112 protein-coding genes (1 of these 112 cut by a window edge) are annotated in these 115343 nt (G+C 55.3%); 63 read left to right on the top strand and 49 right to left on the bottom strand.

Annotated elements, in window-relative coordinates:
* Positions 1-42 precede the first annotated feature (42 nt).
* Entirely contained in the window at positions 43-282 is a 240-nt protein-coding gene (locus AC007G_RS20120) for a YecH family metal-binding protein (protein WP_032686897.1), read from the top strand.
* Positions 283-318: 36 nt separating this feature from the next.
* Here AC007G_RS20120 and ftnA read toward each other — a convergent pair whose 3' ends face one another.
* The gene (gene ftnA, locus AC007G_RS20115; RefSeq protein ID WP_004864122.1) at positions 319-816 is read right to left on the bottom strand and encodes a non-heme ferritin; all 498 of its coding nucleotides are present in this window, start codon (positions 814-816) and stop codon (positions 319-321) included.
* 435 nt (positions 817-1251) lie between these two features.
* Between ftnA and AC007G_RS20110 the strand changes: the two genes are divergently transcribed.
* Positions 1252-1890 (top strand): RpiB/LacA/LacB family sugar-phosphate isomerase, encoded by a 639-nt coding sequence (locus AC007G_RS20110; RefSeq protein WP_004864120.1) that lies wholly within the window; start codon positions 1252-1254, stop codon positions 1888-1890.
* A 50-nt stretch (positions 1891-1940) separates the two neighbouring features.
* Here AC007G_RS20110 and AC007G_RS20105 read toward each other — a convergent pair whose 3' ends face one another.
* On the bottom strand, positions 1941-3362 hold the full coding sequence (locus AC007G_RS20105; protein WP_032686898.1) for an MFS transporter: 1422 nt from the start codon (positions 3360-3362) through the stop codon (positions 1941-1943).
* A 207-nt stretch (positions 3363-3569) separates the two neighbouring features.
* Between AC007G_RS20105 and azuC the strand changes: the two genes are divergently transcribed.
* Both azuC and AC007G_RS20095 read left to right on the top strand, forming a co-directional pair.
* Positions 3570-3653, top strand: a complete 84-nt coding sequence (gene azuC / locus AC007G_RS20100; RefSeq protein ID WP_142630721.1) for a stress response protein AzuC — start codon at positions 3570-3572, stop codon at positions 3651-3653.
* Positions 3654-3732: 79 nt separating this feature from the next.
* A complete protein-coding gene (locus AC007G_RS20095; protein ID WP_004864113.1) occupies positions 3733-3984 on the top strand; it encodes a DUF2766 family protein in 252 nt (83 codons plus the stop codon).
* Between the two features lie 48 nt (positions 3985-4032).
* Here the strand turns inward: AC007G_RS20095 and AC007G_RS20090 are convergent, their stop codons facing one another.
* Positions 4033-5544, bottom strand: a complete 1512-nt coding sequence (locus tag AC007G_RS20090; protein WP_032686899.1) for an MFS transporter — start codon at positions 5542-5544, stop codon at positions 4033-4035.
* 478 nt (positions 5545-6022) lie between these two features.
* Positions 6023-6526: a non-heme ferritin-like protein gene (locus AC007G_RS20085; RefSeq protein ID WP_032686900.1), complete on the bottom strand. Its 504-nt coding sequence runs from the start codon at positions 6524-6526 to the stop codon at positions 6023-6025.
* Positions 6527-7419: 893 nt separating this feature from the next.
* On the opposite strand from AC007G_RS20085, the gene AC007G_RS20080 reads away from it, so the two are divergent.
* The 5 genes from AC007G_RS20080 to otsA all read left to right on the top strand — a co-directional run bounded on the left by AC007G_RS20080 (position 7420) and on the right by otsA (position 13336).
* Entirely contained in the window at positions 7420-8400 is a 981-nt protein-coding gene (locus AC007G_RS20080) for an arabinose ABC transporter substrate-binding protein (RefSeq protein WP_479466651.1), read from the top strand.
* A gap of 62 nt (positions 8401-8462) precedes the next feature.
* Positions 8463-9977 carry an L-arabinose ABC transporter ATP-binding protein AraG gene (gene araG, locus AC007G_RS20075; RefSeq protein ID WP_142630717.1) on the top strand — a complete coding sequence of 505 codons (1515 nt, stop codon included), beginning with the start codon at positions 8463-8465 and terminating at the stop codon, positions 9975-9977.
* Positions 9978-9991: 14 nt separating this feature from the next.
* Entirely contained in the window at positions 9992-10972 is a 981-nt protein-coding gene (araH, locus tag AC007G_RS20070) for an L-arabinose ABC transporter permease AraH (RefSeq protein WP_142630716.1), read from the top strand.
* A 161-nt stretch (positions 10973-11133) separates the two neighbouring features.
* Complete coding sequence (gene otsB, locus AC007G_RS20065; protein WP_142630715.1) at positions 11134-11937, top strand: trehalose-phosphatase; 804 nt, start codon at positions 11134-11136, stop codon at positions 11935-11937.
* Positions 11912-13336 (top strand): alpha,alpha-trehalose-phosphate synthase, encoded by a 1425-nt coding sequence (otsA, locus tag AC007G_RS20060; protein ID WP_032686906.1) that lies wholly within the window; start codon positions 11912-11914, stop codon positions 13334-13336. The genes otsB and otsA overlap by 26 nt, the downstream gene beginning before the upstream one ends.
* Positions 13337-13370: 34 nt before the next feature.
* Here the strand turns inward: otsA and uspC are convergent, their stop codons facing one another.
* Positions 13371-13799 (bottom strand): universal stress protein UspC, encoded by a 429-nt coding sequence (gene uspC / locus AC007G_RS20055; RefSeq protein ID WP_032699333.1) that lies wholly within the window; start codon positions 13797-13799, stop codon positions 13371-13373.
* 360 nt (positions 13800-14159) lie between these two features.
* Between uspC and AC007G_RS20050 the strand changes: the two genes are divergently transcribed.
* Together AC007G_RS20050 and bglB are read left to right on the top strand one after the other, a co-directional pair.
* Positions 14160-15743, top strand: coding sequence for an MFS transporter (locus tag AC007G_RS20050; protein WP_032686908.1), 1584 nt, complete (start codon positions 14160-14162; stop codon positions 15741-15743).
* Between the two features lie 4 nt (positions 15744-15747).
* A complete protein-coding gene (gene bglB, locus AC007G_RS20045; protein WP_032686909.1) occupies positions 15748-16887 on the top strand; it encodes a beta-galactosidase BglB in 1140 nt (379 codons plus the stop codon).
* A gap of 245 nt (positions 16888-17132) precedes the next feature.
* Here bglB and argS read toward each other — a convergent pair whose 3' ends face one another.
* Positions 17133-18866, bottom strand: coding sequence for an arginine--tRNA ligase (gene argS / locus AC007G_RS20040; RefSeq protein ID WP_032695298.1), 1734 nt, complete (start codon positions 18864-18866; stop codon positions 17133-17135).
* A 230-nt stretch (positions 18867-19096) separates the two neighbouring features.
* On the opposite strand from argS, the gene AC007G_RS20035 reads away from it, so the two are divergent.
* The gene (locus tag AC007G_RS20035) at positions 19097-19666 is read left to right on the top strand and encodes a VOC family protein (protein ID WP_046852197.1); all 570 of its coding nucleotides are present in this window, start codon (positions 19097-19099) and stop codon (positions 19664-19666) included.
* A 75-nt stretch (positions 19667-19741) separates the two neighbouring features.
* Positions 19742-20485, top strand: a complete 744-nt coding sequence (gene cutC / locus AC007G_RS20030; RefSeq protein ID WP_142630714.1) for a copper homeostasis protein CutC — start codon at positions 19742-19744, stop codon at positions 20483-20485.
* An 88-nt stretch (positions 20486-20573) separates the two neighbouring features.
* On the opposite strand, the gene cmoB is transcribed toward cutC, so the two are convergent.
* From cmoB to AC007G_RS20005, 5 genes are read right to left on the bottom strand one after another with little or no spacing between them, the layout of a single operon-like run.
* Positions 20574-21587: a tRNA 5-methoxyuridine(34)/uridine 5-oxyacetic acid(34) synthase CmoB gene (cmoB, locus tag AC007G_RS20025; protein ID WP_032686914.1), complete on the bottom strand. Its 1014-nt coding sequence runs from the start codon at positions 21585-21587 to the stop codon at positions 20574-20576.
* The gene (cmoA, locus tag AC007G_RS20020; RefSeq protein WP_004864067.1) at positions 21584-22327 is read right to left on the bottom strand and encodes a carboxy-S-adenosyl-L-methionine synthase CmoA; all 744 of its coding nucleotides are present in this window, start codon (positions 22325-22327) and stop codon (positions 21584-21586) included. The genes cmoB and cmoA overlap by 4 nt, the downstream gene beginning before the upstream one ends.
* A 39-nt stretch (positions 22328-22366) precedes the next feature.
* Positions 22367-22762 carry an MAPEG family protein gene (locus AC007G_RS20015; protein ID WP_046852198.1) on the bottom strand — a complete coding sequence of 132 codons (396 nt, stop codon included), beginning with the start codon at positions 22760-22762 and terminating at the stop codon, positions 22367-22369.
* A 53-nt stretch (positions 22763-22815) separates the two neighbouring features.
* Positions 22816-23634, bottom strand: coding sequence for a DUF72 domain-containing protein (locus AC007G_RS20010; protein ID WP_142630713.1), 819 nt, complete (start codon positions 23632-23634; stop codon positions 22816-22818).
* The gene (locus AC007G_RS20005; RefSeq protein ID WP_131056050.1) at positions 23631-24197 is read right to left on the bottom strand and encodes a hydrolase; all 567 of its coding nucleotides are present in this window, start codon (positions 24195-24197) and stop codon (positions 23631-23633) included. The genes AC007G_RS20010 and AC007G_RS20005 overlap by 4 nt, the downstream gene beginning before the upstream one ends.
* A 267-nt stretch (positions 24198-24464) precedes the next feature.
* On the opposite strand from AC007G_RS20005, the gene aspS reads away from it, so the two are divergent.
* From aspS to ruvB, 6 genes are all read left to right on the top strand, one after another.
* The gene (gene aspS, locus AC007G_RS20000; RefSeq protein WP_142630712.1) at positions 24465-26252 is read left to right on the top strand and encodes an aspartate--tRNA ligase; all 1788 of its coding nucleotides are present in this window, start codon (positions 24465-24467) and stop codon (positions 26250-26252) included.
* Between the two features lies 1 nt (position 26253).
* Positions 26254-26697: a dihydroneopterin triphosphate diphosphatase gene (gene nudB / locus AC007G_RS19995; RefSeq protein WP_032686918.1), complete on the top strand. Its 444-nt coding sequence runs from the start codon at positions 26254-26256 to the stop codon at positions 26695-26697.
* Positions 26698-26758: 61 nt separating this feature from the next.
* On the top strand, positions 26759-27499 hold the full coding sequence (locus AC007G_RS19990; RefSeq protein ID WP_032687322.1) for a YebC/PmpR family DNA-binding transcriptional regulator: 741 nt from the start codon (positions 26759-26761) through the stop codon (positions 27497-27499).
* A gap of 154 nt (positions 27500-27653) precedes the next feature.
* Complete coding sequence (ruvC, locus tag AC007G_RS19985; protein WP_004864044.1) at positions 27654-28175, top strand: crossover junction endodeoxyribonuclease RuvC; 522 nt, start codon at positions 27654-27656, stop codon at positions 28173-28175.
* A 79-nt stretch (positions 28176-28254) separates the two neighbouring features.
* The gene (gene ruvA / locus AC007G_RS19980; protein WP_004864039.1) at positions 28255-28866 is read left to right on the top strand and encodes a Holliday junction branch migration protein RuvA; all 612 of its coding nucleotides are present in this window, start codon (positions 28255-28257) and stop codon (positions 28864-28866) included.
* Between the two features lie 8 nt (positions 28867-28874).
* A complete protein-coding gene (gene ruvB, locus AC007G_RS19975; protein ID WP_032695287.1) occupies positions 28875-29885 on the top strand; it encodes a Holliday junction branch migration DNA helicase RuvB in 1011 nt (336 codons plus the stop codon).
* An 88-nt stretch (positions 29886-29973) separates the two neighbouring features.
* Here ruvB and znuB read toward each other — a convergent pair whose 3' ends face one another.
* Together znuB and znuC are read right to left on the bottom strand one after the other, a co-directional pair.
* Positions 29974-30759, bottom strand: a complete 786-nt coding sequence (znuB, locus tag AC007G_RS19970; RefSeq protein WP_032686920.1) for a zinc ABC transporter permease subunit ZnuB — start codon at positions 30757-30759, stop codon at positions 29974-29976.
* Positions 30759-31511 carry a zinc ABC transporter ATP-binding protein ZnuC gene (znuC, locus tag AC007G_RS19965; RefSeq protein ID WP_032686921.1) on the bottom strand — a complete coding sequence of 251 codons (753 nt, stop codon included), beginning with the start codon at positions 31509-31511 and terminating at the stop codon, positions 30759-30761. The genes znuB and znuC overlap by 1 nt, the downstream gene beginning before the upstream one ends.
* A gap of 78 nt (positions 31512-31589) precedes the next feature.
* Here znuC and znuA point away from each other — a divergent pair, with 78 nt between their 5' ends.
* From znuA to lpxM, 3 genes are all read left to right on the top strand, one after another.
* Positions 31590-32534, top strand: coding sequence for a zinc ABC transporter substrate-binding protein ZnuA (znuA, locus tag AC007G_RS19960; RefSeq protein ID WP_032686922.1), 945 nt, complete (start codon positions 31590-31592; stop codon positions 32532-32534).
* Between the two features lie 15 nt (positions 32535-32549).
* The gene (gene mepM, locus AC007G_RS19955; RefSeq protein WP_032699367.1) at positions 32550-33869 is read left to right on the top strand and encodes a murein DD-endopeptidase MepM; all 1320 of its coding nucleotides are present in this window, start codon (positions 32550-32552) and stop codon (positions 33867-33869) included.
* Between the two features lie 177 nt (positions 33870-34046).
* Complete coding sequence (lpxM, locus tag AC007G_RS19950) at positions 34047-35021, top strand: lauroyl-Kdo(2)-lipid IV(A) myristoyltransferase (protein WP_032695586.1); 975 nt, start codon at positions 34047-34049, stop codon at positions 35019-35021.
* 55 nt (positions 35022-35076) lie between these two features.
* Here lpxM and dcuR read toward each other — a convergent pair whose 3' ends face one another.
* The 3 genes from dcuR to AC007G_RS19935 form a co-directional block, all read right to left on the bottom strand.
* On the bottom strand, positions 35077-35793 hold the full coding sequence (gene dcuR, locus AC007G_RS19945; RefSeq protein WP_032686925.1) for a two-component system response regulator DcuR: 717 nt from the start codon (positions 35791-35793) through the stop codon (positions 35077-35079).
* 79 nt (positions 35794-35872) lie between these two features.
* Positions 35873-37558, bottom strand: a complete 1686-nt coding sequence (locus tag AC007G_RS19940) for an NAD-dependent malic enzyme (protein ID WP_046852200.1) — start codon at positions 37556-37558, stop codon at positions 35873-35875.
* 71 nt (positions 37559-37629) lie between these two features.
* Complete coding sequence (locus AC007G_RS19935; RefSeq protein ID WP_032686927.1) at positions 37630-38577, bottom strand: AEC family transporter; 948 nt, start codon at positions 38575-38577, stop codon at positions 37630-37632.
* Between the two features lie 428 nt (positions 38578-39005).
* On the opposite strand from AC007G_RS19935, the gene AC007G_RS19930 reads away from it, so the two are divergent.
* Positions 39006-40340: a 2-hydroxycarboxylate transporter family protein gene (locus tag AC007G_RS19930; RefSeq protein WP_142630711.1), complete on the top strand. Its 1335-nt coding sequence runs from the start codon at positions 39006-39008 to the stop codon at positions 40338-40340.
* A 64-nt stretch (positions 40341-40404) separates the two neighbouring features.
* On the opposite strand, the gene pyk is transcribed toward AC007G_RS19930, so the two are convergent.
* Both pyk and AC007G_RS19920 read right to left on the bottom strand, forming a co-directional pair.
* Complete coding sequence (gene pyk, locus AC007G_RS19925; protein WP_032686929.1) at positions 40405-41847, bottom strand: pyruvate kinase; 1443 nt, start codon at positions 41845-41847, stop codon at positions 40405-40407.
* A 126-nt stretch (positions 41848-41973) separates the two neighbouring features.
* The gene (locus AC007G_RS19920) at positions 41974-42879 is read right to left on the bottom strand and encodes a MurR/RpiR family transcriptional regulator (protein ID WP_160873290.1); all 906 of its coding nucleotides are present in this window, start codon (positions 42877-42879) and stop codon (positions 41974-41976) included.
* A gap of 319 nt (positions 42880-43198) precedes the next feature.
* On the opposite strand from AC007G_RS19920, the gene zwf reads away from it, so the two are divergent.
* The 3 genes from zwf to AC007G_RS19905 all read left to right on the top strand — a co-directional run bounded on the left by zwf (position 43199) and on the right by AC007G_RS19905 (position 47388).
* Positions 43199-44674, top strand: a complete 1476-nt coding sequence (gene zwf / locus AC007G_RS19915; protein WP_032686930.1) for a glucose-6-phosphate dehydrogenase — start codon at positions 43199-43201, stop codon at positions 44672-44674.
* Between the two features lie 221 nt (positions 44675-44895).
* Positions 44896-46707: a phosphogluconate dehydratase gene (gene edd / locus AC007G_RS19910; protein ID WP_032686931.1), complete on the top strand. Its 1812-nt coding sequence runs from the start codon at positions 44896-44898 to the stop codon at positions 46705-46707.
* A 39-nt stretch (positions 46708-46746) separates the two neighbouring features.
* Positions 46747-47388, top strand: coding sequence for a bifunctional 4-hydroxy-2-oxoglutarate aldolase/2-dehydro-3-deoxy-phosphogluconate aldolase (locus AC007G_RS19905; RefSeq protein WP_032686932.1), 642 nt, complete (start codon positions 46747-46749; stop codon positions 47386-47388).
* A gap of 62 nt (positions 47389-47450) precedes the next feature.
* Here AC007G_RS19905 and purT read toward each other — a convergent pair whose 3' ends face one another.
* Positions 47451-48629 (bottom strand): formate-dependent phosphoribosylglycinamide formyltransferase, encoded by a 1179-nt coding sequence (purT, locus tag AC007G_RS19900; RefSeq protein WP_032686933.1) that lies wholly within the window; start codon positions 48627-48629, stop codon positions 47451-47453.
* A 135-nt stretch (positions 48630-48764) separates the two neighbouring features.
* Between purT and AC007G_RS19895 the strand changes: the two genes are divergently transcribed.
* The 3 genes from AC007G_RS19895 to ptrB all read left to right on the top strand — a co-directional run bounded on the left by AC007G_RS19895 (position 48765) and on the right by ptrB (position 52131).
* Entirely contained in the window at positions 48765-49169 is a 405-nt protein-coding gene (locus tag AC007G_RS19895; RefSeq protein WP_335290049.1) for a YebG family protein, read from the top strand.
* A gap of 97 nt (positions 49170-49266) precedes the next feature.
* Complete coding sequence (locus AC007G_RS19890; protein ID WP_032686935.1) at positions 49267-49953, top strand: tellurite resistance TerB family protein; 687 nt, start codon at positions 49267-49269, stop codon at positions 49951-49953.
* 117 nt (positions 49954-50070) lie between these two features.
* Positions 50071-52131: an oligopeptidase B gene (gene ptrB, locus AC007G_RS19885; protein ID WP_099972954.1), complete on the top strand. Its 2061-nt coding sequence runs from the start codon at positions 50071-50073 to the stop codon at positions 52129-52131.
* 5 nt (positions 52132-52136) lie between these two features.
* Here the strand turns inward: ptrB and exoX are convergent, their stop codons facing one another.
* Both exoX and AC007G_RS19875 read right to left on the bottom strand, forming a co-directional pair.
* A complete protein-coding gene (exoX, locus tag AC007G_RS19880; RefSeq protein ID WP_032686937.1) occupies positions 52137-52796 on the bottom strand; it encodes an exodeoxyribonuclease X in 660 nt (219 codons plus the stop codon).
* A gap of 78 nt (positions 52797-52874) precedes the next feature.
* The gene (locus tag AC007G_RS19875) at positions 52875-53105 is read right to left on the bottom strand and encodes a DNA polymerase III subunit theta (protein ID WP_004863978.1); all 231 of its coding nucleotides are present in this window, start codon (positions 53103-53105) and stop codon (positions 52875-52877) included.
* A 126-nt stretch (positions 53106-53231) separates the two neighbouring features.
* Here AC007G_RS19875 and yobA point away from each other — a divergent pair, with 126 nt between their 5' ends.
* From yobA to AC007G_RS19860, 3 genes are read left to right on the top strand one after another with little or no spacing between them, the layout of a single operon-like run.
* Positions 53232-53606 carry a CopC domain-containing protein YobA gene (gene yobA / locus AC007G_RS19870; RefSeq protein WP_032695279.1) on the top strand — a complete coding sequence of 125 codons (375 nt, stop codon included), beginning with the start codon at positions 53232-53234 and terminating at the stop codon, positions 53604-53606.
* Between the two features lie 3 nt (positions 53607-53609).
* Positions 53610-54479, top strand: a complete 870-nt coding sequence (copD, locus tag AC007G_RS19865) for a copper homeostasis membrane protein CopD (RefSeq protein WP_032686939.1) — start codon at positions 53610-53612, stop codon at positions 54477-54479.
* Positions 54480-54492: 13 nt separating this feature from the next.
* Complete coding sequence (locus tag AC007G_RS19860; protein WP_099001803.1) at positions 54493-54834, top strand: YebY family protein; 342 nt, start codon at positions 54493-54495, stop codon at positions 54832-54834.
* A 579-nt stretch (positions 54835-55413) separates the two neighbouring features.
* On the opposite strand, the gene AC007G_RS19855 is transcribed toward AC007G_RS19860, so the two are convergent.
* Positions 55414-55557, bottom strand: a complete 144-nt coding sequence (locus AC007G_RS19855) for an Ecr family regulatory small membrane protein (RefSeq protein ID WP_142131748.1) — start codon at positions 55555-55557, stop codon at positions 55414-55416.
* A gap of 117 nt (positions 55558-55674) precedes the next feature.
* The gene (locus AC007G_RS19850; RefSeq protein WP_180889110.1) at positions 55675-56646 is read right to left on the bottom strand and encodes a VirK/YbjX family protein; all 972 of its coding nucleotides are present in this window, start codon (positions 56644-56646) and stop codon (positions 55675-55677) included.
* Positions 56647-56788: 142 nt separating this feature from the next.
* Between AC007G_RS19850 and pphA the strand changes: the two genes are divergently transcribed.
* A complete protein-coding gene (pphA, locus tag AC007G_RS19845) occupies positions 56789-57433 on the top strand; it encodes a protein-serine/threonine phosphatase (RefSeq protein WP_142630709.1) in 645 nt (214 codons plus the stop codon).
* Positions 57434-57438: 5 nt separating this feature from the next.
* On the opposite strand, the gene AC007G_RS19840 is transcribed toward pphA, so the two are convergent.
* The 5 genes from AC007G_RS19840 to yebS all read right to left on the bottom strand — a co-directional run bounded on the left by AC007G_RS19840 (position 57439) and on the right by yebS (position 63471).
* Positions 57439-57630: a YdfD/YebW family protein gene (locus AC007G_RS19840; RefSeq protein ID WP_032686984.1), complete on the bottom strand. Its 192-nt coding sequence runs from the start codon at positions 57628-57630 to the stop codon at positions 57439-57441.
* A 93-nt stretch (positions 57631-57723) separates the two neighbouring features.
* The gene (locus AC007G_RS19835; RefSeq protein ID WP_004863958.1) at positions 57724-57963 is read right to left on the bottom strand and encodes a YebV family protein; all 240 of its coding nucleotides are present in this window, start codon (positions 57961-57963) and stop codon (positions 57724-57726) included.
* Positions 57964-58077: 114 nt separating this feature from the next.
* The gene (rsmF, locus tag AC007G_RS19830; protein ID WP_142630708.1) at positions 58078-59511 is read right to left on the bottom strand and encodes a 16S rRNA (cytosine(1407)-C(5))-methyltransferase RsmF; all 1434 of its coding nucleotides are present in this window, start codon (positions 59509-59511) and stop codon (positions 58078-58080) included.
* Between the two features lie 74 nt (positions 59512-59585).
* Positions 59586-62219: a PqiB family protein gene (locus AC007G_RS19825; RefSeq protein ID WP_032686986.1), complete on the bottom strand. Its 2634-nt coding sequence runs from the start codon at positions 62217-62219 to the stop codon at positions 59586-59588.
* A complete protein-coding gene (gene yebS, locus AC007G_RS19820) occupies positions 62188-63471 on the bottom strand; it encodes a membrane integrity lipid transport subunit YebS (RefSeq protein WP_015584017.1) in 1284 nt (427 codons plus the stop codon). The genes AC007G_RS19825 and yebS overlap by 32 nt, the downstream gene beginning before the upstream one ends.
* Positions 63472-63603: 132 nt before the next feature.
* Here yebS and AC007G_RS19815 point away from each other — a divergent pair, with 132 nt between their 5' ends.
* From AC007G_RS19815 to htpX, 4 genes are all read left to right on the top strand, one after another.
* Positions 63604-64101 carry a GAF domain-containing protein gene (locus tag AC007G_RS19815; protein ID WP_032686987.1) on the top strand — a complete coding sequence of 166 codons (498 nt, stop codon included), beginning with the start codon at positions 63604-63606 and terminating at the stop codon, positions 64099-64101.
* 97 nt (positions 64102-64198) lie between these two features.
* On the top strand, positions 64199-64873 hold the full coding sequence (gene proQ, locus AC007G_RS19810) for an RNA chaperone ProQ (RefSeq protein WP_004863942.1): 675 nt from the start codon (positions 64199-64201) through the stop codon (positions 64871-64873).
* A gap of 19 nt (positions 64874-64892) precedes the next feature.
* Entirely contained in the window at positions 64893-66941 is a 2049-nt protein-coding gene (gene prc / locus AC007G_RS19805; RefSeq protein ID WP_142630707.1) for a carboxy terminal-processing peptidase, read from the top strand.
* A 236-nt stretch (positions 66942-67177) separates the two neighbouring features.
* Positions 67178-68059 (top strand): protease HtpX, encoded by an 882-nt coding sequence (gene htpX / locus AC007G_RS19800; RefSeq protein ID WP_004863936.1) that lies wholly within the window; start codon positions 67178-67180, stop codon positions 68057-68059.
* Positions 68060-68138: 79 nt separating this feature from the next.
* On the opposite strand, the gene AC007G_RS19795 is transcribed toward htpX, so the two are convergent.
* Positions 68139-69512: an MFS transporter gene (locus AC007G_RS19795; protein ID WP_032686989.1), complete on the bottom strand. Its 1374-nt coding sequence runs from the start codon at positions 69510-69512 to the stop codon at positions 68139-68141.
* A 177-nt stretch (positions 69513-69689) separates the two neighbouring features.
* On the opposite strand from AC007G_RS19795, the gene kdgR reads away from it, so the two are divergent.
* On the top strand, positions 69690-70481 hold the full coding sequence (gene kdgR, locus AC007G_RS19790; protein ID WP_032686990.1) for a DNA-binding transcriptional regulator KdgR: 792 nt from the start codon (positions 69690-69692) through the stop codon (positions 70479-70481).
* Positions 70482-70546: 65 nt separating this feature from the next.
* Here kdgR and AC007G_RS19785 read toward each other — a convergent pair whose 3' ends face one another.
* Positions 70547-70786: a YobH family protein gene (locus tag AC007G_RS19785; protein ID WP_032686991.1), complete on the bottom strand. Its 240-nt coding sequence runs from the start codon at positions 70784-70786 to the stop codon at positions 70547-70549.
* 159 nt (positions 70787-70945) lie between these two features.
* Here AC007G_RS19785 and mgrB point away from each other — a divergent pair, with 159 nt between their 5' ends.
* The 6 genes from mgrB (at position 70946) to rlmA (ending at position 75246) form a co-directional block, all read left to right on the top strand.
* Positions 70946-71089: a PhoP/PhoQ regulatory lipoprotein MgrB gene (gene mgrB / locus AC007G_RS19780; RefSeq protein ID WP_015584020.1), complete on the top strand. Its 144-nt coding sequence runs from the start codon at positions 70946-70948 to the stop codon at positions 71087-71089.
* Positions 71090-71163: 74 nt separating this feature from the next.
* Positions 71164-71448, top strand: a complete 285-nt coding sequence (locus AC007G_RS19775) for a YebO family protein (RefSeq protein WP_032686992.1) — start codon at positions 71164-71166, stop codon at positions 71446-71448.
* Between the two features lie 638 nt (positions 71449-72086).
* Positions 72087-72203 (top strand): DUF2627 domain-containing protein, encoded by a 117-nt coding sequence (locus AC007G_RS19770; RefSeq protein ID WP_049267871.1) that lies wholly within the window; start codon positions 72087-72089, stop codon positions 72201-72203.
* A 40-nt stretch (positions 72204-72243) separates the two neighbouring features.
* Positions 72244-72453, top strand: a complete 210-nt coding sequence (gene cspE, locus AC007G_RS19765; protein WP_001062678.1) for a transcription antiterminator/RNA stability regulator CspE — start codon at positions 72244-72246, stop codon at positions 72451-72453.
* 188 nt (positions 72454-72641) lie between these two features.
* The gene (gene ftsI, locus AC007G_RS19760; protein ID WP_032686993.1) at positions 72642-74390 is read left to right on the top strand and encodes a peptidoglycan glycosyltransferase FtsI; all 1749 of its coding nucleotides are present in this window, start codon (positions 72642-72644) and stop codon (positions 74388-74390) included.
* 61 nt (positions 74391-74451) lie between these two features.
* Positions 74452-75246, top strand: coding sequence for a 23S rRNA (guanine(745)-N(1))-methyltransferase (rlmA, locus tag AC007G_RS19755; protein WP_032699385.1), 795 nt, complete (start codon positions 74452-74454; stop codon positions 75244-75246).
* 3 nt (positions 75247-75249) lie between these two features.
* Here rlmA and mntP read toward each other — a convergent pair whose 3' ends face one another.
* From mntP to manX, 5 genes are all read right to left on the bottom strand, one after another.
* On the bottom strand, positions 75250-75816 hold the full coding sequence (mntP, locus tag AC007G_RS19750) for a manganese efflux pump MntP (protein WP_032686995.1): 567 nt from the start codon (positions 75814-75816) through the stop codon (positions 75250-75252).
* A gap of 416 nt (positions 75817-76232) precedes the next feature.
* A complete protein-coding gene (locus AC007G_RS19745; RefSeq protein WP_032686997.1) occupies positions 76233-76691 on the bottom strand; it encodes a DUF986 family protein in 459 nt (152 codons plus the stop codon).
* 56 nt (positions 76692-76747) lie between these two features.
* On the bottom strand, positions 76748-77599 hold the full coding sequence (locus AC007G_RS19740) for a PTS mannose transporter subunit IID (protein WP_004863911.1): 852 nt from the start codon (positions 77597-77599) through the stop codon (positions 76748-76750).
* 12 nt (positions 77600-77611) lie between these two features.
* Positions 77612-78412, bottom strand: coding sequence for a PTS mannose/fructose/sorbose transporter subunit IIC (locus AC007G_RS19735; RefSeq protein WP_004863908.1), 801 nt, complete (start codon positions 78410-78412; stop codon positions 77612-77614).
* Between the two features lie 56 nt (positions 78413-78468).
* Positions 78469-79437, bottom strand: coding sequence for a PTS mannose transporter subunit IIAB (gene manX, locus AC007G_RS19730; RefSeq protein WP_049267876.1), 969 nt, complete (start codon positions 79435-79437; stop codon positions 78469-78471).
* A gap of 447 nt (positions 79438-79884) precedes the next feature.
* On the opposite strand from manX, the gene yoaE reads away from it, so the two are divergent.
* Positions 79885-81444: a CNNM family cation transport protein YoaE gene (yoaE, locus tag AC007G_RS19725; protein ID WP_032695272.1), complete on the top strand. Its 1560-nt coding sequence runs from the start codon at positions 79885-79887 to the stop codon at positions 81442-81444.
* A gap of 13 nt (positions 81445-81457) precedes the next feature.
* Here yoaE and AC007G_RS19720 read toward each other — a convergent pair whose 3' ends face one another.
* From AC007G_RS19720 to pabB, 4 genes are all read right to left on the bottom strand, one after another.
* A complete protein-coding gene (locus tag AC007G_RS19720) occupies positions 81458-83068 on the bottom strand; it encodes an EAL domain-containing protein (protein ID WP_032699388.1) in 1611 nt (536 codons plus the stop codon).
* 122 nt (positions 83069-83190) lie between these two features.
* On the bottom strand, positions 83191-84555 hold the full coding sequence (gene sdaA / locus AC007G_RS19715) for an L-serine ammonia-lyase (RefSeq protein WP_032687002.1): 1365 nt from the start codon (positions 84553-84555) through the stop codon (positions 83191-83193).
* 255 nt (positions 84556-84810) lie between these two features.
* On the bottom strand, positions 84811-85389 hold the full coding sequence (locus AC007G_RS19710) for a CoA pyrophosphatase (protein WP_032699390.1): 579 nt from the start codon (positions 85387-85389) through the stop codon (positions 84811-84813).
* Positions 85390-85392: 3 nt separating this feature from the next.
* Entirely contained in the window at positions 85393-86748 is a 1356-nt protein-coding gene (gene pabB, locus AC007G_RS19705) for an aminodeoxychorismate synthase component 1 (RefSeq protein WP_064356922.1), read from the bottom strand.
* An 88-nt stretch (positions 86749-86836) separates the two neighbouring features.
* Between pabB and AC007G_RS19700 the strand changes: the two genes are divergently transcribed.
* A complete protein-coding gene (locus AC007G_RS19700; protein WP_032687005.1) occupies positions 86837-87016 on the top strand; it encodes a YoaH family protein in 180 nt (59 codons plus the stop codon).
* Between the two features lies 1 nt (position 87017).
* Here the strand turns inward: AC007G_RS19700 and AC007G_RS19695 are convergent, their stop codons facing one another.
* Both AC007G_RS19695 and AC007G_RS19690 read right to left on the bottom strand, forming a co-directional pair.
* Positions 87018-89048: a heparinase II/III domain-containing protein gene (locus AC007G_RS19695; RefSeq protein WP_142630705.1), complete on the bottom strand. Its 2031-nt coding sequence runs from the start codon at positions 89046-89048 to the stop codon at positions 87018-87020.
* Positions 89048-90286, bottom strand: coding sequence for an alginate lyase family protein (locus AC007G_RS19690; protein WP_032687007.1), 1239 nt, complete (start codon positions 90284-90286; stop codon positions 89048-89050). Before AC007G_RS19690 ends, AC007G_RS19695 begins: the two co-directional genes overlap by 1 nt.
* Before the next feature lie 526 nt (positions 90287-90812).
* On the opposite strand from AC007G_RS19690, the gene AC007G_RS19685 reads away from it, so the two are divergent.
* The 5 genes from AC007G_RS19685 to AC007G_RS19665 are packed head-to-tail and all read left to right on the top strand — an operon-like array spanning position 90813 to position 96156.
* Positions 90813-92102, top strand: coding sequence for an ABC transporter substrate-binding protein (locus AC007G_RS19685; protein WP_032699393.1), 1290 nt, complete (start codon positions 90813-90815; stop codon positions 92100-92102).
* Positions 92103-92113: 11 nt separating this feature from the next.
* Positions 92114-93055 carry a carbohydrate ABC transporter permease gene (locus tag AC007G_RS19680; RefSeq protein WP_077267052.1) on the top strand — a complete coding sequence of 314 codons (942 nt, stop codon included), beginning with the start codon at positions 92114-92116 and terminating at the stop codon, positions 93053-93055.
* A 9-nt stretch (positions 93056-93064) separates the two neighbouring features.
* Positions 93065-93904: a carbohydrate ABC transporter permease gene (locus AC007G_RS19675; protein ID WP_004121979.1), complete on the top strand. Its 840-nt coding sequence runs from the start codon at positions 93065-93067 to the stop codon at positions 93902-93904.
* Between the two features lie 10 nt (positions 93905-93914).
* Positions 93915-95009 (top strand): ABC transporter ATP-binding protein, encoded by a 1095-nt coding sequence (locus AC007G_RS19670; protein WP_479466649.1) that lies wholly within the window; start codon positions 93915-93917, stop codon positions 95007-95009.
* 7 nt (positions 95010-95016) lie between these two features.
* The gene (locus tag AC007G_RS19665) at positions 95017-96156 is read left to right on the top strand and encodes an alginate lyase family protein (protein WP_032687010.1); all 1140 of its coding nucleotides are present in this window, start codon (positions 95017-95019) and stop codon (positions 96154-96156) included.
* A gap of 57 nt (positions 96157-96213) precedes the next feature.
* Here AC007G_RS19665 and AC007G_RS19660 read toward each other — a convergent pair whose 3' ends face one another.
* Positions 96214-96558, bottom strand: coding sequence for a RidA family protein (locus tag AC007G_RS19660; protein WP_032687342.1), 345 nt, complete (start codon positions 96556-96558; stop codon positions 96214-96216).
* A gap of 131 nt (positions 96559-96689) precedes the next feature.
* Here AC007G_RS19660 and AC007G_RS19655 point away from each other — a divergent pair, with 131 nt between their 5' ends.
* The 5 genes from AC007G_RS19655 (at position 96690) to rnd (ending at position 103074) form a co-directional block, all read left to right on the top strand.
* Positions 96690-98600: a DNA repair helicase YoaA gene (locus tag AC007G_RS19655; RefSeq protein ID WP_142630704.1), complete on the top strand. Its 1911-nt coding sequence runs from the start codon at positions 96690-96692 to the stop codon at positions 98598-98600.
* Between the two features lie 67 nt (positions 98601-98667).
* Positions 98668-99363 carry a tRNA (adenosine(37)-N6)-threonylcarbamoyltransferase complex dimerization subunit type 1 TsaB gene (gene tsaB / locus AC007G_RS19650; protein WP_032687012.1) on the top strand — a complete coding sequence of 232 codons (696 nt, stop codon included), beginning with the start codon at positions 98668-98670 and terminating at the stop codon, positions 99361-99363.
* A 38-nt stretch (positions 99364-99401) separates the two neighbouring features.
* Complete coding sequence (locus AC007G_RS19645; RefSeq protein ID WP_004863873.1) at positions 99402-99983, top strand: Slp family lipoprotein; 582 nt, start codon at positions 99402-99404, stop codon at positions 99981-99983.
* Between the two features lie 208 nt (positions 99984-100191).
* A complete protein-coding gene (gene fadD, locus AC007G_RS19640; protein ID WP_094898149.1) occupies positions 100192-101877 on the top strand; it encodes a long-chain-fatty-acid--CoA ligase FadD in 1686 nt (561 codons plus the stop codon).
* An 81-nt stretch (positions 101878-101958) separates the two neighbouring features.
* Positions 101959-103074: a ribonuclease D gene (gene rnd / locus AC007G_RS19635; protein ID WP_162180084.1), complete on the top strand. Its 1116-nt coding sequence runs from the start codon at positions 101959-101961 to the stop codon at positions 103072-103074.
* A gap of 82 nt (positions 103075-103156) precedes the next feature.
* Here the strand turns inward: rnd and minE are convergent, their stop codons facing one another.
* From minE to minC, 3 genes are read right to left on the bottom strand one after another with little or no spacing between them, the layout of a single operon-like run.
* Positions 103157-103426 carry a cell division topological specificity factor MinE gene (gene minE, locus AC007G_RS19630; RefSeq protein ID WP_004103270.1) on the bottom strand — a complete coding sequence of 90 codons (270 nt, stop codon included), beginning with the start codon at positions 103424-103426 and terminating at the stop codon, positions 103157-103159.
* A 3-nt stretch (positions 103427-103429) separates the two neighbouring features.
* Positions 103430-104242 (bottom strand): septum site-determining protein MinD, encoded by an 813-nt coding sequence (gene minD, locus AC007G_RS19625; RefSeq protein ID WP_004863866.1) that lies wholly within the window; start codon positions 104240-104242, stop codon positions 103430-103432.
* A gap of 23 nt (positions 104243-104265) precedes the next feature.
* Positions 104266-104964, bottom strand: coding sequence for a septum site-determining protein MinC (minC, locus tag AC007G_RS19620; protein ID WP_032687016.1), 699 nt, complete (start codon positions 104962-104964; stop codon positions 104266-104268).
* A gap of 126 nt (positions 104965-105090) precedes the next feature.
* Between minC and AC007G_RS19615 the strand changes: the two genes are divergently transcribed.
* The 3 genes from AC007G_RS19615 (at position 105091) to AC007G_RS19605 (ending at position 106590) form a co-directional block, all read left to right on the top strand.
* Positions 105091-105372 carry a YcgL domain-containing protein gene (locus tag AC007G_RS19615; RefSeq protein ID WP_004863862.1) on the top strand — a complete coding sequence of 94 codons (282 nt, stop codon included), beginning with the start codon at positions 105091-105093 and terminating at the stop codon, positions 105370-105372.
* Between the two features lie 17 nt (positions 105373-105389).
* Positions 105390-106049 (top strand): fumarylacetoacetate hydrolase family protein, encoded by a 660-nt coding sequence (locus tag AC007G_RS19610; protein WP_004863860.1) that lies wholly within the window; start codon positions 105390-105392, stop codon positions 106047-106049.
* Between the two features lie 94 nt (positions 106050-106143).
* On the top strand, positions 106144-106590 hold the full coding sequence (locus tag AC007G_RS19605; protein ID WP_032687017.1) for a YcgN family cysteine cluster protein: 447 nt from the start codon (positions 106144-106146) through the stop codon (positions 106588-106590).
* A gap of 77 nt (positions 106591-106667) precedes the next feature.
* Here AC007G_RS19605 and AC007G_RS19600 read toward each other — a convergent pair whose 3' ends face one another.
* The 3 genes from AC007G_RS19600 to nhaB form a co-directional block, all read right to left on the bottom strand.
* Entirely contained in the window at positions 106668-107012 is a 345-nt protein-coding gene (locus tag AC007G_RS19600; RefSeq protein WP_004863851.1) for a TehB family protein, read from the bottom strand.
* A 117-nt stretch (positions 107013-107129) separates the two neighbouring features.
* Complete coding sequence (gene dsbB, locus AC007G_RS19595) at positions 107130-107660, bottom strand: disulfide bond formation protein DsbB (RefSeq protein ID WP_004863849.1); 531 nt, start codon at positions 107658-107660, stop codon at positions 107130-107132.
* Positions 107661-107794: 134 nt separating this feature from the next.
* On the bottom strand, positions 107795-109345 hold the full coding sequence (gene nhaB, locus AC007G_RS19590; protein ID WP_032687018.1) for a sodium/proton antiporter NhaB: 1551 nt from the start codon (positions 109343-109345) through the stop codon (positions 107795-107797).
* A 240-nt stretch (positions 109346-109585) separates the two neighbouring features.
* Here nhaB and fadR point away from each other — a divergent pair, with 240 nt between their 5' ends.
* The gene (fadR, locus tag AC007G_RS19585; RefSeq protein ID WP_004863845.1) at positions 109586-110305 is read left to right on the top strand and encodes a fatty acid metabolism transcriptional regulator FadR; all 720 of its coding nucleotides are present in this window, start codon (positions 109586-109588) and stop codon (positions 110303-110305) included.
* Positions 110306-110361: 56 nt separating this feature from the next.
* Here the strand turns inward: fadR and AC007G_RS19580 are convergent, their stop codons facing one another.
* Positions 110362-111894: a SpoVR family protein gene (locus tag AC007G_RS19580; RefSeq protein WP_004863842.1), complete on the bottom strand. Its 1533-nt coding sequence runs from the start codon at positions 111892-111894 to the stop codon at positions 110362-110364.
* A 321-nt stretch (positions 111895-112215) separates the two neighbouring features.
* On the opposite strand from AC007G_RS19580, the gene AC007G_RS19575 reads away from it, so the two are divergent.
* The 3 genes from AC007G_RS19575 to AC007G_RS19565 all read left to right on the top strand — a co-directional run.
* Positions 112216-113514 (top strand): D-amino acid dehydrogenase, encoded by a 1299-nt coding sequence (locus AC007G_RS19575; protein WP_032695266.1) that lies wholly within the window; start codon positions 112216-112218, stop codon positions 113512-113514.
* Between the two features lie 9 nt (positions 113515-113523).
* Positions 113524-114594, top strand: coding sequence for a catabolic alanine racemase DadX (gene dadX, locus AC007G_RS19570; protein WP_142630703.1), 1071 nt, complete (start codon positions 113524-113526; stop codon positions 114592-114594).
* A 569-nt stretch (positions 114595-115163) separates the two neighbouring features.
* Positions 115164-115343: the start of an alpha/beta hydrolase gene (locus AC007G_RS19565; protein ID WP_375379704.1), read on the top strand. The gene runs 1320 nt beyond the window's last position; only the first 180 of its 1500 coding nucleotides appear in the window; it begins with the start codon at positions 115164-115166; the stop codon falls past the right edge of the window.

Genomic DNA, 115343 nt, shown 5'->3' with positions numbered 1-115343 from the left:
TGCTGTCCGCCGGGCTATTCTGGGCGTTTTACAGGAGGAGCTATGCAATCGATTCATGGTCATGAAGTGCTGCAGATGATGATCGCCTCGGGCGAACCTTACTCGACGGCCAGTCTTGAAGCGGCAATCATCGCGCGCTTCGGCGCAGATGCACGTTTTCATACCTGCTCGGCAGAAAATTTAAGCGCGGCGGAGCTGGTGGCGTTTCTACAGAAAAAGGGGAAGTTTGTTGCCGTAGAGGCGGGGTTTAATACGCGTGAGAGTAAAATCTGCCAGCATTAATTTCGTGGCGAAGCCGAAACTTCGCCACCGGGATAATTAATTCTGCGTGTCGAGCGTCGCCAGCTCTTTATCAATAAAGTACAGGCCTTCGCCGCTTTTACCGGCGAGGGTCAGCTTATCAATAACAGATTTAAATAATTTCTCTTCTTCATGCTGTTCAGCCACATACCACTGCAGGAAATTAAACGTCGGATAATCCTGATTGGTCATGGCGGCGTGGGCCAGCTCATTAATTTTCTGGGTAATCAGCTGTTCGTGTTCGTAGGTGACGCGGAATAGCTCATCCAGCGATGCATACTCGGCAAACGGCGAGGAGATGGCGTTGATGCAAGGCAGGCTGCCGGTATCGGTCAAATAATCAAACAGGCGCTGCATATGGGTCATCTCTTCCTGCGCATGACGGCGGAGGAATGCGGCGGCGCCTTCAAAGCTGTGGTAGCTGCACCATGCGCTCATTTGCTGATAAAGCAGAGAAGAATAAAGCTCAAGATTCATCTGCTCATTCAGTTTATCGATCATTTCTGTTTTCAGCATCGCGTGTGCTCCGAAAATAAAGACTTAACATAATGGTGTCGCCACTATAATTTGTTATTAATTTATTTGCAAAAAGTAAATTAAAAAACTTATTTATTAAAAATGAAAATGGGAATAAAACGCATTGGCAATTTAATATGTAATGAGAATGGTTTCGGTTTAATATTTTAGCCAGTTCGTATTATCAAAATATAAAACAGAAATAAGGTGTCTGGCGTTGGCTGGAAGATGGGCTGCCAGGCAGCGGACTTCGTCGCTACCTGTGGCGGCTGGCACCGGGAGGCGGCAGGCCAAAGGCGAAAAATGTGAAGCGCTACGTAATTTATAAAACAACTTTTCATAAAATTTGAAAGTGTGTTTGTTAAGTAGTAGAGTCCATCATAACGCTAACGAACTATCGCGGGAGCGCCCGCGCAGCATTCAGGAGAGTAAAGCATGAAAATTGCACTGATGATGGAAAACAGCCAGGCCAGCAAAAACGCCATCATCCTCAACGAGCTAAACGCCGTTGCCGATGAAAAAGGGTTCCCGGTATACAACGTCGGGATGAGCGATGAGCACGATCATCATCTGACCTATATTCATCTGGGCATTATGGCCAGCATTCTGTTGAATTCGAAAGCGGTTGATTTCGTGGTAACCGGCTGTGGTACCGGGCAGGGAGCGCTGATGTCGCTGAATATCCACCCTGGCGTAGTGTGCGGCTACTGTATTGATCCGGCTGATGCCTTCCTGTTTGCGCAGATTAATAACGGTAACGCGCTGTCCCTGCCTTTTGCCAAAGGTTTTGGCTGGGGCGCCGAGCTGAACGTGCGCTTTATTTTTGAAAAAGCCTTCACCGGTCGCAATGGCGAAGGTTACCCGCCGGAGCGCAAGGAGCCGCAGGTGCGTAATGCCGGGATCCTGAATACGGTGAAAGCTGCCGTGGTGAAAGATAACTATCTGGATACTCTGCGCGCTATCGATCCGGAACTGGTCAAAACGGCTGTCTCCGGCCCGCGTTTCCAGCAGTGCTTCTTCGAGAACTGCCAGGATAAAGAGATCGAAGCTTTTGTCCGCCAGATAGTCGGCTAAGCCCTCGGTTTTTTTTCCAATAAGGCCAGCTTCCGCTGGCCTTTTTACTTTTATTTTTTTCTCTCCGAGACGCTGCTGCCGGCATCTTTACTCAACCGCAAACTATCCACCATTCCCACCAGACAAATGAAGGCAATAAAGACGAAGGAGAGCCGGAAGCTGATTCCCGGCACTGCCGTCAGGCTTAACCACTCACTGGCTTTTTCACCCATGCGAATGCCGATCGCGCCGAGCGTGATCCCCAGACCCACGGCCAGCTGCGACGCGGTACTGAACAACGTATTGGCGTAGCTCATCTGCGCGGGCGGAACATCGGCAAAAGCAAGCGTGCTCACGCCGGTAAACTGAATCGAGCGGAATACGCCGCCGAGGTACAGGATCATGCAAATGAGCCAGATCGGGGTCTGCGGCGTTAAAAAAGCACAGGCGAGCAGTGAGATGACGTTTAGCGCCCCGTTTATCAACAGTAGCCGACGGAAGCCGAGCCAACGAATGAGCGGGGTGGTCGCGGGTTTAATGGTGAAGTTGCCGACAAACACCGCCAGTACCAGCAGCCCGGAATGGAAAGGATCCATACCAAAGCCGACCTGAAACAGCAGCGGCAACAGAAAGGGAACGGCGCTGATGGAAGCGCGGAAAAGCGACCCTCCGTACATCGTAACCCGAAAGGTGGGCACCTGTAGCGCATCCAGACGCACCATCGGCCACTCTGCCCGGCGGAAATGGCGCAGAGCGAACAGCATGCATCCTGTACCGAGCCCCAGCAGGAGCAGGGTTGCCCAGCCTTGCGGCCGGGTATCGCCAAGCAACTCCATGGCGCTCACCAGGCTCACCATGGCAACCGATGTCGCAAAGAAGCCGGGAAGGTCAAAGGGACGTCGCTCCTCTTCGCGGATAGCGGGAATAATACGCAGCGACAGCGCAATGGCTATCAATCCCAGAGGAACATTAATAAAGAATATCCAGTGCCAGCTGGCATAGCGGGTAATAAAGCCACCCAGCGGTGGACCGATGATCGGCGCCACCAGCGCCGGCCATGTCAATGTGGCAATTGCTTTGATGAGCTGATCTTTTGGCGTGGTCCGCAGCACCGCCAGACGGCCGACGGGCACCATCAGCGCGCCACCCATTCCCTGAAGGATACGCATAGCGACAAAGGTGTCCACGTTGCTGGCAAAGCCGCAAAAAACTGAGGCCAGCGTAAAAATGGCCAACGCCAGCGTGAAGATCTGACGCGCGCCGAAGCGATCGGCAATCCAGCCGCTGGCCGGGATCAATACCGCCAGCGTAATCAGGTAGGCGCTGATACCGATATTCAGGTCAACCGCCGCAATGCCAAAATCCTTTGCCATGTCCGGCAGCGCGGTAGCGATTACCGTCCCGTCAAGAAACTCCATGAAAAATGCCCCGGCAACCAGCAGCGCGGGAGCGGAGAAGGCGCGGCCTTCTCGTGAAGAGATATCTGTACTCATTGTGTCTGCCATCGGCTGGTGAGGTTCTGATCGCAGGAAAAACCGGCAGGCTCTTAACTCTGCGATTTCCCTCATTTTTGTTTAATTTATAAATTATTTTTGTGAAAAAATTGTGAGTTACCGCATATTTTTATTGATTTATGTGATGCAAGTCATATTATAAGCCCATCAACAGTAACACCTGCATAACAAAACCGGAGTCGCTTCATGAAACTGCGCAAAATTCTGAAGAGCATGTTCGAGCAGTACTGCAAAACATTCAAAGATGTACCGCCTGTCGGTATGTTCTGATAAAAAAACCTGCTGCGGCAGGTTTTTTTATCTCTCGGGATTTAGGTTACTATTACGCTCCTCGAAAAAGGAGTAATAAATGTCTCAACATCTCACCGAACAAGACGAACTGGTTTCTGACGTTGTCGCCTGCCAGTTGGTTATCAAACAGATTCTCGACGTCATTGATGTCATCGCCCCTGTTGAAGTGCGCGAAAAAATGACCACCCAACTGAAAGCCATCGATTTTGCCAGCCATCCGGCTTCGGCCGATCCGGTGACGCTGCGCGCGGTTCAAAAAGCGATTGCGCTGATTGAGCTTAAGTTTACGCCGCAGGGTGAAGCACACTAAGTTGTTTCGCCCCGCTATCGTTGTCGATGGCGGGGCGAGAACCAGACGTTAATGAGAGATAGCGGTCCTTGCCGGCGCCGGCTGCTGATCCTTAAAGAGCTTACTGTTGCCCCAGCACTCTTCATAACGGTGGCCGACTAAATCCTCCACAATGATGCGCACATCGGGCGGAATATCGCTAACCTTACCGCCGGCTTTAATCCGCGCCACTTCCTGCAGTACGACCAGGTGCGCTTTGCGATCCAGTTTCATCTGCTTGCTGAAGACAATGGCCGCCAGCGCCAGCAGGATCACGCCGCTACAGAACACCACCGCAATGGCGGTCACGGCGCTTTCTGGTTGCGTATGCGCTTTAGACTGGAACCCGTAGAAGCTGAGAATGGCTCCCATCGTGAAGACAATAATCGAACGCAGGATTTTTCCGGAGAAGGTCATGGCACCCGCGTAAATCCCTTCGCGGCGGCGGCCGGTATAGATCTCATCAACATCGGCGAGGAAGGTGTAAACGGTCCATGGAATGTAGTACACGCCGCCGGTACCCAGGCCAAACAGCACCGTGATCCCAAACATCAGGATGGTTGCCAGATGGGCAGGTAGATGGAAAAACCACAGCGAGGTGTACAGCAACACGGAGAAAATCACGATGCTCAGCGCCAGAATATAGGGCTTGCTGAACCCCTTTTTCACGCACAGGCCGATAAACAGCGCCGTAGAGAGCAGCTGCAGAATCGAGTTCAGGCTGTTCAGCCCGGCAACCATCGCCGGATCGTGCTGCAGGACAAAGATAACGAAGTAGGTAAAGATCGAGGCAAACAGCCATTCTGCGCCGAAACCGCAGAGATACATCCCAAGATGTTTGCGGAACACGCGTAGATAGAAGGTCGAACGCATATCCTTCGCCAGCATCAGCAGGGTCGAGAACAGGCCTTTTTTCTCGCTCACGCGAACTTCTTCTTCACGCGGACGCTCCCAGCTGCAAAACCACAGGCAGGAGATGGCGATAATCAGAATAGCGCCGTAGGTCAGCCCGGTCAGGAAGAACGGTGTGGCGGAGTCTTTGCCGTACAACAGGATAAACTGACCAGGGATGAATGCCGCGAGGAAGTTGGCGAGCTTGCCGAAAATGGCTTTATAGCCGGTCAGTTTAGAGCGTAATGAGAAGTCGTCGGTCATTTCAGTGGCTAAGGTTTCATAAGGCACCATGACTGAGGTATAAATAATCTCAAAGACGACGTAGGTGCAGAGGTAGTACCAGAAACCAAGCCCCTCAACCCACAGCAGCGGGTAAAACATCATCAGCGGTATGCCGATCAATAAAAAGAAACGTCGGCGTCCGAAGCGTTTGCCGAGCCGCGTTTTACCGAAGTTATCGGTCAGGTAACCCATTAACGGGTTGCTGATCGCATCGATGATGCTGGCGACGGAAAAAATAAACGACGCTTCAATCAGCGTCAGTCCGCAGAAGGTGGTGTAGAAATAAAGTAGCCAGGCGCCGCTGATCGCCAGCGCGCCGCTCCCCAGCAAATTACCGCCGCCGTAGGCGAGCTGATGGCGTAACAAAATCGGTCTTCCCTGCAACCCTTGTGAGGTTGAAGCCGCGTATCTTGCCATTAATATAAACCCCATGTTTTAAATTTTTGAAACGCTGTTTTTATATTCTTAAAGTCGATGACGAAAAGTGATCGTCGTCACTAATCATCCGCTGCGCGCTTTCCTGGGGCAGGAATGCGATCGGCTTAAAAGTTTTTAATGCTTTTCAGGAATAAGAACGGCGCCTGAGCGCTGGAAATGATGTTTAGAAATAGCGAACGCTGGAACGTTATTCACGATGGTCGGGGGCGTGAAGCGGGGGATTGATGACCTTGTGCCGTTTATCCGCGATGCGGATCTGTGGCCAGAAGCGTTTGCAGGACATCCCCGCGCGGGGTTAATGCGGTTACGCCAGTCAGGGTGAGCACTATCATGCGGCGCTGAAGCCGTTCCCTCAGGATTGAGCCTCACGGAGGGAACGGCGGATGTGGTGCCCGCCGCTGCGGCCTTAATCCTGGCGACGTGTCACCAGACTGAGCAGGCGGCGATCGGTCTGCAGCATACCCAGGCCGGCTTTATCCGCATTACGGACCTCTTCAAGCACGCTTTGCAGCAGTACGCCGTCCTGCTGCTGCTCTTTCTCTAGCAGCGTCAGGAAGCGCCAGGTGGTGTCGTCACACTGCGCTTTAGCTTCTTCGGTCAGCCCGGACAGCATGCTGCTACGCTGTTCATAATCGGCCAGGGTGGTGGTAAACAGATCTTCGAGGGAGTGACAGTTATGGTGGTAACTGCCTTCGTTTTTGACGATCGGCCAGTTTCCGCCGGTCTTCATAAAATCGAATACCCGCATCATCTGCGTCACGTGCGATTGTGCCCGGGAGCGCAAAAAGATGGCGGTGCCGTTCAGACGGTGCTGTTCGCACCATTCGCTGAGATGCAGATATAAATTTGAGGCATGAAACTCAAGGTTCATCTGATTATTGAGTTTTTGAGCCATTCCTGGAACGACCATAAAAATATCCTTATTAAGCTGGAGATATCATTCACGCGTCGGGAATCTTCGCCGGTGAACGATAAAATGCGAGACTCTTTACGCGTAACATTGTCGGCAAAATAATGAATTTGCACTTTCCCTATGTGTATCGGTAATTAATTAGCGCCTGCCGATATATATAGAATACCCTTAATAGTAGACTAAGAAAACTCTCAAGTGCGTCTGTTTACGTTTCGTTACAACATCCTTATAAAGTGTGTTGTCTTTGTCTGTTCTTTGATTTAAATGCCTATATAATTATGATTTTATTGAATTTATTTTGCCGGCATTTTTTGTGATATGGATGATGTCTACGACATATTAATTAAATATGAATTTAATCCTGGATTCATAATTCGGTCATGTCGCATCAACCATTCGGTAAAAAAGAAATCACGGGAAAGGGCAGTGACGTCATTTTTACAGGAGCAGATAAATGGGGAGGGGAGGTATATTCTGTTATTAACGGTAATAAAATTCCCCTGAGCGATATTTCATCTTGTGAGAAGTCGAATCGCTAAGGGAAACGGCTGAAGAAGGGGGGCGCAGCGCTTTCGGCAAATCCCTTGAAAGGGGGACGGCTGTAGCCACAAGGATAAGTCTGCTGATGATATGGATAATATTGCTATATGCAGAGCTAATTGTCTGACAATTGGCTCTTTTTTTATGTCATTTTTCGCTAAATCTATGCACGCAATTACTGTAATTCCGCGATGTGATAATGCTCTCGTATGGAGAATTGATTTCCGGTTATTACTTAATGAACAACGGCAGTGCGGTGTGCAATTTTTCTAATGCCTTGTTTTACGTCCGATAAAAAAATTAAGTCCGATACTTCCCTACAGAAAAGCGAAATAAAGCTGGAGTTTACCATGCACAAATTTACTAAAGCGCTGGCGGCGATCGGTCTCGCTGCGGTTATGTCACAATCAGCTATGGCTGAAACGCTTAAACTCGGATTTCTGGTGAAACAACCGGAAGAACCCTGGTTTCAAACCGAGTGGAAATTTGCCGATAAGGCCGGCAAAGATTTGGGCTTTGAGGTGATTAAAATTGCGGTCCCGGATGGTGAGAAAACCCTGAATGCCATCGACAGCCTGGCGGCCAGCGGGGCAAAAGGCTTCGTTATCTGCACACCTGACCCGAAACTCGGCTCGGCGATTGTCGCCAAAGCGCGCGGATACGATATGAAAGTCATCACCGTCGATGACCAGTTCGTTAATGCGAAAGGTAAACCGATGGAGAGCGTACCGCTGGTGATGATGGCCGCCAGTGAAATTGGCGCCCGTCAGGGTCAGGAGCTGTACAAAGAGATGCAAAAACGCGGCTGGGATGTGAAGGATATCGGCGTGATGGCGATTACCGCCGATGAACTCGATACCGCCCGTCGCCGTACCACGGGTTCCATCGATGCGCTGAAAGCGGCCGGTTTCCCGGACAAACAGATCTACCGCGTTCCGACTAAATCCAACGATATTCCGGGCGCCTTCGACGCCGGTAACTCGATGCTGGTGCAGCATCCTCAGGTGAAGCACTGGCTGATCGTGGGGATGAATGACAATACCGTGCTGGGCGGCGTGCGCGCCACCGAAGGTCAGGGCTTTAAAGCCGGAGATGTGATTGGCATTGGCATTAATGGTGTGGATGCGGTTAACGAACTCTCTAAAGCGCAGGCGACCGGTTTCTACGGCTCTCTGCTGCCTAGCCCGGATATCCACGGATATAAAACCAGCGAGATGCTCTACAACTGGGTGACCAAAGGCGCAGAACCGCCGAAATTCACGGCGGTCACCGATGTGGTGCTGATCACGCGCGACAACTTCAAAGAAGAGCTGGCGAAAAAAGGGCTGTAAGGCCTGGTTGACCCTGCCTCCCGCACGTTGTGGGAGGCTGAGCATAGAAGAGCGGAGTTGTTATGCAACAGTCTACCCCTTATCTCTCATTTCGCGGCATTACCATGACCTTTCCCGGCGTTAAGGCGCTCTCCGATATTAGCTTTGACTGCTACAGCGGACAGATCCACGCCCTGATGGGGGAAAATGGTGCCGGAAAATCGACGCTGCTGAAGATTCTCAGCGGCAACTATATCCCCACCGCCGGCGACCTGCTGATAGGTGGCCAGCCGCGCGTATTCAGCCACACCACCGAAGCGCTTAACGCCGGAGTGGCAATTATTTATCAGGAGCTGCACCTGATTCCGGAAATGACCGTCGCGGAAAATATCTACCTCGGCCAAATCCCGCATAAGTACGGGTTAGTGAACTGCTCGCTGCTCAACTACGAAGCGCGGCTGCAGCTGGAACATCTGGGACTGGATATCGACCCGGAAACGCCGTTGAAATACCTCTCTATCGGCCAGTGGCAGATGGTAGAGATTGCCAAGGCGCTCACCCGTAACGCAAAGGTCATCGCCTTTGATGAACCGACCAGTTCTCTTTCGGCGCGCGAGATCGACCATCTGTTTCGCGTTATCCGCGAATTGCGCGAGGAAGGGCGGGTAATTATTTATGTTTCGCACCGCATGGAGGAGATTTTTGCGCTCAGCGATGCGATCACCGTATTTAAAGATGGCCGCTACGTACGCACCTTCGATGATATGCAGGCGGTGAGTCATGACGCGCTGGTGCAGGCGATGGTCGGACGCGAGCTGGGCGATGTTTACGGCTGGAAACCGCGTGAGTATGGCAAAGAGCGTCTGCGCCTGCAGCAGGTCAAAGCGCCCGGCGTCCGCACGCCGGTAGATCTGTCGGTGCGCAGCGGGGAAATCGTCGGCCTGTTCGGGCTGGTCGGGGCCGGGCGCAGCGAGCTGATGAAAGGGTTGTTTGGCGGAACCCGTATTACCGGCGGTCAGGTGTATATCGACGGGCAGGCGATCGATATTCGCAAACCGGCACAGGCCATCGCGGCCGGAATGATGCTGTGCCCGGAAGACCGCAAAGCGGAGGGCATTATTCCGGTCCATTCCGTACGCGACAATATCAATATCAGCGCGCGTCGCCGGCATATTCACGCGGGCTGCATCATTAACAACGGCTGGGAAGCGCACAACGCCGATCGGCATATTCAGTCGCTCAATATTAAAACCCCGGGCCCCGAACAGCTGATTATGAATCTCTCCGGCGGCAACCAGCAGAAGGCGATTCTGGGGCGCTGGCTGTCGGAAGAGATGAAAGTGATCCTGCTGGATGAGCCGACCCGCGGCATTGATGTGGGCGCGAAGCATGAAATTTATAACGTTATCTATGCCCTGGCGGCCTCCGGTGTCGCCGTCGTTTTCGCCTCCAGCGATTTGCCCGAAGTGCTCGGCGTGGCCGATCGTATCGTGGTGATGCGCGAAGGTGAGGTGGCGGGCGAACTGCTGCATGACGATGCCAATGAACAGCAGGCGTTAAGCCTTGCGATGCCAAAAGTGAGCCAGGCGGTCGCCTGAGTAAGGAGTCAATGATGTCCTCTGTTACTACCCCTAATACCCGCCAGACTTCGTTGAGCTTTGCCCGAATCTGGGATCAGTTTGGCATGTTGGTTGTTTTTGCCGTGTTGTTTATCGGCTGCGTGATTTTTGTGCCCAATTTTGCCTCGTTTATCAATATGAAAGGGCTGGGGCTGGCGATTTCAATGTCCGGTATGGTGGCCTGCGGCATGCTGTTTTGCCTGGCGTCCGGGGATTTTGATCTGTCGGTGGCATCGGTCATCGCCTGCGCTGGCGTAACCACGGCAGTGGTGATTAATCTGACGGAAAGCATGTGGATAGGGATTGCCGCCGGTCTGCTGCTGGGGGCAATCAGCGGGCTGGTTAACGGCTTCGTGATTGCCCGGCTGAAAATTAACGCCCTGATCACGACGCTGGCCACCATGCAGATTGTGCGCGGCCTGGCGTATATTATTTCCGACGGGAAGGCGGTCGGCATCGAAGATGAGCGCTTCTTTACCTTAGGTTATGCCAACTGGTTTGGCCTGCCGGCTCCTATCTGGCTGACCGTCGCCTGCCTGATTGTTTTTGGTTTACTGCTCAACAAAACCACCTTTGGCCGCAATACGCTGGCTATCGGTGGCAATGAAGAGGCGGCCCGGCTGGCGGGGGTGCCGGTGGTGCGGACCAAAATCATTATTTTCGTGATCTCAGGCCTGGTTTCTGCCGCCGCGGGGATCATTCTCGCCTCGCGTATGACCAGCGGCCAGCCGATGACCTCGATTGGCTATGAGCTGATCGTCATTTCAGCCTGCGTGCTCGGCGGCGTGTCGCTGAAAGGCGGGATCGGCAAGATCTCTTATGTGGTCGCCGGGATCTTGATCCTCGGCACCGTAGAGAACGCCATGAACCTGCTCAATATCTCGCCGTTCTCTCAGTACGTGGTGCGCGGGGTGATTCTGCTGGCGGCGGTTATCTTCGACCGTTATAAACAAAAAGCAAAACGGGCTGCTTAATAATCCCCCAACCTTTTAGTCTAATCCCTGATTATCGCCAGCGCCCGCTGCGCTGGCGATAGCTATCAAAAATGGCGATCCCGGTCACACTGTCTATACTTACATGGCTAACAATCCGTTAACAACCAGCGTTGCGCTGGCCATGAAAGGAGGAGAACAGGGTGGCTGACAAGATATCTGTACCGCCTGTGCCAACCGAACATCATGCATTTTTCTTTGACCTCGACGGCACGCTTGCCGATATCAAACCTCATCCCGATCAGGTTGTTATCCCCACACCGGCGCTTCAGGCGCTGCGGCAGCTTGCGCACCAGCATAGTGGGGCGGTGGCATTGATTTCAGGGCGCTCAATGGTTGAGCTTGATGCGCTTACCCATCCATACCGGCTGCCGCTGGCCGGTGTTCACGGGGCAGAACGCCGCGATATCAATGGTAAAACGCACATCGTCACGCTTCCTGATGCGCTGCTCCGGGAACTGGATGAGCAGCTGCGGGCGGCGCTGGAGACGATGCCGGGGTGTGAACTGGAACACAAAGGCATGGCGTTTGCGCTGCACTATCGCCAGGCGCCGGCGTACCAGAGCGCGGCGCTGTCGCTGGCGCAGGGGATTGTCAAACGTTACCCCATCCTCGCATTGCAGTTGGGTAAGTGCGTGGTGGAGATTAAGCCGCGTGGGGTTAATAAAGGGGAAGCGATTGCGACGTTTATGCAGGAGTCGCCGTTTCAGGGGCGCAAACCGGTATTCGTTGGCGACGATTTGACGGACGAAGCCGGGTTCAGCGTCGTGAATCAACTCGGCGGCATGTCGGTAAAAGTGGGCAAGGGCGACACCCAGGCGCAATGGCGTCTGCCGGATGTCACGGCCGTTCAGCATTGGTTAATCAGCATCGCAAATAATAAGCAACAACCTGATGCGCAAAATGACAGGAGGGAGGGTTATGGGGCGCTTAGTCGTAATATCTAATCGTATTGCGCCACCGGATGATAAAAAGGCCAGCGCGGGTGGCCTGGCCGTGGGTATTTTGGGCGCACTGAAGGCCGCCGGTGGATTATGGTTTGGCTGGAGCGGAGAAATTGGGGATGACCAGAAGCCGCTAAACACGGTGACGCGAGGCAATATCACCTGGGCCTCGTTTACGCTCAATGAACGGGATCATGACGAATACTACAACCAGTTTTCCAACGCCGTGCTGTGGCCCGCATTCCACTATCGCCTGGATCTGGTGGACTTCCAGCGTCCGTCATGGGACGGCTATCTGCGGGTCAATGCCAACCTGGCGAAAAAGCTTCTGCCGCTGATTGAGCCCGATGATATTTTGTGGATTCATGATTATCATCTGCTGCCTTTCGCCAGCGAGCTGCGCAAGCTCGGGGTCAATAACCGTATCGGTTTCTTTTTGCACATTCCGTTCCCGACGCCTGAGATTTTTAACGCGCTGCCTCCGCATGCCGAGCTTCTTGAGCAGCTCTGTGACTACGATCTGCTTGGCTTCCAGACCGATAACGACAGGCTGGCGTTTCTTGATAGCGTCTCGCTACAGACCCGGGTGGTGACGCGAGAGGGTCGACACCATGAGGCATGGGGCAAACATTTCCGCACCGAGGTTTACCCGATAGGCATCGATCCTGACGAGATTGCACGAAGTGCGAAAGGGCCGCTGCCGCCCAAACTGGCACAGCTGAAAAGCGAGCTTAACGGGGTAAAAAATATCTTCTCCGTCGAGCGACTGGATTACTCTAAAGGCCTGCCGGAGCGCTTTCTCGCCTATGAAGCCCTGCTGGAGAAATACCCGCAGCATCATGGCAAGATCCGCTATACGCAGATTGCGCCGACCTCCCGCGGCGAAGTGCAGGCCTATCAGGATATTCGCCACCAGCTGGAGACCGCCAGCGGCAGAATCAATGGCCAGTACGGACAGCTGGGCTGGACGCCGCTGTACTACCTGAATCAACATTTTGAACGCAAACTGTTGATGAAGATCTTCCGCTATTCCGATGTCGGGTTAGTGACGCCTCTCCGCGACGGCATGAATCTGGTGGCAAAAGAGTTTATTGCTGCCCAGGATCCGCAGAACCCCGGTGTGCTGGTCCTGTCGCAGTTTGCCGGGGCGGCGAATGAGCTGACCAGTGCGCTGATCGTCAATCCCTACGATCGCGACGAAGTGGCCGCGGCGCTGGATCGCGGTCTGACGATGCCGCTGGCGGAGCGCATTGCGCGTCATGCGGAGATGCTGGCGGTAATCAAGGATAACGATATTCATCGTTGGCAGGAGCGGTTTATCAGCGATTTGCAGCAGGTAGAACCGCGTAGTGAGGAGAGCCGATTGCAACGCAAAGTCTCGACTTTCCCCAAACTGGCGTAGCGCGGTGAGAGGAAAAAGGCTGACGCCAAAGGCGTCAGCCTTTTTCCAGGGAGACCAGTAAAACGTCTACGCCACTGCTGCCGACGATGCTTTTCGCCGAGCAGGTAGCGCGCGAAAACAGGCTGTGGTTATGATTGCCGCATATCACCAGATCCACGCGATGCTGCCGGCAAAAATCCTTGATGTGGTGGCTAAGTTCGCCGCTGGCGATCGTCACGTTGTCGATAGGGTAATCGGCTTCTTTCGCCAGTCCGGAGAGAAAATCTCGCGTTTCTTCATGCATCAAGTCCCGCAGGTTTTCCAGCATTGGCGCAGCAAACTGGTTATATAACTCCGGGTCGGTGGCCAGCGTGATCAGACTGACTCTGGCATCCAGCGGGCGTGCGATAGAGACCGCCTTATTGATAAGCACGCGGCTTTCCGGCGTTGGGGCGACGGCAACGAGCAGATGAGAATAAGACATCAGGCCTCCTTCAGATACGCGAAATAACCCTTCATACTTTCTTTACTCTCATTTTTTATCTCCCGCAAGACCTGTTCATCACACATTAAACGACTGATTTCTGGTGGAGATAAATCACGTTTTTGCCTGCCAGATTTTATTTTTGGTCATGCGTTTTGTTATAAAGGAAATGTCGTTTTATAAATAGGTGATGCCTGTCCGTCGACTCTTTGTATTTTTGCCATGGACGGGAGCGGGCTGGCAAAAATGAAAAGGTAACCCTTTTCCTATACTTCTACTGTAGCCGTGTATCCACTCCCTTTTGGCTAAGCCAGAAAGCTTGTCGGAGTTCACTAAAAAAAAGACACAGGATTTACGGCGATGAAAACACGTAAAATCGGTTTAGTTAATTATCTGGCCTATGGCTCGGGCGACTTCCTTGGCGCCGGGACAACCGCACTGACCGCGGCCTGGCTACTCTACTTCTACACCACCTTCTGCGGCCTTTCCCCCATTGAAGCAACATTGATTTTTGCCACGGCAAGGGTGCTGGACGCGGTGATCAGCCCGCTGATGGGCTTTCTGACCGATAACTTCGGCACAACGTGGCTCGGCAAACGCTTTGGCCGACGTAAATTCTTTATTCTGCTCGGCATCCCCTGCGTGTTCAGCTACTCCATCATGTGGGTTGGCGATATGGGATTCTGGTATTACCTGCTCACCTATCTGCTGTTCGATATCGTCTACACCATGATTCTGGTGCCGTATGAAACGCTGGTACCGGAAATGACGGATGATTTTAAACAAAAAACCAAATTCTCCGGCGCGCGTATTTCGATGGCGCAGATGTCGGCCATTCTGGCGTCATTCCTGCCGGGCATTCTGCTGACCCAGTTTGGAAAGGACAATGCGGTTTCCTTTTTCTACGCAAGCCTCGTGTTCTCCGTGCTGTGCGCGCTGATGCTGACTTTCGTCTGGTTCTTTACCTGGGAACGTCCGCGGGAAGAGTGGTCGGAGGCCGCACTGCGGGCGGAAGAAGAGAAGCGCCATTTGTCTCTGGCTCAGAGCCTCAACCGCCTGTTTATTGAGCTGAGTTCGACGCTGCGGATTAAGATTTTCCGCCAGCACCTGGGGATGTACCTTGGGGGCTATATCGCCCAGGACGTCTTTAATGCCGTTTTTACCTACTACGTGGTGTTTGTGCTGATGCAGGAGGCCTCAATGGCGTCCAACCTGCTGGGCACGATGGCTATCTTCCAGTTTATTGCCGTTATCGCCATGATTCCGCTCTGTATTCGCTTCGGGCCCGCCCCTTCCTATCGTATGGTGGTGGTGCTATTTGGTCTGAGCTCATTGTCCTATGCGATTCTCTATTACGCCGGGCTGAGCGATGTCTACTCGCTGCTGCTGTTGGTCTCTGCCATCGCGGGACTGGGTCGTGGCGGAATCAACTACGTACCATGGAATACCTACACCTATATCGCGGATGTGGATGAGGTCATTACCGGACAGCGCCGGGAAGGGATTTTTGCCGGCATTATGACCCTGACGCGCAAAGCCTCTCAGGCCGGTGCGGTTATGCTGGTGGGCATTATTATGCAGCTCTCCGGGTTTGTTTCCGGGCAGAAGACCCAGCCCTATGAAGTGAGCCATACCATCCTGTTAATACTGAGCGTAGGCACGCTGTTGGTGCTGGCCTGCGGTTTCCTGGTCTCCCTGCGCTTCAAGCTCAATCTTGCCACGCATAGCGTGCTGCGGGCGGAGACGCTCAAAATGCGTCGGGCGGGCTGCGCACAGCCAGAGCTGACGACAGCGGAAGATCGCGCGGTGGTTGAGATGCTGGCCGGCATGCCGTACGACACGCTGTGGGGAAATAACAATATTGGTTATCTGAACCGCAACAAACCTGCCGCGCCATCGCTGAAGCAGGGTGCTGAAATGAAATCGACATACAACAGAGGGTAGAGAGATGAAGGTGTGGCCTGTCAAACATAGCCCGTTACTGCGTCAGCCGGCGCATTTTATCAGCCGCCATGAACTGCAGTCGCTGATCGAAAAAGTGACCCATAATCTGGTCAATATTCGGGATGACGCGGGGACGTTTCTGCTGCGGCTGGACGACGGGCGGGTCATTGATACCAAAGGGTGGGCCGGTTGGGAGTGGACGCATGGCGTAGGTTTGTACGGTATTCATCAGTACTACCAGCAGACCGGGGATGCGGCGATGCGCGATATTATCGACAGCTGGTTTGCCGACCGCTTCGCCGAAGGGGCGACCACGAAAAACGTGAATACTATGGCGCCATTCCTGACGCTGGCCTGGCGCTATGAAGAGACCGGGAGAGCGGAATATCTGCCCTGGCTCGAGAGCTGGGCGGAGTGGGCGATGCATGAGATGCCGCGCACGGAGCATGGGGGAATGCAGCACATCACGCTGGCGGAAGAGAACCATCAGCAGATGTGGGACGATACGCTGATGATGACCGTACTGCCGCTGGCTAAAATCGGAAAATTGCTCAATCGTCCGCAGTATGTGGAAGAGGCGGTGTATCAGTTTTTACTTCACGTTCAGAACCTGATGGATAGGGAAACCGGGCTGTGGTTTCACGGCTGGAGCTATGACGGTCAGCATAACTTCGCCCGCGCTCGCTGGGCGCGGGGTAACAGCTGGCTGACGATGGTGATCCCCGATTTCCTGGAACTGGTTGATTTACCTGAGCACAGCGCGGTCAGACGCTATTTGATCCAGGTGCTGAACGCGCAAATTGCCGCGCTGGCAAAATGTCAGGATGACAGCGGCCTGTGGCATACGCTGCTGGACGATCCGCACTCGTACCTGGAAGCATCGGCCACCGCCGGATTTGCCTATGGCATTCTGAAAGCGGTGCGTAAGCGCTATGTTGCTGCGGAGTATGCCGAGGTGGCGGAGAAGGCGATTCGCGGGGTGGTGAAAAATATCTCCCCGGAAGGCGAGCTGTTGCAGACCTCGTTTGGTACCGGGATGGGCGGCAATCTCGACTTTTATCGTGAGATCCCGCTGACCTCAATGCCGTATGGTCAGGCAATGGCGATCCTGTGTCTGACGGAGTATTTGCGCAAATACTTCTAAGACAGGATTTGATCGTCCTTGCAGGCCTGAAAAGCGCAGCGCCATCAGGTACTTCCCTGGCGGCGCACGGTTTGCCGGGGTGACAAAACCGCATACAAAAACCCGGCCATGGCCGGGTTTTGCTCTTAGCGACGTTCGACGGCGTCGATGCCAGGTGAAACGATTGCAGACCTGATAAGCGCAGCGCCATCAGGCGATTCCCCGGCGGCGCGCGGCTTGCCGGGGCGACAAATCACCCGTCTGACTTACATCCGCTCGACGGTTTCAATACCCAACGTATCCAGGCCCTGTTTCAGGGTTCTGGCCGTCAGCTGCGCCAGCTTCAGACGGCTGTTGCGTGCGGTATCGCTCTCGGCGGTGATAATCGGGCAATGCTCGTAGAAACCGGAGAACAGGCCGGCCAGATCGTAGAGATAGGCGCACATGACGTGCGGCGTTCCTTCACGGGCCACAACGGTCAGCGTCTCTTCGAACTGCAGCAGGCGCGCGGCCAGCTGCGCTTCACGCGCTTCGGTAATGATCACCGGCGCCGCAGCCAGCGCCTGCTCGTCAACTTCCGCTTTACGGAAGACGGACAGCACGCGGGTATAGGCATACTGCATATACGGCGCGGTGTTGCCTTCGAACGCCAGCATGTTATCCCAGTCAAATACATAGTCGGTGGTGCGGTTTTTGGACAGATCGGCATACTTCACTGCGCCAATACCGACCGCATTGGCCAGCTGTTCCAGCTCAGCGGCAGGCATGTCCGGATTCTTCTCGGCCACCAGGCGGCGCGCGCGCTCCAGCGCTTCATCCAGCAGATCCGCCAGCTTCACGGTACCCCCGGCGCGAGTTTTGAACGGCTTACCATCTTTGCCCAGCATCATGCCGAACATGTGATGTTCCAGCGGCACGGATTCCGGCACATAGCCCGCTTTACGCACGATCGTCCACGCCTGCATCAGGTGCTGGTGCTGACGGGAATCGATGTAGTAGAGTACCCGGTCGGCGTGCAGCGTTTCATAACGATACTTCGCACAGGCGATATCGGTCGTGGTGTAGAGGTAGCCGCCATCCTTTTTCTGGATGATGACGCCCATCGGTTCGCCTTCCTTGTTTTTATACTCATCAAGGAACACCACGGTTGCGCCTTCGCTCTCGACGGCCAGACCTTTAGCTTTCAGATCGGCAACAATGCCTGGCAGCATCGGGTTATACAGGCTTTCACCCATTACGTCATCGCGGGTCAGGGTGACGTTCAGACGATCGTAGGTAATCTGGTTTTGGGTCATGGTGATGTCAACCAGCTTGCGCCACATCTCCAGGAAGTAAGTATCGCCACCCTGCAGTTTTACTACGTAGTTACGGGCGCGTTCGGCAAAGAGTTCATCTTCGTCATAATGCTTTTTGGCATCGCGGTAGAAGCCTTCGAGATCGGACAGCGCCATTTCACCGGCGTTTTCCTGCTGCTGTTTTTCCAGCCAGGCGATCAGCATACCGAACTGAGTGCCCCAGTCGCCCACGTGGTTCGCGCGGATCACCTTATGACCGAGGAACTCAAGCGTACGGACGGCAGCGTCACCGATGATGGTGGAACGCAGATGGCCGACGTGCATCTCTTTGGCGACATTCGGCGCGGAGTAGTCAACGACGATAGTTTGCGCCTGCGGCCGGGCGACGCCCAGGCGCTCTGACGCCAGTGCGCTGTTCACATTTTCCGCTAAAAAGGCCGGATCGAGGAAAATATTGATAAAGCCGGGCCCGGCGATTTCAACCTTGTTAGCAATCCCGTTAAGGTCGAGATGAGACAGTACCTGCTCTGCGAGTTGTCGCGGCGCCATACCCAGCTTTTTCGCTACTGCCATCACGCCGTTGGCCTGATAGTCGCCGAACTGGATTTTTGCTGACTGGCGGACCTGAGGTTCGCAATCGGCAGGCGCACCTGCCGCGATCAGGGCCTGGCTGACTTTTTCTGAGAGAAGAGCCTGAATATTCACCGGAATACCTTACGTTTAAGGCGCTATAACCCCTGCGGGGCGGCGCCGGAATGTGGACAAATTAGGGCAGGAGTATACTGCATTTGCGCCCATGCGTCAGCACCGCGCGCGCGTTGCCGGGCGGCACGCTTAATGAATAGCCACTCGACGAACCCGACAGAAGATTCCCGGTTGGTCGCCGCCGGGAAACGCGATAAATTACCCCCCTTTGACCTGCATTGAGGTGCAATATGGCAAACTGGCAGCAAATTGATGAGCTTAACGATATTTCCGCGGATCTGCCGCGTTTCACCGACGCGTTAAGCGGTCTGGCCAGGCGACTTGGGTTGGATATCGCCCCGCTGGATGCCGACCATATTTCCCTGCGCTGTCACCAAAACGCCACGGCGGAGCGCTGGCGTCGCGGTTTTGAACAATGCGGCACGTTGCTGTCGGAAAACACCATCAACGGTCGACCAATCTGCCTGTTCAAACTGGATGAGCCGGTTTCGGTGGCCCACTGGCGTTTCAGCGTGGTTGAGCTGCCGTGGCCGGGTGAAAAGCGCTATCCGCATGAAGGATGGGAGCACGTTGAAATCGTGCTGCCGGGCGAGGCGGATGCGCTCAATGCTCGTGCGCTGGCGCTGCTGTCTGATGAGGGGTTAAGTCAGCCGGGGATTTTTGTCAAAACCAGCTCGCCGAAAGGGGAGCGCGAACGGCTGCCAAACCCGACCCTGGCGGTGACGGACGGCAGCGTCACGATTAAATTTCACCCGTGGTCAATTGAGCAAATTGTCGCCAGCGAACAATCTGATGCGTAACAGTGTGAAGCGACGCGGTTTTTGAACGGATAAATCATGACATGCTGTGTTGCCCGCAGCGTAAAGGAGAAGGAAATGACGCTACTGGAAGTCTGCTGTTACAGCATGGCCTGTGCGCAAGAGGCGCAGCGCTGTGGTGCCGATCGCATTGAGCTCTGCGCCGCGCCACATGAAGGGGGATTAACCCCGTCGCTGGGTGTGCTGAAAACAGTACGCGCAATGGTGACCATTCCGGTGCATCCGATTATTCGCCCGCGCGGCGGTGATTTTTGCTACACCGAGAGCGAGTTTGCGGCGATGCTCGATGATGTGGTGACGGTCAGGGAGCTGGGTTTTCCCGGCGTGGTCATCGGGGTGTTAGATGCGGATGGTCGGGTCGATATCGCGCGCATGCAAAAAATCATGGCGGCGGCCGGTTCGCTGGCGGTCACGTTCCATCGGGCTTTTGATATGTGTGCGGATCCGTATCAGGCTTATCGCACGCTGGCCGATTCCGGCGTGGCCCGTATCCTGACATCGGGTCAGCAGGCCAGCGCGGAAAAAGGTCTTTCATTAATTACGGAACTTATTGCCCTGGGGGATACTCCAACCATTATGGCTGGTGCAGGTGTTCGAGCGGCCAACCTGGCGAAGTTTCTTCAGGCTGGCGTAAAAGAAGTCCACAGCTCAGCCGGGCACTGGGTGCCATCGCCAATGCGCTTCCGTCATTCCGGATTGTCGATGTCCGCCGATGCCGACGCAGATGAATATTCGCGCTATGCCGTTAATGGCGTAGCGGTGGCAGAAATGAAGCAAATCATTTCTGCGCAGAGAAGTTAAACCGTTTTTTGCTGCACATCATGTCGCCCAATATGATGATTGCCCGTACCAGGCCCCTGCAATTTCAACAGGGGTCTTTTTTTGACCTTTATTTGCAGCCGGCTGACTTTTTCGCCAGCGACTGCTGGGTTTCGGGTTTGTTGGCAATAATCACCGCGCGCACCGGCGCCGGGTAACCTTCAAGCGTTTTACCGCTGTCGTCGGGGTCGAGGAAGTCAGCCAGTGACTCCGTAATCATCCATTCGGTACGGCGCTGCTCTTCGGTGGTGGTGGCGCAGACATCGACAATCCGCACATCGACAAATCCACACTTCTCCAGCCACATTTTCAACGCCGCGGCCGACGGAATAAAGTAGACGTTGCGCATCTGCGCATAGCGGTCGCCCGGGACCAGAACGGTATTTTCATCCCCTTCGACCACCAGCGTCTCCAGCACCAGTTCGCCACCGTCGACCAGCTGATCTTTGAGCTGCCATAAATGGTCGAGCGGCGAGCGGCGGTGGTACAGCACGCCCATCGAAAAGACGGTATCGAAGGCGTTCAGTGCCGGAAGCTGCTCAATGCCCAGCGGCAGCAGGTGGGCACGCTGATCGTTACCCAGCAGCTTACGCACCGCTTCAAACTGGCATAAAAACAGCTGCGTCGGGTCAATCCCGACCGCCAGATGCGCGCCGGCGCCGATCATGCGCCACATGTGATATCCGCTGCCGCAGCCAACGTCGAGAATCGTGCGTCCGGTCAGATCGGAGAGGTGCGGCAATACGCGCTCCCATTTCCAGTCAGAACGCCATTCGGTATCGATATTCACGCCGTACAGCGAGTATGGCCCTTTGCGCCAGGGCATCAGGTTTTTCAGCAGATTCTCTACGCGCAGCCGATGGCCTTCGCTTAGCGGCGTTTCGCTTTCGGCGGTGACGCTATGCAGCAGGTCCAGGCGATACGGAGCCAGCTCCGGCAGAAACTCTACGGCCCGTTCCCACTCGCGGAATTTGCCGTGCAGAGCTTCCCGTTGCCAGGCCGCTACCTGGGCGGGGAGTGTCTCCAGCCAGTGAGATAGCGGGCTGAGGGCAATACGTTGATAAAAATGATTGAAATCGATCATGCTTTTTCCTCTGATTTCACCGCCACCAGTGAACCAAAGTTAAAGCACTGGAACCACAATTCGGCATGTTCAAACCCGGCTTTATGCAGGCGGGCTTTGTGCGTTTCGACCGAATCGGTCAACATGACGTTTTCCAGCATGCTGCGCTTCTGGCTGATTTCCAGTTCGCTGTAGCCATTGGCACGCTTAAAGTCGTGATGCATGTTGAACAGCAGTTCGCCAACATGCGCATCTTCAAAACTGAATTTTTCGGACAGCACCAGCGCGCCACCGGGATTCAGCCCCTGGTAAACCTTATCCAGAATGGCCTGGCGTTCGTCGGGGGCCAGAAACTGAATGGTGAAGTTCAGCACCACCATGGAGGCGTTGTCGATGGTAATATCACGAATATCGCCTTCCACAACCTCGACCGGCGTTGGCGCTTTATAGGCATCGATGTGGCGACGGCAGCGTTCGACCATCGCCGAAGAGTTATCCACCGCGACAATTTTGCAGCCAGGGTGGGCAATGTTACGCCGGATAGAGAGCGTTGCCGCTCCAAGCGAGCAGCCGAGGTCGTAAACCTGGGTATCGGGCTGAACGAAGCGTTCAGCCAGCATGCCGATCATAGAAATGATATTGGAATAGCCGGGCACGGAGCGCTGGATCATATCCGGGAAGACTTCAGCAACCCGTTCATCAAAGGTCCAGTCGCCGAGGCTGGCAATCGGCGCGGAAAAAAGCGTATCGCGGTGAGACATAACGTTAAACCCGAAAAAACGAAAACGGCGTATTGTGCGCTAATGTAAGGAGAAAACCAACTCCCAGGGCATATACCACAGATTCGCGAGCACCATCAGCACCAGGGCGCACCAGGTGGCGCTCATTCCGGAGCGACGCCAGCTGAAAAGCCGGTGGTGAAAACCGTAGGAGTGCATCAGTCGTCCGGCAATCAGCAAGATACCGCAGACGTGCACCATCCAGTTCTGCGCGCCATTCATCTCCATAAACAGCAGCAGGATGATGCCAATGGGGACATACTCAACGGCGTTGCCGTGCACGCGGATAGCAACCTGTAGTTCGCTAAACCCTCCGTCACCATACCCGACGTGGTATTGCGTGCGCAGACGTACAACATCAAAAGAAAACTTAATTAGCAATAACGCACCCAACACCGCGTACAGCGCGCTGACCATACAAAAAACTCCCTTTCACTCTTTGAGATGGCTCCGATTAGCATAGCAGGATATCAGAAAAGCGCGGTTTGCTGCGGAATTGACGGTGCGCTCCCGACCTCTGGCATCACCCGGCGTAAATCTTCCCAAAGCGTGCTGACCAGCTCCGGGGCCTGTGCGATGTCCGGGGTGTGGAGAAATAAATAGGGCGTTGTCGACTGACGCCATTTGGCTAAGGTCTGCAGCCAGACGCCAAACAGCCGGTGATTGTGGACCATGTCATCGCTGCCGATAAAGCGAACCAGCGGATTCCCCGCCGTGACCACGGCATGAACCGGAAGCTTGGGTTTTTTACGCTGGGCGTCGATCATGGCCGGATTTCGCGCGACGGCGCTATGCACCGGGCGGCTGTCGAGGATGGCGCGATTCACGTTACGCTGATGCAGCCCGCGATTGAGCGCCTTTTCGGCGTCCCCTTTGGCGAAAAACTCCGGATGCCGCACTTCGACGCCATAGGTGAATGAGGTCGGCAGAGTATCGAGAAAGTGCCACAGGGCAGAGAGGTCGCCGGGGCCAAAGGTGGCGGGCAGCTGCAGCCAGTACTGGCCAATACGCGTTTCCAGCGGCGCCAGACGAGTAAAAAACTCATGGCTCAAGCCGTCGCAATGGCGCAGGGCGGCCTGATGCGAAATGGTGGCCGGGAATTTAAAGCAGAAGCGAAAATTATCGTGGGTTTGCTCATACCAGCGGGCGACGATTTCCGCCTTCGGCAGGGCGTAAAGGGTCGTATTGCCCTCCACGCAGTTAAAATGGCGAGCATACTCTTCAAGGCTGGTGATGCCCAGACGCACCCACTTCGGGTGCGACCATTGCGGGAGCCCGATATAAATCATAAGGCGGAGAGAACGTCCTCGGTGCTGCGCACGCGGGCGATGCGCGGGAAAATATGGGTCATGCTGCCCTGGTGCTGCTCGGCTGAGGCGGCGCTGCAGGCGTCTTCGACGATAACCAGGTTGAAGCCCAGCTCCCAGGCATTACGCGCGGTGGATTCAACGCCGATGTTGGTGGAGATGCCGCAGAGAATAATGGTATCAATACCGCGACGGCGTAGCTGCAGTTCGAGGTCGGTACCATAGAAGGCGCCCCACTGGCGTTTGGTGACTTCGATATCGCCGTCCTGTTTGCCCAGCGCCTGCGGCCAGGTCCACCAGTTGTCCGGCAGGGCGTGCCCGCCGGCCTGCGCATCAACCGGCTGTTTCAGCGCTTCGGCAAAATCAGCGGACCAGCCGACGCGGACCATGATGACCGGCGAGCCTTGTTGACGGCACTTTTCGGCCAGACGGGCTGCGCGCGTTACCACGTCATCGGCACGATGCGGCCCGCCGGCGAAGGGCAAAATACCCTCTTGCAGATCGATGACAACGAGCGCAGTTTTTTTCGCATTGAGTTCTAACATGGTATCCCCGTATCTTCTTCTGTGGTTTGACCGTTACAATACCGTTGCCGATCCGGCTCATGGGTAACAATTTTTGTTAATTTTTGTGAGCACAGGCAATAAGCGTACAGCAAAGCAACGTACAAACTGCATCGGGCTTATCGTGCGGCGGAAATTCTATTATAATGGCCGCCTTTTTTCATTCAGTTGTGACATTCAGCTAAAGCTGCGACTCCGTCGCCTGCGAGGCAGGCACAATCCGCCTGCGGCTAAGTTAAGGGATATCTCATGCGTACAGAATATTGCGGACAGCTACGTCTGTCCCACGTGGGGCAGCAGGTGACTCTGTGTGGTTGGGTCAACCGTCGTCGTGATCTTGGTAGCCTTATCTTCATTGATATGCGTGACCGCGAAGGCATCGTGCAGGTGTTTTTCGATCCGGATCGTGCGGAGGCGTTAAAGCTGGCTTCCGAACTGCGCAATGAGTTTTGCATCCAAATCACCGGTACCGTACGCGCGCGCGACGAAAAAAACGTCAACAGCGAGATGGCCACCGGCGACATCGAAGTGCTGGCCTCTTCGCTGACGATCATCAACCGTGCAGAAGCGCTGCCGCTTGACTCCAATCACGTCAACACCGAAGAAGCGCGACTGAAATACCGTTACCTGGACCTGCGTCGTCCGGAAATGGCTCAGCGCCTGAAAACCCGTGCGAAAATCACCAGCTTCGTGCGCCGCTTTATGGACGATCACGGTTTCCTCGATATCGAAACCCCGATGCTGACTAAAGCGACCCCGGAAGGTGCGCGTGACTATCTGGTTCCGAGCCGCGTGCACAAAGGCAAATTCTACGCGCTGCCGCAGTCTCCTCAGCTGTTTAAACAGCTGCTGATGATGTCCGGTTTTGACCGTTACTATCAGATAGTTAAATGCTTCCGTGACGAAGACCTGCGTGCAGATCGCCAGCCGGAATTCACCCAGATCGATGTGGAAACCTCCTTTATGACCGCGCCGCAGGTGCGTGAAGTCATGGAAGAGCTGGTTCACAAACTGTGGCTGGACGTGAAGGGCGTCGATCTGGGCAAATTCCCGGTGATGACCTTTGCGGAAGCCGAGCGCCGCTTCGGTTCTGATAAGCCGGATCTGCGTAACCCGATGGAGCTGGTCGATATTGCCGACCTGGTGAAGGCCGTGGAGTTTGTCGTCTTCTCCGGCCCGGCCAATGATGCCAAAGGGCGCGTCGCTGCGCTGCGCGTGCCGGGTGGCGCTGCGCTGACCCGTAAACAAATTGACGAGTATGGCAAGTTCGTGCAGATCTATGGCGCGAAAGGCCTGGCTTACATGAAAGTTAACGAGCGTGCGAAAGGTCTCGAAGGCATCAACAGCCCGGTAGCGAAATTCCTCACCGCAGAAATCGTTGAGGCGATCCTTGAGCGCACCGGCGCCCAGGATGGCGACATGATTTTCTTCGGCGCCGACAACAAGAAAGTGGTTGCCGATGCGCTGGGCGCGCTGCGTCTGAAGCTGGGTAAAGACCTGAGTCTGACCGACGAAACCAAATGGGCGCCGCTGTGGGTGATCGACTTCCCGATGTTCGAAGATGATGGTGAAGGCGGTCTGACCGCGATGCACCACCCGTTCACGTCGCCGAAAGACATGACCGCGGAAGAGCTGAAAACCGCGCCGGAAACCGCGATCGCCAACGCCTACGATATGGTGATCAACGGTTATGAAGTGGGCGGCGGTTCCGTCCGTATCCACAATGGCGACATGCAGCAGACGGTATTCGGCATCCTGGGCATCAACGAACAGGAACAGCGTGAAAAATTCGGCTTCCTGCTGGACGCGCTGAAATACGGTACGCCGCCGCACGCGGGTCTGGCCTTCGGTCTTGATCGTCTGACCATGCTGCTGACCGGTACCGATAATATCCGTGACGTTATTGCCTTCCCGAAAACAACCGCCGCGGCCTGTCTGATGACCGAAGCGCCGAGCTTTGCTAACCCGACTTCCCTGGGCGAGTTAGGTATTCAGGTTGTGGCGAAAGAGACAAAAGAGTCTCCGGAGAATAAGTAAGATGTCATTCAAGCTTCCCGTTTCCGTTCTGGTGGTCATTTATGCCGAAGATACGAAGCGGGTGCTGATGTTGCAGCGACGCGACGATCCCGCCTTCTGGCAGTCGGTAACCGGCAGCCTGGAAGCGGGGGAGACCGCAGCGCAAGCCGCCGTGCGTGAAGTAAAGGAAGAGGTCGCGATTGATGTTGCTCATGAGCAGCTGACCTTAATGGACTGTCAGCGCACGGTGGATTTCGAGATATTTTCTCATTTACGTCATCGCTACGCGCCGGGCGTTGAGCGCAATACGGAGTTTTGGTTCTGTCTTGCGCTCCCTCATGAACGCCAGATTGTCTTCACGGAACATCTGGATTACCGCTGGGTCAATGCGGCAGACGCTGCCGCATTGACCAAGTCGTGGAGTAACCGGCAGGCGATTGAAGAATTTGTAATTAACGCCGACTAGTCTTCCCAGCCGTTTGCAGGTCGAAAGGCTGTGGGAAGCAGGCATTTTTGGAGAGTTTTTTATGGCAGGTCATAGTAAATGGGCCAACACCAAACACCGCAAAGCGGCACAGGATGCCAAGCGCGGTAAGATCTTTACTAAAATCATTCGTGAGCTGGTTACCGCAGCGCGCCTGGGCGGCGGCGATGTCGCTTCCAACCCGCGTCTGCGTGCGGCAGTGGATAAAGCGCTGTCCAACAACATGACCCGCGACACGCTGAACCGCGCTATCGCCCGTGGCGTAGGCGGCGATGAAGACGCAAACATGGAAACCATCATTTATGAAGGTTACGGCCCAGGCGGCACCGCGGTCATGGTTGAATGTCTGAGTGACAACCGCAACCGTACCGTGGCTGAAGTGCGTCACGCTTTCAGCAAAACCGGCGGCAACCTCGGTACCGATGGTTCCGTGGCCTATCTGTTCAGCAAAAAAGGGGTGATCTCTTTTGAAGCGGGCGACGAAGACGTCATCATGGAAGCCGCGCTGGAAGCCGGTGCGGAAGACGTCGTGACCTATGACGATGGCGCGATTGACGTCTACACCGCGTGGGAAGAGATGGGCGCGGTGCGCGATGCGCTGGAAGCAGCTGGCCTGAAGGCTGACGCGGCCGAAGTATCGATGATTCCTTCAACTAAAGCGGATATGGACGCGGAAACAGCGCCTAAACTGCTGCGTCTGATCGATATGCTGGAAGACTGCGACGACGTGCAGGAAGTGTATCATAATGGCGAGATCTCTGATGAGGTCGCAGCAACGCTGTGATACCCGTAATCTTTCAGCCCACAGCGGTGTTGGCTCTCCCCGCTCACCCCGGTCAGGGAGTGAATCTACGCTCCCGGGGATTCGCGGCAGGGCCGCCTGGCTGTGAACTGAAATATTCAGGGGCTCAGGGATTAGTTATTACCGGAGGTGCGTGATGGCGATTATTCTCGGCATTGACCCGGGGTCACGCATTACCGGTTATGGCGTGATTCGTCAGGTCGGGCGACAGCTGAGCTATCTTGGCAGCGGCTGTATTCGGACCAAAGTCGACGATTTACCGTCGCGCCTGAAGCTGATTTACGCTGGCGTGACGGAAATTATCACCCAGTTTCAGCCGGACTATTTCGCCATTGAGCAGGTGTTTATGGCGAAAAACGCCGACTCAGCGCTGAAGCTGGGGCAGGCGCGCGGCGTGGCGATTGTCGCGGCGACCAATCAGGACCTTCCGGTCTTTGAGTATGCCGCAAGGCAGGTTAAGCAAACCGTGGTCGGCATCGGCAGCGCGGAAAAAAGCCAGGTGCAGCACATGGTGCGCACGCTGCTTAAGCTTCCCGCCAACCCCCAGGCGGACGCGGCGGATGCGCTGGCTATCGCCATTACCCACTGCCACGTCAGTCAGAACGCGGCTCAGATCAGCGAGACGCGGCTCAATCTGGCGCGTGGCCGCTTACGATAACCTCAAATCAGGCTGGATATTCATCCAGCCTTTTTTTATGATACCGCAGATACTTTAGCCCTTAACGCAGGAGCTCCATGTGATAGGCAGACTCAGAGGCATCGTTCTCGAAAAACAACCCCCGCTTGTATTACTGGAAACGGGAGGCGTGGGCTATGAAGTACATATGCCAATGACCTGTTTTTATGAACTGCCGGATGTGGGCAACGAGGCCATCGTTTTTACCCATTTTGTCGTTCGCGAAGATGCGCAGCTGCTCTATGGTTTTAATAACAAGCAGGAACGCACCCTGTTTAAAGAGCTGATTAAAACCAACGGCGTCGGGCCAAAGCTGGCGCTGGCGATTCTCTCCGGCATGTCGGCGCAGCAGTTTGTTAATGCCGTAGAGCGTGAGGAGCTGGCTGCCCTGGTGAAACTGCCGGGTATCGGTAAGAAAACCGCTGAGCGTCTGATCGTTGAAATGAAAGACCGGTTCAAAGGTCTGCACGGCGATCTGTTTACGCCAGCGACGGATCTGGTGCTGACTTCACCGGCTGGCCCGTCTGATGACGATGCGGAGCAGGAAGCGGTTGCCGCGCTGGTGGCGCTGGGCTATAAACCTCAGGAGGCCAGCCGGATGGTGAGTAAAATCGCGCGCCCGGATGCCAACAGTGAAATGCTAATTCGTGAAGCGCTCCGCGCCGCGTTGTGAGGTAAGGGATGATTGAAGCAGACAGGCTGGTTTCAGCAGACAGCACCGGGTTTGAAGAGTCGGCCGATCGCGCAATCCGCCCCAAATTACTGGCAGAGTATGTCGGTCAACCGCAGGTGCGTTCGCAAATGGAGATTTTTATCCAGGCGGCAAAGCTGCGCGGGGATGCGCTCGATCACCTGCTGATCTTTGGCCCGCCGGGGCTTGGGAAAACCACCCTGGCAAATATCGTCGCCAATGAGATGGGCGTCAACCTGCGCACCACCTCCGGTCCGGTGCTCGAGAAGGCGGGCGATCTGGCCGCCATGCTCACCAATCTCGAACCCCACGACGTGCTGTTTATTGATGAAATACACCGCCTTTCGCCGGTGGTGGAAGAGGTACTGTATCCGGCGATGGAAGATTACCAGCTGGATATCATGATCGGCGAAGGGCCAGCGGCGCGGTCGATCAAAATCGACCTGCCGCCGTTTACCCTGATTGGCGCCACGACGCGCGCGGGGTCGTTAACCTCGCCGCTGCGTGACCGTTTCGGAATTGTACAGCGGCTGGAGTTTTACCAGGTCCCTGACCTGCAGCATATCGTCAGCCGCAGCGCCCGCTTTATGGGCCTGGAAATGAGCGACGAAGGGGCGCTGGAAGTGGCGCGCCGGGCGCGCGGTACGCCGCGTATCGCCAACCGTCTGCTGCGCCGGGTACGTGACTTTGCCGAGGTACGCCACGATGGCACCATATCGCTGGACATCGCCGCCCAGGCGCTGGACATGCTGAATGTTGATGCGGAAGGGTTCGATTATATGGACCGCAAACTTTTGCTGGCGGTCATCGATAAATTCTTCGGCGGCCCCGTCGGCCTGGATAACCTGGCGGCGGCGATTGGCGAAGAGCGGGAAACGATCGAGGATGTTCTGGAACCGTATCTGATCCAGCAAGGCTTTTTGCAGCGCACGCCGCGTGGGCGGATGGCGACGGTACGCGCCTGGAATCACTTCGGCATCACGCCGCCGGCAATGCCGTAATCTGCCTCCCGGCAGGTGAGCTGTGTCCATGTCCCGGCAGGGAGGATGACCCCGGTCGACTCGGCGTGACCGGGGAAGAGGGCATCGGTCAGGTGGCCGATTTTTTCATCATGCTGAAGATAAACAGCAGCGCGGCGCACAGCACCACGGACGGGCCAGCGGGGGTATCGTAAAACGCCGAGAAGGTCAGCCCACCGGTCACCGCGATAATCCCCACCCCAACGGCAGCTGCGGCCATCTGCTCCGGCGTACGGGCAAAGCGGCGCGCCGTGGCGGCAGGAATGATCAGCAGCGAGGTAATAATCAACGCGCCGACGAACTTCATGGCGACGCCAATGGTCAGCGCGGTGACCAGCATCAGCAGCAGTTTCACCCGCTGCAGCTTCACGCCATCGACAAACGCCAGATCGGGGCTGATGGTCATCGATAGCAAGTTGCGCCACTGCCAGAGCAGGATCGCCAGCACAATCACCACGCCAATGGCGATAGAGATCAAATCTTCCGGCGTTACCGCCAGTAAATCGCCAAACAGATAGGCCATCAGGTCGACACGAATATTCGACATCAGGCTAACCACTACCAGACCCAGCGACAGCGCGCTGTGCGCCATAATCCCCAGTAAGGTATCGAGCGCCAGATGCGGGCGTTTTTCCAGCCACACCAGGCCGCCTGCCAGCATTAAGGTCACGGCGATCACCGCATAAAACGGATTCACGTTAAGCAGCAGGCCGAAGGCCACGCCAAGCAAAGAGGCATGAGCTAACGTATCGCCGAAATAGGACATCCGGCGCCAGACCACGAACGACCCGAGCGGTCCTGCCGCACAGGCAAGCATAATACCGGCCAGCCAGCCGGGTAACAGGAGTTCAATCATCAGCGCTCATTTCCCCTACGCAGTACAATCCGCCCCTGCAGGTCATGGCGGTGATTATGATGGTGGCGATAGATCCCCAGCTGTTCCGCCCCGCGCTGGCCAAACATCGAGATAAACTGCGGATGCAGGGAGACCACTTCCGGGGTGCCGGAACAGCAAATATGTTGATTCAGGCACAGCACCTCATCGGTTTTCGCCATCACCAGATGCAGATCGTGGGAGACCATCAGCACCGAACAATCCAGTTCCTGACGCAGCTGGTTTATCAGATCGTACAAGGCAACCTGTCCGTTAACGTCGACGCCCTGCGTGGGTTCATCCAGCACCAGCAGCTGCGGCTGGTTCAGCAGGGCCCGGGCCAGCAGCACGCGCTGGGTCTCGCCACCGGAGAGTTTTTGCATCGGCGCTTCAATCAGGTGCCCGGCCTGGACACGTTTCAGCGCCGGCAGGATATCCTGCTTGCGGGTGCCGGGACGTAAGCGCATGAACCGGCTGACGGTCAGCGGCATCGTGGCATCCAGATGCAGTTTTTGCGGGACGTAGCCAATCCGCAGATTGTTCTCGCGCTTGATAACACCGTCACTCGGTGCTACCAGTCCAAGAACCACCCGCACGAGCGTGGATTTGCCTGCGCCATTAGGGCCGAGTAAGGTCAAAATTTTGCCGGGCTTTAGCGTCAGCGAAATGTCAGACAGTACGCGTCGTTGGCCGAAGGCGACCGAGACGTTTTCGAGAGTTACAAGATTTGTCATGTCAAATTAGGGGTTGCACAAGCGATTGAATGTTATAATATCACATCTTTCTCATTCATTACGATGACTAGACGCATTATGTTACATAAAAATACGCTTCTTTGCGCTGGACTTGGCGCCGTTTTTTTGTTCGCTCAGACCTCTACGGCGAATGCCGCCGTGGTTACCTCGATGAAACCCTTAGGCTTTATCGCTTCCGCTATCGCTGATGGAGTCACGGAGACCCAGGTGCTCCTGCCTGACGGCGCTTCAGAGCATGATTATTCACTGCGTCCTTCCGATGCAAAACGCTTACAGAACGCAGACTTAGTGGTCTGGATTGGTCCAGAGATGGAAGCATTCATGGACAAGTCAACGCAAAGCATTGCGTCGAATAAAAAGGTGACCATTGCTGAGCTTGCCGGCGTGAAACCGCTGCTCATGAAAGGGGCGGATGACGACGATGACGATCATGGCCACGAACACGCCGCAGGTGAAAATAGTGACGGCGATCACCATCATGGTGTTTACAATATGCATCTGTGGTTATCCCCAGAGATAGCGCGGCTTTCAGCGGTTGCAATCCACGATAAATTATTGGAACTTATGCCGCAGAGTCGAGCCAAACTTGACGCTAACCTGAAAGAATTTGAGGCAAAATTAGCTTCAACCGATAAGCAGGTCAGTAACGAGCTCGCACCGCTGAAAGGAAAAGGGTATTTCGTTTTTCATGATGCCTATGGCTACTTTGAAAAACACTACGGTCTGACCTCACTGGGGCATTTTACCGTAAACCCTGAAATACAGCCCGGTGCGCAGCGTTTACACGAAATCAGAACACAGCTGGTTGAGCAAAAAGCCACGTGCGTTTTTGCTGAGCCACAGTTCAGGCCAGCCGTTATAGAAGCTGTTGCCAGGGGCACCTCTGTGCGCATGGGGACTCTGGACCCTCTTGGTACCGGGATTAAGCTGGGTAAAGAAAGTTACCCGCAGTTCCTCGACCAACTGGCGAAACAGTATTCGAGCTGCCTGAAAGGAGATTAACGAGGAAGTGAATACGTGCAACAGATAGCCCGCGCTGTCACTCAGGCATTCAACAATTTGCCACGACCTCACCGCGTCATGCTGGGGTCGTTGAGCGTTCTGACATTAGCGGTCGCCGTCTGGCGACCCTATATCTACCATCCGGAATCCGCCCCTATTGTCAGGACGATTGAGCTGGAAAAAAGCGAAATCCGTTCTCTGCTGCCGGAAGCCTCCGAGCCTATCGACCAGGCGCCGCAGGAAGAAGAAGCCATTCCTCAAGATGAACTGGATGATAAAGCCGACAGCGAGTCAGGCGGCCACGAATATGTGGTCTCCACTGGCGATACGCTGAGCAGCATCCTCAACCAGTACGGCATCGATATGGGCGATATCGCCCAGCTCTCCTCAGCCGACAAAGAGTTGCGCAACCTGAAAATTGGTCAGCAGCTCTCATGGACCTTAACGGCAGAGGGGGATTTGCAAAGTCTGACGTGGGAAATGTCGCGTCGTGAAACCCGCACCTACAACCGGGTCGCGAACGGCTTTAAAATGAGCAGCGAGCTGCAGAAAGGGGATTGGGTCAACAACGTGCTGAAAGGCACCGTGGGCGCCAGCTTTGTTGCCAGCGCTCGTGAAGCCGGACTGACCAGTACGGAAGTGAGCGCGGTGATCCGGGCGATGCAGTGGCAGATGGACTTCCGCAAGCTGAAAAAAGGCGATGAGTTCTCGGTATTGATGTCGCGCGAAATGCTTGACGGGAAACGGGAACAGAGCCAGCTGCTGGGCGTGCGTTTGCGTTCAGAGGGCAAGGATTATTACGCGATTCGTGCGGAAGACGGTAAGTTCTACGATCGTAACGGTACCGGTCTGGCGAAGGGCTTTATGCGCTTCCCGACGGCGCGCCAGTTCCGCGTCTCTTCGAACTTTAATCCGCGTCGTCTGAATCCGGTGACCGGGCGCGTCGCTCCGCACCGCGGCGTCGATTTTGCGATGCCGCAGGGGACGCCGGTTCTGGCGGTCGGCGATGGTGAAGTGGTGGTGGCTAAGCGCAGCGGCGCGGCGGGATACTATGTGGCCGTACGCCATGGCCGTACCTATACCACCCGCTATATGCACCTGCGTAAACTGCTGGTGAAACCGGGGCAGAAAGTGAAGCGCGGCGATCGTATTGCGCTGTCGGGTAACACCGGACGTTCTACCGGTCCGCATCTGCACTATGAAGTGTGGATTAACCAGCAGGCCGTGAACCCATTAACGGCGAAACTGCCGCGTACCGAAGGGTTGAGCGGTTCCGATCGCACCGATTATCTGGCGCAGGTCAAAGAGGTCATCCCGCAGCTGCGGTTTGACTAGCAGAATGTCAATGCAAGCCGGTGCCTGTCGCGCGCCGGCTTTTTCTTTTGTAGGTTCCCCATCGTATCGCTAAACTATACCCACAATAAGTCGTCTTACGGCTTCTGAGGCTGCAACTTGCGGTTTGACGGGATTACCCCATTATCTTTTTTTATGCAGTACGGCTGTGGACTGGGCATGGAAACGAAAAAAAATAATATTGAGTTTATTCCAAAGTTTGAAAAATCCTTTTTACTCCCGCGCTACTGGGGCGCCTGGCTGGGGGTTTTTGCGTTTGCCGGCATTGCCCTGACGCCTCCCTCTTTTCGCGATCCGATCCTCGGTAAACTGGGACGTGCGGTTGGTCGGCTGGCGAAAAGCTCGCGCCGTCGTGCGCAGATAAACCTGCTGTACTGCTTCCCGGAAAAGAGCGAGCAGGAGCGCGAGGCTATTATCGATGAAATGTATATGTCGGCGCCGCAGGCGATGGTCATGATGGCCGAGCTGGGTCTGCGGGATCCTGCACATATTCTTTCCCGCGTCGACTGGCAGGGCAAAGAGATCATCGAAGAGATGCAGCGCAATAACGAAAAGGTGATCTTCCTGGTGCCGCACGCCTGGGGAGTGGATATTCCGGCCATGTTGATGGCCTCGGGCGGTCAGAAAATGGCGGCAATGTTCCATAACCAGGGGAATCCGGTCTTTGACTACGTGTGGAATACCGTCAGACGTCGCTTTGGTGGGCGCATGCACGCGCGTAACGATGGCATTAAACCGTTTATCCAGTCGGTCCGCCAGGGCTACTGGGGCTACTATTTGCCCGACCAGGATCACGGTGCCGAGCACAGCGAGTTCGTCGATTTCTTCGCGACCTATAAAGCCACCTTACCGGCGATTGGCCGGCTGATGAAGGTCTGCCGCGCGCGCGTGGTGCCGCTGTTTCCGGTCTATGATGGTAAAACCCATCGTCTGACGGTGCTGGTACGTCCGCCGATGGATGACCTGCTGGACGCCGATGATCACACGATCGCGCGACGAATGAATGAAGAGGTCGAGATTTTCGTCAAGCCGCATACCGAGCAATATACCTGGATCCTCAAGTTGCTGAAGACGCGTAAGCCGGGGGAAATCGAGCCTTATAAGCGCAAAGAACTCTTCCCGAAAAAGAAATAGCGTCAGCCTGTGCCTCCACCGGCGTAGTAAAAGAGAGCCGATGAACCTGCCGGGTTCATCGGCTGTATTGTTTGAGTAAAGCCGTCTGCTCGCTAATCAACCGGTAGCGATATTCCGGTCGACCGGTGAGGCCGTAGTGATTATTGGTGAAGAGAATCCCCGTCTTTTCCAGCCAGATTAAATACTTACGGCACGAAACTCTGGAGATTTGCAGCGCGTTGGCGATCTCATTTGTCGAGAAGGCGTTCTCCTGATGGCTATCAATCCATTGGCACACCAGGCGCAGCGTTTGCGGCGTTAATCCCTTAGGTAAGCGGCGGGCGTTATCCGGGCGCTGAATACCGCTGCGCAGTAAATCGTCAACATCGGACTGCTCGTAGCGGGATTTGGCGTGCTGCAGCTCGCGTCGTTTGCGCCATGTCAGCAGCGCCTCTTCAAAACGCGGGAACTGAAACGGTTTAATTAAATAATCAACCACGCCATAGCGCATCGCCGTCTGGACGGTTGCCGCATCGGCGGCGGAAGTAATCATGATCGCATCGATACTGCGGGCGCTCGTACGCAGGATGGGCAGCAGATCCAGTCCGTTCTCTCGCTGCATGTACACATCCAGCAGGATCAAATCGATCGCGGGTACATGGTTCAGCATCTGCTCAGCTTCCGCCAGCGTTGAGGCGATACCACAGCAGCGAAAGTCGGCGACCCTGCTGATAAACAGCCGGTTCAGCTCTGCAACCATCGAATCATCATCCACAATAAGCACATTGAACATGCGCGGTTCCTTTGACTATCGGGAAGCAGGGGAGTCGACGCCTGGATGCTTCCCGCAGGATTAATGAAGGAACGTGTCGCTACAGCGATGAACGCTTATAGGAGGTGTAACGCGCGTGCCAGAAGGTGTTATCAATATTCGCGATCAGCTCTTCCTCGCTGAGTTTTTCGGCGACGCCTTCGGCCTGGGCCACCAGAGCGACATCAAGAGCAATGGCCCGGGAAATCATCTCAATCTCTTCCACCGGGGGTAATAACCCGCCTTTGCCGGTGGTGGCTAACGGCGAGTGGGCCGCCAGCGTTTTACTGCAGGTTATCAGCATGGCTTCGGTGACGCGCTCCGCCTTGGTCGCCAGGATGCCTAACCCCAGTCCTGGGAAAATATAGGCGTTGTTGCACTGAGCGATATCGTAGGTCGCCCCCTGACAGAACACCGGTTCGAACGGGCTGCCGGTGGCGATCAGCGCGTTACCCTGAGTCCATTCCAGCAAGTCTTTCGGCTGTGCTTCGGCGCGGGAGGTTGGGTTAGAGAGCGGCATCACGATCGGCCGTGGGCAGTGGCGGTGCATCTCTTTGATTATCGCTTCGCTGAACAGACCCGGCTGGCCGGATACGCCAATAAGCACGGTCGGGTGCACATTGCGCACCACATCCATCAACGACAGGTTGGCAGAGGTTACATCCCAGTGGGCTATAGCCTCCCGCGGCGTCACGAGGCTTTGCTGAAAATCGAGCAGATTGGGCATCTCATCGGTCAGTAAACCAAAGCGATCGACCATGAAGACCTGGCTGCGGGCTTCTTTCTCCGATAAACCATCATCAACCATCAGCGCAATAATTTTTTCGGCAATACCGCAGCCGGCGGAACCGCCGCCGAGGAACACAACCCGCTGGTCGCGCATACGGGTGCCTGCCACCGCGGCGGCGGCAATCAACGTACCGGTCGTGACGGCGGCTGTTCCCTGGATATCATCGTTGAAACAGCACAGCTGGTTGCGATAGCGATTAAGCAGGCGGCTGGCATTCTTCTGGGCAAAATCTTCGAATTGCAGCAGGACATGCGGCCAGCGACGTTTTACCGCATCGACAAACCTATCCATAAACTCCATATACTGATCGTCGTTAATGCGCGGATGACGCCAGCCCATATACAGCGGGTCTTCGAGGTGCTTCGCATTGTTGGTTCCGACATCCAGCATCACTGGCAGCGTCGCAGCGGGATGAATGCCGCCGCAGGCGGTATACAACGAGAGTTTACCAATCGGAATGCCCATCCCGCCGATACCCTGATCGCCCAGGCCAAGAATACGCTCGCCATCGGTAACGACGATCACCTGAATATCGTGGCGGGAGAAGCCCTGCAGCATCTCGTCAATGTGATGCCGGTTAGGCCAGGAAATAAACAGACCGCGCCCACGACGATAAATTTCGGAGAAGTGTTCGCAGGCTTCTCCGACGGTTGGCGTATAAATCACCGGCAGCATCTCTTTCATATGACGGCGTAGCAAATGATAAAATAGCGTCTCGTTGGTATCCTGAATATTCCGCAGATAGATATGTCGGGAAATATCGCGCTTAAATTCACTGAACTGCTTCCACGCGCGCTCCGTCTGTTCTTCGATAGTTTCAACATTATGCGGAAGTAATCCCTGGAGATTAAACGCCGTTCTTTCCCCCTCGGTAAAAGCGAGCCCTTTATTTAACAGCGGATTTTCCAGCAGCACTGCGCCATTGTAAGGGGTATATAATGTTTCTTTGACTAACATTTGATGACTCCTGAACATTGTTTAAATAAAAACAGGTTTAACTTGATAGAAATGTTGCCCTGAGACGGTAATTAAGAAATTAAATAAATCATGATGCCTTCGGTGACCACGCCAATGGCGGTGCCGAGTAAAATAGAGGATGAGGCCGGCTCAATATAAGTATCGCTGCGCAGAGCAAACATACCGGCAGCGATGGCTGAAGGGGTGGCGCCAATGATAATGACCTGCTGCATCAGCGTATGGCTGAGACCAAAAGCCAGGCCTGCCGCGGCCATCATGGCGGGCTGAAGCAGATTTTTAATACTGATGTTGGTGCAGGTCTGAATATTAACCGTCGGGCGTTCTCCATAAAACAGCAGGCCAAGAGCAAACAGCGACAGGCCGCCGGCAATTTTCCCGACCATTTCAATCGGCATGCTGAGCATATGGGGAAGCTGTACGCCAGCAAGGCTCAGCAGCACCCCTGAGATCGGGATCCAGACGATAGGGTTTCTGATGGCTTTCAGCAGGTTTTGCACAATCAGCTTACCCGCATGAATTTTCTCTCCATCGCCAGCGGCATGTTTATCGCCCATCCGAATCAGGATTATCGTCAGGGGAATCATGAAGACGCTGGTGATTAAGTTGCCGATAAGCACGCCAAGAAACCCTTCGGGCCCAATCAGGACGGCAAGGACCGGCGCACCGAAATAGGCCATATCAGGAAATGCGCACACCAGGGACTGGAGCGCGCTGGTTTTGATGTCATGGCGGAATACGTAGCGCGAGATCAGCAGGGTAAGGAAATAAGACCCCATCAGGCCAATCACTAATACCGCCATAAAGGCGAAGTTTTTAATTTTATCCGGGTTGGTATTTAATGCGCCTATAAAAAGATGAAAGGGCAGAGCAAACCGAATGACGACGGTGGCTAACACCGAGGCATCTTCACGACGGGTATAGCCTAACTTACCGCTGAGCCAACCGAGTAACATGATAAAAACTAATGGGAACAATGATTGTAATAGCAGCGTAGGCATAAATTATCCTGAAAATAGGCTGTAGGGTTACTTGTGGTTTTTAATCTAACGATCCCCTATGGAATGAAAGGTGATTGAAATCACAGTGGCGGGTATTTAAATAATTTCGCCTTGGGAACTTTACTTACAAATAGCGGCGCGGAGATTAACTCCTTGTTTTTCATGACTGCCGATAATTAAATGTCGTGACTGATAACTTTAGCTACGCCGTAATAATTTAAATTACTTAAACGGGAGTTTCTAACTCAGTCACAAAGTCGTGAAGGAAGGGCGTGGTTTTCTTTTTTAGCGAAAACTCCTGTGCTACCGTTTATCTGGTTTTAATTCGCATACTTCTTCATTTTTTTGTTTTTTTTTATTTTTATTTTACTGCGCAATTTTAATATTGCGCCTCGATCCTACGCCATCTATTACAATTCAGGTGCAACATGAAAAATAATTCACTCAACCATCCGGTAGAACAAACGCACTCGAGTGGGCAAACTCCGCGTTTCTTAGCCAACGTTGACGTCGGCGCCGTACCTTTAACGTTGTTTGTCGGTATCGCAACGATTGTCGCCGTCTCATCAATGGCGGGACTGTTGCCAAAGAACATGATTGGCGGGCTGGCGGTCATTATGACCCTGGGATTCGCTCTGGCCAAAATCGGCCGAATGGTGCCGGTGCTTAAAGATATCGGCGGTCCAGCCATTTTGTGTTTGATGATGCCGTCGGTGCTGGTCTATTTCGGGGTATTTGATCCCCATACTCTGAGCACCGTGCATCTATTGATGAAAGAGGCCAATTTACTCTATTTTGTCATCGCCTGCCTGGTAGTCGGCAGTATTCTGGGCATGAACAGAACCATTCTTATCCAGGGTATGGTGCGCATGTTCGTTCCGCTGGTGGTGGGGACCGGGGCGGCGATCGCGACGGGCCTGCTGGTGGGCAGCTTATTCGGCTACAGTCTTTACCACACCTTTTTCTTTATTATCGTGCCGATTATCGGCGGCGGTATTGGGGAAGGGATCCTGCCGCTGTCGCTGGCCTATTCGGCGATCCTTGGGCAAACCCCGGACGTGTATGTTGCACAGCTAGCGCCCGCTGCGGTGGTGGGTAATATCTTCGCCATTATCTGCGCCGGCTTTCTGGCACGCCTGGGCGTCCGCCGGCCGGCGCTGTCCGGTGATGGTATGTTGATTCGCAGCCATGATGATAACCACGTTTTCTCGCAGTCTCAGGCAGGGCAGCCTACCGATTTCCAGCTGATGGGGGCCGGGCTGCTAATGATCTGCGCATTTTTCATCGTTGGCGGGCTACTGGAGAAAGTGCTGCACATCCCGGGACCGGTATTGATGATTCTGGCCGCCGTTCTGTGCAAATACAGCAAAATTATCCCCACCGCGATGGAGCTGGGGGCGCATAGCTGCTACAAATTTGTCTCCGCCGCCCTCGTCTGGCCGCTGATGATCGGCCTTGGGATGCTGTATGTCCCGCTGGAGAGCGTGGTTTCCGTCTTCTCCATCGGCTACGTGGTGGTTTGCGGTTCCATCGTCATTGCCATGGCATTAAGCGGATTTTTCATCGCTTCCCGGCTGAATATGTATCCTGTTGAAGCGGCGATTGTCACCAGCTGCCACAGTGGGCTGGGCGGTACCGGGGATGTGGCGATCCTCTCGGCATCGAATCGCATGTCGCTGATGCCATTTGCGCAGATTGCCACCCGTATCGGCGGCGCCTCAACGGTGATTGCCGCGACATTGCTGCTGAGCTGGATTGTCTGATTGCGGATAAAAAAAACCTGCCGGCATGATGCTGGCAGGTTGGGCGTTCACCACGAGGTCGATATTACTCGACGGTCAGAATACGCGTGGTGTTGGTGCTGCCGATGGTGCTCATCACGTCACCCTGGGTCACGATAACGAGGTCACCCGAGACCAGATAGCCTTTATCACGCAGCAGATTCACCGCATCGTGCGCCGCAGCGACGCCGTCGTTGGTGCTGTCGAAGTGAACCGGCGTCACGCCGCGATACAGGGCGGTCAGGTTCAGCGTACGTTCATGGCGGGAGAGGGCGAAAATAGGCAGGCCAGAGCTAATGCGTGAAGTCATCAGCGCGGTACGACCGGACTCGGTCATGGTGATGATCGCGGTGACGCCTTTCAGGTGGTTCGCCGCATACATCGCTGACATGGCAATCGCCTCTTCAACGTTGTCGAACTGGATATCCAGACGATGTTTGGAGACGTTGAGGCTTGGGATTTTTTCGGCGCCCAGACAGACGCGCGCCATCGCGGCCACGGTTTCTGACGGATACTGACCGGCGGCGGTTTCCGCTGAGAGCATCACGGCATCGGTACCATCGAGGACGGCGTTGGCGACGTCCATGACTTCCGCGCGGGTTGGCATCGGGTTAGTAATCATCGACTCCATCATCTGAGTCGCGGTGATGACCGAACGGTTCAGCTGACGAGCCCGGCGAATCAGGGCTTTCTGAATACCCACCAGTTCCGGATCGCCGATTTCCACGCCAAGGTCGCCACGGGCAACCATCACCACGTCGGAGGCCAGAATAACGTCGTCCATCGCGTCCTGATCGCAAACCGCTTCCGCACGCTCGACTTTCGCGACGATCTTCGCATCGCAGCCGGCTTCACGCGCCAGGCGGCGGGCATAGTTCAGGTCTTCGCCACAGCGTGGGAAGGAGACGGCCAGGTAATCAACGCCGATTTTCGCCGCGGTGACGATGTCAGCCTTGTCTTTCTCAGTCAGCGCTTCGGCGGACAGGCCGCCACCCAGTTTGTTGATCCCTTTATTGTTTGACAGCGGTCCGCCGACGGTGACTTCGGTGAACACCTTCAGACCCTGAACTTCGATCACTTTCAGCTGTACGCGGCCATCGTCCAGCAGCAGGATATCGCCTGGCACGACGTCCGCCGGCAGGCCTTTATAATCAATACCGACTTTCTCTTTGTCGCCTTCGCCTTTACCCAGCTCTGCATCGAGGAGGAATTTGTCGCCGATATTAAGGAAAATTTTGCCTTCTTTGAAGGTGGATACGCGAATTTTCGGGCCTTGCAGATCGCCGAGGATGGCCACGTGACGGCCCAGTTTTGCCGCGATTTGACGGACTTTATCTGCACGAATCTGATGATCTTCCGGGGTACCGTGAGAGAAGTTCATACGTACCACGTTAGCGCCTGCGGCGATCACCTTTTCAAGGTTATTATCACGATCGGTTGCCGGGCCTAAGGTCGTTACGATTTTGGTTCTGCGAAGCCTTCTGGACATGTAATACTCCGTTGACTAAAACAACTTTGGTGTTGCGTGAACATGGAATCGGCGGTGCCGGTCAGCAATGTCGCTCTGCCGGAACGTAACCGAAGGTGTAATGGGTCACTACCTAATTATCAAGTTTTATGGGTTGTCGCTGTGTACAGGCAGCTCTTTATCAAAACGCGATTCCTTCAATGCTTCCTTGACCCTCTTCAAGTTATCTCTGAATTTCGCTCCTCGACGGAGGGTAAAGCCGGTGGCCAGCACATCTATGACCGTCAGTTGGGCAAGACGTGAAACCATGGGCATATAGATATCCGTATCTTCGGGGACATCAAGCGTAATCGACAAGGTTGCCTCTCGCGCCAGCGGGGTACCCGCCGACGTGATGGCGATGACCATGGCATCGTTTTCACGCGCCAGCTGCGCCAGTTCGACCTGGCTTTTCGTCCGGCCAGTATGTGAGATAATCACGACAACGTCATCATCATTGCAATTCATACAGCTCATGCGTTGCAGGACAATGTCGTCGGAGTAGATAACCGGAACGTTAAAACGGAAAAATTTGTTCATGGCGTCATGAGCGACGGCTGCCGAAGAACCGAGGCCAAAGAAGGCAATTTTCTTGGCCTGGGTCAGAAGGTCGACGGCGCGATTGACCGCTGACATATCGAGAGAGTGGTGGACCTGATCTAAACTGGCCATGGCTGACTCGAAAATTTTTCCCGTATAGGACTCTACGCTGTCGTCTTCATCGACATTGCGGTTAACATAGAGAGTACCGTGTGCCAGGCTTTGTGCCAGGTGAAGTTTAAAATCGGGAAAGCCGCGGGTTTCCAGGCTCCGACAAAAACGGTTAACGGTCGGTTCACTGACGCCAGCTTCCAGCGCCAGGGCCGCAATGCTTGAATGAATCGCCTGAGCAGGCGTAGCAAGAATGACTTCCGCCACTTTGCGTTCGGATTTGCTAAGGTGTTCCAGCCGGGACTGGATTTTTTCCAGCATATTCATGGGTAACGGAGCGCTCATCAGTGGAAGCGATTTCATTAATGGATGAAATCATCAGGCGTTTTAGCAAGAATATACCCCTCCGTTACGCTAAGCGGGGAGGAATGACGTTAAAAAATGTTGTTTTTTTTCATTACATGATCAGAGTCGTATTTTATTAACTTAAAACCGGTCGAAAGAACGAACAAGTTTAGCCGCTTGCCCAAATAGTCGCCGAAACTTTTCTCCACGTGCGGTTTAGCGCCGGGAATGGCGGCCTGAGGGTTTCGGGAAGTTCGTAAACACAGTACAGTGCAGTGTAAGAAAATTACAAATATAGCCTGGCATAAGCACCAGACTATCAACTGAGGAGAATGACATGGCGGTAACGCAAACGGCCCAGGCATGCGATCTGGTCATTTTCGGCGCGAAGGGTGACCTGGCGCGGCGTAAATTGTTGCCTTCCCTGTATCAGCTCGAAAAAGCTGGCCAGATCAACCCTGAGACCCGGATTATCGGGGTCGGACGTGCTGACTGGGATAAAGATGCTTACACCAGGGTCGTACGTGAAGCGCTTGAAACCTTCATGAAGGAAAAGATTGATGAAGGTTTGTGGGACACCCTGAGCGGACGTCTGGATTTTTGTAACCTCGATGTGAACGATACCAAAGCGTTTTCCCGTCTGGGCAAAATGCTGGATCAGGAAAACCGCGTCACCATCAACTACTTTGCCATGCCGCCAAGCACTTTTGGCGCCATTTGCAAAGGCCTCGGCCAGGCGAAACTGAACGCCAAACCTGCGCGCGTGGTGATGGAAAAACCGCTGGGCACCTCTCTGGATACCTCCCGCGAGATCAACGATCAGGTCGGCGAATTCTTCGAAGAATGCCAGGTTTACCGTATCGACCATTACCTCGGCAAAGAAACGGTGCTCAACCTGCTGGCGCTGCGCTTTGCGAACTCCCTGTTTGTCAATAACTGGGACTGCCGCACGATCGACCACGTTGAAATCACCGTCGCGGAAGAAGTGGGTATCGAAGGCCGCTGGGGTTACTTCGATCAGGCCGGGCAAATGCGCGACATGATCCAGAACCATCTGCTGCAGATCCTGTGCATGATCGCGATGTCGCCGCCGTCAGACCTCAGTGCCGACAGCATTCGTGACGAAAAAGTCAAAGTGCTGAAGTCGCTGCGCCGTATCGACCGCTCCAACGTACGTGAGAAAACGGTCCGCGGCCAGTACACCGCCGGCTTCGCCCAGGGTAAAAAAGTCCCGGGCTACCTCGAAGAAGAGGGGGCGAACAAATCCAGCAATACCGAGACCTTTGTGGCTATCCGCGTCGATATCGATAACTGGCGCTGGGCCGGCGTGCCGTTCTACCTGCGTACCGGTAAACGCCTGCCGACCAAATGTTCTGAAGTGGTGGTTTATTTTAAAACCCCGGAGCTGAACCTGTTTAAAGAGAACTGGCAGGAGCTGCCGCAGAACAAGCTGACGATTCGCCTGCAGCCGGATGAGGGCGTGGATATTCAGGTCCTCAACAAAGTGCCGGGTCTTGACCACAAACACAATCTGCAGATAACCAAGCTGGATCTGAGCTATTCGGAGACCTTCAACCAGACTCACCTGGCGGATGCCTATGAACGTCTGCTGCTGGAAACCATGCGTGGTATCCAGGCGCTGTTCGTGCGTCGCGATGAAGTTGAAGAGGCGTGGAAGTGGGTTGACTCCATTACTGAAGCCTGGGCTGCCGATCGCGATGCGCCGAAGCCCTATCAGGCAGGTACCTGGGGGCCGGTCGCCTCTGTGGCGATGATCACCCGCGACGGTCGTTCCTGGAACGAATTTGAATAGTTTGCGCGTTATCCGGAGGAGTTATTTTACCGGTAACATGATCTGACGCAGCAAGTCGCATAATTTTTGCTCTTTTAAGCCCCGGGAGGATTCACCCCCGGGGCTTTTTTTATTACACTGCGGATAGATATTTTGCCGCTGAGCTGCAGTGTTGGTGCCTTTCACCTTCTAAGAGGTTGCTAAAATGCTGTGGCCGGACAGATAAAAATTCAGGAGCCTTTATGAATTCGACAATGTTACGGGTAACAAATCGCATTATCGAACGGTCGCGCGATACCCGCACCGCCTACCTCGCACGGATTAACCAGGCGAAGACGGATACCGTCCATCGCGCGCAGCTGGCGTGCGGTAATCTCGCCCACGGCTTTGCTGCCTGTCAGTCGGACGATAAAGCCTCGCTGAAAAGCATGTTGCGTAACAATATCGCCATCATCACTTCTTACAACGACATGCTGTCCGCCCACCAGCCCTATGAGTATTACCCGGATATCATCCGCAAAGCGCTGCATTCGGTGAATGCGGTAGGCCAGGTCGCGGGAGGCGTACCGGCGATGTGTGACGGCGTCACCCAAGGGCAGGACGGGATGGAACTCTCCCTCCTGAGCCGCGAAGTGATTGCAATGTCGGCCGCGATCGGCCTGTCGCATAACATGTTCGACGGCGCGCTGTATCTGGGCGTATGTGACAAAATTGTCCCCGGACTGACGATGGCCGCGCTCTCCTTTGGCCACCTGCCGTCAGTATTCGTGCCGTCTGGCCCGATGGCCAGCGGCCTGCCAAATAAAGAAAAAGTACGCATCCGCCAGCTGTATGCCGAGGGTAAAGTCGATCGTATGGCGCTGCTGGAGTCTGAAGCGGCCTCCTACCACGCCCCGGGTACCTGCACATTTTACGGCACGGCGAACACCAACCAGATGGTGGTGGAATTTATGGGCATGCAGCTCCCGGGCTCGTCGTTTGTGCATCCGGATGCCGAATTGCGCCAGGCGCTGACCGCCGCCGCCGCACGCCAGGTAACGCGCATGACCGGTAACGGTAATGAATGGATGCCGCTGGGCAAAATGTTTGATGAGAAAGTGGTGGTGAACGGGATCGTTGCGTTGCTGGCAACCGGCGGTTCGACCAACCATACGATGCACCTGGTCGCAATGGCTCGCGCGGCGGGCATTATCATTAACTGGGATGATTTCTCCGATCTCTCCGATGTTGTGCCGCTGCTGGCGCGCCTTTACCCGAACGGTCCGGCGGATATTAACCACTTCCAGGCCGCGGGCGGCGTACCGGTGCTGGTTCGTGAGCTGCTGAAAGGCGGTTTGCTGCACGAAGATGTCAACACCGTAGCCGGTTTTGGTCTCTCCCGTTACACCATGGAACCGTGGCTGAATAACGGCGAGCTGGACTGGCGCGAAGGGGCGACGGCGCCATTAGACGATCAGGTTATTGCGACTTTCGACAAGCCATTCTCTCGCCATGGCGGGACGAAAGTGCTGAGCGGCAACCTCGGGCGTGCGGTGATGAAAACCTCGGCCGTACCGGTTGAGAACCAGATAATTGAAGCCCCGGCGGTGGTGTTTGAAAGCCAGCACGACGTTTTGCCTGCTTTCGAAGCCGGAATGCTGGACAAGGATTGCGTGGTGGTTGTTCGCCATCAGGGGCCAAAAGCGAACGGCATGCCAGAATTACATAAACTTATGCCGCCACTTGGTGTATTATTGGACCGCCGTTTCAAAATTGCGCTGGTTACCGATGGTCGACTCTCTGGCGCATCTGGCAAGGTCCCGTCAGCAATCCACGTTACGCCTGAAGCGTACGATGGTGGGCTGCTGGCAAAAGTACGTGATGGCGATATTATCCGCGTCAACGGGCAGACGGGCGAACTGACGCTGCTGGTGGATGACGCTGAGCTGGCTGCACGCCAGCCGCATGTTCCTGACCTCAGCGGTTCGCGCGTCGGGAGCGGCCGGGAAATGTTCGCAGCGCTGCGTGAAAAACTCTCCGGAGCCGAACAGGGCGCAACCTGCATCACTTTTTAAGACGATACAATTTGTAGATCTGGCGAGAGAGAAACTCTAATGAAAAACTGGAAAACAACTGCAGAAGCAATCCTCACCAACGGCCCGGTTGTCCCGGTGATCGTGGTGAAAAAGCTGGAACACGCTGTGCCGATGGCCAAAGCGCTGGTTGCCGGCGGCGTACGCGTACTGGAAGTCACGCTGCGTACCGCATGCGCGCTGGATGCGATCCGCGCGATTGCGCAAGAAGTGCCGGAGGCGATTGTCGGCGCAGGTACCGTAACAAACGTTGAGCAGCTGAAAGCCGTCACCGAGGCTGGCGCGCAGTTCGCTATCAGCCCGGGTCTGACCGAGTCCCTGCTGAAAGCGGCGACTGAAGAAGGGACCATCCCGCTGATCCCGGGGATTAGCACCGTCTCCGAACTGATGCTGGGCATGCAGTATGGCCTGAAAGAGTTCAAATTCTTCCCGGCGGAAGCTAACGGTGGTGTAAAAGCGCTGCAGGCGATTGGCGGTCCGTTCGCGCATATCCGTTTCTGCCCGACTGGCGGCATCTCACCGGCGAACTACCGCGACTACCTGGCACTGAACAGCGTGCTGTGCATCGGCGGTTCCTGGCTGGTTCCGGCGGATGCGCTGGAAGCGGGCGATTACGACCGTATTACCAAAATTGCTCGCGAAGCGGTTGAAGGCGCGAAGTAATTTTCACGCCCTGATAAATGGCGAAATCCAGACCCGGTAGCGTTGACGCGACCGGGTTTTTTTTATCCCTGAACCTGCACCGCTGACGCGGCGGCTTTCGCGCGAGCCACCGCCTCATCGACGCTATCGGCGACGGCCAGCGTGACGCCCAGTCGACGAGAACCGTCAATCTCCGGCTTACCGAACAGGCGTAGCTGCAGTCCCGCCCCTACCGCGCCCTGGAGATTGCTAAAGGTGACGTTCTGGCTGGTGAGCTGCGGCAGAATGACCGCGGAGGCCGCCGGGCCATACTGACGAATCGCGCCAACCGGCAGACCGAGGAAGGCGCGAACGTGCAGCGCAAATTCCGAGAGGTCCTGGGAAATCAGCGTCACCATTCCGGTGTCATGCGGGCGAGGGGAGACTTCACTGAAAATCACCTCATCACCGCAGACGAACAGCTCCACGCCAAACAGACCGTAGCCGCCAAGCGCCAGCACGACTTTGCTGGCAATCTCCTGGGCGCGGGCCAACGCCAGCTCGCTCATCTGCTGCGGCTGCCAGGATTCGCGGTAATCGCCATCCTCCTGGCGATGGCCGACCGGCGCACAGAAATGGACGCCATCGACCGCGCTGACGGTAAGCAGGGTAATTTCAAAATCGAAATTCACCACCCCCTCGACGATAACCCGACCGGCGCCCGCGCGGCCGCCTTGTTGCGCGTAGCGCCAGGCCTCGGCCAGCTGGTCAGAGTGACGAATAAAGCTCTGGCCTTTACCAGAAGAGCTCATGACCGGCTTCACAATGCAGGGAAGGCCAATCTCCGCGACGGCTTCGCGAAAGGCCGCTTCGCTGTCGGCAAAGCGGTATGCCGAGGTGGGAAGCTGCAGCTCCTCTGCGGCCAGGCGGCGAATACCTTCGCGATTCATGGTCAGTTTCGCCGCGCGAGCGGTGGGGACGACTTTCTGCCCGGCCTGCTCCAGCTCCACCAGCATATCCGTGGCGATGGCTTCAATTTCCGGCACGATAAAGTCGGGTTTTTCTTCCGCAATCAGCGCGCGCAGCGTTTCACCGTGTAGCATGTTGATGACGTGCGAACGATGCGCCACTTGCATCGCCGGCGCGTCGGGGTAGCGGTCGACCGCGATGGTCTCAATACCCAGCCGTTGGCACTCAATGGCGACTTCTTTACCCAGTTCGCCGGAACCTAACAACATCACCCGCGTCGCTGCCGGACGCAGCGCTGTGCCTAATAACGTCATGACTCTTTTCCACAGTAAAAAAACATGCGTCGCATTATAAACGAAAACGTTTGCGTCTGTCTTTACGGCTGTTGGTTGAGTCCCGGGTGAAAATTTGCTATACTGTATAAAAATACAGTATAAAGAGGCTGCACAATGGCGGTTGAAATTAAATATGTGGTGATCCGCGAAGGTGAGGAAAAGATGTCGTTTACCAGCAAAAAAGAGGCCGATGCTTACGACAAAATGCTCGATCTTGCCGAGGTCCTCAACGACTGGCTGGTCGAGTGCCCGCTGACGCTGGATGAAATCCAGCGCGATGAAATGGCAATGTGGCTGGCGGAACGTAAAGAGACATTGCACCACATCCTGAGATCAGGAAAACTCCCGGAAGCGGAAGCGGAAGCGGAAGCGGAAGCGGAAGCGGAAGACGGTACGAACGGCCAGGCTTCTCAGGACGAGAGCTCCGCGGCTGAAACCTCAGAGGCCGCAGCGGAGGGAGCGAGCGAACAACCCGCGGCAACCGCGCCTGTAAAATCGCGCAAGGTGAAGGCCGCCTGAGTCCGGCCGAATTTGCGCATCTTTAGCTGCTCATAACATTTCCTGACATCTCGTCGTTTAGGCTGATGACATCGCTTAATAAGCAACGAGGGAAATCATGGCTAACTGGCTTAATCAACTCCAGTCCCTGCTGGGCCAGCAGGGACCGTCTTCCTCATCAGGCGAGCGGTCTGATGGTAAAAGCTTCCTTCTGCCTGGGGCGCTGGGCGGCCTGGCGGGGCTGCTGGTGGCCAGTAAATCATCGCGTAAGCTGCTGGCTAAATATGGCACCAGCGCACTGCTGGTTGGCGGCGGCGCGGTGGCGGGAAGCGTGCTGTGGAACAAGTACCAGCAAAAAATGCGGGAAAATTCCCCTGCGCAATCTGTCGCTTCTCCTGTACAACCCGCCGGGGCGTCAACCTCGCCAGCCTCCGGGCTCGATGCCCGCAGTGAACGGCTCATTCTGGCGCTGGTGTTTGCCGCGAAAAGCGACGGGCACATTGATGACAGCGAGCGGGCAAACATTGATGAGCAGCTGCGCGCGGCTGGTATTGCCGTGCAGGGGCGCGTTCTTATCGATCGCGCTCTGGCCCAGCCTCTCGATCCGCAGCGTCTGGCGCAGGGCCTCACCAGCGAGCAAGAGGCGCTGGAGATCTATTACATCAGCTGTGCGGCGATCGATATCGACCATTTTATGGAGCGTAGCTATCTCAACGCTCTGGGTGAGGCTTTAGGCCTTCCGCCGGAAGTGCGTGCCGACATCGAACAGGATATCCAGGCACAAAAACAGGCGCTTTCTACCTAAATCCGCAGGTTTTGCTTGCAACGTGGGCCACTTTTGCCACCCTTATACACACGCCATCCTTCAAGCCGCTTCTTGAATGATTTTGTGTATGAAATACAGGATGCAGAAGACCAAAAGATGCCACCAAAAGCAAAACGAATTCCCCACGCCATGACCCTTCATGGCGATACCCGTATCGATAATTACTTCTGGCTGCGCGACGACGAGCGTTCGCGGCCGGAAGTACTTGATTATCTTCGCGAGGAAAATGAGTACGGACAGCAGGTCATGGCGACTCAACGTAGCCTGCAGGAGCGGGTGCTAAAAGAGATTATTGACCGTATCCCGCCGCGCGAAGTCTCCGCGCCCTACAGCAAAAATGGCTACCGTTATCGTCAGGTGTATGAGCCGGGCTGTGAATACGCTATTTATCAGCGTCAGTCGGTGCTGAAAGAGGAGTGGGATGAATGGGAAGTGCTGCTCGATAGCAACCAGCGCGCGGCGCAGAGCGAATTCTATACTCTCGGTGGGCTGGGCATTTCGCCGGATAACACGATGATGGCGCTGGCGGAGGATTATCTCTCCCGTCGGCAGTATGGCCTGCGCTTGTGCAATCTGCAAAATGGCGAATGGTATCCTGAAGTGCTGGAAAACGTTTCGCCGGAATTCGCCTGGAGCAATGATTCGCAAACGCTGTGGTATGTCCGCAAGCACCCGACTACGCTGCTGCCTTATCAGGTCTGGCGGCATACCGTGGGCGCTTCGCCGCACTCCGATGCGCTGGTCTACGAGGAGAAGGATGAAACCTTCTACGTCAGCCTCCATACGACCACCTCCCGGCAATTCGCCGTTATCTATCTTGCCAGCGCGACAACCAGTGAAGTGCGGCTGCTGAATACCGAAATGCCGGATGCGGAACCGGTGTGTTTCCTGCCGCGGCGTAAAGATCACGAGTACAGTCTCGATCATTACCAGCATGCCTTTTATCTTCGCTCTAACCGCGAGGGGAAAAACTTCGGTCTCTACCGTACCCATGAGCGCGACGAGCGGCAGTGGGAGACGCTGATTGCGCCACGCCAGGATGTGATGCTCGAGGGATTCACCCTGTTTACCGACTGGTTGGTGGTTGAGGAGCGCCAGCGCGGGTTAACCAGCCTGCGCCAGATCAACCGCAAGACCCGGGAAGTGGTGGGGATCGCCTTTGATGATCCGGCCTACGTGACCTGGCTTGCCTATAATCCGGAACCGGAAACTTCACGCTTGCGCTACGGATACTCCTCCATGACCACGCCGGATACGCTCTTTGAGCTGGATATGGACACCGGTGAGCGGCGGGTACTGAAGCAACAGGAAGTGAAAGGGTTTGAGGCCAGTCATTATCGCAGCGAACATTTGTGGATTAAGGCTCGCGATGGTGTGGAGGTTCCTGTTTCGCTGGTTTATCGGCGTGAGCATTTCCGCAAGGGGGTCAGTCCGCTGTTGGTCTATGCCTACGGGTCGTACGGCGCCAGTGAAGATGCCGATTTCAGCGCCAGCCGGTTGAGCCTGCTCGATCGGGGTTTCGTGTTTGCGATTGCCCACGTCCGCGGCGGCGGGGAATTAGGGCAGCAGTGGTACGAAGACGGCAAGTTCCTGTGTAAAAAGAATACCTTTAACGATTATCTCGATGTTTGCGATGCGCTGCTGGCGCAGGGATATGGCAATCCTCGCCTGTGCTACGGCATGGGCGGCAGCGCGGGCGGCATGTTAATGGGCGTCGCCATTAATGAGCGGCCGGAGCTGTTTCACGGCGTAGTGGCTCAGGTTCCGTTTGTCGATGTCCTGACCACAATGCTCGACGAGTCGATTCCGCTGACGACCGGGGAATTTGAAGAGTGGGGAAATCCGCAGGACGAAGAGTACTACCGCTATATGAAGAGCTACAGTCCTTACGATGGCGTCACGGCGCAGGTCTATCCCCATCTGCTGGTGACTACCGGTCTGCACGATTCCCAGGTGCAATACTGGGAACCGGCAAAATGGGTGGCGAAGCTGCGCGAGCTGAAAACGGACGATAACCTGCTACTGCTGTGCACCGATATGGATTCAGGGCACGGCGGTAAGTCGGGACGCTTTAAAAGCTATGAAGGGGTTGCGCTGGAGTATGCCTTTCTGATTGGCCTGGCGCAGGGGACGTTACCCGGCCAGGCAAACGTTTAGCGTCGCTACTCCCCGAGATAGTGCTTGAGCGTCAAGCGCAGCTCGGGGCTCATCCGATCCAGGTTATTGAACAGCCAGCGTAAATAGCCCGGGTCGTTTTCTGCGATTTCGGCCACTGCCTTGCCGCGATATTTACCGAAGGTAAAGGTGGTCAACAGCGCCGGACGACCGGTAATGGTCGCCATCTCCTCAGGCCGCCAGCCGGAAACGTGCATAATATCGAGAAGCAGTGCGGCGGTGATATAGCAGTCGTACAGCGCGCGGTGCTGATGCAGCCCCGCAGGCGTTGCGACACTGAGCTTACGCGATTTATACAGTCCCATATTGCTGTATTTAATGCCTGGCCACAGGCGACGGGCCAGCTTCATGGTGCAGATCCACTCCCCGTGCATTTCCGGTAACACCCGGCGGTCGAAACTGGCGTTGTGGGCGACATACCACCGGCTGCCGATGTAATGCGGCAGAACTTCTTCAATCCACGGCTTGTCGGCGACCATCTCTTCGGTGATACGGTGAATCGCCATGGCCTGGGGGCTGATAGGTCGATCGGGACGAACCAGATGACTCATGGGATTGGTTATCTGACCATCGACAATATCAACAGAGGCGATTTCCACAATGCCCCCCTGCAGTCCGCAGGTTTCCGTATCGATTACGCGTAGCATGGCTCACTCCGGCCGAAAAAAACCAGCGTAATTGAATGCGCAGCGCTTGCCAACCGGGACGCCCTTAAGGGACGAGAATTATTTCGCTTTGGGTTCATAGGGCAGTCGCGACAGTGAAACAGACGCCAGTCGATGGGCGATCAGGCGTTCACGGAACCAGTCACGCAGGTGTGACGGTTGCTCCCGCTCCACTAAATCGGCGACAACGGGCATATTGTAACGCTCTTTAAAGGCGACACCGGCCGCGGCAAGGTCGACGTTCACTTTGTCCATCTCGTCCTGCGAAATTTTGGCCAGATTTTTTTCCATATGGTTTCTCCTTCATGATGCCGAAAAGCGATCGGGCGCGACGTCGGACCGGGACGCATCGCTCGACTACGCCATTATACAGGGTTATTCTCTGTGCTACATACATAACGAAAAGGAATGACGATTATGCGTACCATCGCCGGGCGCGCGCTGCGTGCCTCTGCTTTTTTCGCCGGCTTTCTGGTCAGCACCGCGGCCTTAGCCCATGCGCATCTTCAACAGCAAACGCCTGCCGCAGATTCGACGGTCACCGCCTCTCCCGAATCACTGACCCTGAGCTTTTCTGAAGGTATCGAAACGGCCTTTAGCGCAGTGACCCTCACCGGCCCGCAGCAGAAAGCCGTTGCGACCGGCAAGCTGGCGCGCAGCGACAGCAATAAAGCTCAGCTGATTGTTCCGCTGACGCAGCCGCTGTCTGCGGGGGAGTATACCGTTGACTGGCACGTGGTCTCCGTTGATGGCCACAAAACCAAAGGGCAATACCACTTTAGCGTGAAATAACGCATGCTCTCGGGAATCTATATCGGTCTGCGCTTCGTCCACTTTCTCTCGCTGATGGTGGCATTTGGCTGCGTGCTGTATGGCGCGTGGTGGGCGCCGCTGACGCTACGGCGTTTGCTAATGCAGCGTTTCTTCCCGCTTCTGCGTCATCTGCTGCTGCTTAGCGCGGTTTCTGCGCTGTTGATGCTGATGGTACAGGGCGGTCTGATGGGGAATGGCTGGGCGGACCTCTGGCAGCCTGCTATCTGGCAAGCCGTCGCCGGCACCCGCTTTGGCAGCGTCTGGGTCTGGCAGATTCTGCTGGCGTGGATTGCGCTGGCGATCGCGTGGCTCAAACCGCGTCGTCCGGCGCGTCTGCTGCTGGTGCTGCTGTGCGCGCAGATCTTGCTGATGGCGGGCGTTGGCCATGCGGCAATGAGCGAGGGTGTGCGGGGCGTGGTGCAGCGGACTAACCACGCTGTACATCTGTTCTGTGTCGCCGGCTGGTTTGGCGGGCTGCTGCCGTTCATCTACTGTCTGCGCCTGGCGCGCGGGCGCTGGCGTCAGGCCGCTATCGGCACCATGATGCGCTTTTCTCGCTACGGACATCTGGCGGTCGCGGGCGCGATCGCCAGCGGCGTGCTGAATGCACTGCTGATCCAGGGCGGATTATTCCGTGATTCGCTGTGGGGAGAGATGCTATTGATCAAATGTGCCCTGGTCGCTGGGATGGTAGCAATTGCGTTGGTGAACAGGTATGTTCTGGTGCCACGTATGTCGGTGAGCGGAACGCGAGCGGAGCAGCTCATTTTGCGCACCACGCAGGTTGAAATGGCGCTCGGAGCATTGGCGCTGCTGGCCGTCAGCCTGTTTGCAACCTGGGAACCTTACTGAATTAACTGGCTAAATCATGAAAAAAACTCTTCTGACTATGTTGTTACTGGCAAGCTCTGGCGTCGCGCTGGCAGCACCGCAGATTATCACCGTTAGCCGCTTCGAAGTGGGTAAAGATAATTGGGCGTTCAATCGCGAAGAGGTGATGTTGACCTGTCGCCCGGGGAATGCGCTGTTTGCCATTAACCCCAGCACGCTGGTGCAGTATCCGTTGAATGATGTTGCTGAGCAGCAGGTGAAAGCGGGTAAAACCAGCGCTCAGCCGATCTCAGTGATCCAGGTCGACGATCCGCAGCATCCGGGACAAAAAATGAGCCTCGCGCCATTTATTGAGCGCGCGCAGAAGCTTTGTTGATACCCGAACCTATCTTACTGTATTAACATATAAAAAACCGCCGGCATTCCTCTCAGGAAGCGGCGGTTTTTTATTGGCGCTGGCCATTTTGTCAGGAATTATTCGACCACTTTTGTTGCGGACTGGAAAACCTGACGCGGTAAACTATTCTTATAAGGCAAGGCGACTTAGCCTGCATTAATGCCAACTTTTAGCGCACGGCTCTCTCCCAAGAGCCATTTCCCTGGACCGAATACAGGAATCGTGTTCGGTCTCTTTTTATCTGAAGCTTATCAACTCGTTACAAAATAAGACCGCAATCGATCCCTCATTTCCCGCTACGGTCTTTTTCCCTTATACCACAACAAAAAACGCCTTAACATTCTCTTTACAGAAAATCTGAGCTGGAGACATCCGGGTCTGCGGGTCAACGTCAGGGCGATGGCGTGCCGCCCGTCCGGAGTCGGGGTCGTCATCGCAGCGGGATATCCATACCCTGAAGATACGCGGGCATATTATTTTATTGCGATCTATTTGGCTGCTCGTTGACAGGAAATGAAAGGCCGTCAGGAAGAGGAGGGGAGGAATAAAAACAACGTATTATTCAGGCGCGACGATTGACGGATACAGCTGGGATTCAAGGTAGCAGACCAGATTCCAGATCTCCCCGCTGAAAATAAACCAAAGCGCGCCGAGGAGAATTATTATCACGATAACCAGAAGGGCAATTTCACTTTTACTCATAACTTCAATGGCTACCCGAAAGGAAACGATGAAGTGATGATAGTAACGAAACCACAGGATAAGATGCAAACGCCGTGATTTAAAAACGGCGTTTGTTTGCTATGGACAGGCGTTCCCTCAGGGTTGGGAAGTCAGCCGTGCGACCTGCGCGGCCAGGTCGTCCAGCAGCTGGAAGCGGCGACGGTATTCCGCCCGCTTTTTACTGGCGATGTCCTCCAGCGACTTCCTTTCCATCTGTTGCGGCAAGCGCCAGCGCCAGGCGCCATCGGCTACGCCATCAATGGACTGCCAGAACTCATCATAGCTGGCGTGGAAATGGCGTCCCTTGCTGAGACGATAGCGCAGCGCGCGGAAAACGTGACCGTTATCGCTTACGCCATAAATGGCCTGAATGTGGCTTCTTGCGGCCAGCGCCCAGATAAACTCGAGCAGCAGGCGTTTAGGAAACAGACCATAGCAGGCGCGGGTGGCGAGCTTGATGACTTCATGCGGCACATTACGTCGCGGCCCCTGCAGCCCGCCGATAACCAGCTGCCATTGCTCCTGCTGGCGCACAACGCTGAATGTGGCGCTGGCCAGCAGCGTCTGGTTACCATCGCGCAGCCACAATGTGGTTTCGCCTTCGCGCTCGGCTTTACCTGCGGAGGAGGCCGAGAGAGTGAAGCGGGTTTCATCTTTACCCTGCAATTCCAGCAGGGGCGTCTCTTTGGCGGCGGTCATGGCGGCAGCCAGCTGCGCGCCTGACAATGAGTCGATGAACTGATAGTGGCTGATAATCGCCTGGGCGCGCTGGCTGGCGTTTAACCCACGGGTCAGATACTGGCGGTGTACTTTACCCGGCAGGGTGACCTGCGCGGCAAGTAACTGATTAAAGTCAGGACGCACGGAAAGATTATCCAGCATTGCGCGAGTGGGCGTATAAAATAAGGCCGTACGCAATAAAAATTTCAGCCGGTAATTACGCTTTTGCCAAATCGGAGCGGGAATAAGTCTGCCCATCACCAGATCGGCAATAAGATTTGTGCGGGGCTGTTGTGCGAAGGCTGAGTGCAGGCTATTGTCCGTCACGATAAAATACCTCGTTGTTATTTAGCCTCTATTTTAAGGGCTCGCTAAGGCGAGATTAATATCCTGGCGGACTATATTTCTGTTTCGTTTATATTTGATTGAGGTGTGTATCTTCGGGGTGGCCGCGGGAGAATTAACTATAATTGTATCAGGGGGACAAAATATGTATCAGCGCATTGAGGGGGCGGCCTGGCGCAATATCTGGCTGGTTGGCGATCTGCATGGCTGCTTTGCCGTATTGATGAACCAGCTCCGGCATATAAAATTCGACCCTTACCAGGATCTTCTCATCTCGGTGGGCGATTTGATCGATCGCGGGCCGCAAAGTGCGAAATGTCTCGCGCTTCTCGACTGCCGCTGGTTCCGTGCGGTGCGAGGTAACCATGAACAGATGGCGTTGGATGCGCAAGAGAGCGGGGCGTTGACGCTATGGGTCATGAACGGAGGCCACTGGTATCAGGAGAGCGCGCGCGGCGAGCGGCAGCAGATTGACGAACTCCTGAGTCGCTGTCGTCAGCTGCCGCTGATTGTCGAACTCAGCGCCGGATCGCTGCGCCATATTGTGGCCCACGCCGACTACCCGGCGGCGACCTATCGTTGGCAGCAGCCGGTAGATGGGCAACAGGTGCTGTGGAGCAGACAGCGCCTGATGGACCATCTGGCCGGTCGGCATGGCGTAATAGGTGGAGCGGACCACTTTTGGTTTGGCCATACGCCGTTGAAGCAACGTTATGATAGCGATAATCAACATTACATTGATACGGGGGCGGTATTCGGCGGTGAACTGACCCTGGTACAGCTGCAGTAAGCGGCTTAAAAATCGCTGTATTCGCTGGCGGGCTGCCAGAAACCATCAATAAAATCCTCAACCGGAAAACAGCCGCCCTGGCGTATCCGCTGATCGTCCATCGCGACAAGGCACCGTCGTTCGTTATCGTAGACGTCGACGACAATATCTTCGCAACCACCGTCCAGGTAACAAATAAACAAAACTAAGGCGAACATCCTGGCCTCATGTTTGGGTTTGTTAATCAGTATAGGGTAGCTCATAAACGGGGGGAATAAATAACCCGTCTCAGGCGACGGGTTCTTTTTGAATCAGGCAACGCGCATGATCCAGGCATCGGATTGTTGATCGTAGTGCTTACGGTAGAGGACGGAATGTTGGCCATCAAGAATGGCAGGGACGCTGGTTTCCGCATCCCAGCCATCCAGCTGCATGCATAAGTCCGGATCGGATTTGCAAGGAATGCTTAACGTTCGCTCTCCCTGCTGTTCACCGTGCAGCTCGGCGTCGTCTATCTCAAACGCGCCGATTCGAATGCTGGTTTTACTCATAAATTCACCCCGTTGGTCTGCTGAATTGTGGTACGACCAGTTAGGCCGTCATTTTTCAGCGTAGACAACGGGGGACAAACCGCCAGTAAAAAAATGCGCTTTTTTTGCGCGCGATCACGCCTTGCCGGCAAAAAGTTTACCGTCGCGTACCAGCTCACGCGGGTAGCTGTTTTTCAAACGGGAGCCGACTTTTTTCGCCAGCCCCAGCGTTGCTCCCTGGAACGTGACGATGACTTCATCCTGCCGCGGCGGCGTTTCAGGATAGACGTCGCGGCCACGATACCACTCTTGCGCTTCATCCTGCGTCAGTTCAAACGGGGCATCCGGTGCGGCGAGGGCAATGACCGCTTCATGCTGCCAGCGAAAGCCTTTGTTATGGGTTTCCGCCAGGCGAATGCCAATCCGCGAAAAACGGACCTGGCCGATAAATGATTCCAGCGCTTGCGGAAACAGCCAAATCTCTTTATCACGCTGCCAGAGCGTATGATTGTCATCCCAGTGCAGCCCGACGGCGGCAGCGGCGGCGGTAATCGCTGCGGCTTCGCGGCTTTTAAGCGGTGCAAAAGGAAATTTACCGACTTTGTAACCCGGCGCCGGTAGCGCTTCGATCGCCGCGGTTTTCTTGAGGCGGGCAACAAAAAAGCCCTCGCAGTCAAAAATCTGCGGAAAGACGTGGAGAAATCCTTCTGCGGTTAAGGCCTCCGTAGCCTGTGGGAACAGCGCGCCAAGCGGTAATACCTCGACCGCCTGCGGATAGCGGGCTAACAGCCACTGCACGACCTCCTGGTTCTCTTCCCGGTTCAGGGTGCAGGTTGAGTACACCAGCGTGCCGCCAGGGCGCAGCGCGTGAAATGCGCTGTCGATGAGCTCCCGTTGGGTTTCGGCGATCTGCTGGTTACTCTCTGGCGACCAGTTTTTCAACGCATCGGGATCTTTGCGCACCACCCCCTCGCCGGAGCAGGGAGCATCCAGCAGGATAGCGTCAAAGCGTTCCGGCAGCGCGGCGCCAAACACCCGGCCATCGAAGTGGGTCAAGGCAACATTGCTGATGCCGCAGCGGCTGATATTGGCATGCAGGACTTTAACCCGGCTGGCGGAAAACTCATTGGCGAGGATCCCGCCCGCATTTCCCATGCGCGCGGCGATCTGCGTGGTTTTGGAACCAGGTGCAGCGGCGACATCCATGACCCGCTGTGGCATGTCGCCATCGGCAAACAGCGCCGTAACCGGCAGCATAGAACTGGCTTCCTGGATATAAAACAGGCCGCTGAGATGTTCGGCGGTGCTGCCCAGCGGCAGGGCGTCCTCATCATCGCGTTCGATCCAAAAGCCCTCTTCGCACCAGGGGATCGGCGTCAGCTGCCAGCCATAGGGCGCCACCCGCTGCAGAAAGCCGGCGACGGAAATTTTCAGCGTATTCACGCGCAGGCTGCGGCGTAACGGGCGCTGGCAGGCAGCGATAAACGCATCGAAAGAGAGATGCGTGGGCATCGCGTCACGCATTTGAGCGAGGAATTGGTCAGGAAAATAGACTGCGTTTTGAGCCACTGGTGCGCACCACAAGAAAAAAGGGTGCGCAGTTTATCATAAACGCTCCGGCGGGGGACACCGGAACGTTTTGCTTACTGTGGCAGGGCCGTGCCCCATTCACGCCACTCTTTCGGTTCGCTTTCCAGCAGCAGGAAGTGTTTACCATCCTGTGCCTTCGGCGCCAGCGGCGTGCCTGGCGGCGTGGCAAAGGAGATGCCGCCGCGAATGAACTGGTTAAAGGTCCCGGTTTTCACCACGCCGCCAATCAGGCCAAAGTCGAGGTTATAGCCGGAAGAGAGCCAGAAGACCGAATTGTTACGCACCAGATACTGATAGCGTTTGCTGATACGCAGTTTGACCATTACGCGATCCGACATTGAACCCAGAGTCAGCCCGGTGACCGTACCGACTTCCAGTCCGCGGAACAGTACCGGCGTTCCGATATCCAGCGAACCGGCTTCCGGCACTTCGACAACGATGCTCAGACCGTCAATGTAGCGGGAGTCGCTAATCGTCGTTTCCTGAATTTCGAAATCACGGCGTGCCGTGCCGCGACCCGGTTCAACGTTGATATAGGGCTGGAAAATGGTATCCAGGTGTTCGACACCCGCGGCCGAAATCTGCGGGGTGATCACCGAGAAGCGGGTCCCGCTGCGGGCGAAGGTGTCGACGTACTCTGGGTAGAGCACGGCTTTCGCCTGGACTTCGTTTTTCGCGGTAATCAGATTCAGGGACTGGATCTGGCCGATATTAATGCCCAGGTAGCGAATCGGCATCCCTTCGGAAATTTTACCGGCATCAAAGGCATGCAGCGTAATCTGGCCACCGACTGCCCGCGCAGCGGTTTCAGAAGCATAGAGAATGCGTTTGTTGCCAATTCGCGCGCCGGCGCTGCTGCCGCTGAGATCGTCAAAGCTGACAGCGCCCCTCAAGGCCCGTGACAGCGGTGACGCCTGCACGGTCAGACCATTGCCATCGAGCTGGACCTTGGCGCCTCCCTCGGCCCAGAAGACGCTATTGTTGGTCAACAGATAGCGATATTCCGGCTTAATATGCAGATCGATATCAAATGCGTTGCGCCGGGGTTTAACCGAAATGATCTCGCCGACGGCAAACTTACGGTACAGCACCACCGAACCTTCCTGAACATCCGGCAGGGTCTCTGCCGTCAGGCTCAGAGTGGTGGTGGGCACTTCGCTGAGGCTGTTTTCTTCCGCCTTCTCCATATTGGCATACAGCGGATAGCTGGCCTGTATTGTTCCTTTCTCGCCAGGGATAATGCGAATACCGCCTTCGACCCACTCGCTGGCGCTGGCGCCAAGCACTTTGATGCCATCAAAACCCACTTTCACGTCAAGGCGGCTGTTAACGACAAATTTGCTGTCGCCGCGCACCAGGTCACGATATTCAGGGGTAATGGCCACCTGGAACGTGACGCCTTTCGCGGTCAGCTTGCGCTCCAGAACCTGACCCACTTTCACGCCGTGCAGCACCAGCGGCTGCCCGGCATCAATACCGTAACTCTCCGCTGCCGTGAGCGTAACCGTAGCCACATCCGGTTCATCGAGCAGGGATTTGTCAGCCGGAAGCACCACAAAGTGATTCCGCGTCTCCCCCTCTCCGGGCACCAGTTCGAACGTATTCCCGGTCAGCAGGGCGCTGAGGCTGGGGTTATCCAGCGAGATTTTCGGCTTTTTCATCTGAATAAGCGTCTTATCTCTGAGCAGGGTGACAACGCTTGGGTCCACCGTCATCTCACCGGTCACTTTACTGCCGGGATTGAGATTGAGTTTGGTCAGCTGCCCGACTTCCAGCCCCTGGTACATGAGCGGGGTGGAGCCGGCTTTCAGGCCTTCGCCGTCAGGCAGTTCCAGCGTGACCAGGACCCCGCGCTGGCTGTGGGCCAAATCTTCATACAGCCCGTATTCATCGTTTTGCTGAGCCGGTTGGGAATCCGCAGGGGAGTCAAAGGCAATCGCGCCGTTAACCAGCGCGGAGAGGCTTTCCAGCTGGACCTTCGCGCCGCCGAGGCCGACATCGGCCTTAACCCCTGAGACATTCCAGAAGCGGCTGCCTTTTTTCACCAGGTTCGTAAAGCGGCGCTCGATCAGCACATCGATAGTGACGCCCTGATTGTTATCATTGAGCGCAAAATCGTAAACCCGGCCCACCGGAATTTTGCGGAAGTAGACCAGCGATCCGCTGGTGAGCGAACCGAGGTCCGGCGCCTGCAGATGAATCATCAGCTCGCCGTTGTTGATATGGTATTTCGGCTGGGTATCGAGGGCGACGAAATGGTCCTGCGGTTCGCCTTTGCCCGGCATCATACCGATATAGTTACCGCCAACCAGCGCATCAAGACCGGATACGCCGGCCAGCGAGGCTTTCGGAGTCACCAGCCAGAATTGGGTATCTTTGCGCAGAGCGTCTTTCATGTCGCCTTTGACGCTGGCGGATACCTCGATTTTACTCAGGTCTTTGCTCAGCGAGATATTCTCGACGGTGCCCACCTCGACCCCTTGATAGCGGATAGGCGTGCGCCCCGGGACAATCCCGTTGGCCGACTGGAAGTCGATGGTGATGGTCGTCCCGCGATCGTTATAGCTGGTCCAGATCAGCCAGCTGGCGATCAACAGGGCTATTACCGGCAGCAGCCAGAATGGCGAGATGCGACGTTTGGTTTTGATTCTGGCTTCAGTCGGTGAAGCGGGCGTTTCCTGACTCATGTGCGTCCCAAAGTAAGCGGCTGTCCAGCCATTCAACAGCAAGGATAGTTAATATTACCGCGGCGCCGAAATATACCGCAGCAGGCCCCATCGTGAAAGCGAGGAGTTGGTCGCGATTAATCAGTGACATGGTTAATGAGATAACAAAAAGATCCAACATTGACCAACGGCCGATCCAGGTAATCAGCCGCAGCAGGATGATGCGGGTACGCAACCCCTGTTCGCACTTGAATTGTATGCTCACTAACAGCGTAAACAACACAATAACTTTGGTAAATGGCACCAGAATACTGGCGATAAACACGACGCCGGCAATCGCCACATTGCTATTGGCCAACGACATAATCCCCGAAAGAATCGTATCATCCTGACGTGCGCCGTTGACGTAAATAATTGAGATCGGCAGCAGGTTAGCGGGAAGCAGGAACACCACCGAAGCAATCAGCCCGGCCCAGCTTCGCTGCAGGCTCTGCGGTCGTCGATGGTGGAGCGGCGTATGGCAGCGTCGGCAGCGCCCGCGAGCGTCGCGAAAGCCGGTGTAATGGCAGCCGGTGCAAACCTGTAGCGCCGGGTCGGCCCGAAACGCAGGCCGCTGGGGATAAAATCGCTCCCACAACTCTTCCACGTTCATATGAATGATCGTCAGAATGCTGAGCAGGGTGAGGGAGATAAAGGCCACAAGCCCGACGCCCGGCTGCAGGAAGGCGTAATCCTGTACCTTGATGGAGGCCACGCCGATACCGACCAGATAGATATCCAGCATCACCCACTCTTTCAGTTTTTCCAGCATCAGCAGCACCGGGCGTAAATTCATGCCCAGAACGTTCCCCAGCCAGAGATAGGCGATAGATATGACCAGCAGCGCCGGTGCGCCAATCGCACAAAACAGCACCATCGCGGCAGTGAGCGGATCGCCCTGGCCGGTCATTTGCCAGATCCCCTGGATCACGTTCGCATCGATACGTACGCCGAGCAGATGCAGACGCAGTAAGGGTTCGGTCCACGCAAAGGGCATCAGGAGCATCATGGTGATGGCCATACTACCCAGCCGCGAAAGAGACCAGTCGCGGCCATCACGCACTTTCGCATTGCAGCGCGGGCACCAGGCGCTTTGATAACGCTTAAGCACCGGCAAACGAAAAAGAACGTCACACTGCGGGCAGCGGTGATAATGTGCCTGGGGTAGCGGACGGCTGACCGCATGCACGACCATCTTTTTTGCCGGTGTTATCGGTTGTGTTTTTAGTGGCATTTATTACGTACAGGAATGAATGTATCTCACTATCTTAACCCAGGATTGAATTCATCTTGAGCCTGAACGCATTTAATGCTTATTTTATTAGGCAATGCGTGTTTCGCAGTAAGACAACTAAGTGACCAGATAATGAACAAAACAGAATTTTACGCGGATTTGAACCGTGATTTTCAGGCTTTAATGGCAGGTGAAACCAGTTTTTTGGCGATGATCGCTAATACCAGCGCGCTGCTGTTTGAGCGCCTGACCGAGGTTAACTGGGCAGGTTTCTATTTGCTCGAAGGGGAGACGCTGGTTTTAGGACCATTCCAGGGCAAACTGGCCTGCGTACGGATTCCGGTTGGGCGAGGCGTTTGCGGTGCGGCCGTTGCGCAAAATCGCGTTCAGCGGGTGGAAGATGTCCATGCCTTCGATGGACATATCGCATGTGATGCCGCCAGCAATTCGGAAATCGTCTTTCCGCTGCAGGTGAACAATCAGATTATTGGCGTTCTGGATATCGACAGCACCGCCTTTTCCCGCTTCACCGCTGAGGATGAGCAGGGGCTGGCTGAACTGGTCGCACATCTGGAAAAACTCATTTCTGCGACTGACTACCAAAAAATATTCGCCCACGTCGCAGGATAATCAACGGATAACGTAGCATTTAGCGATGGCGTCATTATAATGACGCCTGTTCATGCCTGCGGCTTGTTGGCTACGTCCGTTGTAATCAGGAAATTTCATGGAAAATCAACCTAAGTTGAATAGCAGTAAAGAAGTTATCGCGTTTCTGGCCGAACGTTTCCCTCAGTGCTTCAGCGCTGAAGGTGAAGCTCGCCCCCTGAAAGTCGGTATTTTTCAGGATCTCGTGGAGCGTGTTGGGGGAGAGATGAATCTCAGCAAAACCCAACTTCGTGCCGCTTTACGTCTTTATACTTCGAGCTGGCGCTATCTGTACGGCGTTAAGCCAGGCGCAGTCCGCGTTGACCTTGACGGCAACCCGTGCGGCGAACTGGAAGAGCAGCATGTTGCTCACGCTCGTCAGCAGCTCGAAGAAGCAAAAGCTCGCGTTCAGGCGCAGCGCGCAAGCCAGCAGGCTAAAAAGCGCGAAGCCGCCGCCGCTGCGGGTCAGCAGGAAGACGGTGCTCGTCGTGAGCGTAAGCCACGTCCTCAGGTTCGTCGCAAAGAAGGCACCGAACAGCGTAAGCCGCGTCCAGCCGTTGCAAAAGCACCGCGTGAAGAGCGTCATACCCCTGTATCAGATCTGACCGCGTTAAGCGTTGGCCAGGCTCTGAAGGTGAAAGCAGGCAACAACGCAATGGACGCCACCGTTCTGGAAATCACCAAAGATGGCGTTCGTGTACAGCTGACTTCTGGTATGTCAATGATTGTACGCGCAGAACACCTGGTGTTCTGAAACGGAGGCCGGGCCAGGCATGAACACATTCTTTAAGCTCACCGCGCTTGCGGGCCTGCTAGCAATAGCAGGCCATGCGTTCGCCGTGGACGATATCACTCGAGTCGATCAAATTCCCGTGCTGAAAGAAGAGCCGCAGCACGCGACGGTGAGTGAGCGCGTTACCTCGCGCTTTACCCGTTCTCACTATCGGCAATTTGATCTCGACAACGCCTTCTCGGCAAAAATTTACGACCGCTATCTGAATCTGCTGGACTACAGCCACAACGTGCTGTTGGCCAGTGATATTGCTCAGTTCTCGGCGAAGAAGAATCAAATCGGCGATGAGCTGCGCACCGGAAAGCTGGACGTTTTTTACGACCTGTATAACCTGGCGCAGAAGCGTCGTTTTGAGCGCTATCAGTATGCATTGAAGGTGCTGGAACGTCCGATGGACTTTACCGGCAACGACAATTTCAACCTTGACCGCAGCAAAGCCCCCTGGCCGAAAGACGAAGCCGAGCTCAACGCGCTGTGGGATGCCAAGGTTAAGTTTGACCAGCTGAGCCTCAAGCTCACTGGCAAAGATGACAAAGAAATTCGCGATACCTTAACGCGTCGCTACAAATTCGCCATTCGTCGTCTGGCGCAGACCAACAGCGAAGATGTGTTCTCGATGGTGATGACCGCTTTCGCTCGCGAGATTGACCCGCACACCAACTATCTTTCTCCGCGCAATACCGAACAGTTCAATACGGAAATGAGCCTGTCATTAGAGGGCATCGGCGCGGTACTGCAGATGGATGACGACTATACGGTCATCAATTCGCTGGTAGCCGGTGGTCCGGCGGCGAAGAGCAAATCGATCGCCGTCGGCGATCGTATCGTCGGCGTCGGCCAGTCGGGTAAAGGCATGGTTGACGTCATCGGCTGGCGTCTGGATGACGTTGTCGCGCTGATTAAAGGGCCGAAGGGCAGCAAGGTGCGTCTCGAAGTTCTGCCTGCCGGTAAGGGGGCCAAAACCCGCATCGTCACGCTGACCCGAGAGCGCATTCGTCTCGAAGACCGCGCGGTGAAGATGTCGGTGAAAACCGTCGGCAAAGAGAAAGTCGGCGTGCTGGATATCCCGGGCTTCTACGTTGGCCTGACGGATGACGTTAAGGTGCAGCTGCAGAAGCTGGAGAAACAGAACGTCAGCAGCATTGTTATCGACCTGCGCAGCAATGGCGGTGGGGCGCTGACCGAAGCCGTTTCGCTATCTGGCCTGTTTATTCCGTCTGGCCCGGTGGTTCAGGTCCGTGACAACAATGGCAAAGTGCGTGAAGACAGCGATACCGATGGCGTGGTGTACTATAAAGGCCCGCTGGTGGTATTGGTCGATCGTTTCAGTGCTTCGGCCTCTGAAATCTTCGCTGCCGCTATGCAGGACTACGGTCGCGGCTTAATTGTTGGCGAGCCGACCTTTGGTAAAGGCACCGTTCAGCAGTATCGCTCGCTGAACCGGATTTACGATCAGATGCTGCGCCCTGACTGGCCGGCGCTGGGCTCCGTACAGTACACCATTCAGAAGTTCTACCGCATTAACGGCGGCAGTACCCAACGTAAAGGTGTCACGCCGGATATCATGATGCCGACCGGGAACGAAGATCGCGAAACCGGCGAGCAGTATGAAGATAACGCGCTGCCGTGGGATAGCGTCAATGCGGCGACCTACGTGAAATCCGGTGATTTGAAGCCGTTCGATCCGCAGCTGCTGAAGCTGCATAATGAGCGGATTGCCAAAGATCCTGAGTTCCAGTACATCATGAAGGACATCGCTCGCTATAACGCAATGAAAGATAAGCGTTATATCGTTTCTCTCAACTACGCCCAGCGTGAGAAAGAGAACGAAGAAGACGACGCGACGCGCCTGGCGCGGATTAACGACCGTCTGAAGCGCGAAGGTAAACCGCCGCTGAAGAAACTGGACGATCTGCCGAAGGACTACCAGGAGCCGGATCCGTATCTTGATGAGACGGTCCACATTGCGGTAGACCTTGCGCATCTTGAGAAAGAGATGCCCGCGGTAGAACCGCCGGTCAGCAAATAAGCACCCAACGGGCACAATGATTGTGCCCGTTTTTCTTTCCGTCATCCTCCAGGCCGTCCTCTCTTATACATACAAAATGTCAACAACTTACGCGGATGTCAGTTCGTCGTGACAAAATGTAAAGTTGTGTTTTTCTCGTGACTTAGCGGGGCCTGATCGTTGAAAATTAGCGTTCTACCCATACGATATGGGTAATCGCATAGTGCGTTTTGTTAAATCGAGGTTAAAAGAAAATTATGATGCGAATCGCGCTTTTCCTGTTGACCAACCTGGCAGTGATGGTGGTCTTCGGGCTGGTGTTAAGCCTGACGGGAATTCAGTCAAGCAGCATGACCGGGTTACTGATCATGGCGCTGCTTTTTGGTTTTGGTGGATCGATCGTTTCGCTGATGATGTCGAAATGGATGGCGCTGAAATCCGTGGGTGGGGAAGTGATTGAGCAGCCGCGCAATGAAACGGAACGCTGGCTGATGAACACCGTCGCGCAGCAGGCGCAGCAGGCGGGTATTGGCATGCCGCAGGTCGCCATCTACCACGCGCCGGATATCAACGCGTTTGCCACCGGCGCCCGCCGCGATGCTTCTCTGGTCGCCGTAAGCACCGGGCTGCTGCAAAACATGAGCCGTGATGAAGCTGAAGCGGTCATCGCCCACGAAATCAGCCACATCGCCAACGGTGACATGGTCACGATGACGCTGATTCAGGGGGTGGTGAACACCTTCGTTATCTTTATCTCGCGTGTTATCGCGCAGATTGCCGCCGGCTTCCTGGGTGGAAACCGGGATGATAGTGAAAGCAGCAACGGTAACCCGCTGATTTACTTTGCCGTAGCGACCGTGCTGGAACTGGTGTTCGGTATCCTGGCCAGCATCATTACCATGTGGTTCTCGCGCTACCGCGAATTCCACGCCGATGCCGGGTCTGCCAGACTGGTTGGTCGTGAGAAAATGATTGCCGCGCTGCAGCGCCTGAAAACCAGCTACGAACCACAGGAAGCCAGCAGCATGATGGCGTTCTGCATTAACGGTAAGGCGAAGTCAATGAGCGAACTGTTCATGACTCACCCGCCGCTGGATAAGCGTATTGAAGCGCTGCGCAGTGGCGAATACCTGAAGTAACATTGTTGCAGAGTAGGTAAAAAAAATCCGCGGCCCTCGGGCAGCGGATTTTTTTATGGCTGAAGCCTGAGGAGGGCGGCTATTGCCCAGGCCGGGGCTGGGTTACGCGAAGCCCGCTGACGGTTGCGGCAATCACCGCCAGTCCACCGGCCAACAGCAGTGCGCTGTGGGTGCCGCTGTTGCCCTGCAGGTTAAGCAGCAGGGCAACCAGCGCCGCACCGGTACTTTGACCGAGCAGACGCGCGGTCCCGAGCATTCCGCTGGCGCCGCCGCTGCGATGGGCCGGTGCGGAAGAGACAATGGTATGGTTGTTTGGCGACTGGAACAGGCCAAAACCGGCGCCGCACAGCGCCATGCGCCAGATAATATCCAGATCGGAAGGCGTGGAGGGCAACAGCGCAAGGCCAAACAGGCCGCAGGCCATCACCAGCAGGCCGATTGCCCCCAGTAATCCCGCGTGCACTTTCTCAATCATATAACCTGCCAGCGGCGCCATCACCATGGTAGCCAGAGGCCATGGCGTCAGCAGCAAGCCGGTTTCTACTTCGCTGCGGCCCATCATCGACTGCAGGAAGAAGGGCAGGGAAACCAGCGCCAGCATTTGCGCGCAGAACGAACAAATGGAGGTACAGATAGACAGGGAAAACAGCGGGATGCGCAGCAGGTCAATCGGCAGCAGCGGGACCGGCATCTGCAGCTGGCGGCGCACAAAAAAGAAACCGATAACCAGCATCGCGGCCACTTCCGCAAGTACGAATCGTCCCGACTGACCCTGGGCAAAACCGCCGAGAGCGGTGATCAACAGGCCAAACGTCAGCGCATTCATTATGGCGCTGGGAAGATCGAAGCGGGTGATTTTGCTCCGGCCAACGTTTGCTGGCAGGTAACGCATGGCGAGGATAAGCGAAACAATCCCGAGCGGAATATTAATAAAAAAGAGCCATTGCCAGGAGGCAACCGAGAGAATAGCGGCTGCAATGGTGGGGCCGGCGGCCGATGAAACCGCCACCACGAAGGAGTTAATCCCCATTCCGCGCCCGAGAAAACGCTGCGGGAAAATAAGTCGGATCAACGCTGTGTTGACGCTCATCAGGGCGGCGCCGCCAAGGCCCTGCGCGACGCGGGCAAGCGTCAGCATCTGCAGACTATGGGAGAGCGCGCAGGCGAGCGAGGTCAGAGTAAATAGTGCAAGGCCGATTTTATAGATACGCCGATAGCCAAACATATCGCCGAGAAAAGAGAGCGGCAGAAGGGCAATCACGATAGCTATCTGGTAGGCGTTGACAATCCAGATTGACGCCGCCGGCGAGGCGTTTAAATCGGTGGCGATAGTCGGCAGAGCCACGTTGGCAATTGCGCCGTCGAGCACCGCCATGGCCAACCCTAAAACGATGGTCAGAATTGCGCCGTAGCGCTGCGGCAAAGGCAGGCCATCGGCAATGTTTTTATCCATGGTGAATGTATGTCTTTATGGTAATTATTCTCTGAGTAATGATTTTAGCATTGATTATTCGGCTGTATGTCGCAGATTTGTAACGAATGAGCAGAAGAACGATTGCGGGGGCCGCGATGCGAATTTATAATAAAAACCGGTTCTGATTTTTATAAAACAGTTACGATGAGGTGATAAATGGCAGTTGCAGATTTGGATAAGCAGCCAGATTCTGTCTCTTCGGTATTGAAGGTTTTTGGCATTCTGCAGGCGCTTGGTGAAGAGCGTGAAATTGGCATTACCGAACTGTCCCAGCGCGTCATGATGTCAAAAAGCACCGTTTATCGCTTTTTGCAAACCATGAAATCGCTGGGCTATGTGGCGCAGGAAGGCGAATCTGAGAAATACTCCCTGACGCTCAAGCTGTTCGAACTGGGCGCGCGTGCGCTACAGAATGTCGACCTGGTCCGCAGTGCCGACATCCAGATGCGTGAACTTTCGCGGCTGACGAAAGAGACGATCCACCTGGGCGCGCTGGATGAAGACAGCATCGTCTATATCCACAAAATCGACTCCATGTACAACCTGCGGATGTACTCGCGTATCGGTCGCCGCAACCCGTTGTACAGTACCGCTATCGGTAAAGTGCTGCTGGCGTGGCGCGATCGCGCTGAAGTTGAGCAGATTCTTGAAGGCGTCGAATATAAACGCAGCACCGAGCGGACCATCACCAGTACGCAAGCGCTGCTTGACGTCCTGGATCAGGTGCGTCAGCAGGGGTACGGTGAAGATAATGAAGAGCAGGAAGAGGGGCTGCGCTGCATCGGCGTACCGGTTTTCGACCGCTTTGGCGTGGTGATTGCCGGCCTGAGTATCTCTTTCCCGACGCTGCGTTTCTCAGAAGAGCGTCTGAGCGAATATGTGGCGATGTTGCACACGGCGGCGCGTAAGATTTCTGAACAGATGGGCTATAACGACTATCCATTCTGATCCGAATGGCGCTGTGGTCAGTTAAACGACAGCGGGAATGCGCTTCCCGCTGTCGCTTTTACGCATCAACCTTTGTCGATAACGGTTTCGCTTTTGCGTAAAATCGGGCAGTCGGTAACACCGATAATACCGCTATCAGAATGAACGTATTGTGCGGTACTGGTGCCGCGAGCGGTCAGATATTTACACTGAAGCCCCAGTCCCGCAGCATTCTGATTGCTGCCAATAAGAATGCCATAGCCGCTCAATAATATACCAATCCATACGATAGCCAGTACTACAATGGAACGAATGATTAATCGCATTGTTGCCTCATGGTTTGCATTATCCCTGCGCGTATTTTGACAGCTACACGTATTGAAACAAGTCTATGATTCCTAAACTTGTCTTTCGTATTACAGTTAGCCACGGTTTAAGATGCTCATGTTATCCTGGAAACATCTGATACTGATGCGGAGAATGGAGTGAAAAAAGTACGCTGGGTTTTGCTGATAGTCATCATAGCGGGCTGTTTGTTGCTGTGGACTCAGATGCTTAACGTAATGTGCGATCAAGATGTACAGTTTTTCAGCGGCATCTGCACAATCAATAAGTTTATCCCCTGGTAAGACATTTTTATGACGACCGATTTCCTTCTGCTGCGCGAGTGGTAGAATGGACGCCTTCTCTTTGAGGTGGTGAAATGAGTGAGTTACTGAATCCTGGGATCTTAAATCTGGCATCGTTGGCACTGTCCGTTGTGCTGCTGCTTGTCGGTTTGTTGTTATGGTTTTTTGTTAATCGCGCAAGTTCGCGCACCAATCAGCAGATTGAACTGCTGCAGGCGTTACTGGACCAGCAAAAGCGGCAAAATGCGCTGCTGCGCCGTCTCTGTGAAGCCAATGAGCCTGAGAAACAAGAGGTTACTAAGACTTCGGCGGGAGAGAAAGACGATGACGACTTTATCCGTCTCGTCGCCGAACGGTAGCTGACTGACAGGTGTGCACCGGGTCGGTGTGCACCTGGATCTAAGGAGTCGTTATAACTTTTTCTTATCCTTTCCGATCGTTTTGTTACACTTCCTCGCCCCCTGAGTGTGTTCCTGCTCCCAATTCTGGCTATTGACGTCATTGATTTTTTAGTTAATCAAATAAAATAATAACAATCTGTTTTAATTGTCTGATGAAAAAATATCGTCATTAATGCTTCACGTTTAAATTGTATTATAAATAATATTTATAACGGAAGCGGATGACGATTTTATATCTTTACCTCCGCAGAATTTAAGCGAAATTTCAACTATAGATATGACTTTTTATACGCATCATTATGCACCGGCCCTGACCCTGTGTGCTGAAAATGTGGTGTTAGAATAGCCGGGTACCTGGACGAACCGAAGTTGTTGAGCTATGGTAAAAAAGTTGCAACCATCGGGTTTGCTATAATTGCGAATCCTGCGGTAGCAGCGAGGGCAACCCTGGGCGGCAAAGACGCATAAATGTGCAGGTGATCAAATGATTACCTTATAATTTGTGCGGAGGATCGAGACACGTTTAAAAATGGCTTGCCATTATTTACGTTGTATGTGATAACACCTTTCGGGTTAAACGAGGTACAGTTCTGTTTATGTGTGGCATTTTCAGTAAAGAAGTCCTGAGTAAACACGTTGTCGTTGAATACCGCTTCTCTGCCGAACCTTATATTAGTGCCTCATGCAGTAATGTGTCAGTTTTATCTATGTAAGCGCCTGTGGGCGAAGAAAACAGTCTAAGGAATTTTGCAAATGGCAAAGATTAAAGGTCAAGTTAAGTGGTTCAACGAGTCTAAAGGTTTTGGTTTCATTACTCCGGCTGATGGCAGCAAAGATGTGTTCGTACACTTCTCCGCTATCCAGGGTAATGGCTTCAAAACTCTGGCTGAAGGCCAGAACGTTGAGTTCGAAATTCAGGACGGCCAGAAAGGTCCGGCAGCAGTTAACGTTACTGCTATCTGATTCAAGACCACTCATCTTGTAAGAAAAGCCTCGCCTCTGCGGGGCTTTTTAGTCTTTATTGCAAAACATTTCCATTTTTCCCCCTCCGTCGCGCTTTGTTGCAAAACAACATCCTTATTCGCATAGTTTCGCATCCTGTTGTGCCGATTTTCTGTTAAATCAGAGGGTTGCAATATAAGGCTGGAGCTATGGTGCTAAAGTACAAAAATAAGTCAGTTGCTCATTTCACCCCTCTTCGTTTTGGGCTGTTGTGCGTGGCGATTCTCGGGTGTCTCGGAATACTGCTGGGGCGGGTGGCCTGGCTGCAAATAATTTCTCCAGATAACCTTGTAAAACAAGAAGATATGCGTTCGTTGCGCGAAGAACCCATCGACGTGCAGCGTGGAACCATCAGCGACCGCGAGAATCGCCCGCTGGCGGTCAGCGTGCCGGTGAGCGCCATCTGGGCTGACCCGCAAACCATTATGCAAAAGGGTGGCGTCGGCTATGGCCCACGCTGGCAGGCGATGGCGGAGGCGCTGCACCTTAATCTGAGCGATCTGGCCAAACGCGTTGAGAGCCATCCGCATATGCGCTTCATCTATCTGGCCCGTCAGGTTAACCCGGAACAGGCCGAATGGATCGACAAACTGCACCTGCCAGGGATCAACCTGCGTGATGAGTCGCGCCGATTCTATCCCGCGGGGCACGTGGCGGCTAACCTGCTGGGGTTTACTAATATCGATAACCAGGGCATTGAGGGGATTGAGAAAAGCTTTAATGCTCAGCTTACCGGAAAGCCGGGGCGCCGGCTGGTGCGTAAAGATCGTCATGGACACGTGATCGAAAATATCACCGAGATGCCGGCGGTACCTGCGCATAATATTCAGCTGAGTATCGACGAACGTCTGCAGACGGTCACCGAAGATGCGCTGGATAACGCCGTGAACTGGAATAAGGCGGAATCCGGGGCGGCGGTACTGATTAAGATAGATACCGGCGAGATACTGGCGATGGCCAGCTATCCGGACTTCAATCCCAATAACCGTGATAACGCCAGGCTGGATGATTTTCGCAACCGCGCCATCAGTGACACCTTTGAGCCGGGCTCGACGGTAAAACCGCTGGTGGTGATGACGGCGCTACAGCAGGGGATTGTGCAACCGGACAGCGTAGTGGATACCCATCCCTTTGTGCTTGATGGTCACCGCATTCGCGACGTTGGCTATTATCCCGAACTGTCATTAACCGGCATTTTGCAAAAATCCAGCGATACCGGCGTTTCGCATCTGTCGCTGGCCATGCCAGTCCAACACCTGATCGATACTTATAAAGCGTTCGGCTTTGGCGACCCGACCGGACTGGGGCTGACCGGCGAAAGCGCCGGGCTGATGCCTCAACGGCGCTATTGGGGCCAGCTGGACCGCGCGACCTTTGCCTTCGGATATGGTCTGATGGTGACTCCGCTGCAGCTGGCACATGTTTATGCCACTATCGGCGGCTTCGGTATTGAACGACCGCTCTCGATTACCCGTATCGACCCGCCGGTCATCGGCACGCGGGTCATGCCAGAACCGATAGTGCATGAAGTGGAGCATATGATGGAGAGCGTGGCGTTGCCGGGCGGCGGGGGAACCAAAGCGGCGGTACGCGATTATCGCATTGCGGTGAAAACCGGGACCGCGAAAAAAATCGGTCCTGACGGTAAATATATCGATAAATATGTGGCGTATACCGCAGGCGTGGCGCCCGCCAGTCGTCCGCAGTTTGCGCTGGTGGTGGTGATTAACGATCCCAGCAATGGCGCCTATTATGGCGGGGCGGTTTCCGCACCGGTCTTTAGCCAGATCATGGGAGATGTGCTGCGGCTGGAAAATGTGATGCCGGACGGTATGCCGCAAGGTTCGGAAAATCTGATTGTGATGCATAGCGGGGATGCCGCGCCGCCGGCGTTGTAACAGTGGTCTGAAAGGGCGAATAGCGCTACACTTTCGCCCTTTCAGCGACACCGGAGTTGTCATGTCATACAGTTGCCCACTTTGCCACGCGCCGCTTTCCCGCCGCGATAATAGCTATATCTGCCCGCAGCGGCACCAGTTCGACCTGGCGAAAGAGGGGTATGTCAATTTACTGCCGGTGCAGTTTAAGCGGTCTCGCGATCCGGGCGATAGCGCGGAGATGATGCAGGCGCGGCGGGCGTTTCTCGACGCGGGCCACTATCAACCTCTGCGTGATGCCATCAGTGACTTTCTGTCCGTCGCCGCCCCTGAGCGCCTGCTTGATATCGGCTGCGGGGAAGGGTACTACACCCATGCGTTTGCCGCTATCGCCGCTCATTGTTGGGGGCTGGACGTCTCAAAGTCGGCCATTCGCGCGGCGGCCAGACGCTATCCGCAGGTCAATTTTTGCGTCGCATCGAGCCAGCGTCTGCCGTTCGACGACGCCAGCCTGGATGCGGTGGTCCGGATCTATGCCCCTTGTAATGCGCAGGAGCTGGCGCGGGTGGTCAGACCCGGCGGCTGGGTGATTACCGCCACGCCGGGGCCGCGGCATTTGCTGGAGCTGAAAGGGTTGATTTACGACGAGGTGCGTCTGCATGAGCAACATCATGAACAGATGGCTGGCTTTACATTAAGCCAGCAGCAGCAGCTGGCCTATCCGATGCAGCTGACCGGGGCCGAGGCTGAAGCGCTGCTGCAGATGACCCCATTCGCGTGGCGGGCGAAGCCGCCGGTGCGTGAAACGCTGCGCGCGCAGGCGACTTTCCGCTGCCAGACCGATTTTATGATTCACTGCTGGCAGCGTGAGGCCTGAGAACTAGCCGGCGAAATGGCTCCAGAGAATCTGGGCGCCGATACCAATCAGGACAATACCACCAAGAATTTCGGCTCGCTTGCCCAGCAGCGGGCCGATAAACCGACCGACCATTATTCCCAGCGTCGACATCACCAGCGTTGCGCAGCCGATAGCCAGCGCGGTGGCGATAATATTTACTTGCAGGAATGCCAGGCCAACCCCGACGGCCATCGCATCGAGACTGGTGGCGAAGGCGGTGGTGACCAGCAGCCAGAAACCGTGGCGGCGAGGCGCTTCACATGCCTCATCTTCGGTTGTGCGAAAACCTTCGATGACCATCCGTCCGCCGAGAAAGACCAGCAGCACGAACGCGATCCAGTGATTCCACTCCAGTACGAACTGGCTGGCGAGCATCCCCATCCCCCAGCCGACAAGCGGGGTGAGCGTTTCGATGGCGCCGAAAATTAACCCGGTGCGCAGCGCTTCGGAGAACTTAGGTTTGTGTAAGGTAGCGCCTTTACCGATAGAGGCTGCGAAGGCGTCCATGGACATGCCAAAGGCAAGAAGAATCGTAGCGGAGATGTTCATCATTGCGTCCTGACCGGGGAAAATCCATATGACACATCACAGCCCCCAGTAGATATACGCAGCCCGCGACTCAGGTATGCGTACAGCGGTGATGTGTCTATGGTCTCGCCTGATTGAACACCTTCTTCAACCCGTACGTGCCACGTTTTGCAACGAGTATGTTGACACGCACATTTCCTGGCTGGCAGGAAACCGGCTACTCCCCAACGACGGGCGCAACCTTAACATATTTTTAGAATATAAAACAATAACAGGATTTATTTATTTCAATAACCAAATGATAACGATTTTCATTTGAATTTATGCGTAAATAATTCGTTAATAAATATAAGTGAAGTGCGCAGACGGAATATAGCCATGGCTATATATCCATCTGCCAGAAATTGCTGAAATATAGCGTTGGCTATATTTATAACTTACTGAGTGGAAACGAGAAGTTTGTAAATCTTTTCCAGATCGTCGATGTTTCGTACACGAATAAGCAGGCGCCGTTGCTCTAATTGCATCACCAGTACGCCATCTTCCGATAAATTCATCGCTTTAATTCGCTTATATTCAATCCAGATATTGGCGAAGAAAAAGCCAGTCGGTTTGAAGATGATTTTCGGCGTCCGGATCCAGAACAGAAACAAACCCATTAACGCCAGCGCAGATAATAACCAGGTGGTGATTAGCGCGCCGTGGCTGATGATATTGTTATAAATCAGAATGGCGGTCAGGCCGACGAAGATGATCCCGTCAACGCGGCTGCGGCGGAGCAGGGGGATGGCCAGGAGTAACGGGCCGTTGCGACGGGGCATAATAAACTGGTCATAAATGGCAAACGCCAGCAGAACAACAATAAACAGAATCAGCACCAGATCCGTGATTGTCATCTATCCTCCAGTGAAAAAAAAAGCCGGGGGCAAGCCCCCGGCGGACAACAGGATTATTACAGGCCCAGCAGGCCGATAGCGTAGCCGACGATACCGATGACGAAGAAGCCGACGATAATCCACAGGGCGTTAACTTTCTTACGCAGCAGCCACATACAGGCGAAGGTCAGCAGCAGAGGCACCAGGCCCGGCATCAGCTGGTCAAGGATAGTCTGTACGGTCGTGACGTGAACCTGACCATCTGAACCGGTGATTTTTGACACCACCAGCGGAATGTTCACATGCGTCCACTTGTTAACCAACGCCCCCATGACAAACAGGCCGAGAATTGACGCCCCCTCGGTCAGTTTCTGCAGGAAGCCGCCGCCCATATCCTTAACGATATCGACACCTTTGCTGTAACCGTATGCCACCCCGTAGTAACGGGTCAGCAGACGGACGGCGTTGAACAGAATAAAGAACAACAGCGGGCCTAACAGGCTGCCGCTCATCGCGATACCGGCACCCAATGCCGCAAATACCGGACGCACGGTACCCCAGAAGATCGGGTCGCCGACGCCAGCCAGCGGACCCATCAGACCGACTTTGATACCGTTGATGGCACCATCATCGATCTCGGCGCCGTTTGCACGCTGCTCTTCCATCGCCAGCGTTACGCCCAGAACAGGCGCTGCGACGTACGGGTGAGTGTTAAAGAACTCCAGGTGACGCTTAATTGCCTGCTTACGCGCATCGTTGTTCTCCGGGTACAGGCGACGAATAGCCGGTACCATAGAGAAGCAGAAGCCCAGCGCCTGCATACGTTCGAAGTTCCATGACCCCTGGAACAGGTTAGAACGAATGAACACGCCACGAATGTCACTCGGAGTGAGTTTTTTCTCGGTGGTATTTTTAGTCATATCAACCATTTCGCTCACCTGTTAGTCCAGTTCGTTATCGAGATCGTTATTACCAGCAGCCTGCGCTGGCGCACCCGCTACGCGGTTGTATTTCGGGCTCAGCTGGATGTAGAGGATAGCCATTACCGCGCCAATCACCCCCAGCGCAACCAGGTTGAAGTTAGTGAATGCGGCGGTGACGAAGCCAAGGTAGAAGAACGGCATCAGGTAGCCTGCGCGCATCATATTGATGACCATCGCATAACCAACGACCACGATCATGCCACCGGCGATGTTCAGACCGCTGGTGACCACTTCAGGAATCGCATTCAGCATGCCCTGAACTTCGCTGGTTCCGACGGAGATAGCCACGATGACCGCCGGGATAGCGATACGCATAGCCTGCAGGAACAACGAAGAAACGTGGAGCCACGAAATCGCCGTCAGGTTGCCATTTTCCGCCGCTTTATCCGCCGCGTGCTGGAAGGCTACGGTAATGGTACGAACGATGATGGTCAGAACCTGGCCTGCTGCTGCCAGCGGGATAGCCAGAGCGATACCGGCGCCGATACCCTGATGACCGGCAATAACCAGAACGGTAGAAATGATGGATGCCAGCGCGGCATCCGGCGCAACCGCCGCACCGATGTTCATCCAGCCCAGGGCGATCATTTCCAGGGTACCACCGATGATGATACCGGTTTTCATATCGCCGAGAACGGCACCGATCAACGTACACGCGACCAGAGGACGGTGGAACTGAAATTCATCAAGTACCGACTCCATACCCGCAATACACGCGACGATGAACACCAGCACAATCTGAAGAAGGGTAATCTCCATTGTACTTCTCCTGTTGATTAAGTCTTAAGTTGAAAATTGGGGCGCGACCCGCAAGGTTATTTCGCCACCTTGCCAATCAGGTCCATCATTTTCAGTTTCTGGTCGGTGGAAACTTTACGGACTTCCAGCTCGATACCGCGGGCATTTAGCTTTTTAAATGCTTCAATATCTTTTTCATCGACCGAAACGGCGTTGTTCACCTGCGTTTTACCCTGACGGAAAGCCATACCACCGATATTGACAGTGGTGATTTTCACGCCGCCTTCAACGACACGTTCGACGTCGGTAGGGTTGGTAAACAGCAACATGACGCGATCGCCTGCGTATTTCGGGTTGTTGTAGACGCGAATCATCTTCGCAACGTCGACAACGTGGGCGGTCACACCCGGAGGAGCAACCTGAGTCAGTAACGTTTTGCGCACGGTATCCGCCGCGACTTCATCACTCACGACAATAATACGGGTAACGTTGGTTTCTTTTGTCCAGCGGGTGGCCACCTGACCATGAATAAGACGGTCATCAATACGCGCCAGGCCGATGACCATATAGTCGTTCGGACCCATTGGTTTTACCGGGGCTGCCGCTTTGGCTGCTGCCTTCACCGGAGCCGGAGCGACTTTTTCCACCGCTTTCGCTTTCAGCGCCTTCACGCCTTCACGACCGGTTTCTACCGCCAGAGCCACCAGCTCGTCGAACGACGGATCGTCGTCGCGCGCCATCAGCGTTTCGACCAGCATCGGAATGTTGACGCCAGCAATCACTTCGTAATGTTCTTTATCGACGACAATGCGGCTGGCGGCATTAAATGGACTACCTCCCCACGTATCGACGAGAAATAACACGCCTTTAGTTGTGTCCAGCTTTGCCAGCTGTGCGTTGTATTTCTCAATTAGCGTTTCGGCATTTTCACCCGGAACGAAATCGATCCAGCCAACGTTTTCCTGCTCGCCCAACAGCATTTCTGCGGTTTTCAGCAGTTGTTCTGCAGCCCAACCATGTGTGCCTATTACAATAGCAATCGTCACTTGCTACCTCCTTTATTATCGTGAATGCATCATCTGTGGTGATACATCCTGAATCACTCTTGCGAACAAAATCGATTCAGTGAGGGTGTAAGATCTAAAATAATTACTACCGCGAATTATTTTAGATAGTGAAAAAATAATTAATGTGATGAAGATCCGTTAATCACGCATCTGCGACTAATAATTTCGCAGCGCAAAAAATAGGCTTACCTATTGCAAAGACTGGTAAAATTTTTTCCAATCTTCCTCCATTTTTTGCTATGTTTAGCTTCCGTTTAATTACTCAGGAGTATAGGGCATAGCCCGCTGTATGGACCCTCATCGACGTCTTTTCACCTTCTGGCGTTTTTCTGCCGCCGCTACCTGCTACGCTTTTTTACCCGCAACGATTGTCTCTGCCGTGCGTGACATCGCGATGACTCCGTCTGTCGTGAACTGGAGCAACTCATGGAATTCTTAATGGATCCCTCTATCTGGATCGGTTTATTGACGCTGGTCGTCCTTGAAATCGTGCTCGGTATCGACAACCTGGTCTTTATCGCTATCCTCGCGGATAAACTGCCGCCGAAACAGCGTGACAAAGCGCGGCTGATCGGTCTGACGCTGGCGCTGTTTATGCGTCTGGGCCTGCTGTCAGTTATTTCGTGGATGGTGACCTTAACCAAACCGCTGTTCAGCATTGCGGATTTCTCTTTTTCCGGGCGCGATCTCATCATGCTGCTCGGGGGGATATTCCTGCTGTTTAAAGCGACCACGGAACTGCATGAACGGCTGGAAAACCGCCAGCACGATGCCGGACATGGTAAAGGTTATGCCAGTTTCTGGGTGGTGGTGTTGCAAATCGTCGTGCTGGATGCGGTCTTCTCGCTGGATGCAGTCATTACCGCCGTCGGCATGGTGAACCATCTGCCGGTGATGATGGCCGCGGTGGTCATTGCGATGATGGTGATGCTGCTGGCCTCGAAGCCGTTGACCCGCTTCGTGAACCAGCATCCGACGGTGGTGGTGCTCTGTCTGAGCTTCCTGCTGATGATCGGTCTGAGCCTGGTGGCTGAAGGCTTCGGTTTCCATATTCCGAAAGGGTACCTGTACGCCGCTATCGGCTTCTCGATCACCATTGAGTTCTTCAACCAGGTGGCACGACGTAACTTTATTCGTCACCAGTCGACGCTGCCGTTACGCGCACGTACGGCTGACGCTATCCTGCGCATGATGGGCGGGCGTAAACAGCACGCCGTGAGCCATGATGGCGAGAGCCCGGCGCCGGTTCCGGTGCCGGAAGGAGCGTTTGCGGAAGAAGAACGCTATATGATTAACGGCGTCCTGACCCTGGCGCAGCGTTCATTGCGCAGTATCATGACTCCGCGCGGTGAAATCAGTTGGGTGAATGCGGAGCAAAGCGAAGAAGAAATTCGTCGTCAGTTGCTCTCTTCACCGCACAGTCTGTTCCCGGTATGCCGGGGCGAGCTGGATGAAATCATTGGTATCGTGCGAGCCAAAGAGATGCTGGTGGCGCTGGAGGCCGGTGAGAACGTCGCGGCATTAGCCTCGGCTTCGCCGGCGATTGTGGTTCCGGAAACGCTGGATCCTATCAATCTGCTGGGGGTGCTGCGTCGTGCTCGCGGTAGCTTCGTCATCGTGACCAACGAGTTTGGCGTGGTACAGGGGCTGGTGACGCCGCTGGATGTCCTGGAAGCCATCGCCGGGGAATTCCCTGATGCCGATGAGACGCCGGAAATCGTGGCTGATGGCGACGGTTGGCTGATCAAAGGATCAACCGACCTGCATGCTTTACAGCAGGCGGTAGGGCTCGATGACATCGTCGATGAAGATGAGGATATTGCGACGGTAGCTGGACTGGTCATTGCCGTTAACGGCCATATACCGCGTACCGGCGATGTTGTTGAACGGGCGCCGCTGCAGTTTACCGTTCTCGAAGCGAACGACTATCGTGTTGATCTGGTGCGCGTAGTCAAAACGGTACATGACAGCCAGGAAGAAGAATAATCCTCCTGGGTCGTCAGACTGGCCGGTCGGTCTCCGCTGGAGGCTGGCCGGTTTTATTATCCGCCATCGCCTCGACCTGACGTCGGGCGGCCAGCCACTGTGGAAAGTCTTCCACCGGCATTGGCCTGGCGTAGTGAAATCCCTGCAGGATATCAACGCCGTGGCGCCGCAAGTATTCGTCCTGCCGCTGAGTCTCCACGCCTTCTGCCACGGTCACAATATTCAGCCGGTGCGCCAGCGCAATAATGATATCCGTTACCGTGGCATTGACGCTGTCGATGCCGATAGCGCTGGTAAAGGATTTATCAATCTTCAGCACGTCAGGCCGTAGCTTTTCCAGCCAGGAGAGCGAGCTGTTGCCAGTGCCAAAGTCATCGATTGCCAGGTACACCCCCCTGAAATGCAGATGTTCCGCCATGTGGTGATCGCCGTCCTGCAGCACGTCCCGCTCGGTGAGTTCCACCACCAGCTGCTGCACCGGGTAGGCGCTGAACCAGAGTTTATGCAGATCGCGCAGCAGTTCACCCTCGGCAAAGTGGCGAGCGGCGACATTAATCGAAATGTGAAAATGTTTATCGTGGGGGAATAGCGAAAGCTGGCGTGCGGTTTCTGCAATGACATAGCGGGTGAGGGGAACGATCAGGTTGTAGCCTTCGGCGATAGGAATGAACACCTCCGGCGATATGTTTCCCCGGCGCGGATTGTTCCAGCGCAGTAAAATCTCGACGCCGGTACATTTTCCCGAATGCAGATCCTTCAACGGTTGGCACCACAGCTTGAACTCGCGGGCGGCGATGCCGAGGCTGATTTCCCGGGAAAAACTCATCCTGCCCGCGGTAGCCAGCCAGGCGATTCCGGTCATCAGTAAACTGAGGATCAACGCCAGCGGCAGTTCGCCCGGCAGTTCGTTGAGAGCGATAGCGGAAGCGCCGGGACCGCTGACGTTAATGGCAAACGGGAACAGGGTCGAATGTTGACGGTATATCACCGACTCGCCGGGAAGCACCGAGTGATCAACTACTCCGCTCCCGCTGATAAAGTTCCGGGTGCCGACGCTCAGTCCAATACCGGTAATCAACGATGATTTTGCGTTGAGAATTAACTCTCCCAGCAGCTCAATATTGATGATGATCATCACGCCATCGGCGCTATTGAAAGCGGAGGGGTACCATTGAATTAAGACTGGAGAGCCGACCAGCAGCGTGTTATCGGTTGAAAAAACCAGCAGCTCCCGCTGGCCTGGCAGGTCGGGTTGCAGCTGATGAATAGGGACGTTGCGATCGCCAAAGATGCTGGAGCAGTAGAGAATGTTCGATTTAACCAGGACGATTGAACGCACGGTTTGCAGCGAGGCCGCCAGTTTGCGCAGCGGCAGACGCACATCCTCACAGGGCTTCCCCACCAGCTGAAGCAACGAAAGGTGCTGTTCCGACAACGGGCGTAAAATTTTATCCATCGCCACCACCATTTTATTGGTGGTCATCTGGACGCGCTGCTGATTTAAACTACGCTGCGAAATAAATCGGATCGCCAGCGTGGTCGTCAACGTCAGGAGCGCAACAATCAAACAAATGATAATCCGCTTACGACGGTATGCCGAAATGACCTTTTGTGCATTTTGCATGCGCGACACCCTGTCGACTCTCTGTGTGGAGTAGAATAACAACCGCCATTGAGCAAGTGTAGTGGGTGTAAATAAATAACAGCGGAAAATGCGCCCACATGGGCGCATTTGATGGGGAGAGTTTAGTCACACTGAACTTTGATAGCCAGACCACCGCGAGAGGTTTCGCGATACTTGGCGTTCATGTCTTTACCGGTCTCATACATAGTCTCAATGACTTTATCGAGCGAGACGCGCGGTTCGCTGGTGCGGCGCATGGCCATACGCGCAGCGTTGATCGCCTTCACGGATGCAATGGCGTTACGTTCGATGCACGGAACCTGCACCTGGCCGGCAACCGGGTCGCAGGTGAGGCCCAGGTTATGCTCCATCCCGATTTCTGCCGCGACGCAAACCTGTTCCGGGCTGGCGCCAAGAAGTTCGGCAAGACCGGCCGCCGCCATGGAACAGGCCACGCCAACCTCACCCTGACAGCCGACTTCCGCGCCAGAAATGGAGGCGTTCATCTTATACAGTGTACCCACGGCGCCGGACGCCATAAAGTAGCGAATATAAATATCCGGGCTGACCGATTCGATAAAGTGATCGTAGTAGGCAAGTACCGCCGGTACGATTCCGCAGGCGCCGTTTGTCGGGGCCGTCACCACGCGTCCGCCGGCTGCGTTCTCTTCGTTCACGGCCAGGGCGAACATATTCACCCAGTCAACGACGTTCATCGGGTCGTTTGACAGCTTATCGCTGGCTACCAGCAGACGACGCAGCGCAGAGGCGCGACGAGGAACTCGCAGCGGGCCAGGCAGCACGCCTTCGGTATTCATCCCGCGATCGATACAGGCGCGCATGGTCTGCCAGACGTGAGCAAAATAGTCTTCAATCTCTTTTTTGCTGTGCAGCGCCAGCTCGTTTTGCATCACCATGCCGGAGAGCGACAGCCCGGTCTCCTTGCAATAGGCCAGCATCTCCTGCGCCGATTTGTACGGGTAAGGCACGCTCAGTTCGTTCGCGCTCTCTTTACCGAAGTGCTCTTCATCGACGATAAAACCGCCGCCAATAGAGTAGTACGTTTTGCTGTAGATCTCTTTGTCGCCCGCCCAGGCATGAATCGTCATGCCGTTCTCGTGCAGCGGCAGATTGTCGCTACGGAAACGCATGCCGTCATCCGCCGGGAAATCAACTTCATGCTGCCCTTGCGCCAACAGCAGGCGTCCGCGGGTTTCAACGTCGCGGATAAATGCCGGTATCGCGTCAATATCGACCGTATCGGGCTGATTGCCCGCCAGTCCCATAATGATGGCGATATCCGTATGGTGGCCTTTGCCGGTTAATGAAAGTGAGCCGTAGACATCGACTGCCACACGGGTCACTTCATTAAGCAATCCCTTTTCGACCAGGTCATCGACGAACTGTTTACCGGCCTTCATCGGGCCTACAGTATGGGAAGATGAGGGACCAATCCCCACCTTGAACATGTCGAATATACTAATCACGCTAATACTCCTGACAGGGTTACCGCAGCGGCGGTAACGATGTGATAACTGCGCATAGTGTAAGAGGGAACCGCACCATCAGCTTAACTATTCACATGAATTAAACTAATGGGTAACGGTGAATTTACTAATGGTGAGAGCGCATTCTCATTTTGAGTATATACCCGAAACAGACGCCCGACGACGGCGATAGTGAGGGCGGTGAAGCGAGGGGCGCGGCCGGAATTTCAGCCGCGTCAGGCATGATGAAGAAAACTAAGGTTTAGTCCCGATTTGCAGCGCCAGCTCACGAATAATACCGGCGGTCATTCCCCAGACAAAATAGTGCTGATACCACGACAGCCAGACGCGATGCGAGTTACCGCGGCGGTGAATGTCCAGCGGGTGATAGCGTCCCAAACGCAGCGCTTCAGCGAGCGGCATCTCGAACACCGCTGCGACCTCATCCTGGCTGGCGTGATAGTGGAGATTTGGCGGAATGATGCCGACCACCGGCGTGACCTGGAAGCCGGTCACGCTGTCTACCGGCGGCAGCACGCCGATAATCTCGACCGACTCGGGGGGAATGGCGACCTCTTCCTGGGCTTCGCGCAACGCGGCGGCAATCAGCGTGGCATCGGTGGCGTCCACTGCGCCGCCGGGGAAGGCAACCTGACCGGCGTGTTTACGTAGCCGCGGCGAGCGTTGGGTTAACAGCAATCCCGGCTGCGGACGACGAACGATAGGCACCAGCACCGCCGCCTGGCGCTGATTCAGCGCATTGCGCGAGGGCTGCGGGCGCAGTAATTGAAAACGCGAAAGAAAGTCGTCCAGCTCAAGGGCGCCATCCGCCATGTTCTAGCTCTCCAGTTGTTGCAAAATACGATTAACTTTATCAAACGTTTCCTGATATTCGGCCGCTTCTTCGCTGTCCGCCACGATGCCGCCGCCGGCGGAACAGTACAGCTGACCTTGCCAGGCCGTCAGCGTACGAATAGTAATACTGGTATCCATATTGCCACACAGGCTCAGATAGCCGATACTGCCGCACCACGCATTGCGGCGCTGCGGTTCGAGCTCATCGATGATCTGCATCGCCCGCACTTTGGGCGCGCCGGTAATCGACCCGCCGGGGAAGGCCGCCCGCAGCAGGTCGCTGGCATGCAGATGGGCCGGCAGCCGGGCGGTAATGGTGCTTACCAGATGGTGCACCGCCGGGAACGGCTCAACCACAAACAGCTCCGGAACCCGTACGCTACCGGCTTCGGCAACCCGACCGATGTCATTACGCATCAGATCGACAATCATCAAATTCTCCGCCCGATCTTTAGGCGAGCGGGCCAGCTTCTCCGCCTGACGGGCGTCCTGCTGCGGATCGGCCAGACGCGGCAGCGTACCTTTAATCGGGCGGGTCTGAATCTCGCCCTGGCGAAGCTGGATGAAGCGTTCCGGCGAAAGGCTGAGTACGGCGCCATCCTGCAGACGAATAAAGGCGCTGAACGGCGCGCGATTGCCGCGGTTCAGCCGGCAAAATGCCTGCCACTCATCGCCGCAGTAGCTGGCCTGAAAGCGCTGAGCCAGATTGACCTGGTAGCAGTCGCCGCTGTGCAGCCAGGCCTGAACCTGACGAAATTTTTCGCCGTACTGTTCGCGGCTCATATTGGAGCGCCAGGCGGACGTCAGCGCAAACGGGGTCGTTGGCGCGGCAGACTGCGCCTCCAGCCAATGCAGGCGGGCGTGCGGATCGCCATAGCTGAGCAACGATACTTCGCGGCGCTGGTGATCGACAATCAGCGCCCAGTCATAAATACCGACGGCCATATCCGGCAGCGCGATATCGGCGACGGCGTGCGCGGGCAGAGATTCAAAACGGCGTCCCAAATCGTAGCCGAATAGCCCCAACGCGCCGCCGAGGAACGGCAGATGGGGATGCGCTGGCGGCCTTAATCCGCACCGATCCAGCTGCGTCTGTAGCAGCGTCAGGGGATCGGCCGTTGAGCTGCTCTGCGTCTGACCGTCATCCACCACGGTTGTTTCGCCGCGGGTCAGCAGCGTCGTGAGCGGGTCGGCGACGATAATATCAAAACGGTTATGCGGATGGTCAGCAAAACCAGAATGCAGCAGCATTGCCCACGGGGTCGTGCTTAAAGGAGTAAAGTAACGCTCGGCAGCATCCGGGTGCCATGGCAGGGTAATAATAGCGGGGGACAACATCTTCCTCGATCCTAATCGTCACCGTCCTCTGGAAAATCAGGCGGGCGGCATGAAATAATTACGCCACACAATGTAGCAGGAGTGAGTCATGTTTGCAGGTTTACCTTCGCTGAGCCACGAGCAGCAGCAAAAAGCGGTAGAACGTATTCAGGAGCTGATGGCTAACGGGATGAGTAGCGGTGAAGCCATTGCGCTGGTGGCGAGTGAACTGCGCGCCACGCATACCGGCGACCGGATCGTAGCGCGCTTTGAAGATGAAGACGAGTAAATTACTCCGTGTACTGAGGTGAGAGGCCGCTTTCCGCGAGCGGAAGGATTGCATCAGGCCGTTTCCCGGGCTCGTCGTACAGCGTCACGTGCGTCACGCGTTCGCCGCGCCAGAAGGTAATTTGCGTACCGACTGGCGTATGATGCACGGTCACTTCCGTCAGCGGCGCGCGGTTTGCCAGATCCCACAGACACACAAAACGCGCCTGCGGCAGGTGATTGCGTATCACCAGATAGCTGAGATTGCGAATTGCCGGGTTATCGGGTGCCAGCCCTTGCCAGAGTTCACCATCACCGGACAGCCAGAGCGCAACGGTATCGCCACCGCGTGCAAAGTGGCGCGGTTGACAGCCGTTCAGCGGCGTCATGGTTGTTTCGGTCATTCGCCGCAGTGGCCCGCTGAGCGAAAAGGGCTGGGCCGTGCCGCTCTGATCCAGCGCCTGTGCCGCCAGATGCAGCGTCCAGTCGAGCTGCTGGCGATGCGGGTTCTCCACGGAGGATAGATCGATCAGTACATCTTCAAGCCACAGCAGGCGACGGCGGAAGCGCACGTCTCGCCAGGCCGCAGCGTCCCACTCGACGCGGCTATGGCTGTTGAGCTTCGGCGGGGGGTTGCCCCAGTCAACCTCGCTATCCAGCCACAGAGAGTCGTCATCCATATGCCAGCCTAACACCTGCGGATTGGCCGGAGGCTGGTTGCTCTGATTTACGCAAAGCGTATTGTGCGTGGCGCTGTTTTTGTAATAGTCGTAGTGCATTTTCGCGCCGTAGCCGGTGGTGCCCATATCCGTTAGTAGCCAGCCGTTACGATGCCAGAGCATCAGTCCCAGCCGGTCGTAATGGTCGTGTTCGCCCCCCCAGGGACTGTGTTTGATCAATAGCGCCTGCTGCGGCCGCCGCCATAACGTCAGACCCGCGCCCGGCGCAAACAGCGACTGCTGCGGGATGAGCGACAGGGGGGATTCCGGCAGAGACTGTTCGCGCCATAGCAGGGTTTCACGCGCATCGGGCGCCGTTTCGGTAAACTGCAGGACCGCGGCGTACTGCGGGTCACGCCAGATAAACCAGGCAAACTCGTACAGATCCCGGTGATGGAGCTTCTCCTGCCCGGCGAGGCAGTCATTAAGCCGAGGGAAAGTGCCGTCCGGCAGCAGCAGCGACAGCGGGAACTTCAGCATCGCCTGATACCAGGGGCCGTCCAGCAGGCTCCAGCGGGTGCCGCGCGCCAGTTTCTCGAAGGCGAAAAAGCCCTGCAGCGCGTAATAGTGATAGTGAACGGAGCCTTCGAACCACAGCCCTTCCGCCAGCAGGCCGTGTTCCAACTGCCAGCGCAGGCCGTACGGCTGGTTAACGGCAAACTCCAGCAGCGTGTCATCTTCGAGGACGAAACCCAGTATGCCAAGCGCCGCGCTGATTTTGACTTCATGGTTGTGAATCTGTGGACTACGATGATCGCGCAAAAACGTTGCCGCACAGCGCAGCAGGTTTTCACTGATGTGTCGCTGTTCGCCGGGCGTCAGGCTGTCGCGAATAAAGTCATAACCCAGCGCCATCTCCAGAATGCAGTTGGCTTCGCACAGCGTCTGGGCGTTCATCTTTCCCGGTCCGTTGTTGGGAATATCGCCGTGAATCTCATAGCCGGGATAGACATCCGCGTAACCCATAAGCAGCGTGCGAACTCTATCGCGATACGCCGTTTCGCCGGTCAACTGCCATATCAGTCCGAGCTGCTGGCATGCGCTGGCGTTACGGCCGTTCATCTCGCGCCACCAGGCGCCGTCCCACGGTTCGCCGCAAAATATTTCGCCATCAACCGGGCAGGCATGCTGGTGGGGGGTACCCGCCCGCCACGTCAAGCGTACGCCGTGGTGTGGACAAAAGTAGTAGAGATTCCAGCTGGCGATCCCTGACTGCGGAATGAGAACCGCTGCCTGAAGTACCGGCTGTGCATCCTTCACGAGCCGTTCAAGCAGTGCGTTATCAGCGGCTGCACGTCCGACAATGTTGGGCCAGAGCCCGGAAAATTGTTTCATTAGCGGTTATCCCTGACCTCTGATGATGCGGAAAGCGGGGCGATGAGCGTAGTGATATCGTCGGGATATTTCGCTCGCAGCCACTGCGCTTTGTCACTGAACAGCGCATCTTCCGGCCAGGCGTGCGCGGCGGTGGCGATATTGCGCAGCGCTTTCTTGTCGTCCATTTTATCGATGTCTTTCCAGGGCCACGGGGTATCGCTGTCAATAAAGCTGGCGATGTACTGATAGCCTTTGCGCAGGCTATGGCCATCAAGGGTGAAATTCCAGATGTCGACGCCCGCTTTCTCGCCCAGTCGTCCGAGGCGGTTATAGGCTTCGAGGTTGAAATTGCTGTAGTGCCACGGACGCGTGCGCTCCAGTTCGGCCATCTGGCGGCCTTCGATATCAAATTGACCCGCAATACGCCGCAGCTGGGTGATGTACAGGCGCTTTTTCGCCTCGTCGATTTTCCCGCTGAACAGGGCGAAGGCGGCGGCCTGCATATCGAAATAGCTGCCGTGATTGTTATGCCAGTTCTCTTCTTCAAAGCCGTTCTGGCTGGTGGTCATCCACTGGTAATAGTCGCCAAACCACTGCTTTAATGCGCTAACGTCGTTTTCACTCAGGGCAGCTGAGGATTGCAGCAGGGCGATTGCGTCAACGACGTCAACCAGCGCCCGGCTATCAATAATGCCGATACCGCGTCCGGTATTAATACCGGGAATGGCTTGCGCATGCTGCAGGTTGGGGGTCATACGCGTCTTTGGATCGAGGAACCAGGTCCTCAACTGGGCCGCTGCCTTTTGCGCATAGCGATCGTCGTGGGAGAAGTACCACGCCAGCGCCAGCGTTGAAACGTCGTTACTCATCTTCACCAGCCGGTTTTTATCGGTGGCATCGCTATTGGCATCCGGGTTGGTTTGCCCATCTTTACGAATATAAGGCAGTCCGTCTTTGGTATCAGGGTTCGGCCACCAGTAGGGAGGGAAACTGTAGTAGTCGTGCTTGTTGCCGCTGGCGGCGACCAGCGTTTTATCCATCACCGAGAACAGCGGATGCTTGAGCGCCAGATCGGCTTTTTTTAGCAGAGCCGCTTGCGCCTGCACAAATAGCGGATCTTTCGCGGCAATCTGCTGGCGGCTGAAGGCTAAATCCTTTCCGTCTAGCGTGTACGGCTCAGCGGCATATGAGGAGGCGCTAAGGCCGGAACAAAACAGCGCAATGCATAACAAACCTCGGCGAGGTATTGAGTTCATCGTGATAACCCTTCTACAAATATGAGAAAAGATAACAGCAGAATTATACCTGACGCGTATTTAAATGACGCATGAAACAGGCAGTGTAATTAAAAACAATATATTTGAATGTTCGCTGGCGAGCAGTGTAAAAGACAAAGTGATTTTTTTTGTGATATCCATCAAGTTTATTGTTATGGATAAATAATGACGTTTTTAATGCTGGGTACATCACGGAATTTGGCTTTTTTCTATATTTTTTGAATGTTTTAACAAATTTAATAAATTATTAAGGCATTGATTTTTATTGTTATTTGTTTTTTGTCACTTTTCTTGTCACTTTTTGGTGTGATCTGCCTCAATTTTCTTGTTTTTGAAACGCAATTTCTTTTTTTGCATGGTTGTATTGGGAAATACATTTCTATCTAATGAATGGAAATATTTCTTGCGTCAGCTGTATTAACGCCTGAGCGATATTCAAACTCCTTTTCATGTATTAATTGAGAATTTAATTACCTTTGTGCTCTACAATAAAGGATATGCCATCATGTCTGCCAATAAATTACGCTCCTTATTACTTCTCACCGCGCTCGGGCTCGGCGTCAGCCAAAGCTATGCCGCGACTACCCTCAACGTCTGGATCCGCGCCAGCAATGACTCGAAGAATATCTACAAACAAGAGGCGGAAAAGTTTGAAGAAAAAACCGGTATCAAAATTGAGTATTTCAACGCCACCACAGACTTTGAACAGCGGCTGGCGCGCGCCACTGCCGGCAACGCCTTACCCGATCTGATTTTTAACGATGCGGCCTCGCTGGGGCAGTTTATCCAGTTGGGTATTGCCGAAGAAATTGACCCGCAAGCGATAGCGGGCGGCGACCAGCTATTCCAGACGGCATGGAAGAGTACTCGCTATATCGACGGTAAATACTATGGCGTACCGACCTCCGCGCAAACTTTCGCCCTGTTTGTGCGCAAAGACTGGCGGGAAAAACTGGGGCTGCCGCAGCCCAGGAGCTGGGATGATATTCGGGCCCTGGCAAAAGCCTTCACCACCCAGGATCCCGATGGCAACGGCAAAAATGATACCTACGGATTTATCGTTCCCGCCTCGACGACGCGCGGCTACGCCAGCTGGTTTATGAGCAGCTTTATCTGGCAGGCGGGCGGCGATTTCGTTAAAGAAGAGAGCGGAAAATTCAGCGCCTCGCTTAATACGCCGGAAGTGGCTGAAGCGATGACCTTTATGCGCACCATGATGTGCGAAAAAGTCACCCAGCCGGGCGCAATTAACGCCACCACCGCCGACGTTATCCCATCCTTCCGCTCCGGGCAGAGCGGTATGTTCTTCAGCGGTCCGTACCATATTGCGCTGTTCGATAAAGACCCGGGTAAAGACAACTTTGAAGTGGTTCCGGTAGTGGGGCCGAAAGGCGAAGCCACTCTCGCTGAAGGTACCACGGTCTTTATGATGAAGAGCAGTCAACAAAAAGAGGCGGCGCGCCAGTTCATTGAATTCATGATCTCCCCGGAAGGCCAGGAGATCGGCATGGGTAAAGGCAGTCAGCATATTCCGGTGGTGCGTCTGCCGGTTAACAAGAACGTCGACGTTAAGGACGTTTATCAGGATGCGCGCTGGGAAACCTTCGCCCGCCTCTATAACGAGCAGGGACGCTACGTGCCGCAAATCCCCAACTGGACGCCGGTGCGTCAGGCGGCAGCCGAAGGCTTTAACCGCATTTTTGCCGACTGCAACAGCGATATCGCCGCCGGGCTGAAGACTCTCGACGGCAAGGTTAACGCTGAGCTGAAAAAACAAAATGTGCTGGCTAACTGAGGACCTACGTTATGACCCTGCATGAGACGAAATCCTCGCCGATAAAGCAGGCCGCTTCGCCTTACTCGACCGGATGGCTGAGTGCAAAGCGTAAGCGGGCGCTGATCCCGTGGCTGTTTTTAGCGCCTGCGCTAATTATTTTCAGCTGGTTTAAGTTTATCCCGATGGTTCAGGGTCTGGTGATGAGCTTTTACAAGGTCAACTTTAATCAGCCGAACGAGTGGGTAGGGCTCGATAACTTCACCCGCGCTTTTTCCGACGTAGAACTGCACGCGGCGGTGGTAAACACCCTGCTGTACGTCGTGGTAACGATGTTTGCCGCGGCTATCCTGGCCTTCTTTCTCGCCATGCTGCTGGAAGGCCCGGCGCGCCATCTGCGTTTTATTCGCACCGCCATCTTTTTACCCGCGGTCACCAGCGCGGCAATCGTCGCCGAAATGTGGCGTATTTTATTCAACCCAACGCCCAACGGCGTGGTTAACCACATCCTGAGCTGGTTTGGCGTCGCCGACCAGGGCTTTCTTGCCAGTTCCGACCAGGCGCTGGGGGTCATTATGCTGCTGCACATCTGGAAGGCGGTGCCTTACAACATGGTGATTTTTATTGCCGGTCTGGCGGGGATCAGCCGCGATTTATACGATGCGGCGAACGTCGACGGCGCCAGCTGGTGGAACCGTCTGCGCTACGTCACTCTGCCCGGCATGATTCCGGCGCTTTCGGTGGTGCTGATGCTCTCCTTTATTCGTGGTTTCCGCGTGTTTGCCGAGGTGTATGCCACCACCGGCGGGGGGCCGTCTAACGCCACGGAAATGGTCATGACCCACATCTATAAATTGGGCTTTGAACAGTTTGACTATGGCTACGCTTCGGCGGTGTCGTTCCTGCTGTTCACCTTCACGGTTTTCTTAACCATTTGTCATCTGACGCTGAAAAAACGTATCGCCCGTTACTAAGGAGCCGCGATGTTAAGTAAACGTTGGGATACAGCAGGACGCTGGTGCATCTACGCGCTGCTGCTGATTGTCTTTGTCGGTCCGTTCTGGGGCATCGTCGCCACGGCATTCAGCGGTGCGCCGGTGAAACCGGGCGAGCTGCTGGCCTGGCCGAATCAGTTCTCGTTTGAAAATTTCATCTTTGCGTGGATGGATATTGGCGTCTGGCAGTATCTGCTGAACTCCATTCTGGTGGTGTTCTTTGGCACCGTTCTGCAGGTGTCGGTCAGCGCGCTGGCGGCGTATGCGCTGGCGCGTAAGAAGTTTCGCGGCGTGGCGCTGGTGAGCCTGGTGATTTTGTCCACCATGATGCTGCCGGAAGAGGTCATCGCGATTCCGCTGTACATGATTATTAACTGGCGGCTGCCGTTTATCGATGCCTCGCTCTACAACAGCTACCTCGGGATGATTTTGCCGGTCGTCGGCTGGGCATTTTCCATCTTTGTCCTGACCGAATTTATGTCGGCGATTCCTAAAGAGCTGGAGGAGGCGGCGCGTATTGATGGCGCTAACGAGTGGCAGATTTTCTTCCACGTCATTCTGCCGCTGGTGAAACCGGCGCTCGGCACGGTGGTGACCTTCGGCTTTATTATGATTTGGGACCAGTACCTGCTGCCGCTGATTGTGGTCAACCAGGACAGCCTGAATACCATTCCGGTGATCCTCGGCACGCTGCGTACCGATGAGAGCATCACGCCGAACATTTTTATCGCCATAACGCTGCTGGCGATGCTGCCCAGCATCATCGTCTACCTGGGTCTGCAAAAACATTTCAATCGCGGGATTATGTCCGGCGCGGTCAAAGGATAAGGAGTTACCGATGGGATCTGTTGTACTGAATAGCGTACGTAAATCGTATGGTGATGCGCAGGTGATTAAAGACGTGTCGTTGACTATCCCGGACGGCGAGTTCTGCGTCCTTGTGGGGCCCAGCGGCTGCGGCAAGTCTACGCTATTGCGCATGATCGCAGGCCTGGAGGAGATCTCCGGCGGGGAAGTGCACATCAACGAGCGTAACGTCACGGAAGTGGAGCCGAAGCTGCGCGACATTGCAATGGTGTTTCAGAGCTATGCGCTCTACCCGCAGATGACGGTGCGTGAAAATATGGGCTTTGCCCTGAAGATGGCTAAACTGCCGAAAGCGGATATCCAACAGAAGGTCAATGAAGCGGCGGCGCTATTGGGGCTGGAGCCGTTGCTGGAGCGCCTGCCAAAAGATCTCTCCGGCGGTCAGCGCCAGCGCGTGGCGATGGGGCGGGCGATCGTACGTAAGCCGCAGGTCTTCTTATTCGATGAACCGCTATCCAACCTGGACGCCAAGCTGCGTACCCAAGTGCGCGGCGAGATCCGCGAATTGCATCGTCGACTGAAAACGACCTCGGTATACGTCACCCACGATCAGATTGAAGCCATGACCATGGGACAGATGATAGTCGTCCTGCGCGATGGGCGAATTGAACAGGCGGGTACCCCGCTGGAGCTGTACGACCAGCCGGCGAATCTGTTCGTTGCCGGATTTATCGGTTCGCCGGAGATTAACCAGCTTCCCGGCGAGGTCGTGCTGAACGGCAACGCGACCAGCCTGCGTCTTAAAGATACCTCACTGCTGGCTTTGCCCGCGGGGTTACGAGTGACCGACGGTCAGCAGGTGGTGTATGCCATTCGCCCTGAGCAGGTCAACGTGGTCCATGAAGCGCGCGACGATGCGCTGGCGGCGAAGGTCACGGCGGTGGAGAACACCGGTTCGGATATGCAGCTTTTCTGCGATACCGGCGGCGGGGCGTTTACATCGGTGTTCAAACAGCGTCTGGCGGTAAAAGAGGGGGATAAGATCTGGCTACAGCCGAAGCTCTCGGGCGTGCACCTGTTCGATGCGCAAAGCGGTCAACGCATCGCGTGCCGGGAGGGCGTTTAAGGTGGCGATGAAGCTGTACACCCTTGATGAAACCTGCCTGGAAAACGCCCGTGCTGGCTTAAAACAGCCGTTCTCGCCATTGCAGCTGGCGCTGAGCAAGCTGGTGTCGGAGGCCGACATCCTGCGCCGCGAAGCGCCGGAAAGCGTGGTACACAAAAAACTGCGGCCGGCGAGCGGTGACGCGCACGATTACTACAGTCTGGGTACCTACTGGTGGCCAAACCCACGGCGTCCCAACGGGCTACCCTACATTCGTCGCGACGGGCATATCAACCCGCAGTGTGAAAATAACGATACCGACACTTCGCGCATTATCCGTATGTGCGAACGGTGTCTGACCCTGGGGCTGGCGTGGTACTTCACCGGTCAGCGCCAGTACGCACAGGCGGCGGCCGCGCAGATCCGCTGCTGGTTCCTCGATGCTGACACGCGAATGAATCCGCATCTCAACTATGGCCAGGCGATCCCGGGGATTGTTTCCGGCCGTGGTACCGGGTTGATTGACACCCGCTTAATGTGGATGGTGGTTGATACCATCGGCTTGATGAGTTCGGCGAACGTGCTGGATACCGACGATATTATCGGCCTGCACCAGTGGTTCCGCGATTTTAACCACTGGATGTACTACAGCGAAATTGGCCACTCAGAGTACGTCTGGCACAACAACCACGGTACCTGGTACGACGCCCAGCGGACGGTGAACGCGCTTTTCTATGGCGATAAAGGGCTGGCGGCGCGGATCATCGAGCAGGGGATCACCCAGCGGATGGCGGCGCAGATTGACCAGGATGGCAAACAGACCATGGAGCTCGAACGTACCATCCCTTTCCACTACTCGCTGTTTAACCTGGAGGCGCATCTGCTGCTCAACCGCTACGCCGAACACGTTGAGTTTGACCGCTGGAACGCCATCCGCGATGGGCGAGGAGTGAAGCAGGGGATTGATTACCTGGTGCCGTTTATCCGGGAACCGGATCTGTGGCCATACAGCGACCTGCAGGGGATTGTGTGGGATAGCGCGCTGCGGGTGCTGCTGCAGTCTGTGCGAGGGTATGCAAAACAAGCTGCCAGCTATCGTGAAGCGCTGAAATGCGTGCCGCAGGAGACGCTGCAGCTGAAGGAACAGCTAATGTGGTGCGCGGGTTGAGAGAAACGAACCGGCAGGCCGGATGGCGGATGGCTATCCGGCTTGCTGAGTTGCCGCTTACACCGCGGCGATAATTTTAATTTCGACTTTGTATTCAGGCTTCATTAACGCGGCCTGAACGGTGCAGCGTACCGGGGCGTGACCGGCAACTACCCAGGCGTCCCAGGCTTTATTCATGGCGGCAAAATCGCTTTTGTCCGCCAGGAAAATGGTGGCATCAAGAATACGCGACTTGTTGCTGCCCTGTTTTTCCAGCACGGCGTCAATCTGCGCCAGGGTGTTCGCGGTTTGCTCAAAGGCATCCGCATCAAGGTTGGCCGGTACGCCGGTATAGTAGAGGGTCTGGTTGTGGATGACGACATCAGACCAGCGGGCTTCCGCATCGATACGCGTAATTGTCATTTTAATTTCCTTCGGTTTTATTCCATCAGACAGCGGCAAGACTGCCATAATGTTCTGCTCACGTCACTACCCGGGCTGGTGAAACGACGCCCTCCCTGACATAATCACTGTCCAAATAACCAGGGGGCAATGTGATCGACGATTTTGCAGCAGACGGCCAGCTGGCCAGCGCCATTCCGGGATTTAAACCGCGCGAACCGCAGCGCCAGATGGCGGTGGCGGTGACCCACGCCATAAAAGAGGCGCGGCCGCTGGTGGTTGAAGCCGGGACCGGTACCGGGAAGACATATGCCTATCTGGCGCCGGCGCTGCGGGCCAACAAAAAGGTGATCATCTCCACCGGTTCGAAAGCGCTGCAGGATCAGCTCTACAGTCGCGACCTGCCAACGGTGGCAAAAGCGCTGAACTTCACCGGCAGGCTGGCGCTGTTGAAAGGGCGGTCAAATTATCTGTGCCTTGAGCGTCTCGAGCAGCAGACTCTGGCCGGCGGCGATCTGCCGGTGCAAACCCTGAGCGACGTCATTTTGCTGCGATCGTGGTCTAATCAAACCATTGATGGTGATATCAGCACCTGCGTCAGCGTCGCCGAAGACTCTCAGGCCTGGCCGCTGGTGACCAGCACCAACGATAACTGCCTCGGCAGCGACTGCCCGCTGTACAAAGATTGCTTCGTCGTCAAAGCGCGTAAAAAGGCGATGGATGCCGATGTGGTGGTGGTTAACCACCATCTTTTTCTTGCCGATATGGTGGTGAAGGAGAGCGGTTTCGCCGAGCTCATCCCCGAAGCGGAGGTGATGATCTTCGATGAAGCCCATCAGCTCCCGGATATCGCCAGCCAGTATTTTGGCCAGTCGCTCTCCAGCCGTCAGCTGCTGGATCTGGCGAAAGATATCACCATCGCCTACCGCACCGAGCTGAAAGATACTCAGCAGCTGCAAAAGTGCGCCGACCGGCTGGCCCAGAGCGCGCAGGATTTTCGTCTGCAGCTCGGCGAGCCCGGCTATCGCGGCAATTTGCGCGACCTGCTGGCGGACAGCAACATTCAGCGGGCGCTGCTGCTGCTCGATGATGCGCTGGAGCTGTGCTATGACGTCGCCAAACTGTCTCTGGGTCGTTCGGCGCTGCTGGATGCCGCCTTTGAACGCGCGACGATCTATCGTGCGCGGCTCAAGCGACTGAAAGAGATCAACCAGCCGGGTTTCAGCTACTGGTATGAATGCACTTCCCGCCACTTTACCCTGGCGCTGACGCCGTTGACCGTGGCTGAAAAATTTAAAGAGGTGATGGCGCAGAAACCGGGGAGCTGGATTTTTACCTCCGCGACGCTGTCGGTTAACGACGATCTTCGTCATTTCACCGCGCGGCTTGGCATCGAAGAGGCGGAATCGCTGCTGCTGCCCAGCCCGTTTGATTACGCGCATCAGACGCTGCTCTGCGTGCCGCGCAACCTGCCACTGCCGAATCAGCCCGGTGCCGCGCGACATCTGGCCGCGATGCTCAAGCCGCTGATTGAAGCTAACGACGGCCGCTGCTTTATGCTGTGCACCTCGCACGCGATGATGCGCGATCTGGCGGAGCAGTTCCGCGCCACCATGACGCTACCGGTTTTGTTACAGGGTGAAACCAGTAAAGGGCAGCTGTTGCAGCAGTTTGTCAGCGCCGGCAACGCTTTGCTGGTGGCGACCAGCAGCTTTTGGGAAGGGGTGGATGTGCGCGGCGATGCGCTATCGCTGGTGATTATCGATAAGCTGCCGTTTACCTCACCGGACGATCCGCTGCTGAAAGCGCGAATGGAAGACTGTCGCCTGCGCGGCGGCGTTCCGTTTGACGAAGTCCAGCTGCCGGATGCGGTCATTACGCTGAAACAAGGGGTTGGACGTCTGATCCGTGATATCGACGATCGCGGGGTGCTGGTGATTTGCGACAACCGGCTGGTGATGCGCCCCTATGGCGCCGTCTTCCTCGCCAGTCTGCCGCCAGCGCCGCGAACCCGCGATATCCGCCGGGCGGTGCGTTTCCTCGCCGTGCCGCCGGCGAGGTAATCTGTCGCAAAATGTGGTAAGCTGCGCGCCATTTTGTCAATCTGCTAGAGCGAGAGCGCGACAACTCATGCGAATTTTGGCTATCGATACCGCCACGGAGGCCTGCTCCGCGGCGCTGTGGAATGATGGCACCCTTTGTGCTCATTTCGAAATTTGTCCCCGTGAACATACCCAACGTATTCTGCCGCTGGTGCAGGATGTCCTGAATGAAAGCCATGTCTCACTGACTGAGCTCGATGCCCTGGCCTTTGGCCGCGGGCCAGGCAGTTTTACCGGCGTACGTATTGGCATCGGCATTGCTCAGGGGCTGGCGCTGGGAGCGGAACTGCCGATGATTGGCGTATCGACCCTGGCTACCATGGCGCAGGGCGCATGGCGTAAAACCGGGGCCACCCGCGTTCTGGCGGCCATCGACGCCCGAATGGGCGAAGTGTACTGGGCTGAGTATCAGCGCGATGAGCAGGGCGTCTGGCACGGCGAAGAGAGCGAAGCGGTGCTGAAGCCTGACGCCGTTCGCGAACGTCTGCAACAGCTGGACGGTAGCTGGGCAACGGTAGGGACCGGCTGGCAAGCCTGGCCCGATCTGGCGAAGGAGACTTCGCTGGTCTTAACCGACGGTGATATGACGCTACCGGCGGCGGAAGATATGCTGCCGCTGGCCTGTTACCTGCTTGCCGCCGGGAAAACCGTTGCCGTAGACAAAGCCGAACCGGTTTATTTGCGTAACGACGTGGCGTGGAAGAAACTTCCTGGCCGTGGATGAATCTCAGTAGATATAAGACTGAGAGAAGGAGTCGCATCATGGCGGGTCAAAACAAAGCAGTACGTTGGTTATTAGCGGGCGCCGTTGCCGTCGCGTTAAGTGGATGCGTGTCGGTGCCGGACGTGATTAAAGGTTCCAGCCCGACGCCACAGCAAGATTTAGTCCGGGTCATGGCCGCGCCACAGCTCTACGTGGGTCAGGAAGCCCGTTTTGGCGGTAAAGTCGTCAACGTGCAGAATCAACAGGGTAAAACCCGTCTGGAAATCGCCACGGTTCCGCTGGACAGCGGTGCCCGGCCTGAGCTGAACGAAGCATCACGCGGGCGCATCTTCGCCGATGTGAACGGCTTCCTCGACCCGGTTGATTTCCGCGGCCAGCTGGTGACCGTCGTTGGCCCGATTACCGGCGTTGTTGACGGAAAAGTCGGCAGCACACCGTACAAATTTATGCTGATGAATGCGACCGGCTATAAGCGCTGGAACGTGGTGCAGCAGGTGGTTATGCCGCCGCAGCCCATCGACCCGTGGATGATCGGTCCGCGTCCGTGGGCTTACGGTTATGGCGGCTGGGGCTGGTACAACCCGGGCCCTGCGGAAGTCAGAAATGTTGTAACTGAATGATTTTGTAGTTTTTGTAAGCTAAAAGAAACAGCGGCTTGTCCGCTGTTTCTTTATTTTTGGACCAATAAGAAAAATAAATAGTGACGCGCTTCGCAACCTGTAAAACGCCTAATTAATAAACTGGTACGCTGAGTTAATATAATGTTAACAGAATGTTTGTTGATCAGGGGCTGTGATGACGACGAATAACTATTTCAGAGGTGATGCAGTGAAAAAGGTTTGGCTAAACCGCTATCCCGCCGATGTTCCGGCGGAGATAAATCCTGACCGCTACCAATCCCTGGTTGAATTATTTGAACATGCCGCCACGCGCTACGCCGACCAACCGGCGTTTATCAACATGGGCGAGGTGATGACCTACCGTAAGCTGGAGGAGCGCAGCCGGGCGTTCGCCGCTTATCTCCAGCAGGGGCTGGGACTGCAAAAGGGCGATCGCGTCGCGCTGATGATGCCTAACCTGTTGCAATACCCCATCGCGCTCTTCGGTATTCTGCGCGCGGGGATGATTGTGGTGAACGTCAATCCGCTGTATACGCCGCGCGAGCTTGAGCATCAGCTGAATGACAGCGGAGCGGCGGCGATTGTGATCGTCTCCAACTTTGCCCATACCCTGGAGAAAGTGGTCGATAAAACGCAGGTGAAGCATGTGATCCTGACCCGGATGGGCGATCAGCTCTCAGCCGCGAAAGGCACCCTGGTGAATTTCGTGGTGAAGTACATCAAGCGTCTGGTGCCGAAGTATCACCTCCCCGATGCGATCTCTTTCCGCAGCGCGCTGCATGCCGGTTATCGTATGCAGTACGTTAAACCTGACATTGTCTGTGCAGATCTGGCTTTCCTGCAGTACACCGGTGGCACCACCGGCGTGGCGAAAGGGGCAATGCTCACCCACCGCAATATGCTGGCGAACCTCGAGCAGGTGAATGCGACCTATGGGCCGCTGCTGCATCGTGGGAAAGAGTTTGTCGTGACGGCGCTGCCGCTGTACCACATTTTTGCGCTGACCATGAACTGCCTGCTGTTCATTGAGCTCGGCGGCCAGAACCTGCTGATTACCAACCCGCGCGATATTCCGGGGCTGGTAAAAGAGCTGGCAAAATACCCGTTCACCGCGATGACCGGGGTCAATACGCTGTTCAACGCCTTGCTCAACAACAAAGAGTTTCAGCAGCTCGATTTCTCTTCTCTGCATCTTTCCGCCGGCGGCGGAATGCCGGTGCAGCAGGTGGTGGCCGAGCGCTGGGTTAAGCTCACCGGCCAGTATCTGCTCGAGGGCTATGGCCTGACGGAGTGCGCGCCGCTGGTCAGCGTTAACCCCCATGATATTGACTACCACAGCGGCAGCATCGGGCTGCCGGTACCGTCGACCGAAGCGAAGCTGGTGGACGATGACGATAATGAAGTGCCGCCGGGTCAACCGGGGGAACTGTGCGTGAAAGGCCCGCAGGTGATGCTGGGCTACTGGCAGCGTCCCGATGCGACCGCGGAGATCATCAAAAACGGCTGGCTGCATACCGGCGATATTGCGGTGATGGACGATGAAGGCTTTTTGCGCATCGTCGATCGCAAAAAAGATATGATTCTGGTCTCCGGGTTTAACGTCTATCCGAACGAAATCGAAGATGTGGTGATGCAGCATTCGGGCGTTCAGGAGGTGGCTGCCGTCGGCGTACCGTCGGGCAGCAGCGGTGAAGCGGTAAAGATTTTCGTCGTGAAGAAAGACGCGGCGCTGACCGAAGAGGCGCTGATCACCTTCTGCCGCCGCCATCTGACCGGATATAAAGTACCGAAACTGGTTGAATTCCGTGATGAACTGCCGAAATCCAATGTTGGAAAAATTTTACGGCGAGAACTGCGTGACGAAGCCCGCGCTAAAGTAGACAATAAAGCCTAAGGTATACGAGAGTCGCCAGACGCCGGCTAAGCCGGCGTTTTTTATGGGCGCAAGTTAAGAGAGCATGATTTGAACTATCAGATGATCACCACCGACGATGGTCTTCGCGCCATCTGTGAAGCGGCAAACGCGGCACCCGCGATTGCGCTGGATACAGAATTTGTCCGCACCCGCACCTACTATCCGCAGCTGGGCCTGCTCCAGCTGTTTGACGGTGAACAGGTTTCGCTGATTGACCCGCTGGAGATAACCGACTGGGCGCCGATGCGTGAGCTGCTGCTGAACAAAGACGTCACCAAGTACCTGCACGCTGGCAGTGAAGATCTGGAAGTGTTCCTCAACACCTTTAACCTGATGCCGGAGCCGTTGATTGATACCCAGATTCTGGCCGCTTTTTGCGGGCGCCCGATGTCCTGGGGATTTGCGTCAATGGTGGAAGAGTATACCGGCATTGCGCTGGATAAGAGCGAGTCACGCACTGACTGGCTGGCTCGTCCGCTGACCCAGCGTCAGTGCGACTATGCGGCGGCGGATGTCTGGTATCTTCTGCCGATCGCCAGCAAGCTGATGGCGGAAACCGAGGCCGCTGGCTGGCTGGATGCCGCGCTGGACGAATGCCGTCTGATGCAGCAACGCCGTCAGGAAGTGCAGGACCCGGCGCAGGCGTGGCGTGATATCGGCAACGCCTGGCAGCTGCGCACCCGTCAACTGGGCTGCCTGCAGCTGCTGGCGGAGTGGCGTTTACGTAAAGCGCGCGATCGCGATATGGCGGTCAATTTTGTGGTTCGTGAAGAGCATCTGTGGAACGTGGCGCGCTATATGCCGGGGAGCCTCGGGGAACTTGATAGTCTCGGCCTGTCCGGCAGCGAAATTCGTTTTCACGGCAAAACGCTGATAAGTCTGGTGGCGAAAGCCCAGGAGCTGCCTGAAGAGGCGCTGCCGGAGCCGCTGCAAAACCTGATTGATATGCCGGGCTACCGCAAAGTCTTTAAAGAGATTAAAGCGCTGGTGCAGGAAGTGAGTACCGAGAAGGGGCTGAGCGCAGAGCTGCTGGCATCAAGACGACAGATTAACCAGCTGCTGAACTGGCACTGGCAGTTGAAAAGCGGAAACGGACGACCTGAGCTGATTTCCGGCTGGCGAAGCGACCTGATGGCCGATCGTCTGCAGGCGTTGTTAAGCGAATACCCGCGCTAAGCCGCAGCAAAAAGCCCGGACAGACTCTCCGGGCCACTATGCCAACCAACCCGATAGCGCAAGGCTGTCGGGTTTATTTGGCTCAGGGTTTCGACTCTTCCGTTTCTGGCAAAGTCACGTTCAACTCCAGAATCGAAATATCGCCATCCCGTTGTTCCAGCTGAACGCTGACCATTTCCGGGTCGATCTGTACATACTTACAAATCACCTCCAGAATATCTTTGCGTAACTGCGGCAGATAATGCGGTTCAGCGTCGCCGCGACGACGCTCCGCGACGATGATTTGCAGGCGCTCTTTCGCAATGTTGGCCGTGTTCTTTTTCCGCGAGAGAAAAAAGTCGAGTAATGCCATAATTTATCCTCCGAACAGGCGTTTGAGGAAACCTTTCTTCTCTTCTTCAATGAAGCGGAAAGGACGTTCTTCTCCGAGCAGACGTTCAACCGTATCGGCATAGGCCTTACCTGCGTCTGACGCGTCATCCAGGATAACCGGCTCACCCTGGTTTGACGCCCGCAGCACGGACTGATCTTCCGGGATCACGCCTACCAGATTGATACGCAAGATTTCCAGAACGTCTTCCATGCTCAGCATGTCGCCTTTGTTTACACGACCTGGGTTATAGCGCGTGAGCAGCAGGTGTTCTTTGATCGGCTCATCGCCATTTTCCGCGCGGCGGGATTTGGAGGCGAGGATACCGAGGATACGGTCGGAGTCACGAACGGAGGAGACTTCCGGGTTGGTGGTGATGATGGCTTCATCGGCAAAATAGAGCGCCATCAGCGCACCGGTTTCAATGCCTGCAGGAGAGTCGCAGACCACAAAATCGAAGTTCATCTTTTTCAGTTCTTCGAGAACTTTATCTACACCTTCGCGGGTCAGCGCATCTTTATCACGCGTCTGGGAGGCGGGGAGGATATAGAGATTGTCGGTGCGTTTATCTTTGATTAACGCCTGATTCAGCGTGGCATCGCCCTGAATCACGTTGACGAAGTCATAAACTACCCGACGCTCGCAGCCCATAATCAGGTCGAGGTTACGCAGACCGATATCAAAGTCGATAACGACAGTTTTCTTTCCCTTCTGGGCCAAACCGGTAGCGATGGCCGCGCTGGAGGTGGTCTTGCCAACGCCCCCTTTACCCGAAGTCACAACAATAATGCGTGCCATAGAAATTCCTTGTTAAAAAGGGACTAACTCAACGGTTGAATAGTCAAAGCGGTATCACCCAGACGCAGGCGGGCCGCTTTGCCATAAAATTCGGCCGGGATATTATCACTCAGCCAGTATTCCCCTGCGATGGAAACCAGTTCCGCCGTGAGGTGTGAACAAAATATTTGCGCTTCTCTGTCGCCGCCTGCGCCCGCGAGTGCGCGTCCCCGCATCATGCCATAAACATGGATGTTACCATCGGCAATAAGTTCCGCACCGGCACTCACATGATTTGTAACAATCAGATCACAGTTTGGTGCATAAATGCGCTGACCGGAACGTACCGGCAGATCAATTAAACGCGTTTTTGTGATCGGATTAACAACTGGCGGCGGCGCGACCGGCTCTGGCGTCGCCTGGCGGGGGATTTTCTCTTTCCCTTCCGTCAGTAAAGGAATCCCGGCGCGGTCGATTTCCGTTTTGAGCCGCGGGATTTTGCAACCACTCACGCCCATAATCCGTAAACCGGTGCTGACAATGGCTTCGTGCATAGGGCGCCAGTCAACGTCGTTTTCGACATTGCTGAGGTTCACAACGACCGGAGCGTGACGTAAAAAAGCGGGAGCCTGGGCGATCTTGTCTTCTAACGCCTGACGAATAACCTCGGGATTTGCGTCGTGCAAATGAACGACAGATAAGGTGAAGCTACTGCCCTTAAGTTCGATTGGCGTATTTGACATCCTGGCCTTACTCAATTTGCTGTTTATCACCTGCCGAAGTGCGGTGATATTCCGAAGACTAAAAGGCATGTTATAGTCACTCATATATTGAGGCAAGTGACCACGGGTCTAATTCCGAGTAAAACTATGTTTTGTGTGATCTATCGAAGTACTAAACGTGAGCAAACCTATTTATATGTCGAAAAAAGGGACGATTTCTCACGCGTTCCTGTCGAACTGATGGCAAGCTTCGGCACGCCGCAGATGACCATGCTGTTACCGCTCGACGGACGGAAAAAGCTTGCCGGTGCCGATCTGGAAAAAGTCAAACAGTCACTGATTGATCAGGGCTATTATCTCCAACTTCCTCCTCCGACTGAGAATCTACTTAAGAAACACCTGGCGGAACAGGGGAATAAATCTGATTAACCCACCGAGGGGAAATAATGTACCAACATCATAACTGGCAGGGAGCATTACTGGATTATCCGGTAAGTAAAGTCGTTTGCGTGGGCAGCAATTATGCAAACCACATTAAGGAAATGGGCAGTGCAATGCCGGAAGAACCGGTGCTGTTTATTAAACCTGAGACGGCGCTATGCGATATCCGCCAGCCGTTGGTGCTCCCCGAGGGATTGGGTTCGGTGCATCACGAAGTTGAACTGGCGGTGCTGATTGGCAGCACGCTGCGCCAGGCGACGGAAGAGCACGTCCTGAAAGCGATTGCGGGCTACGGCGTAGCGCTGGATCTTACCCTGCGCGATCTGCAGGGTAAGATGAAAAAGGCCGGCCAGCCGTGGGAAAAAGCCAAGGGCTTTGATAATTCTTGCCCGGTTTCCGGTTTTATTCCGGCGGCGGAATTTCATAGCGACCCGCAAAATACGCCGCTGAGCCTGAAAGTGAACGGCGACGTTCGTCAGCAGGGAACAACGGCCGATATGATCCATAAAATCGTCCCGCTGATTGCCTATATGTCGCGTTTCTTTACGCTCAAAGCCGGCGATATCATCCTGACCGGCACGCCAGAAGGCGTCGGGCCGCTGAGCAGCGGCGATGAGCTGGAAGTCGGCTTTAATGGTCTGACGCTCTCCACCCGCGTACTGTAACGTCCTTTTGCCGCCTTTGCGGGCGGCAAAACTTGCATCAGCGTGCCAGACTGGTTATAAGGTGCACCCTGAATGGCAATGACGGATATCCCCTATGAGCGAACAACTTTTCTGGCAGCAAAAAACACTTGATGAAATGACCGACGCGGAGTGGGAATCACTGTGCGACGGCTGCGGACAGTGCTGCCTGCATAAGCTGATGGATGAGGATACGGATGAGATCTATTTCACCAACGTCGCCTGTCGTCAGTTAAATATTAAAACCTGCCAGTGCCGGAACTATGAACGACGTTTCGAGTATGAGCCGGACTGCATCAAGCTGACCCGCGATAATCTGCCTACGTTCGAATGGCTACCACCGACCTGCGCCTATCGCCTGCTGGCAGAAGGGAAGCCTCTGCCAAACTGGCACCCGCTGCTGAGCGGCTCGAAAGCGGCAATGCATGGCGAACGCATCTCCGTACGCCATATTGCGGTTAAAGAAGAGACGGTGCGCGACTGGCAGGACCATATTTTGAATAAGCCCGACTGGGCGCAGTGAAGCGTTGATGCTTGCTATCGTTTGCTAAAACCCGCCGCGAGGCGGGTTTTGTGTTTCACGGTATCTGAGCGGCTGGGTCAGGCTTTCTTAGCGTGAAACAGCCCGTTTTCGCCATGGCTCTCTTCTTCAACCCAGAAATTGATATTGAACTGCGCGTCATCGCTCATCTCGATGCGATGCCAGTACTGCGGCGGACTGGTGGCAAACTGGCCGGCGTTAATCACCACTTTGACTTCCGGCTCGCTTGCCTGTTCGTCAGCAAAGCCATAATAGGTGACGGTTCCTTCCATTACGCACAGCTGACCGAAAACGCCGGCGGCGGTATTGTGGTGGCTGAGCAGGGCGGCGGGGACGTTCTGTTTGGTGAAAAAGGGGGTGGAGCGTTTAACTTTCCAGTGAGCAGGAATACGCAGGTGAGACATCGTCAGCTCCTTAGTGGACAGATCAAAAGATGTATTTAATATGCATCTTTTGATCTGTCGTCGTCAATCGACAGGCAAAAAAAAACGCTCCTGAAGGAGCGTTTTTTTACCACTAACTTAGCGGCCGAAGAGATCGCGCTTTTTCGGTTTGAAAGGCTGAGCAATCAGCACCAGCAGCGCCACGATCAGATAGGCGGCGAAGATCCCTACCAGCCACTGTGGCATCTCCAGCGTCAGAAATTCCCACTGACGAACGGAGCAGTCGCCGCTGGCGACGAACATCTGCGGGATCCATTTATCCAGCGGGAGCCACGTTGGAAAACGCGCGGCGAAATCACAGGTCTGAAACGGGGAAGGGTGCAGCTGAATCATAGTGTGTTCCCACGCCAGCTGCAGACCGCGCAGCGCGCTGTACAGCCAGATGACCAGCGCCACATAGCGTAACGGCGTTTTTGGCGCGATGGCCCCGACAATACCGGCGCCCATAATGCCTAATAATGCACAACGTTCATAAATACACATCACACAGGGTTGCAGCAACATCACGTGCTGGAACCACAGCGCAACTAATTCAAGGATAAAAGCGGTTAACGCCATCAGGAGCCAGGCTCCGCGTCCCCTTGAGCACTGGTTTAAATATCGCAACATAGTCATTTCCCTGGAACATGCCAAATCATGGCAGTGTAAACGAAAACCGTACCGACGCCAGCAGCTTGTTGGAAAATATTACATAAAAGAAGTGCGGTTATCCGCCTGACGGAGGCGGATAACCGGAGCTTAATTTAAGGAAGTGACGGCGTGATGAGCCAGTGGTTATCGAGCATCCACTGGGTGACAGGCATCAATGCGAATTCAACGCACAGCAGCCCCACCAGGGTCATGACGATGGTGTAGGGCAGCGCCATCCACACCATACGGCCATAGGAAAGGCGAATCAGCGGCGCCAGCGCGGAGGTCAGCAGGAAAAGAAACGCCGCCTGGCCGTTAGGGGTGGCGACGGAAGGCAGGTTGGTGCCGGTATTGATCGCCACCGCCAGCAGTTCAAACTGCGGCAGGCTGATAACGCCGTTCTGCAGCGCCGTTCGGGCTTCGTTGATATACACCGTGCCAACGAAGACGTTGTCGGAAATCGACGACAGTAACCCGTTAAACAGATAGAACAACGACAGCTGGGCGTGCGGTGATGCCTGGAGGACAAACTGAATCACCGGCGTAAACAGGTGCTGGTCGATGATCACCGCAACCACGGCGAAAAATACGGTCAGCAGGGCGGTGAACGGCAGCGCCTCGGTAAAGGCTTTGCCGATGGCATGCTCGTCGGTGACGCCGGAGAAAGTCGTCGCCAGAATAATCACCGATAAACCGATCAGCCCCACTTCAGCAAGGTGCATCGCCAGCGCGGTCACCAGCCAGATACCGATAATCCCCTGCGCAATCAGCCGCAGGCGATCCTGACGGCTGCGCTGCTGACGGCTGCGATCGTCGAACTCCTGTAACACCTTACGTACGACTGGCGGCAACGGCTCACCGTAGCCGAACCGTTTGGTTTTCTCCAGCAGCAGGCAGGTCAGCAGGCCGCAGATCATCACCGGCAGCGTCACCGGAGCCATCCGCAAAAAGAACTCGCCGAAGTGCCAGCCCGCCGCCTTGGCAATGATCAGGTTTTGCGGCTCGCCCACCATGGTCATTACGCCGCCGAGCGCCGTCCCGACGCCCGCATGCATCATCAGGCTGCGCAGAAAGCCGCGGAACTGTTCCAGCACGTCACGATAATGCTGGTCGATGTGGCTATCGTCGAGGATATCGTTATCATCCGGGCGCGCGGAGGCGACGCGGTGATAGATGCCGTAGAAGCCAACGGCGACGCTGATCACTACCGCCACAACGGTCAACGCATCGAGGAAGGCGGAGAGGAAGGCCGCTGCGAGACAAAAAGAGAGCGACAGCAGCATCTTACTGCGAATCCCCAGCAGCAGGCGGGTAAAGATAAACAGCAGCAGCTGCTTCATAAAATAGATCCCCGCCACCATGAACATCAGCAGCAGGAGCACTTCCAGATTGCTGGCAATCTCTTCGCGGACATGTTCCGGGCTGGTCATGCCGATCATCACCGCCTCAATCGCCAGCAGGCCTCCCGGCAGGAGCGGGTAACACTTGAGCGCCATGGCGAGGGTAAAGATAAATTCCACCACCAGCATCCAGCCGGCAATAAACGGATTGAGGTGAAAAACCAGAGGGTTAACGATCAAAACAATGATGAGAGCGAGTTTATACCAGTCAGGGGACTGGCCAAGAAAATTGCGCCACAGAGCGCGGCCATAAGACATTTCCACGACAGACTTCCTTCCCGTCAAATTAATGACATAATTTTACGCGTAACTATTTACAAGATTACCAGTTGAGCAAAACGGGAAGCAACTTACTTCGCCTCGCGTTCGCGCGATGGCAGGGGGTAACGAAAAGTTGAAAATGAAACGGCGATCCCCTTTTAATTACTTTCTGACGCTATCTGCTCTATAGCGGCTCTGGTATGATGAGTGGAATTTGCAACGCTGTGTAATGGAAATCTAATTATGGTCATTAAGGCGCAAAGCCCTGCGGGTTTCGCGGAAGAGTACATCATCGAGAGTATCTGGAATAATCGTTTTCCCCCAGGCACCATCCTCCCCGCCGAACGTGAACTTTCTGAACTCATTGGTGTGACCCGCACCACCTTACGCGAAGTGTTGCAACGTCTGGCCCGTGATGGTTGGTTGACGATTCAGCACGGCAAGCCGACGAAGGTGAATAATTTCTGGGAAACGTCCGGGCTGAATATTCTCGAAACTCTGGCGCGTCTTGATCATGACAGCGTTCCGCAGCTGATCGATAACCTGCTGTCGGTACGTACCAACATCTCTACCATCTTCATCCGCACCGCGTTCCGTCAGCATCCTGACAATGCGCTGGAAGTGCTTGCCAGCGCGCGGGAAGTCGAAGATCACGCCGACGCGTTTGCCGAGCTGGATTACAACATCTTCCGCGGCCTGGCGTTCGCCTCTGGTAACCCGATTTACGGCCTGATCCTCAACGGAATGAAAGGGCTGTACACCCGCATCGGTCGTCACTATTTTGCCAATCCGGAAGCGCGCAGCCTGGCGCTGGGCTTCTATCATCAGCTGGCGAAAGTGTGCGAAGAGGGGCTGCACGAGAAAGTTTACGAGATTGTCCGTCGTTACGGCCACGACAGCGGCGAGATCTGGCACCGGATGCAGAAAACCATGTCGGGTGATTTAGTCATCGGCATGCGTTAAGGGACACCGACGTTATAAAAAATGCCCGGCAAGCTGTCGGGCATTTTTTCATCGTTTTACAGCGCGTTCTGGCGCGGCGGGCTACGCTCCAGCAGTTCGATACTGCCATCGGCATTTTGTTGTTCCAGCAGGATATCAAACCCCCACAGACGATGGACGTGCTTGAGCACTTCGCGACGCCCTTTATCCAGCGGGACGCGGTTGTGCGGCACATAGCGCAGCGTTAGTGAGCGGTCGCCGCGCAGATCGACGCTCCATACCTGAATATTCGGCTCGAGGTTGCTGAGGTTGTACTGGGCGGACAGCTTCGAGCGGATCTCCCGATACCCCTCCTCGTTATGGATAGCGGAGATCTCCAGGTAGTTATTATGATCGTCATCCAGCACCGTAAAGAAGCGGAAGTCGCGCATGACCTTCGGTGACAGGAACTGGCTGATAAAACTCTCGTCTTTGAAATCACGCATCGCGAAATGCAGCGTTTCCAGCCAGTCAGAGCCGGCGATATCCGGGAACCAGTAGCGGTCTTCTTCGGTCGGCGACTGGCAAATACGCTTAATGTCCTGGAACATGGCGAAGCCCAGAGCGTACGGGTTAATCCCGTTATACCACTGGCTGTTATAGGGCGGCTGGAATACCACGTTGGTGTGGCTGTGTAGAAACTCCAGCATAAAGCGCTCCGTCACTTTCCCTTCGTCATAAAGGTGATTGAGGATCGTGTAATGCCAGAAGGTGGCCCACCCTTCGTTCATCACCTGGGTCTGCTTCTGCGGATAAAAATACTGGCTGACCTTGCGCACGATACGCAGGATTTCGCGTTGCCACGGCTCCAGCAGCGGCGCGTTCTTCTCCATAAAGTACAGCAGGTTCTCCTGCGGCTCTGAAGGGTAGCGGCGGGCCGACTCAATGGTCTTCTCTTCTTCCCGCTTCGGCAGAGTGCGCCATAGCATATTCACCTGGCTTTGCAGATACTCTTCCCGGCTTTTCTGCCGCGCTTTTTCCTCCTGCAACGAGATTTTTTGCGGGCGTTTGTAGCGATCGACGCCGTAGTTCATCAGGGCATGACAGGAGTCGAGGAGCTTCTCCACCTCATCAACGCCGTAGCGCTCTTCGCAGTCGGTAATGTATTTGCGGGCGAAAATCAGATAATCAATGATCGAGCTGGCGTCGGTCCAGCTGCGGAACAGATAGTTGTTTTTGAAAAAAGAGTTGTGACCGTAGCAGGCATGGGCCATCACCAGCGCCTGCATGGTTATCGTGTTCTCCTCCATCAGGTAGGCGATGCAGGGATTGGAGTTAATCACAATCTCATAGGCCAGCCCCTGCTGACCGTGCTTATACGCCTGCTCGGTTTCGATAAATTTTTTACCGAACGACCAGTGCGGGTAGTTGATGGGCATGCCGACGCTGGAATAGGCATCCATCATCTGCTCGGAAGTAATGACTTCGATCTGGTGCGGATAGGTGTCGAGACGGTATAGCTTCGCTACCCGGTCAACCTCGGCAAGGTAGGTTTCCAGCAGTTCAAAAGTCCAGTCGGGTCCATCGCTTAAACGAGTAGTGTCCCTGTTCATGGAATCAATCGTAGCCATTAGCGCGCCCTCGTTGTAGGTGGCTCTCTCTGTACGGAAAGCCTCTCATCAAGCATAGAACAGGGGATGACAAACTGCGCCTCCCGACAATTTCTTTTCTTCGCGATTTCGCAATCTTAAAGGCCTTATTTGCCCAAACAAGCAGAATATTATTCTGAGTAAAAATGAAGCGCAGCAGGAGATAGTAAATCTATAGGGTCAGTGCTGGTGCGGTTTGCTGTGAGTTAAGTCACCATAAATAAAGCGTATGTTGAATAATATTTTCAACTGAGTTATCAATTTGTAATCAGATGATTGTTCTTTAACTATTACGGAGTCGCTATGCGAGTCGTCATACTGGGAAGTGGGGTAGTTGGGGTTGCGAGTGCATGGTATCTAAGCCAGGCGGGTCATGAAGTGACGGTTATCGACCGTCAACCCGGGGCGGCGGAAGAGACCAGCGCCGCTAACGCCGGGCAGATTTCCCCGGGCTATGCTGCGCCGTGGGCGGCGCCAGGCGTGCCGCTGAAGGCCATCAAATGGATGTTCCAGCGCCACGCGCCGCTGGCTATCGGGCTTGACGGGACTCAGTTCCAGCTAAAGTGGATGTGGCAAATGCTGCGCAACTGCGATACCCGCCATTATATGGAGAACAAAGGGCGGATGGTGCGTCTGGCGGAATACAGCCGCGACTGCCTGAAAGCGCTGCGTGAGAGCACCGGGATCCAGTATGAGGGCCGCCAGGGCGGCACATTGCAGCTGTTCCGTACGGAAAAACAGTATGAAAACGCCACCCGCGACATCGCCGTGCTGGAAGATGCCGGCGTTCCGTACCAGCTTCTGGAAGCGAAACGTTTGCTGGAAGTGGAGCCCGCGCTGGCCGAAGTCAGCCATAAGCTGACCGGCGGCCTGCGTCTACCCAATGATGAAACCGGCGATTGCCAGCTGTTTACCACGCGCCTGGCGGCGATGGCGGAGCAGGCGGGCGTCACCTTCCGCTTTAATACGCCGGTGGACGCGCTGCTGTATGAAGGCGAACAGATTGCCGGCGTGAAATGCGGCGCTGAAATAATCAAAGGCGATGCCTATGTGATGGCCTTTGGTTCTTACTCTACCGCGATGTTGAAAGGGCTGGTGGACATTCCGGTCTATCCGCTGAAGGGCTATTCGCTGACCATTCCGATTGCCGAGGAGGACGGCGCGCCGGTTTCGACTATTCTTGATGAAACCTACAAAATCGCCATTACCCGCTTTGACCAGCGTATCCGCGTGGGCGGGATGGCGGAAATCGTCGGCTTTAATAAAGAGCTGCTGAAGCCGCGCCGGGAAACGCTGGAGATGGTGGTCCGCGATCTGTTCCCGCGCGGCGGCCACGTTGAGCAGGCCACCTTCTGGACCGGGCTGCGCCCGATGACGCCGGACGGTACGCCGGTGGTAGGCCGTACAGCATATAAGAATTTGTGGCTGAACACCGGGCACGGCACGCTGGGCTGGACCATGGCCTGCGGTTCCGGACAGTTGCTCAGTGATTTGATTTCAGGCCGTACACCGGCCATTCCGTACGATGATCTGGCCGTCGCGCGCTATAGCCCCGGCTTTACTCCGGCACGCGCTCAGCATCTGCACGGCGTTCATAACTAAGGAGTCTTCATGTCTCGTCCTGTATTGGCCAGCATTGATTTGTCGGCCTTGCGGCAGAATTTGCAGATTGTCCGGCGTGCGGCCCCCGCCTCGCGCCTGTGGGCGGTGGTGAAAGCCAACGCCTATGGTCACGGCCTGTCGCGCGTCTGGAGCGCGCTGAGCGGCGCTGATGGCTTCGCGATGCTCAACCTTGAAGAGGCGATCCTGCTCCGCGAGCACGGCTGGAAAGGGCCGATTCTGATGCTGGAGGGTTTCTTCCACGCCGATGAGCTGGCGCTGTTCGATAAGTACCGCCTGACCACCAGCGTGCACAGTAACTGGCAGATTAAGGCGCTTCAGCAGGCCAAACTCCACGCGCCGCTGGATATCTACGTCAAGGTTAACAGCGGGATGAATCGCCTCGGTTTTATGCCGGATCGCATTCATACCGTCTGGCAGCAGCTGCGGGCGCTGAACAACGTCAGCGAAATGACGCTGATGTCGCATTTTGCCGATGCGGAAAATCCGCAGGGCATTATTGAGCCGATGCGCCGTATCGAGCAGGCGGCGGAAGGGCTGGATTGCCGGCGTTCGCTGGCTAACTCAGCGGCGACGCTGTGGCATCCAGAAGCCCATTTCGACTGGGTGAGGCCGGGGATTGTGCTGTATGGCGCCTCGCCTTCCGGCCAATGGCAGGATATCGCCAATAGCGGCCTCAAGCCGGTGATGACGCTGAGCAGCGAAATCATCGCCGTGCAGAACCTGAAGGCGGGAGAGGCGGTGGGCTACGGCAGCCTGTATCGGGCATCCGGCGAACAGCGCATTGGGATTGTGGCCTGCGGTTACGCCGACGGCTATCCGCGCGTGGCGCCGGACGGTACGCCGGTGCTGGTTGACGGCGTTCGGACCCGCACGGTGGGCCGGGTGTCGATGGATATGCTGGCGGTCGATTTAACGCCTTGCCCACAGGCTGGGATCGGTGCGCCGGTAGAGCTGTGGGGCAAAGAGATCAAAATTGACGATGTCGCCAGCGTCTGCGGCACCGTCGGCTATGAGCTGATGTGCGCGCTGGCGCCCCGCGTTCCGGTGGTGACCGGGTAACTTGCCTGGACGGCGCTATTCGCCGGTCTGATGAGCCAGAATTGCAGTCAGTGACTGGAATTCTGGTTTTCCGCTTGCGGTAGTCGGAAAAACCGGCCCGGTGGTAAACCGGGGAAACCCCCGCGTCAGCCGTATGTCGGCGGCGCCCGCCCGCTGCGCATCCTCGCCCTGTACGCCTCGTTCCGACCGCCGAAGGTCTGCCAGCAATACAGCGTGCCTGCCTGGCTTCTTGATTCGATTCCGTTGCCTGCTACGATCTGCTTAACGCAGGCTGCCATCGCCAGAGGCGTGGATGGCCCGAACGGGCGGATAACATGACGGACATCAAACCGAGAGATGCCTGTTCCACGGGATTGAGCCCTCAAACGTCCGGACGCATGGCAGACCGAGTTGGCGATATCCATCCCGACACTCCCGCTTGTGGCGCGGTAATTGACTACCGTCTTCAGCGCAGGCAGTAAAAATCAGCAACCGACTACTTCTGGAAACAACGTCCAGCACCTGACTACAATGCCCCAGCGAGCCAACGGTCGTCATGTACAGAACCCAACACGGACAGCGAGATGCCAATGATGAGATTTACCCGCCCCCTGATTAAAGCTGGCTTAAAAGTGGCCTCGCTGGGGAAAAAAATAGCCATTGGCCTGCTTATCGTTATTACCGTTTTTATTGCCGGGCGTATTTACGAAACGCAGCGTGGGCCAGCACTACATCCGTGGCATACCTGGTCTGCTGATGAAATGTCGACA

The sequence above is a fragment of the Klebsiella sp. CSG-1 genome (assembly GCF_056521145.1).
The sequence above is the reverse complement of the archived record's forward strand: the minus strand, read 5'-3'. Positions and strand labels throughout refer to the sequence as shown.

Bases quoted from the DNA above. Each gene is read 5' to 3' on its own strand.
- AC007G_RS20120 (WP_032686897.1), top strand. From the start codon at position 43: ATGCAATCGATTCATGGTCATGAAGTGCTGCAGATGATGATCGCCTCG.
- ftnA (WP_004864122.1), bottom strand. From the start codon at position 816: ATGCTGAAAACAGAAATGATCGATAAACTGAATGAGCAGATGAATCTT.
- AC007G_RS20110 (WP_004864120.1), top strand. From the start codon at position 1,252: ATGAAAATTGCACTGATGATGGAAAACAGCCAGGCCAGCAAAAACGCC.
- AC007G_RS20105 (WP_032686898.1), bottom strand. From the start codon at position 3,362: ATGAGTACAGATATCTCTTCACGAGAAGGCCGCGCCTTCTCCGCTCCC.
- azuC (WP_142630721.1), top strand. From the start codon at position 3,570: ATGAAACTGCGCAAAATTCTGAAGAGCATGTTCGAGCAGTACTGCAAA.
- AC007G_RS20095 (WP_004864113.1), top strand. From the start codon at position 3,733: ATGTCTCAACATCTCACCGAACAAGACGAACTGGTTTCTGACGTTGTC.
- AC007G_RS20085 (WP_032686900.1), bottom strand. From the start codon at position 6,526: ATGGTCGTTCCAGGAATGGCTCAAAAACTCAATAATCAGATGAACCTT.
- AC007G_RS20080 (WP_479466651.1), top strand. From the start codon at position 7,420: ATGCACAAATTTACTAAAGCGCTGGCGGCGATCGGTCTCGCTGCGGTT.
- araG (WP_142630717.1), top strand. From the start codon at position 8,463: ATGCAACAGTCTACCCCTTATCTCTCATTTCGCGGCATTACCATGACC.
- araH (WP_142630716.1), top strand. From the start codon at position 9,992: ATGTCCTCTGTTACTACCCCTAATACCCGCCAGACTTCGTTGAGCTTT.
- otsA (WP_032686906.1), top strand. From the start codon at position 11,912: ATGGGGCGCTTAGTCGTAATATCTAATCGTATTGCGCCACCGGATGAT.
- uspC (WP_032699333.1), bottom strand. From the start codon at position 13,799: ATGTCTTATTCTCATCTGCTCGTTGCCGTCGCCCCAACGCCGGAAAGC.
- AC007G_RS20050 (WP_032686908.1), top strand. From the start codon at position 14,160: ATGAAAACACGTAAAATCGGTTTAGTTAATTATCTGGCCTATGGCTCG.
- bglB (WP_032686909.1), top strand. From the start codon at position 15,748: ATGAAGGTGTGGCCTGTCAAACATAGCCCGTTACTGCGTCAGCCGGCG.
- AC007G_RS20035 (WP_046852197.1), top strand. From the start codon at position 19,097: ATGGCAAACTGGCAGCAAATTGATGAGCTTAACGATATTTCCGCGGAT.
- cutC (WP_142630714.1), top strand. From the start codon at position 19,742: ATGACGCTACTGGAAGTCTGCTGTTACAGCATGGCCTGTGCGCAAGAG.
- cmoB (WP_032686914.1), bottom strand. From the start codon at position 21,587: ATGATCGATTTCAATCATTTTTATCAACGTATTGCCCTCAGCCCGCTA.
- cmoA (WP_004864067.1), bottom strand. From the start codon at position 22,327: ATGTCTCACCGCGATACGCTTTTTTCCGCGCCGATTGCCAGCCTCGGC.
- AC007G_RS20015 (WP_046852198.1), bottom strand. From the start codon at position 22,762: ATGGTCAGCGCGCTGTACGCGGTGTTGGGTGCGTTATTGCTAATTAAG.
- AC007G_RS20010 (WP_142630713.1), bottom strand. From the start codon at position 23,634: ATGATTTATATCGGGCTCCCGCAATGGTCGCACCCGAAGTGGGTGCGT.
- AC007G_RS20005 (WP_131056050.1), bottom strand. From the start codon at position 24,197: ATGTTAGAACTCAATGCGAAAAAAACTGCGCTCGTTGTCATCGATCTG.
- aspS (WP_142630712.1), top strand. From the start codon at position 24,465: ATGCGTACAGAATATTGCGGACAGCTACGTCTGTCCCACGTGGGGCAG.
- nudB (WP_032686918.1), top strand. From the start codon at position 26,254: ATGTCATTCAAGCTTCCCGTTTCCGTTCTGGTGGTCATTTATGCCGAA.
- AC007G_RS19990 (WP_032687322.1), top strand. From the start codon at position 26,759: ATGGCAGGTCATAGTAAATGGGCCAACACCAAACACCGCAAAGCGGCA.
- ruvC (WP_004864044.1), top strand. From the start codon at position 27,654: ATGGCGATTATTCTCGGCATTGACCCGGGGTCACGCATTACCGGTTAT.
- ruvB (WP_032695287.1), top strand. From the start codon at position 28,875: ATGATTGAAGCAGACAGGCTGGTTTCAGCAGACAGCACCGGGTTTGAA.
- znuB (WP_032686920.1), bottom strand. From the start codon at position 30,759: ATGATTGAACTCCTGTTACCCGGCTGGCTGGCCGGTATTATGCTTGCC.
- znuC (WP_032686921.1), bottom strand. From the start codon at position 31,511: ATGACAAATCTTGTAACTCTCGAAAACGTCTCGGTCGCCTTCGGCCAA.
- znuA (WP_032686922.1), top strand. From the start codon at position 31,590: ATGTTACATAAAAATACGCTTCTTTGCGCTGGACTTGGCGCCGTTTTT.
- lpxM (WP_032695586.1), top strand. From the start codon at position 34,047: ATGGAAACGAAAAAAAATAATATTGAGTTTATTCCAAAGTTTGAAAAA.
- dcuR (WP_032686925.1), bottom strand. From the start codon at position 35,793: ATGTTCAATGTGCTTATTGTGGATGATGATTCGATGGTTGCAGAGCTG.
- AC007G_RS19940 (WP_046852200.1), bottom strand. From the start codon at position 37,558: ATGTTAGTCAAAGAAACATTATATACCCCTTACAATGGCGCAGTGCTG.
- AC007G_RS19935 (WP_032686927.1), bottom strand. From the start codon at position 38,577: ATGCCTACGCTGCTATTACAATCATTGTTCCCATTAGTTTTTATCATG.
- AC007G_RS19930 (WP_142630711.1), top strand. From the start codon at position 39,006: ATGAAAAATAATTCACTCAACCATCCGGTAGAACAAACGCACTCGAGT.
- pyk (WP_032686929.1), bottom strand. From the start codon at position 41,847: ATGTCCAGAAGGCTTCGCAGAACCAAAATCGTAACGACCTTAGGCCCG.
- AC007G_RS19920 (WP_160873290.1), bottom strand. From the start codon at position 42,879: ATGAAATCGCTTCCACTGATGAGCGCTCCGTTACCCATGAATATGCTG.
- zwf (WP_032686930.1), top strand. From the start codon at position 43,199: ATGGCGGTAACGCAAACGGCCCAGGCATGCGATCTGGTCATTTTCGGC.
- edd (WP_032686931.1), top strand. From the start codon at position 44,896: ATGAATTCGACAATGTTACGGGTAACAAATCGCATTATCGAACGGTCG.
- AC007G_RS19905 (WP_032686932.1), top strand. From the start codon at position 46,747: ATGAAAAACTGGAAAACAACTGCAGAAGCAATCCTCACCAACGGCCCG.
- purT (WP_032686933.1), bottom strand. From the start codon at position 48,629: ATGACGTTATTAGGCACAGCGCTGCGTCCGGCAGCGACGCGGGTGATG.
- AC007G_RS19895 (WP_335290049.1), top strand. From the start codon at position 48,765: ATGGCGGTTGAAATTAAATATGTGGTGATCCGCGAAGGTGAGGAAAAG.
- AC007G_RS19890 (WP_032686935.1), top strand. From the start codon at position 49,267: ATGGCTAACTGGCTTAATCAACTCCAGTCCCTGCTGGGCCAGCAGGGA.
- ptrB (WP_099972954.1), top strand. From the start codon at position 50,071: ATGCCACCAAAAGCAAAACGAATTCCCCACGCCATGACCCTTCATGGC.
- exoX (WP_032686937.1), bottom strand. From the start codon at position 52,796: ATGCTACGCGTAATCGATACGGAAACCTGCGGACTGCAGGGGGGCATT.
- AC007G_RS19875 (WP_004863978.1), bottom strand. From the start codon at position 53,105: ATGGAAAAAAATCTGGCCAAAATTTCGCAGGACGAGATGGACAAAGTG.
- yobA (WP_032695279.1), top strand. From the start codon at position 53,232: ATGCGTACCATCGCCGGGCGCGCGCTGCGTGCCTCTGCTTTTTTCGCC.
- copD (WP_032686939.1), top strand. From the start codon at position 53,610: ATGCTCTCGGGAATCTATATCGGTCTGCGCTTCGTCCACTTTCTCTCG.
- AC007G_RS19855 (WP_142131748.1), bottom strand. From the start codon at position 55,557: ATGAGTAAAAGTGAAATTGCCCTTCTGGTTATCGTGATAATAATTCTC.
- pphA (WP_142630709.1), top strand. From the start codon at position 56,789: ATGTATCAGCGCATTGAGGGGGCGGCCTGGCGCAATATCTGGCTGGTT.
- AC007G_RS19840 (WP_032686984.1), bottom strand. From the start codon at position 57,630: ATGTTCGCCTTAGTTTTGTTTATTTGTTACCTGGACGGTGGTTGCGAA.
- AC007G_RS19835 (WP_004863958.1), bottom strand. From the start codon at position 57,963: ATGAGTAAAACCAGCATTCGAATCGGCGCGTTTGAGATAGACGACGCC.
- AC007G_RS19825 (WP_032686986.1), bottom strand. From the start codon at position 62,219: ATGAGTCAGGAAACGCCCGCTTCACCGACTGAAGCCAGAATCAAAACC.
- yebS (WP_015584017.1), bottom strand. From the start codon at position 63,471: ATGCCACTAAAAACACAACCGATAACACCGGCAAAAAAGATGGTCGTG.
- AC007G_RS19815 (WP_032686987.1), top strand. From the start codon at position 63,604: ATGAACAAAACAGAATTTTACGCGGATTTGAACCGTGATTTTCAGGCT.
- proQ (WP_004863942.1), top strand. From the start codon at position 64,199: ATGGAAAATCAACCTAAGTTGAATAGCAGTAAAGAAGTTATCGCGTTT.
- prc (WP_142630707.1), top strand. From the start codon at position 64,893: ATGAACACATTCTTTAAGCTCACCGCGCTTGCGGGCCTGCTAGCAATA.
- htpX (WP_004863936.1), top strand. From the start codon at position 67,178: ATGATGCGAATCGCGCTTTTCCTGTTGACCAACCTGGCAGTGATGGTG.
- AC007G_RS19795 (WP_032686989.1), bottom strand. From the start codon at position 69,512: ATGGATAAAAACATTGCCGATGGCCTGCCTTTGCCGCAGCGCTACGGC.
- kdgR (WP_032686990.1), top strand. From the start codon at position 69,690: ATGGCAGTTGCAGATTTGGATAAGCAGCCAGATTCTGTCTCTTCGGTA.
- AC007G_RS19785 (WP_032686991.1), bottom strand. From the start codon at position 70,786: ATGCGATTAATCATTCGTTCCATTGTAGTACTGGCTATCGTATGGATT.
- AC007G_RS19775 (WP_032686992.1), top strand. From the start codon at position 71,164: ATGAGTGAGTTACTGAATCCTGGGATCTTAAATCTGGCATCGTTGGCA.
- AC007G_RS19770 (WP_049267871.1), top strand. From the start codon at position 72,087: ATGTGTGGCATTTTCAGTAAAGAAGTCCTGAGTAAACACGTTGTCGTT.
- cspE (WP_001062678.1), top strand. From the start codon at position 72,244: ATGGCAAAGATTAAAGGTCAAGTTAAGTGGTTCAACGAGTCTAAAGGT.
- ftsI (WP_032686993.1), top strand. From the start codon at position 72,642: ATGGTGCTAAAGTACAAAAATAAGTCAGTTGCTCATTTCACCCCTCTT.
- rlmA (WP_032699385.1), top strand. From the start codon at position 74,452: ATGTCATACAGTTGCCCACTTTGCCACGCGCCGCTTTCCCGCCGCGAT.
- mntP (WP_032686995.1), bottom strand. From the start codon at position 75,816: ATGAACATCTCCGCTACGATTCTTCTTGCCTTTGGCATGTCCATGGAC.
- AC007G_RS19745 (WP_032686997.1), bottom strand. From the start codon at position 76,691: ATGACAATCACGGATCTGGTGCTGATTCTGTTTATTGTTGTTCTGCTG.
- AC007G_RS19740 (WP_004863911.1), bottom strand. From the start codon at position 77,599: ATGGTTGATATGACTAAAAATACCACCGAGAAAAAACTCACTCCGAGT.
- AC007G_RS19735 (WP_004863908.1), bottom strand. From the start codon at position 78,412: ATGGAGATTACCCTTCTTCAGATTGTGCTGGTGTTCATCGTCGCGTGT.
- yoaE (WP_032695272.1), top strand. From the start codon at position 79,885: ATGGAATTCTTAATGGATCCCTCTATCTGGATCGGTTTATTGACGCTG.
- AC007G_RS19720 (WP_032699388.1), bottom strand. From the start codon at position 83,068: ATGCAAAATGCACAAAAGGTCATTTCGGCATACCGTCGTAAGCGGATT.
- AC007G_RS19710 (WP_032699390.1), bottom strand. From the start codon at position 85,389: ATGGCGGATGGCGCCCTTGAGCTGGACGACTTTCTTTCGCGTTTTCAA.
- pabB (WP_064356922.1), bottom strand. From the start codon at position 86,748: ATGTTGTCCCCCGCTATTATTACCCTGCCATGGCACCCGGATGCTGCC.
- AC007G_RS19700 (WP_032687005.1), top strand. From the start codon at position 86,837: ATGTTTGCAGGTTTACCTTCGCTGAGCCACGAGCAGCAGCAAAAAGCG.
- AC007G_RS19695 (WP_142630705.1), bottom strand. From the start codon at position 89,048: ATGAAACAATTTTCCGGGCTCTGGCCCAACATTGTCGGACGTGCAGCC.
- AC007G_RS19690 (WP_032687007.1), bottom strand. From the start codon at position 90,286: ATGAACTCAATACCTCGCCGAGGTTTGTTATGCATTGCGCTGTTTTGT.
- AC007G_RS19685 (WP_032699393.1), top strand. From the start codon at position 90,813: ATGTCTGCCAATAAATTACGCTCCTTATTACTTCTCACCGCGCTCGGG.
- AC007G_RS19680 (WP_077267052.1), top strand. From the start codon at position 92,114: ATGACCCTGCATGAGACGAAATCCTCGCCGATAAAGCAGGCCGCTTCG.
- AC007G_RS19675 (WP_004121979.1), top strand. From the start codon at position 93,065: ATGTTAAGTAAACGTTGGGATACAGCAGGACGCTGGTGCATCTACGCG.
- AC007G_RS19670 (WP_479466649.1), top strand. From the start codon at position 93,915: ATGGGATCTGTTGTACTGAATAGCGTACGTAAATCGTATGGTGATGCG.
- AC007G_RS19665 (WP_032687010.1), top strand. From the start codon at position 95,017: ATGAAGCTGTACACCCTTGATGAAACCTGCCTGGAAAACGCCCGTGCT.
- AC007G_RS19660 (WP_032687342.1), bottom strand. From the start codon at position 96,558: ATGACAATTACGCGTATCGATGCGGAAGCCCGCTGGTCTGATGTCGTC.
- tsaB (WP_032687012.1), top strand. From the start codon at position 98,668: ATGCGAATTTTGGCTATCGATACCGCCACGGAGGCCTGCTCCGCGGCG.
- AC007G_RS19645 (WP_004863873.1), top strand. From the start codon at position 99,402: ATGGCGGGTCAAAACAAAGCAGTACGTTGGTTATTAGCGGGCGCCGTT.
- rnd (WP_162180084.1), top strand. From the start codon at position 101,959: ATGATCACCACCGACGATGGTCTTCGCGCCATCTGTGAAGCGGCAAAC.
- minE (WP_004103270.1), bottom strand. From the start codon at position 103,426: ATGGCATTACTCGACTTTTTTCTCTCGCGGAAAAAGAACACGGCCAAC.
- minD (WP_004863866.1), bottom strand. From the start codon at position 104,242: ATGGCACGCATTATTGTTGTGACTTCGGGTAAAGGGGGCGTTGGCAAG.
- minC (WP_032687016.1), bottom strand. From the start codon at position 104,964: ATGTCAAATACGCCAATCGAACTTAAGGGCAGTAGCTTCACCTTATCT.
- AC007G_RS19615 (WP_004863862.1), top strand. From the start codon at position 105,091: ATGTTTTGTGTGATCTATCGAAGTACTAAACGTGAGCAAACCTATTTA.
- AC007G_RS19610 (WP_004863860.1), top strand. From the start codon at position 105,390: ATGTACCAACATCATAACTGGCAGGGAGCATTACTGGATTATCCGGTA.
- AC007G_RS19605 (WP_032687017.1), top strand. From the start codon at position 106,144: ATGAGCGAACAACTTTTCTGGCAGCAAAAAACACTTGATGAAATGACC.
- AC007G_RS19600 (WP_004863851.1), bottom strand. From the start codon at position 107,012: ATGTCTCACCTGCGTATTCCTGCTCACTGGAAAGTTAAACGCTCCACC.
- dsbB (WP_004863849.1), bottom strand. From the start codon at position 107,660: ATGTTGCGATATTTAAACCAGTGCTCAAGGGGACGCGGAGCCTGGCTC.
- fadR (WP_004863845.1), top strand. From the start codon at position 109,586: ATGGTCATTAAGGCGCAAAGCCCTGCGGGTTTCGCGGAAGAGTACATC.
- AC007G_RS19580 (WP_004863842.1), bottom strand. From the start codon at position 111,894: ATGGCTACGATTGATTCCATGAACAGGGACACTACTCGTTTAAGCGAT.
- AC007G_RS19575 (WP_032695266.1), top strand. From the start codon at position 112,216: ATGCGAGTCGTCATACTGGGAAGTGGGGTAGTTGGGGTTGCGAGTGCA.
- dadX (WP_142630703.1), top strand. From the start codon at position 113,524: ATGTCTCGTCCTGTATTGGCCAGCATTGATTTGTCGGCCTTGCGGCAG.